The 112230-nt window shown below is 69.3% G+C and carries 109 protein-coding genes, 1 tRNA gene and 1 pseudogene (1 of these 111 only partly in view); 59 read left to right on the top strand and 52 right to left on the bottom strand.

Features of this window, described 5'->3' with window-relative positions; translation table 11 throughout:
• The 4 genes from GH681_RS14385 to nikR all read right to left on the bottom strand — a co-directional run.
• Positions 1 to 172 carry the start of a TonB-dependent receptor gene (locus GH681_RS14385; protein WP_228111916.1) on the bottom strand. The gene continues 1871 nt to the left of window position 1, outside the view, so 172 of the gene's 2043 nt are visible here — the first part of the coding sequence; its start codon is at positions 170 to 172; its stop codon lies beyond the left edge, outside the window.
• Positions 173 to 240: 68 nt separating this feature from the next.
• Positions 241 to 1059 carry a nickel transporter gene (locus GH681_RS14380; RefSeq protein ID WP_153162148.1) on the bottom strand — a complete coding sequence of 273 codons (819 nt, stop codon included), beginning with the start codon at positions 1057 to 1059 and terminating at the stop codon, positions 241 to 243.
• A 130-nt stretch (positions 1060 to 1189) separates the two neighbouring features.
• Positions 1190 to 2548 (bottom strand): sensor histidine kinase, encoded by a 1359-nt coding sequence (locus GH681_RS14375; RefSeq protein ID WP_153162147.1) that lies wholly within the window; start codon positions 2546 to 2548, stop codon positions 1190 to 1192.
• Positions 2549 to 2551: 3 nt separating this feature from the next.
• Positions 2552 to 3067: a nickel-responsive transcriptional regulator NikR gene (nikR, locus tag GH681_RS14370; protein WP_228111915.1), complete on the bottom strand. Its 516-nt coding sequence runs from the start codon at positions 3065 to 3067 to the stop codon at positions 2552 to 2554.
• 81 nt (positions 3068 to 3148) lie between these two features.
• On the opposite strand from nikR, the gene GH681_RS14365 reads away from it, so the two are divergent.
• Positions 3149 to 3580: a thioesterase family protein gene (locus GH681_RS14365; protein WP_153162146.1), complete on the top strand. Its 432-nt coding sequence runs from the start codon at positions 3149 to 3151 to the stop codon at positions 3578 to 3580.
• 10 nt (positions 3581 to 3590) lie between these two features.
• On the opposite strand, the gene GH681_RS14360 is transcribed toward GH681_RS14365, so the two are convergent.
• Positions 3591 to 4613 carry a hypothetical protein gene (locus GH681_RS14360; protein WP_153162145.1) on the bottom strand — a complete coding sequence of 341 codons (1023 nt, stop codon included), beginning with the start codon at positions 4611 to 4613 and terminating at the stop codon, positions 3591 to 3593.
• Positions 4614 to 4836: 223 nt separating this feature from the next.
• Here GH681_RS14360 and GH681_RS14355 point away from each other — a divergent pair, with 223 nt between their 5' ends.
• Complete coding sequence (locus GH681_RS14355; RefSeq protein WP_153162144.1) at positions 4837 to 5769, top strand: SH3 domain-containing protein; 933 nt, start codon at positions 4837 to 4839, stop codon at positions 5767 to 5769.
• A gap of 341 nt (positions 5770 to 6110) precedes the next feature.
• On the opposite strand, the gene GH681_RS14350 is transcribed toward GH681_RS14355, so the two are convergent.
• The 21 genes and pseudogenes from GH681_RS14350 to GH681_RS14255 all read right to left on the bottom strand — a co-directional run bounded on the left by GH681_RS14350 (position 6111) and on the right by GH681_RS14255 (position 24706).
• Positions 6111 to 7550 carry a nickel-dependent hydrogenase large subunit gene (locus tag GH681_RS14350; RefSeq protein ID WP_153162143.1) on the bottom strand — a complete coding sequence of 480 codons (1440 nt, stop codon included), beginning with the start codon at positions 7548 to 7550 and terminating at the stop codon, positions 6111 to 6113.
• Complete coding sequence (locus tag GH681_RS14345; protein ID WP_153162142.1) at positions 7547 to 8542, bottom strand: HupU protein; 996 nt, start codon at positions 8540 to 8542, stop codon at positions 7547 to 7549. Before GH681_RS14345 ends, GH681_RS14350 begins: the two co-directional genes overlap by 4 nt.
• The gene (locus GH681_RS14340) at positions 8539 to 10029 is read right to left on the bottom strand and encodes a sigma-54 dependent transcriptional regulator (protein WP_153162141.1); all 1491 of its coding nucleotides are present in this window, start codon (positions 10027 to 10029) and stop codon (positions 8539 to 8541) included. Before GH681_RS14340 ends, GH681_RS14345 begins: the two co-directional genes overlap by 4 nt.
• Entirely contained in the window at positions 10026 to 11756 is a 1731-nt protein-coding gene (locus GH681_RS14335; protein WP_153162140.1) for a hydrogenase maturation protein, read from the bottom strand. The genes GH681_RS14340 and GH681_RS14335 overlap by 4 nt, the downstream gene beginning before the upstream one ends.
• Positions 11757 to 11775: 19 nt before the next feature.
• Positions 11776 to 12078, bottom strand: coding sequence for an antibiotic biosynthesis monooxygenase (locus GH681_RS14330; RefSeq protein WP_153162139.1), 303 nt, complete (start codon positions 12076 to 12078; stop codon positions 11776 to 11778).
• Positions 12079 to 12109: 31 nt separating this feature from the next.
• Entirely contained in the window at positions 12110 to 13156 is a 1047-nt protein-coding gene (hypE, locus tag GH681_RS14325) for a hydrogenase expression/formation protein HypE (RefSeq protein WP_153162138.1), read from the bottom strand.
• 147 nt (positions 13157 to 13303) lie between these two features.
• On the bottom strand, positions 13304 to 14203 hold the full coding sequence (locus GH681_RS23965) for a methyl-accepting chemotaxis protein (protein ID WP_255425189.1): 900 nt from the start codon (positions 14201 to 14203) through the stop codon (positions 13304 to 13306).
• A pseudogene (locus GH681_RS23960) lies at positions 14186 to 15262 on the bottom strand (FIST signal transduction protein); the annotation flags it as partial. The pseudogene GH681_RS23960 and the gene GH681_RS23965, both read right to left, overlap by 18 nt.
• A 230-nt stretch (positions 15263 to 15492) precedes the next feature.
• Positions 15493 to 16632 (bottom strand): hydrogenase formation protein HypD, encoded by a 1140-nt coding sequence (gene hypD, locus GH681_RS14315; RefSeq protein ID WP_153162136.1) that lies wholly within the window; start codon positions 16630 to 16632, stop codon positions 15493 to 15495.
• Positions 16629 to 16865: a HypC/HybG/HupF family hydrogenase formation chaperone gene (locus GH681_RS14310; RefSeq protein ID WP_153162135.1), complete on the bottom strand. Its 237-nt coding sequence runs from the start codon at positions 16863 to 16865 to the stop codon at positions 16629 to 16631. Before GH681_RS14310 ends, hypD begins: the two co-directional genes overlap by 4 nt.
• A gap of 18 nt (positions 16866 to 16883) precedes the next feature.
• On the bottom strand, positions 16884 to 17177 hold the full coding sequence (locus GH681_RS14305) for a helix-hairpin-helix domain-containing protein (protein WP_153162134.1): 294 nt from the start codon (positions 17175 to 17177) through the stop codon (positions 16884 to 16886).
• A complete protein-coding gene (gene hypF / locus GH681_RS14300; RefSeq protein WP_153162133.1) occupies positions 17174 to 19555 on the bottom strand; it encodes a carbamoyltransferase HypF in 2382 nt (793 codons plus the stop codon). Before hypF ends, GH681_RS14305 begins: the two co-directional genes overlap by 4 nt.
• Before the next feature lie 7 nt (positions 19556 to 19562).
• Entirely contained in the window at positions 19563 to 20627 is a 1065-nt protein-coding gene (gene hypB, locus GH681_RS14295; RefSeq protein ID WP_153162132.1) for a hydrogenase nickel incorporation protein HypB, read from the bottom strand.
• 12 nt (positions 20628 to 20639) lie between these two features.
• Positions 20640 to 20981, bottom strand: coding sequence for a hydrogenase maturation nickel metallochaperone HypA (gene hypA, locus GH681_RS14290; protein ID WP_153162131.1), 342 nt, complete (start codon positions 20979 to 20981; stop codon positions 20640 to 20642).
• Positions 20974 to 21744, bottom strand: coding sequence for a hypothetical protein (locus tag GH681_RS14285; RefSeq protein WP_153162130.1), 771 nt, complete (start codon positions 21742 to 21744; stop codon positions 20974 to 20976). The genes hypA and GH681_RS14285 overlap by 8 nt, the downstream gene beginning before the upstream one ends.
• Positions 21745 to 21781: 37 nt before the next feature.
• Entirely contained in the window at positions 21782 to 22264 is a 483-nt protein-coding gene (gene hybE, locus GH681_RS14280; RefSeq protein WP_153162129.1) for a [NiFe]-hydrogenase assembly chaperone HybE, read from the bottom strand.
• A 3-nt stretch (positions 22265 to 22267) separates the two neighbouring features.
• Positions 22268 to 22477 (bottom strand): rubredoxin, encoded by a 210-nt coding sequence (locus GH681_RS14275; RefSeq protein ID WP_153162128.1) that lies wholly within the window; start codon positions 22475 to 22477, stop codon positions 22268 to 22270.
• Between the two features lie 2 nt (positions 22478 to 22479).
• Entirely contained in the window at positions 22480 to 23331 is an 852-nt protein-coding gene (locus tag GH681_RS14270) for a hydrogenase expression/formation protein (protein ID WP_153162127.1), read from the bottom strand.
• Complete coding sequence (locus GH681_RS14265; protein ID WP_153162126.1) at positions 23328 to 23789, bottom strand: hydrogenase; 462 nt, start codon at positions 23787 to 23789, stop codon at positions 23328 to 23330. The genes GH681_RS14270 and GH681_RS14265 overlap by 4 nt, the downstream gene beginning before the upstream one ends.
• The gene (locus GH681_RS14260) at positions 23786 to 24091 is read right to left on the bottom strand and encodes a HypC/HybG/HupF family hydrogenase formation chaperone (RefSeq protein ID WP_153162125.1); all 306 of its coding nucleotides are present in this window, start codon (positions 24089 to 24091) and stop codon (positions 23786 to 23788) included. Before GH681_RS14260 ends, GH681_RS14265 begins: the two co-directional genes overlap by 4 nt.
• Before the next feature lie 3 nt (positions 24092 to 24094).
• Complete coding sequence (locus GH681_RS14255; protein ID WP_153162124.1) at positions 24095 to 24706, bottom strand: HyaD/HybD family hydrogenase maturation endopeptidase; 612 nt, start codon at positions 24704 to 24706, stop codon at positions 24095 to 24097.
• A gap of 370 nt (positions 24707 to 25076) precedes the next feature.
• On the opposite strand from GH681_RS14255, the gene GH681_RS14250 reads away from it, so the two are divergent.
• On the top strand, positions 25077 to 26207 hold the full coding sequence (locus tag GH681_RS14250; protein WP_153162123.1) for a hypothetical protein: 1131 nt from the start codon (positions 25077 to 25079) through the stop codon (positions 26205 to 26207).
• A 77-nt stretch (positions 26208 to 26284) separates the two neighbouring features.
• Here the strand turns inward: GH681_RS14250 and cybH are convergent, their stop codons facing one another.
• The 3 genes from cybH to GH681_RS14235 form a co-directional block, all read right to left on the bottom strand.
• Complete coding sequence (gene cybH, locus GH681_RS14245) at positions 26285 to 26989, bottom strand: Ni/Fe-hydrogenase, b-type cytochrome subunit (RefSeq protein ID WP_153162122.1); 705 nt, start codon at positions 26987 to 26989, stop codon at positions 26285 to 26287.
• A 159-nt stretch (positions 26990 to 27148) separates the two neighbouring features.
• Positions 27149 to 28939 (bottom strand): nickel-dependent hydrogenase large subunit, encoded by a 1791-nt coding sequence (locus GH681_RS14240; RefSeq protein ID WP_153162121.1) that lies wholly within the window; start codon positions 28937 to 28939, stop codon positions 27149 to 27151.
• On the bottom strand, positions 28939 to 30024 hold the full coding sequence (locus GH681_RS14235) for a hydrogenase small subunit (RefSeq protein WP_153162120.1): 1086 nt from the start codon (positions 30022 to 30024) through the stop codon (positions 28939 to 28941). The genes GH681_RS14240 and GH681_RS14235 overlap by 1 nt, the downstream gene beginning before the upstream one ends.
• Positions 30025 to 30133: 109 nt before the next feature.
• On the opposite strand from GH681_RS14235, the gene GH681_RS23955 reads away from it, so the two are divergent.
• Together GH681_RS23955 and GH681_RS14230 are read left to right on the top strand one after the other, a co-directional pair.
• Positions 30134 to 30259: a hypothetical protein gene (locus tag GH681_RS23955; protein ID WP_255425188.1), complete on the top strand. Its 126-nt coding sequence runs from the start codon at positions 30134 to 30136 to the stop codon at positions 30257 to 30259.
• A gap of 18 nt (positions 30260 to 30277) precedes the next feature.
• Complete coding sequence (locus tag GH681_RS14230) at positions 30278 to 30781, top strand: N-acetyltransferase (RefSeq protein ID WP_153162119.1); 504 nt, start codon at positions 30278 to 30280, stop codon at positions 30779 to 30781.
• Positions 30782 to 30802: 21 nt separating this feature from the next.
• Here GH681_RS14230 and GH681_RS14225 read toward each other — a convergent pair whose 3' ends face one another.
• The 11 genes from GH681_RS14225 to GH681_RS14175 all read right to left on the bottom strand — a co-directional run bounded on the left by GH681_RS14225 (position 30803) and on the right by GH681_RS14175 (position 42579).
• Positions 30803 to 31738 carry a GNAT family N-acetyltransferase gene (locus GH681_RS14225; protein ID WP_194271245.1) on the bottom strand — a complete coding sequence of 312 codons (936 nt, stop codon included), beginning with the start codon at positions 31736 to 31738 and terminating at the stop codon, positions 30803 to 30805.
• 231 nt (positions 31739 to 31969) lie between these two features.
• Positions 31970 to 33811, bottom strand: coding sequence for a dihydroxy-acid dehydratase (ilvD, locus tag GH681_RS14220; protein ID WP_153162117.1), 1842 nt, complete (start codon positions 33809 to 33811; stop codon positions 31970 to 31972).
• 85 nt (positions 33812 to 33896) lie between these two features.
• On the bottom strand, positions 33897 to 35024 hold the full coding sequence (locus GH681_RS14215) for a hypothetical protein (protein WP_153162116.1): 1128 nt from the start codon (positions 35022 to 35024) through the stop codon (positions 33897 to 33899).
• 214 nt (positions 35025 to 35238) lie between these two features.
• Positions 35239 to 36861 (bottom strand): methyl-accepting chemotaxis protein, encoded by a 1623-nt coding sequence (locus GH681_RS14210; RefSeq protein WP_153162115.1) that lies wholly within the window; start codon positions 36859 to 36861, stop codon positions 35239 to 35241.
• A gap of 110 nt (positions 36862 to 36971) precedes the next feature.
• Positions 36972 to 37577 (bottom strand): aminoacyl-tRNA hydrolase, encoded by a 606-nt coding sequence (gene pth, locus GH681_RS14205; protein ID WP_153162114.1) that lies wholly within the window; start codon positions 37575 to 37577, stop codon positions 36972 to 36974.
• Between the two features lie 32 nt (positions 37578 to 37609).
• The gene (locus GH681_RS14200; protein WP_153162113.1) at positions 37610 to 38206 is read right to left on the bottom strand and encodes a 50S ribosomal protein L25/general stress protein Ctc; all 597 of its coding nucleotides are present in this window, start codon (positions 38204 to 38206) and stop codon (positions 37610 to 37612) included.
• A 94-nt stretch (positions 38207 to 38300) separates the two neighbouring features.
• Complete coding sequence (locus tag GH681_RS14195; RefSeq protein WP_153162112.1) at positions 38301 to 39251, bottom strand: ribose-phosphate pyrophosphokinase; 951 nt, start codon at positions 39249 to 39251, stop codon at positions 38301 to 38303.
• A 72-nt stretch (positions 39252 to 39323) separates the two neighbouring features.
• Positions 39324 to 39400, bottom strand: a tRNA-Gln gene (locus GH681_RS14190).
• Positions 39401 to 39411: 11 nt separating this feature from the next.
• Positions 39412 to 40281: a 4-(cytidine 5'-diphospho)-2-C-methyl-D-erythritol kinase gene (gene ispE, locus GH681_RS14185; RefSeq protein WP_153162111.1), complete on the bottom strand. Its 870-nt coding sequence runs from the start codon at positions 40279 to 40281 to the stop codon at positions 39412 to 39414.
• 1 nt (position 40282) lies between these two features.
• Positions 40283 to 40843: a lipoprotein insertase outer membrane protein LolB gene (lolB, locus tag GH681_RS14180; RefSeq protein ID WP_153162110.1), complete on the bottom strand. Its 561-nt coding sequence runs from the start codon at positions 40841 to 40843 to the stop codon at positions 40283 to 40285.
• A complete protein-coding gene (locus tag GH681_RS14175) occupies positions 40840 to 42579 on the bottom strand; it encodes a tetratricopeptide repeat protein (RefSeq protein WP_153162109.1) in 1740 nt (579 codons plus the stop codon). The genes lolB and GH681_RS14175 overlap by 4 nt, the downstream gene beginning before the upstream one ends.
• A 172-nt stretch (positions 42580 to 42751) precedes the next feature.
• Here GH681_RS14175 and mutM point away from each other — a divergent pair, with 172 nt between their 5' ends.
• Together mutM and GH681_RS14165 are read left to right on the top strand one after the other, a co-directional pair.
• Entirely contained in the window at positions 42752 to 43561 is an 810-nt protein-coding gene (gene mutM / locus GH681_RS14170; RefSeq protein ID WP_153162108.1) for a bifunctional DNA-formamidopyrimidine glycosylase/DNA-(apurinic or apyrimidinic site) lyase, read from the top strand.
• A gap of 102 nt (positions 43562 to 43663) precedes the next feature.
• The gene (locus GH681_RS14165; RefSeq protein WP_153162188.1) at positions 43664 to 45616 is read left to right on the top strand and encodes a dynamin family protein; all 1953 of its coding nucleotides are present in this window, start codon (positions 43664 to 43666) and stop codon (positions 45614 to 45616) included.
• Between the two features lie 79 nt (positions 45617 to 45695).
• On the opposite strand, the gene GH681_RS14160 is transcribed toward GH681_RS14165, so the two are convergent.
• Genes GH681_RS14160 through GH681_RS14140 form a run of 5 tightly spaced genes read right to left on the bottom strand, consistent with a single transcriptional unit; the run spans position 45696 to position 49782 of the window.
• Complete coding sequence (locus GH681_RS14160; protein WP_153162107.1) at positions 45696 to 45947, bottom strand: YfhL family 4Fe-4S dicluster ferredoxin; 252 nt, start codon at positions 45945 to 45947, stop codon at positions 45696 to 45698.
• 21 nt (positions 45948 to 45968) lie between these two features.
• A complete protein-coding gene (gene coaD / locus GH681_RS14155) occupies positions 45969 to 46457 on the bottom strand; it encodes a pantetheine-phosphate adenylyltransferase (protein ID WP_153162106.1) in 489 nt (162 codons plus the stop codon).
• A gap of 35 nt (positions 46458 to 46492) precedes the next feature.
• Complete coding sequence (gene rsmD, locus GH681_RS14150; protein WP_153162105.1) at positions 46493 to 47029, bottom strand: 16S rRNA (guanine(966)-N(2))-methyltransferase RsmD; 537 nt, start codon at positions 47027 to 47029, stop codon at positions 46493 to 46495.
• The gene (locus tag GH681_RS14145) at positions 47026 to 48375 is read right to left on the bottom strand and encodes a pitrilysin family protein (RefSeq protein ID WP_153162104.1); all 1350 of its coding nucleotides are present in this window, start codon (positions 48373 to 48375) and stop codon (positions 47026 to 47028) included. Before GH681_RS14145 ends, rsmD begins: the two co-directional genes overlap by 4 nt.
• Before the next feature lie 27 nt (positions 48376 to 48402).
• Positions 48403 to 49782, bottom strand: coding sequence for a pitrilysin family protein (locus tag GH681_RS14140; protein WP_228111914.1), 1380 nt, complete (start codon positions 49780 to 49782; stop codon positions 48403 to 48405).
• 191 nt (positions 49783 to 49973) lie between these two features.
• Here GH681_RS14140 and ftsY point away from each other — a divergent pair, with 191 nt between their 5' ends.
• The 25 genes from ftsY (at position 49974) to GH681_RS14015 (ending at position 78892) form a co-directional block, all read left to right on the top strand.
• The gene (gene ftsY / locus GH681_RS14135) at positions 49974 to 51062 is read left to right on the top strand and encodes a signal recognition particle-docking protein FtsY (RefSeq protein ID WP_153162102.1); all 1089 of its coding nucleotides are present in this window, start codon (positions 49974 to 49976) and stop codon (positions 51060 to 51062) included.
• Between the two features lie 162 nt (positions 51063 to 51224).
• Positions 51225 to 53495, top strand: coding sequence for an MFS transporter (locus GH681_RS14130; RefSeq protein WP_153162101.1), 2271 nt, complete (start codon positions 51225 to 51227; stop codon positions 53493 to 53495).
• Positions 53492 to 54514, top strand: a complete 1023-nt coding sequence (locus GH681_RS14125) for an ABC transporter substrate-binding protein (RefSeq protein ID WP_153162100.1) — start codon at positions 53492 to 53494, stop codon at positions 54512 to 54514. Before GH681_RS14130 ends, GH681_RS14125 begins: the two co-directional genes overlap by 4 nt.
• The gene (locus tag GH681_RS14120; protein ID WP_153162099.1) at positions 54514 to 55362 is read left to right on the top strand and encodes a formyltransferase family protein; all 849 of its coding nucleotides are present in this window, start codon (positions 54514 to 54516) and stop codon (positions 55360 to 55362) included. Before GH681_RS14125 ends, GH681_RS14120 begins: the two co-directional genes overlap by 1 nt.
• A complete protein-coding gene (locus GH681_RS14115; protein ID WP_153162098.1) occupies positions 55359 to 56846 on the top strand; it encodes a TIR domain-containing protein in 1488 nt (495 codons plus the stop codon). The genes GH681_RS14120 and GH681_RS14115 overlap by 4 nt, the downstream gene beginning before the upstream one ends.
• Positions 56843 to 60442 (top strand): WD40 repeat domain-containing protein, encoded by a 3600-nt coding sequence (locus GH681_RS14110; protein WP_153162097.1) that lies wholly within the window; start codon positions 56843 to 56845, stop codon positions 60440 to 60442. Before GH681_RS14115 ends, GH681_RS14110 begins: the two co-directional genes overlap by 4 nt.
• Positions 60443 to 60575: 133 nt before the next feature.
• Positions 60576 to 62006, top strand: a complete 1431-nt coding sequence (locus GH681_RS14105; RefSeq protein WP_153162096.1) for a phage tail sheath subtilisin-like domain-containing protein — start codon at positions 60576 to 60578, stop codon at positions 62004 to 62006.
• A 49-nt stretch (positions 62007 to 62055) separates the two neighbouring features.
• Complete coding sequence (locus GH681_RS14100) at positions 62056 to 62448, top strand: hypothetical protein (RefSeq protein ID WP_153162095.1); 393 nt, start codon at positions 62056 to 62058, stop codon at positions 62446 to 62448.
• A gap of 4 nt (positions 62449 to 62452) precedes the next feature.
• Positions 62453 to 63271, top strand: coding sequence for a hypothetical protein (locus GH681_RS14095; protein ID WP_153162094.1), 819 nt, complete (start codon positions 62453 to 62455; stop codon positions 63269 to 63271).
• On the top strand, positions 63268 to 64446 hold the full coding sequence (locus GH681_RS14090; protein WP_153162093.1) for a hypothetical protein: 1179 nt from the start codon (positions 63268 to 63270) through the stop codon (positions 64444 to 64446). Before GH681_RS14095 ends, GH681_RS14090 begins: the two co-directional genes overlap by 4 nt.
• Complete coding sequence (locus GH681_RS14085) at positions 64443 to 65480, top strand: hypothetical protein (RefSeq protein ID WP_153162092.1); 1038 nt, start codon at positions 64443 to 64445, stop codon at positions 65478 to 65480. The genes GH681_RS14090 and GH681_RS14085 overlap by 4 nt, the downstream gene beginning before the upstream one ends.
• 96 nt (positions 65481 to 65576) lie before the next feature.
• The gene (locus tag GH681_RS14080) at positions 65577 to 66458 is read left to right on the top strand and encodes a DNA circularization N-terminal domain-containing protein (protein WP_153162091.1); all 882 of its coding nucleotides are present in this window, start codon (positions 65577 to 65579) and stop codon (positions 66456 to 66458) included.
• A complete protein-coding gene (locus tag GH681_RS14075) occupies positions 66455 to 67012 on the top strand; it encodes a hypothetical protein (RefSeq protein WP_153162090.1) in 558 nt (185 codons plus the stop codon). The genes GH681_RS14080 and GH681_RS14075 overlap by 4 nt, the downstream gene beginning before the upstream one ends.
• A gap of 5 nt (positions 67013 to 67017) precedes the next feature.
• Positions 67018 to 68070, top strand: coding sequence for a peptidoglycan-binding domain-containing protein (locus tag GH681_RS14070; protein ID WP_153162089.1), 1053 nt, complete (start codon positions 67018 to 67020; stop codon positions 68068 to 68070).
• 29 nt (positions 68071 to 68099) lie between these two features.
• On the top strand, positions 68100 to 68738 hold the full coding sequence (locus GH681_RS14065) for a phage baseplate assembly protein V (RefSeq protein WP_153162088.1): 639 nt from the start codon (positions 68100 to 68102) through the stop codon (positions 68736 to 68738).
• 7 nt (positions 68739 to 68745) lie between these two features.
• The gene (locus GH681_RS14060; protein WP_153162087.1) at positions 68746 to 69393 is read left to right on the top strand and encodes a hypothetical protein; all 648 of its coding nucleotides are present in this window, start codon (positions 68746 to 68748) and stop codon (positions 69391 to 69393) included.
• A gap of 10 nt (positions 69394 to 69403) precedes the next feature.
• Positions 69404 to 69817 carry a DUF2634 domain-containing protein gene (locus GH681_RS14055; RefSeq protein ID WP_228111913.1) on the top strand — a complete coding sequence of 138 codons (414 nt, stop codon included), beginning with the start codon at positions 69404 to 69406 and terminating at the stop codon, positions 69815 to 69817.
• A complete protein-coding gene (locus tag GH681_RS14050; protein WP_153162085.1) occupies positions 69807 to 71327 on the top strand; it encodes a baseplate J/gp47 family protein in 1521 nt (506 codons plus the stop codon). The genes GH681_RS14055 and GH681_RS14050 overlap by 11 nt, the downstream gene beginning before the upstream one ends.
• A complete protein-coding gene (locus GH681_RS14045; RefSeq protein ID WP_153162084.1) occupies positions 71320 to 73203 on the top strand; it encodes a hypothetical protein in 1884 nt (627 codons plus the stop codon). The genes GH681_RS14050 and GH681_RS14045 overlap by 8 nt, the downstream gene beginning before the upstream one ends.
• Positions 73204 to 73251: 48 nt before the next feature.
• Positions 73252 to 73728: a hypothetical protein gene (locus GH681_RS14040; RefSeq protein WP_153162083.1), complete on the top strand. Its 477-nt coding sequence runs from the start codon at positions 73252 to 73254 to the stop codon at positions 73726 to 73728.
• Positions 73728 to 75104, top strand: coding sequence for a tail fiber domain-containing protein (locus tag GH681_RS14035; RefSeq protein ID WP_153162082.1), 1377 nt, complete (start codon positions 73728 to 73730; stop codon positions 75102 to 75104). The genes GH681_RS14040 and GH681_RS14035 overlap by 1 nt, the downstream gene beginning before the upstream one ends.
• Positions 75105 to 75116: 12 nt before the next feature.
• On the top strand, positions 75117 to 76583 hold the full coding sequence (locus GH681_RS14030) for a hypothetical protein (RefSeq protein ID WP_153162081.1): 1467 nt from the start codon (positions 75117 to 75119) through the stop codon (positions 76581 to 76583).
• A gap of 19 nt (positions 76584 to 76602) precedes the next feature.
• Positions 76603 to 76818 (top strand): hypothetical protein, encoded by a 216-nt coding sequence (locus tag GH681_RS14025; protein ID WP_153162080.1) that lies wholly within the window; start codon positions 76603 to 76605, stop codon positions 76816 to 76818.
• Between the two features lie 13 nt (positions 76819 to 76831).
• The gene (locus GH681_RS14020; protein WP_153162079.1) at positions 76832 to 78133 is read left to right on the top strand and encodes a hypothetical protein; all 1302 of its coding nucleotides are present in this window, start codon (positions 76832 to 76834) and stop codon (positions 78131 to 78133) included.
• 3 nt (positions 78134 to 78136) lie between these two features.
• A complete protein-coding gene (locus tag GH681_RS14015; RefSeq protein WP_153162078.1) occupies positions 78137 to 78892 on the top strand; it encodes a hypothetical protein in 756 nt (251 codons plus the stop codon).
• A gap of 190 nt (positions 78893 to 79082) precedes the next feature.
• Here the strand turns inward: GH681_RS14015 and wecB are convergent, their stop codons facing one another.
• The 6 genes from wecB to rfbB form a co-directional block, all read right to left on the bottom strand.
• Positions 79083 to 80189 carry a non-hydrolyzing UDP-N-acetylglucosamine 2-epimerase gene (wecB, locus tag GH681_RS14010; RefSeq protein ID WP_153162077.1) on the bottom strand — a complete coding sequence of 369 codons (1107 nt, stop codon included), beginning with the start codon at positions 80187 to 80189 and terminating at the stop codon, positions 79083 to 79085.
• A 111-nt stretch (positions 80190 to 80300) separates the two neighbouring features.
• On the bottom strand, positions 80301 to 80855 hold the full coding sequence (gene rfbC, locus GH681_RS14005) for a dTDP-4-dehydrorhamnose 3,5-epimerase (RefSeq protein ID WP_153162076.1): 555 nt from the start codon (positions 80853 to 80855) through the stop codon (positions 80301 to 80303).
• Positions 80856 to 80868: 13 nt separating this feature from the next.
• The gene (gene rfbA, locus GH681_RS14000) at positions 80869 to 81783 is read right to left on the bottom strand and encodes a glucose-1-phosphate thymidylyltransferase RfbA (RefSeq protein WP_153162075.1); all 915 of its coding nucleotides are present in this window, start codon (positions 81781 to 81783) and stop codon (positions 80869 to 80871) included.
• The gene (locus tag GH681_RS13995; protein WP_153162074.1) at positions 81780 to 82166 is read right to left on the bottom strand and encodes a four helix bundle protein; all 387 of its coding nucleotides are present in this window, start codon (positions 82164 to 82166) and stop codon (positions 81780 to 81782) included. The genes rfbA and GH681_RS13995 overlap by 4 nt, the downstream gene beginning before the upstream one ends.
• 4 nt (positions 82167 to 82170) lie before the next feature.
• Complete coding sequence (gene rfbD, locus GH681_RS13990) at positions 82171 to 83064, bottom strand: dTDP-4-dehydrorhamnose reductase (RefSeq protein WP_153162073.1); 894 nt, start codon at positions 83062 to 83064, stop codon at positions 82171 to 82173.
• A 3-nt stretch (positions 83065 to 83067) separates the two neighbouring features.
• Complete coding sequence (gene rfbB, locus GH681_RS13985; RefSeq protein ID WP_153162072.1) at positions 83068 to 84129, bottom strand: dTDP-glucose 4,6-dehydratase; 1062 nt, start codon at positions 84127 to 84129, stop codon at positions 83068 to 83070.
• 245 nt (positions 84130 to 84374) lie between these two features.
• Between rfbB and GH681_RS13980 the strand changes: the two genes are divergently transcribed.
• The 6 genes from GH681_RS13980 to GH681_RS13955 all read left to right on the top strand — a co-directional run bounded on the left by GH681_RS13980 (position 84375) and on the right by GH681_RS13955 (position 91916).
• Positions 84375 to 86321, top strand: a complete 1947-nt coding sequence (locus GH681_RS13980; RefSeq protein WP_153162071.1) for a CHASE domain-containing protein — start codon at positions 84375 to 84377, stop codon at positions 86319 to 86321.
• A gap of 43 nt (positions 86322 to 86364) precedes the next feature.
• Positions 86365 to 87810 carry a pyruvate kinase gene (gene pyk, locus GH681_RS13975; RefSeq protein ID WP_153162070.1) on the top strand — a complete coding sequence of 482 codons (1446 nt, stop codon included), beginning with the start codon at positions 86365 to 86367 and terminating at the stop codon, positions 87808 to 87810.
• A 120-nt stretch (positions 87811 to 87930) separates the two neighbouring features.
• Positions 87931 to 88995, top strand: a complete 1065-nt coding sequence (fba, locus tag GH681_RS13970; RefSeq protein ID WP_153162069.1) for a class II fructose-bisphosphate aldolase — start codon at positions 87931 to 87933, stop codon at positions 88993 to 88995.
• Between the two features lie 88 nt (positions 88996 to 89083).
• Positions 89084 to 89464, top strand: coding sequence for a hypothetical protein (locus GH681_RS13965; protein WP_153162068.1), 381 nt, complete (start codon positions 89084 to 89086; stop codon positions 89462 to 89464).
• 134 nt (positions 89465 to 89598) lie between these two features.
• Positions 89599 to 90900 (top strand): DUF3422 family protein, encoded by a 1302-nt coding sequence (locus tag GH681_RS13960; RefSeq protein WP_153162067.1) that lies wholly within the window; start codon positions 89599 to 89601, stop codon positions 90898 to 90900.
• 83 nt (positions 90901 to 90983) lie between these two features.
• On the top strand, positions 90984 to 91916 hold the full coding sequence (locus GH681_RS13955; RefSeq protein WP_153162066.1) for a phosphoribosylaminoimidazolesuccinocarboxamide synthase: 933 nt from the start codon (positions 90984 to 90986) through the stop codon (positions 91914 to 91916).
• Between the two features lie 77 nt (positions 91917 to 91993).
• Here the strand turns inward: GH681_RS13955 and GH681_RS13950 are convergent, their stop codons facing one another.
• Positions 91994 to 92860, bottom strand: coding sequence for an HDOD domain-containing protein (locus GH681_RS13950; protein ID WP_153162065.1), 867 nt, complete (start codon positions 92858 to 92860; stop codon positions 91994 to 91996).
• 127 nt (positions 92861 to 92987) lie between these two features.
• Between GH681_RS13950 and GH681_RS13945 the strand changes: the two genes are divergently transcribed.
• From GH681_RS13945 to GH681_RS13845, 21 genes are all read left to right on the top strand, one after another.
• Positions 92988 to 95057 carry a M3 family metallopeptidase gene (locus GH681_RS13945; RefSeq protein WP_153162064.1) on the top strand — a complete coding sequence of 690 codons (2070 nt, stop codon included), beginning with the start codon at positions 92988 to 92990 and terminating at the stop codon, positions 95055 to 95057.
• Positions 95054 to 95524, top strand: a complete 471-nt coding sequence (locus tag GH681_RS13940) for a DUF4124 domain-containing protein (RefSeq protein WP_153162063.1) — start codon at positions 95054 to 95056, stop codon at positions 95522 to 95524. Before GH681_RS13945 ends, GH681_RS13940 begins: the two co-directional genes overlap by 4 nt.
• A 188-nt stretch (positions 95525 to 95712) precedes the next feature.
• On the top strand, positions 95713 to 97773 hold the full coding sequence (locus GH681_RS13935) for a hypothetical protein (protein ID WP_153162062.1): 2061 nt from the start codon (positions 95713 to 95715) through the stop codon (positions 97771 to 97773).
• 74 nt (positions 97774 to 97847) lie between these two features.
• A complete protein-coding gene (locus GH681_RS13930; protein WP_153162061.1) occupies positions 97848 to 98999 on the top strand; it encodes a DUF5723 family protein in 1152 nt (383 codons plus the stop codon).
• 183 nt (positions 99000 to 99182) lie between these two features.
• Positions 99183 to 100529, top strand: coding sequence for a Fic family protein (locus GH681_RS13925; protein ID WP_153162060.1), 1347 nt, complete (start codon positions 99183 to 99185; stop codon positions 100527 to 100529).
• A 447-nt stretch (positions 100530 to 100976) separates the two neighbouring features.
• The gene (locus GH681_RS13920) at positions 100977 to 102251 is read left to right on the top strand and encodes a site-specific integrase (RefSeq protein WP_194271244.1); all 1275 of its coding nucleotides are present in this window, start codon (positions 100977 to 100979) and stop codon (positions 102249 to 102251) included.
• Positions 102252 to 102298: 47 nt separating this feature from the next.
• Positions 102299 to 103129 carry a hypothetical protein gene (locus GH681_RS13915; RefSeq protein WP_153162058.1) on the top strand — a complete coding sequence of 277 codons (831 nt, stop codon included), beginning with the start codon at positions 102299 to 102301 and terminating at the stop codon, positions 103127 to 103129.
• A gap of 148 nt (positions 103130 to 103277) precedes the next feature.
• Entirely contained in the window at positions 103278 to 103508 is a 231-nt protein-coding gene (locus tag GH681_RS13910; RefSeq protein WP_194271243.1) for a DNA-binding protein, read from the top strand.
• The gene (locus GH681_RS13905; protein ID WP_153162057.1) at positions 103505 to 103774 is read left to right on the top strand and encodes an AlpA family transcriptional regulator; all 270 of its coding nucleotides are present in this window, start codon (positions 103505 to 103507) and stop codon (positions 103772 to 103774) included. Before GH681_RS13910 ends, GH681_RS13905 begins: the two co-directional genes overlap by 4 nt.
• Positions 103771 to 104079, top strand: a complete 309-nt coding sequence (locus GH681_RS13900) for a hypothetical protein (protein ID WP_153162056.1) — start codon at positions 103771 to 103773, stop codon at positions 104077 to 104079. Before GH681_RS13905 ends, GH681_RS13900 begins: the two co-directional genes overlap by 4 nt.
• A complete protein-coding gene (locus GH681_RS13895) occupies positions 104076 to 107024 on the top strand; it encodes a DUF927 domain-containing protein (RefSeq protein ID WP_153162055.1) in 2949 nt (982 codons plus the stop codon). Before GH681_RS13900 ends, GH681_RS13895 begins: the two co-directional genes overlap by 4 nt.
• A 5-nt stretch (positions 107025 to 107029) precedes the next feature.
• Positions 107030 to 107524, top strand: coding sequence for a hypothetical protein (locus tag GH681_RS23725; RefSeq protein WP_153162054.1), 495 nt, complete (start codon positions 107030 to 107032; stop codon positions 107522 to 107524).
• 1767 nt (positions 107525 to 109291) lie between these two features.
• Positions 109292 to 109435, top strand: a complete 144-nt coding sequence (locus GH681_RS13885; RefSeq protein WP_153162053.1) for a hypothetical protein — start codon at positions 109292 to 109294, stop codon at positions 109433 to 109435.
• Positions 109432 to 109668 carry a hypothetical protein gene (locus GH681_RS13880; RefSeq protein WP_153162052.1) on the top strand — a complete coding sequence of 79 codons (237 nt, stop codon included), beginning with the start codon at positions 109432 to 109434 and terminating at the stop codon, positions 109666 to 109668. Before GH681_RS13885 ends, GH681_RS13880 begins: the two co-directional genes overlap by 4 nt.
• Positions 109665 to 109985: a hypothetical protein gene (locus GH681_RS13875; protein ID WP_153162051.1), complete on the top strand. Its 321-nt coding sequence runs from the start codon at positions 109665 to 109667 to the stop codon at positions 109983 to 109985. The genes GH681_RS13880 and GH681_RS13875 overlap by 4 nt, the downstream gene beginning before the upstream one ends.
• On the top strand, positions 109982 to 110380 hold the full coding sequence (locus GH681_RS13870; RefSeq protein WP_153162050.1) for a hypothetical protein: 399 nt from the start codon (positions 109982 to 109984) through the stop codon (positions 110378 to 110380). The genes GH681_RS13875 and GH681_RS13870 overlap by 4 nt, the downstream gene beginning before the upstream one ends.
• Positions 110377 to 110667: a hypothetical protein gene (locus GH681_RS13865; RefSeq protein ID WP_153162049.1), complete on the top strand. Its 291-nt coding sequence runs from the start codon at positions 110377 to 110379 to the stop codon at positions 110665 to 110667. The genes GH681_RS13870 and GH681_RS13865 overlap by 4 nt, the downstream gene beginning before the upstream one ends.
• Positions 110664 to 110843 (top strand): hypothetical protein, encoded by a 180-nt coding sequence (locus tag GH681_RS13860; protein ID WP_153162048.1) that lies wholly within the window; start codon positions 110664 to 110666, stop codon positions 110841 to 110843. The genes GH681_RS13865 and GH681_RS13860 overlap by 4 nt, the downstream gene beginning before the upstream one ends.
• Positions 110840 to 111166, top strand: a complete 327-nt coding sequence (locus GH681_RS13855; protein WP_153162047.1) for a hypothetical protein — start codon at positions 110840 to 110842, stop codon at positions 111164 to 111166. Before GH681_RS13860 ends, GH681_RS13855 begins: the two co-directional genes overlap by 4 nt.
• Complete coding sequence (locus tag GH681_RS13850; RefSeq protein WP_153162046.1) at positions 111163 to 111570, top strand: hypothetical protein; 408 nt, start codon at positions 111163 to 111165, stop codon at positions 111568 to 111570. Before GH681_RS13855 ends, GH681_RS13850 begins: the two co-directional genes overlap by 4 nt.
• On the top strand, positions 111567 to 112230 hold a 664-nt coding region (locus GH681_RS13845), incomplete at its 3' end, for a DUF3987 domain-containing protein (RefSeq protein ID WP_153162045.1). The genes GH681_RS13850 and GH681_RS13845, both read left to right, overlap by 4 nt.

Here is a 112230-nt window from a genome sequence, read left to right as displayed (position 1 = left end):
TCTCCAGCACCTCGGCGGGGCGCAGCAGCGGGCGGGTGGCGAGCTGCCTGCCGCTCACCGTGCCCTCGGTGGCGCTGGCGGCGACGCCAATCAGGTCGGTGCTGCCCGCCTGAACCTCGACGGTCTCGAGCGTGGGCACGCCGCCAGCGATGGCTCCCCCGGCGAGCAACAAGGGCGCAACCTGCGCAATTAAGCAAAAAAGTAATTTCATCCTAACGCGACACGTAAAAAACGGCGGGCTCAGCCCACCGCCTCCGGCGCCGGATCGCGGGCCAGATGGATGCCCAGGATGAAGCTCACAAAGATCACCCCGACCACGCCAAACCCCAGCGCAAGCTCCTTGCCCTCGCCCCACGCCTCGACACCGGGCCAGGCCATCCGCGCCGCGCCCCAGGCCGCCACCAGCAGGCTCATGCCGCCCACGGCGAGCGCCATCACCCGGGAGGCGATCCGCGCGGTGCCGTCGGCCCGGGCGATCAGCCGGGCGATCCAGAAGCCGTTGGCGCCATCCGCCAGCAGCATGCCGAGCATGAAGGTGAGCCCCAGCCCCACCGCGTGGGCCGCGCCGCCGGCCTGCACGCCGGCCACCGCAAACAGCGCCGCCTGGCTCACCGTGTCGAAGGACAGCGCGAACAGCGCCCCCACCAACGCCACGCCCGCCGGATGGGCGATGCGGCCGAGGCGACCCAGCCAGCGCCCCTTGAGGCCGACCGGCAGCACCATTTCGTGCGCTTCGGCGGCCAGCACCGCACGCAAATTGAGCACGCCCAGCAGAGTGAGGAAGCCGATGGAGATCCACGCGCCCGAAACCTCGAGCCACTCCGGCGTCGTCCAGTGGCGCGAGAGCAGGCTCACCGCCAGCGCGATGGCGATCACCACCGCCCCGTGGCCGAGGGAGAACAAAGTGCCGCAGAAGCGCGCCCAGCGCGGGTTGGCGCGGGCGTTGAAGCGCGTCAGGCCGTCGATGGTGGCGAGGTGGTCGGCATCGAAGCCATGCTTCACACCGAAGACGAAGACCAGCAGAACGAGGGCGAGTCCGTCGGCAGGCAGGGCGGTCATGGCGGATTTCCGGATGCGCGTATGAACAAATGATTTTAGTGCATACAACATCCGTGCCAAGCCCTGGGGCCCGCAGATCCGTCCCGCACCGGCCGCTCACCGATCAGATGATGACCAGCGCGCCAACCAATCAGGCAGCCGGGTTTCCAGCCAGGGGCAGCCGCAGCACGAACTCGGCGCCGCCATCGGGATGGTTGCCCGCCTGCAGCGCGCCCCCGTGGCGCTCGACGATGCCGTAGCTGATCGACAGCCCCAGCCCGGTGCCCCGGCCCACCGGCTTGGTGGTGAAGAAGGGGTCGAAGATGTGGGGCAGATGACGTGGCTCGATGCCCGGGCCGTTGTCGTGGAAGCGCAGCACGGCCACGTCGCCCTCGATGCTGCCGGTGATGCGCAGGCGGGCTGTGGGCTGGCCGGCGGTGGCGTCGGCGGCGTTCTGGACGAGGTTCATCACCACCTGCTGCATCGGGCCGGAGGCGCCCACCACCGGCAGGCTGTCGGGGATGTCCACCGTCACCTCGAAGCGCTCCGGCGCCGCCTTGCACACCCACGTCACCGAGCGCTCCACCACCGCACCCAACTCGAAGCGGCTGCTCTCGTCCCGGTCCAGCGCCGAGAAACGCTTGAGGCCGTCGACGATGTCGCGGGTGCGCTCGGCGCCTTCGATGGTGCCTTCGATCAGCGGATCGAGATCGCCCAGGATGCGGTCGATGCGCAGGCGCTCGCGCAGGGCCTGGATGTCTTCGGGCACGCCGCCGGCGTGGACGGCGCCCAGGTATTCCCCCAGCCGCGAGGCGTAGCGACGCAGGGCGTGGGTGTTGCCGAGGATGAAGCTGATGGGGTTGTTGAGCTCGTGGGCGACGCCCGCCACCAGCCGCCCCAGGGACGCCATCTTCTCGGAGTGGAGCAGCTGCTGCTGGGTGCGCTTGAGATCGTCGTGGGCCTGGCGCAGGGCCGAGTACGCCTTGCGCAGCTCGCCCACCGGGCGGCCGGTGACCACCACCCCCAACGACTTGCCCACCGACGAATAGCGCGGCGTGCAGTTGAGGGACACCGGCACCGCCGAACCGTCGGCCGCGCGCAGGGCCAGCTCGCAGTCGTGCACCGGCGCGTCGCTGCGCAGGGCGAACAGGCCTTTGGCCACATCCACCGCCGCCGGATCGGCCAGCAGATCGAAGAACAGGGTGCCGCGCAGGCTCTCCACCGATCGCCCGGTGAAGACTTCCAGCGAGCGGTTCACGTCGTCGATCCGCCCGCTGCGGTCGCACACCACCAGGATGTCCGAGATCGAGGTGAGCACCGACAGGATGAAACCCTGGCTCTCCTCCAGCTTGGCGTTCTTCTCTTCGAGGGCGACTTCGTACTGGAGGAGGTCGGAATACACCTCGTCCATCTTCTGGATCACGTCGATCCAGGCGCCCTCGCCCACCCCTTCCGGCGCGGCGGCCAGCAGGGCGGAGGAATCGGGCAGCGGACGTTCGGGCTTGGCCATCGCTTACGAGCGCGGCCGGTAATGGCCGTGGGGATGGGGGTGAGCGTGGCTGTGCTCGCCGTCGCCGTGGCTGTGGGGCTGGTTACGGAAGTCAGCGGTGACCAGGTTGAGCGCCCCGTGACGCACGCCGGGCTTGGCGATCAGCGCCTCGGCGAAGGCCCGCACCTGGGCGGTGGGCCCGCGCAGGATCACGCTCTCCATGCAGTTATCGTGGTCCAGGTGGGCGTGCAGCGTGGCCACGCAGAGGTCGTGGTGCTCGTGCTGGTCGTGGGTGACGCGCTCGGCGAGCTCCCGCTCGTGGTGGTTGTACACATACGAGAGGTTAGCGATGCAGTGGGGCGCCTCTTCCCGGGCCAGGCGGTTCTGTTCGAGCTGGGCGCGCAGGATGTCGCGCACCGCCTCCGAGCGGTTGGAGTAGCCCCGCGCGGCGATCAGCGCGTCGAAGGCGCGGGCCAGGTCTTCGTCTAGCGAGATGGTGAAGCGTTCCACGATGGGCTCCGGGCAGGACAGGCGGGTCATTCTGCCCGCCCCCACCGCCGGCGGCAATCGCCGGCCGCGGTGCCATAATCGGCGCTTTCCGACTTCCGCCGAGATCGCCCCATGGCCCGCATCAAGATCGAACTGCCCGACCGCTTTGCGTTTTCCACCGAAGTGCCGATCCACATCGGCCTCATCAACTACGGCCACCACCTGGACAACGCCGCGCTGCTGTCGCTGGTGTCCGAGGCGCGGGTGCGCTTCTTCAAGTCGCTGGGCTACACCGAGCTGGACGTGGACGGCGTCGGCATCGTGGTGGCGGACGCCGCGGTGCAGTACAAATCCGAAGGCTTCCACGGCGAGGTGCTGGTGTTCGAGATGGCGCCGGACGACTTCAACAAATACGGCTGCGATCTGGTGTGGCGCGCCACCGACAAGGCCAGCGGCCGCGAAGTGGCCCGGGGCAAGACCGGGATCATCTTCTTCGACTACCAGCAGCGCAAGGCGGCGCCGGTGCCCGCGGGTTTCGTCGCCAAGACCGCGCCCGCAGCCTGACGCGCCTGAGCTACACGTTCACATCCACCTGCTGGACGGTGCCCACGGTGCCGTCCTCGCTCACCCAGATGCCCGAGCTGCGCACCGCGCCCAGATCGGCCCCGCCCTCCTTGAGGGTGAAGGGCGTGGCGCTGCGGCCGAGGTAAACCGCCCCGACGCCGCGCTCGCCCAAGCTGGCCACATCACCGCCGCCTTTCGCGTCTGGCGTCCATACGCCCAGCCGGCCGAACACCGGGTCGGCCTCGTCGATCCAGCCGTTGCTGTCGCTGTCGTACGCGGCCAGATCGGCAAAGCCGTCGCCGCTCGCCGGCCCGAACAGCTGGCGGCCGGATTGCACCTCGCCCGACTCAACCGCGTCCAGCACCAGAAAGCCGCTGCCGCTGGCAAGGCGCGGCATGTCCACCTCCTTGCCGTCGCCCATCAGGTCGAAGCGGAAGCGCTGGCTGGTGAGGCTCGCCGCGTTGCCGCCGAAGTTGATCACCAGCGGGTCCTTGCTCACCGCCGCGTTGCCGGCGCGCAGGCTCACGCTGCTGGTTTCGGTCTCGCTGCGGCTCATCGACAAGCCGACGCTGAAATTGATGTCCTTGCCGTCGGCGGTGCGGATCGTGCCGCTCGCCTCGAAGGTGCTCGCTTCAAAGGTCTCGCGGGTCTCGGTGCGGTCGTACTCGATGCCGAAATCGGGCGGTGGCGGGGCCGGCTGGCTGGCCGCCTCACCAGTCGCCATATCGGTCGTCGACATCACCTCGATGCGCCGGCCGGTCATCATCTCGACGATGGACTTGATGAGCGCCAGCCGCGGGTCGATGTCGGCATCCTCGCCGTCGATCTTTCCAGCGGCATCGGTGGCAGCGCTCTTGTCGAGATCCAGTGCCTGGCGGGCCGCGTTCGAAACCACCACACTGCGAGGTGTCGGGCGGTCGGCATCCTCCGTCGGCCGGGCGCCAACCCAGGCCCGCAGGCGCTCCGACACCTCCACCCGGCTGGTGCTCAGGTGGGCGGCGGAAAGGCTCAGATCGGCGGAAGCGATTTTCATGGCGGGCTCCTCGAAGGGCAGTGACTTGCCCGATTCAACGGCGCCGCCCCAGCCGACTTGACCACCAGACAGGGGGACGACAGCCCATCCGCACGCCGGCCTCAACCGCGAAACCTGTGCTTACACACGGATCGCGACGGCGCGCTGCCAGCCCACTAAGATTCGATTGAAACCCCTCGCGCGCCGCCCCTGCGGCGTGCCGACCACCCTACCGGGAACCGCCATGCCCAGCCTGTCCTCCCTGCGCCGCCCCCTCGCCGTTCTGGCGGGCAGCGCCGCCCTGCTCCTGCCCCTCAGCGCCGCCGCGCAGAACGCCATCGTCACCCAGCCCGCCCAGCTCTTCGCCGGCCCGGCGCCGGACTACCCGGTGATCGCCGCGGTCTATCCCGGACTCGAGGTGAGCGTCATCGGCTGTCTGGCCGATTACATGTGGTGCGACGTGGTGCTGCAGGACGGCCTGCGCGGCTGGGCCTACGGGCCGAGCCTGGCCTACGGCTGGATGGGCAACGCGCTGCCGGTGCCGGATTACGGGCCGTCCCTGGGGATTCCCCTCGTCACCTTCTTCATCGGCGACTACTGGGGCCGCCACTACCGCCACCAGCCGTGGTTCGACGAATACCGCTGGCGCCAGCCCCCGCCGCCTCCGCCGCGCTTCATCCCGCCGCCACACCACCACGATGGCAGGCAGGCGCCCTACCCGCCCCGCTGGGTGCAGCCGGGCATGCCGCCCCGTGACGACCGGCGAGACGACCGGTGGAACGATCGGCGCGACGACCGCTGGCGCGGCAACGACCAGCCCCCGCGCCGGGATTTCAACCGCGGCGACGTGCCCCAGGCCGCACCGGCACCGATGCCCCAACAGCCCCCCCAGCAACCGCCCCAGTTCCGCCAGGAACCCGGCCGCAACTTCAATCCCCGCGCGGACGACAACCGCGAGCGGCGCAACGACGGCGCCCAGCAGCAGCCCTTCCCGCCCCGCTTCACGCCAGCACCTGCGCCAGCCCCCGTCGCCCCGCAGATCGCGCCACCGCAACCACCCCGCCAGGAAAACCGCTTCACCCCGCCGCCCCAGCCTCAGCAACCTCAGGCCCAGCCCCAGCCCCGCGGCGGCGACGGCCCGCGCAACCGCTTCGGCGGGCGGATGGACGAACGCTGATATCTCGGGCTCGCGGCCTCGACCTTTCCTGCACCGATGACGGCAGGCGGAAATGTCTGCCGGAGGTGGGCCGCAGGCTCGGCCGGGGAATCTCCCACTGGGCACGGGTGACAGCCCAGCGAAGCCGACGTCGCCTCAAAATGAGTCGGCATGAGGGTGGCGGCGACCCCCTCGGGGGGTGCGGACAGGGTCGATGGGGGTCAGCGGGAGCCGATGTCGATGAGCCATCACCCGACGTCGGCGCCCGCGAGGTCGGGCACGATTCAACGGAAGGCAACGCCCCTGAAGGCAGACTCGCCTGCGCAGACCACTCGCCCGACGCGGATGGAGGCGTACTGAAGCTAGTGGACGGTGCACACCATGCAAGGATCGAAACTCCGCACCACGTGCTGCACCAGCAGCGGCTCGGCTTCCGGCAGACCGACCAGGGCCTGCTCCAGCGCGCCAGGCGTGCCAGCGGCGTCGCGGGGCGAGAAGTTCCAGGTGGTGGGCGCGATGATCTGGTAGCGCACGATGTGGCCGCCGCGCACGGTGAGCCAGTGCCCCAGCGCGCCCCGGGCGGCCTCCACCAGCCCACAGCCGCGGCCATCGGTGGGGAGCATCGTCTGCGCGCAGAACGGCCCGTCGTCGAGGGCCTTCAGCCACTGTTCCATCGCCGGCACCACCAGCGCCAACTCCAGCAGCCGGGCGATGACCCGGCTCGCCACGTTGCCGCCGTGCTCCATCACCAGCTCGCGGATCAGCGGGTGGCCGGCCACCACCTGGCGGGCCAGCGCGCCGCATTCGGCCACCTGACCCTGCCAGCGCGGCGCCTTGCACCAGGTGTAGGCGCCATCCTTGTGTTCCACCGGCCGGGTGTCGCCCTCGGAGGGATGGCGCGGCACGTCGGCCTCCAGCCAGGCGTGGGAGACGTCCTCGACCACATCCGCCGGCTCGAAGGGCTGCAGGGCGCCGGCCGGCAGGTCGAGCACGCCGCGGGGGAAGAGCCAGCCGGCGTCCTTGGGATAGGCGCCGTGGCTGAGGAAGCGGTCCGTCGCACGGCCGATGCGGGCGAGCTGCAGGTCATCGGCGATCGCCAGGAACAGCCGGAAGTCGCTGGCCGTGGCCGGCCGGGCGTCCATCCAGCGGCGCAGCGCGGCAACCGAATCGATGCCGGCGATGGCCTCCAGCCGGTCGCCGAAGAGGTGTCGCTCCAGCCACGCTCGGAACTCCCGCAGCGCCGCGAAGACCCGAAGCCGCTCGGCGGTCTGGGGCGCCCGGGCCACGCCGCCGGGCTGCAGCGTCATGCTGTGGGGCCACTTGCCGGCCAGGCTGCCCATGATCTGCAGGAAGGCCGCCCGGGCCGGCAGGGCGTCGGCAGTGGCGCTGCCGGTGGTGGCCTTGAAGCGCGCCGCGGCGGCGTCGAACCACGGCCGGCCGCGGTAGGCGTCCCGCGCGAAGTCCGGCATGAAGAAGAGGTAGAAGTGGGTGAAGTGGTCGGCCAGGTTCTCGGCCGCCAGGATCAGGTTGCTCACCCGCTGGCCGTTGGGTGTGGGCCGCACACCGGCCAGATCGGCCAGCGCCGCCGCCGCCGCGGCCGACTGGGACACCGAGCAGATGCCGCAGATGCGCGGCACGATGGCCAGCGCGTCCATCGGCTCGCGGCCGATCAGGATCTGCTCGAATCCGCGGAAGAGCGGCGAATTGACGTACGCCGCCGCCACCCGGCCACCCTCGAAATCGAGGCTCACCTCCAGGTCGCCCTCGACGCGGTTGAAGGGCCCCACCACCACTCTGCTCATTTCAGCCCCGTCTTGCGAATGGCCGGCGCGAGCACCGGCGTCTCGACCACGGCGTTCTGGCGCACGCGCGCCGGGGTGGCCGACTTGGACAGCGCCGCCAGCGCCACGAACCACGCCTTGGGCATGTCGGAGGGCAGGCCGATGGGGATGCCGGCCACCTTGGGCGTGCGGTCGAAGGCGTGGCCCGGCGACTCGAAGCCCGGCTCGGTGCAGCTGATGCACGGGTAGCCGCCGTTGGTGCACGAGCCGGCGCCGTTCCACGGCCGGGTGTTGCAGTCGGCGTGGGCCTGGGTGCCCTTGCAGCCCAGGTGCTCCATCATGCAGCCCAGGTCGCCGGGCTTCTCGGCGCTGGCCTTGAACTCGTAGAACTCGTTGCGGTTGCAGCCGTGGTGCACCAGCTGGTCGGCGTAGAAGCGCGGCCGGCCGAGGGCGTCGAGATCGGCCTCGCCGAACTGCCCGAGGGCGAGGGCCAGCAGGGTGTCGGTGACCCAGTCCGGGTGGGTCGGGCAGCCGGCCACGTTGATCACCGGCAGGCCGGCGGCCGAGCGGTAGTCGGCCCCGAGCAGCCCGCCCCGGTGGTCGCCGTCGTACTGCAGGCCGGTGGCGCCCGACGGGTTGTTGCCCGCCGCGGTGATGCCGCCGTAGGCCGCGCAGGTGCCCACGCCCAGGGTGAAGCGGGCGCGGGCGGCGAGGCGCTTCACCCAGTCGATCATCGGCCGGCCGGTGCCCGCCAGCATGTGGAAGCGCCCGCTGCCGTTGGGGCCGGTGAGGAGCGAGCCTTCGACGCACAGCAGGTCCAGCGGTTTGGCGCCGGATTCGAAATCGGCCAGCAGCCCACGCACCTCGTCGCCCGAGGCTTCGGAGAGCGATGGATGCCAAGCGAGGGTGATGCCAGCCGACGACAGCAGCCCCAGCACGTCCCGCGCGCCGGAGCACAGCAGCGACATGGTGCAGCCGCCACAGCCGCCGGACTGGAGCCACAGGAGGTTCATTCGTCGTCGCCCCCCTTGCCGCCGTCGAGCCCAAAACGGGCCAGCTTGGCGCGCAGGCCCACGCGGGACAGACCCAGCTCGTTGGCGGCGCGGGTCTTGTTCCAGCGCAGGCGGATCAAAGTCTCCTTGAGCACGCGGGCTTCCAGCGCATCGACGCGCTCCTGCAGGGTGCCGGAGAAGCCCACCGCTGCGAGCTCGTCCACCGGACCGTCGGGGCGACCGTCGGCGCCGGCCTGGAGCACCCGCGGCGCCAGCAGGTGGGCGCCCAGGCGCGGCTCGGTGGCCAGCGCCAGCATGCGCAGGATGGCGTTCTGCAGCTCGCGCACGTTGCCCGGCCAGCGGTAGGCCGACAGGCAGGCCAGGGCTTCGGCGGTAAAGCCTTCGGTGTCCTTGCCCAGCGCGCGGCGGCTGGCCTCGAGCAGGCGCTCGGCGAGCAGCGGGATGTCCATCGGGCGCTCGCGCAGGGGCGGCACGTGGATGGGCACGATGGCGAGGCGGTAGTACAGATCCTCCCGGAAGCGGCCTTCGCGCACCTCGGTTTCCAGATCGCGGTTGGTGGCGGCGATGACGCGCACGTCCACCGTCATCGGGCGCGGGCTGCCCAGAGGGCGGAACTCGCCCTCCTGCAGCACGCGCAGCAGCTTGACCTGGAAGGCCGGCGAGGTTTCGCCGATCTCGTCGAGGAACAGCGTGCCACCGTCGGCCTGCTGGAACAGGCCGGTGCGGTCTTCATAGGCGCCGGTGAAGGCGCCGCGCTTGTAGCCGAACAGCTCGGCCTCCAGCAGCTCGTCGGGCAGCGCGCCGCAGTTTTCCACCACGAAGGCCTTGTCGGCGCGGCGGCTGCGATAGTGGATGGCGCGGGCAATCATCTCCTTGCCGGTGCCGGATTCGCCGGAGATGAGCACGGAGAGGTCGAAGGGCGCCACCTGGGCGATCAGGTCGCACACCGGGTTAAGTGGGCTGTCCGGCGCGCGGGTGAGGCCGTCGAGCCCGAATTCGCGCTTCACGCGCTCGTACTTCATCTCGACGCGCTTCTTGAGCACCGGGCCGGTGGTGCGCAGCTCCAGGCTCAGGCGCTGGTTCTCGGCCTGCAGGCGGTGCAGCTCGGCGGCGTTGCGCATGGCCATCAGCAGGCTGTCGGGCTGCCAGGGCTTGAGCAGGTACTGATAGATGCCCGCGTCGTTGATGCCGGCGATGATGTCTTCCGAGTCGGTGTAGCCCGAGATGATGATGCGCACCACGTCGGGCCATTGCTCGCGCACCCGCTTGAGGAAGGACACGCCGGATTCTCCGGGCATGCGCTGGTCGCACAGCAGCACCTGCACCGTCTCGCGCTCGAGTATCTTCCAGGCATCTTCGGCGGAGGACGCGGTGAAGACTTCGAACTCTTCGTCGAGGGTGCGGCGCAGGGCTTCCTGGGAGCGGACTTCGTCGTCCACCACCAGCACGGACGGCAATCGGGCGGCAGGTTTGATCGGGTTGTTCATCGCTTGGCTGGGCTGGCCCCGGCGCGGTCGCGGTGCCGGGCGAGGTGGCGCGGCGTCCAGGACTGGGGGCTCTTCATCACGAAATGGTAGCGCGCCCCGTGGTAGCTGGGGTCGAAGCCATAGAAGTTGCGGTGCATCCGGGCGAGCTCTTCGTCCCGGTAGGCGGAGAGGGGTTTGACGGCTTCGTCAGCCGCGCGGCGGGCCTGCCTGGCGGCGAGCTGCGCGGGGTAGTCCGGCGCTTCGGCGAGCGCCTGGGCGCGGGCGAGCACCTCGGCCTCGAAGGCCGGGCGGTCGGCGCCAAAGGCGGCGTCGATCAGGCCCGTCCGGGCTGCTCGGGTGGCGCCCAGGGGCAGGCGTTCGGCCATGATCGCCCGGGCCGCGGCGTCGCCCACCCGGCCGGGCAGCAGGTAGGTCCAGTACTCCGATCCGTACAGGTTGCCCATGTTCTTGTAGTGGGGGTTGAGGATCACGCCCTCGCGCGCCCACACGTGGTCGGCCGCCAGCGCCAGAAAGCACCCGCCGGCGCCGGCGTTACCGCGCAGCGCAGCCACGGTGAGACGATCGGTGAGCTGCAGGATGGCGAGGCACACGTCGTCGATGGCGTTGATGTTGGCCCAGGATTCGTCCGCCGCCGAGCCGCCGGCCTGCTGCTGGGCCTCGATGCGGTTGAGGTGGATGCCGTTGGACCAGAAGTCCGCCCCCCCCTCCAGCACCAGCACGCGGGTGGGCCGGGCGCGGGCGAAGGCGATGGCGTCGATGAGGCGCCGACACTGGTCGGTAGCCATCGCGCCGTTGTAGAAATCGAAGGAGAGCATGCCGACGGCGCCCTCCTCCCGGTAGCGCAGCTCGCCCCAGTCGGCGGCATCGCGCATCAGCGGCGCGGGGCGCTCGGGCAGCTTGGCGGCCTCGGCGGCGAAGGCCACGGAGGCGGGGAGCTTGATGCCGCCCGGCCGCTTCACGTGGCCGATCCACAGGGCGCCGTCGCGGGTCGCCCGCAGCACGGCACCGTCGCGGCGGGCGATGAGCTGGCCGGGCACGGCGCCGGGTTCAAACGCCGCCGGGTGGGCGTCGAAGAGGTGGCAGAGCTCGCCGAACAGCGCGTCGGCGACGCCGGGAAAGCCGTCGGCGGCGCGGATGCGGGCGAGGATGGTCGCGGTGTCGTCACGGGCCCAGTCGATGGCGCGATCCGCCTGGCGCATCAGCGGCTGGAGCGTGCCGCGCACGGCGGGGTCATCGGTCGCCGGGCGCAGCGGCTGCCAGTTTCCGGCACGCCAGTCGTCGAAGCGCGCCAAGGCCTCGCGCACGGCGGCCAGCGCGGCCTCGGTCACTTCGTTGCGATAGACGCTGGCCTTGGGCGCGGCGCGCATCGGGAAGACGCGGCTCGCCCACACCGGGCCGGCGTCCATTTCGGCTTCGGCCTGCAGCACGGTGACGCCCCACTCGGCCTCGCCCCGCTGGATCGCCCAGTCGAGGGCCGACGGGCCGCGGTCACCGACGATGCCCGGATGCACGATCAGGCACGGCAGGCGCGGCCACACGGATTCGGGGATCGCCCGCTTGAGGAAAGGCGCCAGCAGCAGATCGGGCTGGAACAGCGCGACGGCCTCTTCGGTGACCGAATCGGCGATGTCGAACTCCACCGAGAGGTCGTGACCGTCCGCCACCAGCGCGTCGAAGAGGCGCTGGGTGAGGCTGTTGAAGCTGTGGGTGAGGACGAGGATGCGCATTCGGGCGGCCGGGCGGCGCTTACAGCACCGCCTCGAAACCCTCGAACTGGGGCGGACCGAGATAGATGTCGCGGCTGCTGCCGGCGCCGGCGTGGGCCTTGCGAAAGGCTTCGGAGCGCGTCCAGGCCTCGAAGGCAGCGGCGGATTCCCACACCGAGTGGCTGGCGAAGAGCGTGAACTCCGGCGTGGTCGGCCCCTGCAGCAGGTTGAAGGACTGGAAGCCGGGCACCTCGTCCAGGTGCGATTCGCGCTTCTTCCAGATGTCGATGAATTCGGCCTCGCGGCCCGGGGCAATGCGGAAGCGGTTCATGGCGATGAACATGGCGGGCTCTCCGGAAAAGGGAAAAACGGAATCAGCAGATGCGCGGCAGCTGCTCGCCAGCGAGCCAGTCCACCATGCGGCGGCCGCCGAAGGCGGTCTTCATCTGCACGAAGCGGTGCTCGTCGGCGATGACCTCGCCCACCCGGGCGGCACGGGCGCCGAGGGGATGGGCGCGCAGCGCGGCGACCAGCGCGTCGGCTTCATCGGCCGGGCACACGGCGATCAGCTTGCCTTCGTTGGCGATGTTGAGGGGGTCGAGGCCGAGGAACTCGCAGGCGGCGGCCACCTGCGGGTCGACCGGGATCGCCGCCTCGTCGAGCACGATGCCGACGCCGGATTGCTGGGCGATCTCGTTGAGCGTCGCCGCCAGCCCGCCGCGGGTCGGGTCGCGCAAGAGGCGCAGGCCCGGCGCGGCCGCCATCGCCACGGCGGCGAGGCCGTGGAGCGCGGCGGTGTCGGAACGGATCTCGGAGTCGAAGGCGAGGTTCTCACGCTGGGCCATGATGGCCATGCCGTGGTCGCCGAGGGTGCCGGAGACGATCACCGCATCGCCCGCCCGGGCGTTGGCGCCGGAGAGATTGCTGCCCGCAGGCAGCGCGCCGATGCCGGTGGTGGTGATGAACACCCCGTCGCCCTTGCCCTTCTCGACGACCTTGGTGTCGCCGGTGACCACCGGCACGCCGGCCTCCCTGGCCGCGGCCGCCATGCTGGCGACGATGCGGGCGAGATCGGCGAGGGGGAAGCCCTCTTCGAGGACGAAGCTGGCGGCGAGATACAGCGGCCGGGCGCCCATCACCGCCACGTCATTGACGGTGCCATGCACCGCCAGGCAGCCGATGTCGCCGCCGGGAAAGAACAGCGGCGAGACCACGTGGGCGTCGGTGGCGACCACCAGCCGCTCGCCGGGCCCGGGGGCCGGCAGCACGGCGCCGTCGTCGCCCTGGCGCAGCCATTCGTTGTCGAAGGCCTTGCCGAAGACGTCGGAGATGAGCTGGACCATCGCGCGGCCACCGCCGCCGTGGGAGAGATCGACGCTGCCGTGACGCAGGTCGAGGGGTCGGACGTAGTTTTTCTTCATCGCCGGGCCGCCCCAAGATGAAAAAGCGCCCCCTCGGGGGGCAGCGATCCCGCGCAGCGGGTGAGAGTGGGGGTATTTTTCATCGCACGCGTGTCGTTTCGGTCGGAGGCCCGGCCGCTCCGGCACGCGCGCACGTGCCGGAGCGGATCAGGCCTGGGTCAGCTGGTTCTCGGTGAGGTGTTTGAGGGTGTCGGCCACCGTCCGGGTGTGGTCGGCGTTGCCGGCGGTCTGGCTGCTGATGGTCTCGATGTCGGTGAGGAGCGACGACAGGCGCGACACGTCGCCCGACTGGCGTTCGATCTCCTGGGCCACGCGACCGATCTCGCTGGCCAGCGACGAGATGTCGGCGCCGATCTCGCCGGCGCTGGTGCGGGATTTCTCGGCCAGCTTGCGCACCTCGTCGGCCACCACCGCAAAACCGCGTCCGGCCTCGCCGGCCCGGGCTGCCTCGATGGCGGCGTTGAGGGCCAGCAGGTTGGTCTGGTCGGCGATCTGCTGGATCACCTCGACGACGCCCTGGATACGGCCACTGGCCAGCGCGAGCTGGCGGGCGCTGTCGGCGGCACCGGCGGCCTGGTTGGTGAGGTTGGTGACCATCGTGCCGGCGTCGTGGACGACCCGCCCCTGCTCGTCGATGTGGCCGCCGAGGGCCCCCACCGAGGCGTAGAGGTCGCCGGCGCAGGCTTCGAGCTGGCGGGCGGTGTCGTTGCGCAGGACGTAGGACGACTGGAGCGTCTGCCCCAGGCTGTTGAGGCCACGCACCACCAGCGAGATGTTGTCGTCGAAGCCGGACGGATCGAGCTGGCTGTCGAAGCTTTCGGACTGGTAGTCGGCGATCTGGCGCACGATCACCCGCGACAGGCCGGCAAACTTGTTGCTCTGGCGGCGCAGGAAGAAGGCCTTGAACTCACCGTAGTGGGCGACGAAGTTATCCACGAACTCGTCGCGGAAGGGCGCGCCCTCAGGCACCCGGAAGAAGAACACCGCGGTGAGGGTCTGGTTGAGGTTGAGGCCGAGGATCTCGCCAAAGGTGGAGAAGCCGGCCATCTGGCCGCCGGGCAGCACGTCGCCGAGGCGCGCGAGCTCCTTGTCGTTGTAGAGCCGGCGCAGGATGCAGTCGTTGAGGATGCCGGCCACGGGCAGGCCGGGCTTGCCGTTCATGAAGGCCTTGAAATCCCGCTCGGTGGCCTGGGCGAGGCCGGTACGGCGGACCAGCCGCAGGTCTTCGCCCGGCGAGATGTCGCAGTAGAAATTGACCCGCCCGGCGTCGAGATTGACGTTCACCACCGATCGGACGAACAGCTCGTCGCCGACCTTGATCGCGAAGGAGTAATCGGCCAGCTTGCTCTCGAGCGCCTGGGGCTGGCAGCGGAAGTGCCGGCACAGGGCGTCGATGAAGGACACGATGCTGCCGTCCTCGGCGATCACCTGGCTCACGTAGCGCTGCTCCAGCGACGCGCCGATCACCGGGAAGCGGGCGCCGTCGGGCTCGAAGTTGTGGCTCTTGAGGACCCCGAAGCGCGTGCCCTTCGCCACCTTGAGGAAGGCGATCAGGGCGTGGTTTTCGAGCTTGCGGGTGCCGTCGTGGATCCAGGTGTTCTTGAAATCGAACTTGCCGCCGGCCGAGCCGCCCACGAACAGGCACGGGAAACGCCCGGATTCGTAGAGCGCCTCCATGAAGAAGGATTCGGAGGCCGACAGGCCGTCGAACAGGATGTGGGCGAAGGTGTCGCGGTGGTCGATGTCGATGTCCACCCGTACGTCGCGGATGCGCTTGGCGAGGGCTGCGACCCGGTCGCGCACCGGCAGGTCGCGCTGGCCGCGACGCAGGTCTTCGCTGCCCAGGGGCACGGCGACCACCTGGGCGCGGGCGATCAGGGACGCGTCGAAACACTGGATGACCACCCGGTCCCAGCTGTTGCCAGTGGCACAGTAGAGCGGGCCGCTGCCGCTGCACAGTTCGCCGGCGGTGGAGCACAGCATCACCGGCACACCGGGGAAGCGCCCGCTGACGGCCCGGGCGACGGGCTCGATATCCACGTGGGGCGACACGTAGGCGCTGATGAAGGTGGGCTGGATGGCGACCGCGGCGAGGGTCGATGCCACATCGACGGCGCGGCACTGCAGGGTGTGCACGCCCGGCTGCGGCGCGGCGCGCAGCTTGCTGAACAGGTTCACTTCAAGTCTCCTTGCGGGCCTCGGAACGGGCCGTGTCCGCGGTGTATCGGCGAAGACTGATGAAGGTTTAGCACCGTGAAGGCGAACGCGCCGCCGCGGCAACTGCCGACGTCATGGCCAGACGCGAAGTGAATACCGATATCGACAAGCATCGGCCGCTAGCCCGCCACCACCGGAATGTCGCGGAAGCGCCCGTAGGTGTAGTGGGCGGCGCAGGCGCCTTCGGATGACACCATGCACGAGCCCATCGGCGTTTCGGGGGTGCACACCGTGCCGAAGAGCTTGCAGTCGAGGGGCGTCTTGACTCCGCGCAGGATCGCCCCGCATTCGCAGGATTTGTGATCCGGCACCGGCTGGTAGACGAGGCCGAAGCGGGCCTCGGCGTCGAAGGCCGCGAAGCGCTCGCGGATGCGCAGGGCCGAGTACGGCACCATCCCCAGCCCGCGCCATTCGAAGGCCTGGCGCAGCTCGAAGACCTCCGACACCAGGGCCTGGGCCTTGAGGTTGCCGTCTTCGGTGACGGCGCGGGTGAATTCGTTCTCCACCTCGGCGCGACCTTCGTTCACCTGGCGCACGAGCATCCGGATGGCCTGCATCACATCCAGCGGCTCGAAGCCGGCGATCACCACCGGCTTGCGGTATTCCTCGGCGAAGTGTTCGTAGGGCCGGCTGCCGATGATGGTGCTCACATGCGCCGGGCCGATGAAACCATCCAGCGGCACCGTGCCCAGGTCGCGCACCTCGGGGGATTCGAGGATCGCGGTGATCGCCGACGGGGTGAGCACGTGGCAGCTGAGCACCGTGAAGTTCGTGAGCCCGAGCTGGGCCGCCTGGCGGATCACCAGCGCGGTGGGCGGCGTGGTGGTCTCGAAGCCGATGGCGAAGAACACCACCTGGCGCTGCGGCTCCCGCTGGGCCAGCGCCAGCGCGTCGGCGGCGGAGTAGATCATCCGGATGTCGGCGCCGCGGGCCCGGGCGCGGAGCATCGAGAGCCCTTCGGACGCCGGCACGCGCAGGGTGTCGCCGTAGGTGCACACCGTGACGCCTTGATTCAGGGCCAGCTGGATCGCCTGGTCGATGCGGCCGATGGGCAGCACGCACACCGGGCAGCCGGGGCCGTGGATCATGCGCACCTCAGGCGGCAGCAGGTCGGCCACGCCGTAGCGGGAGATGGCGTGGGTGTGGCCGCCGCAGAACTCCATGAAGGCGTAGCGCCAGCCGGGCTCGACCTCGCGGGCGATGGCGGCGGCGAGGCCGCGGGCCACGTCGCCGTCGCGGAACTCATCTACGTACTTCATGCGGCTTCGGCCCCCACGTCGATGCCGGCCTGGGCCATCAGCGCGAGGGTCTGCTCGGCTTCTTCCGGGTCGAGCCGGGTGAGCGCGTAGCCCACGTGGACGATCACGTAGTCGCCCACGACCACGCCGTCGACGAGCTCCAGCGAGATCGTCTTGCGCACGCCGCCGAGATCGACGACGGCCTGGCTGTCGGGAAGGAGTTCGACCACGCGGGTCGGGATGGCGAGACACATGGTTTCAGTCCTCGGGTTTCAGTCGCCGCCGCCAAGGCGCGCCTTGCGCTCGGCGGTGTAGGCCCACCACGGCCGGGCCGGCTCACCGCCCATGAAACGGGTGGCGGCGATGAAGGTATCGAGCAGGCAGGGGTCGTTGCAGATGCCGCTGACGGCGTTGAATTCGGCGTAGAGCTCGAACGGGTCGCGCCCGGTGAGCTGGGCCGGGGCGTGGATGCCGATCCGGCCCAGGATGTCGGCGACGGCCTTGCCCACGTTGGGGACGTCCTCCAGCCGGCGCACACTGGCCGGAGTGGCGCTCAGCTTGCTCACAGCAGCCCCCGGCGGAGTTCTTCCCGCGCCACCCAGGCCTGGCCGAGGGCGATGCCGCCGTCGCCCGGGGGCACGTGCTGGGCTTCGAACACCGCGAGGCCGCGGGTGGCGAGCTTGTGGCGCAGGCCGATGGCGAGCTCGCGGTTGAGCAGGCAGCCGCCGGAGAGGGCCACCCGGCGCAGGCCGGTGGCGTGGGCGGCGTCGCCGATCCACTGGGCGAAGGCGTCGATCAGGGTGGCGTGGAAGTGGCTGGCGCCGCGGGCGGCGTCGGTCTCGCCCACCAGATGATGGAGCAGCGGGTAGAGGTTGAGCACCGAGGGGCCATCGGGCCGGGTGTCGATGTGGTAGCCGCCCGCCAGCGGCAGGGTGTGGCCGCGGAGCCGGGCGAGGGTTTCAAGACGCATCGCAGCCTGGCCCTCGAAGCTGGTGGCGTCGCACAGCCCGAGCAGGCCGGCGGCGGCGTCGAACCAGCGGCCGAGGCTGGTGGTGGGCGGGCAGCGCACGCCGCGCTCGAGCATCGCCAGCACCTGTTCCACCGCCGGTTGGTGGGCGAAGCGGCGGGCGGCCTCATCGCGCTGGCCGAGGGCGTGGAGCACGGCGGTGGCGACGCGCCAGGGCTCGCGGGCGGCCCGGTCGCCGCCGGGCAGGGCCAGCGGGCTCAGGTGGCCCAGGCGACGGAACTCGGCGCCATCCACGTAGAGCAGCTCGCCACCCCAGGGCAGGCCGTCAGTGCCGAGGCCCACGCCGTCGGCGGCAAAGCCGAGCACCGGGCCGTCGAGACGATGCTCGGCGCACACCGCGGCGATGTGGGCGTGGTGGTGCTGGACGGCGATGGACGGCACGTCCAGCGCATCGGCCAGGGCCAGCGCGGCTTGGGTGGAGTAGTAATCGGGATGGGCGTCGTGGGCGACGGCGGCCGGGCGCACCGACAGGATGGCCTGCAGGTGCTCGGCGGCTTCGTCGAGGGCGACGCAGGCGGCCGGGTTGTCGAGCCCGCCGATGTGCTGGGACAAGAACGCCTCGGCCCCGCGGGCGAGGCACAAGGTGGCCTTGAAGTGGGCGCCGACGGCCAGCACCGCCGGGCCGCTGGCATCGAGCGGCATCGCCAGCGGGGTGAAGCCCCGGGCGCGGCGCAGGAACTGCACGCCGGCGCTCTTGCCGTCGCCCTCGCCCGGCGTGGCGGGTAGATCGGTGCGCAAGCGCAGCACCGAGTCGTCGCAGCGCACCACGATGTCCCGGTCGTGCATCAGCAGCACGTCGGCGATGTCGGCGAGGCGTTCGAAGGCTTCGTCGTTGCGCTGGACGAGGGGCTCGCCGTGGGGGTTGGCGCTGGTCATCACCAGGGCCAGGGGCTGCGGCTGGTCGAGCCAGGCGGTGCCGGCGGGGCGGCCGGCGGCCTCGTGGAACAGCAGGTAATGGAGCGGCGTGCCGGGCAGCATCACGCCCAGCTCGTCGAGATCGGGGGCGATGCCGGGGAAGGCCTCGTCGCAGCCGGGTTGCTTGGCGAGCAGCACGATGGGCCGCTCGGGGCTTTCGAGCACCGCGGCCTCGGCGGCGCTGATGCGCACCCGGCCGGCCAGGCTGGCGACGCTCGCGACCATCAGCGCGAGGGGCTGGTGGGGGCGCGCCTTCCGTTCGCGGAGGCGGGCGACGGCGTCGGCGTTGGACGCGTCGCAGGCCAGGTGGAAGCCGCCCAGACCCTTGATGGCGACGATCTCGCCCAGTTGCAGGCGGCGCACCGCCTCGGCCAGCGGATCGCGGGCCAGCGCGGTGAGGCCGTGGGGCTCATGCAGACTGAGGCGCGGGCCGCAGGTGGGGCAGGCGTTGGGCTCGGCATGGAAGCGCCGGTTGCCCGGGTGGCGGTATTCGGCGGCGCAGACTTCGCACAGCTCGAAGGCCGCCATGCTGGTGCGCGCCCGGTCGTAGGGCAGACTGCGGGTGATGGTGTAGCGCGGGCCGCAGTGGGTGCAGTTGATGAAGGGATAGCGCCAGCGCCGGTCGTCGGGGTTGAAGAGTTCGGTGAGGCAGGCGTGGCACACGCCCACGTCGGGGCCGATGGCGGTGGCCACCTCGCCTTCGGCGCTGGGCAGAATCACGAAATCCCTGCGGGAATGATCGGGCGGGATCACCTCCGGCTCGATGGCGTCCACCCGCGCCAGGGGCGGCGCCTCGCTGGCAAGGCACTGGGTGAAGGCGTCGAGCACGGGCTCGCTGCCCTGGATCTCGATCTCCACCCCGCCGCCGTCGTTGCGCACCCAGCCGACGAGGCCGAGGGAGTTGGCGAAGCGGTACACGAAGGGCCGGAAGCCCACGCCCTGCACCACGCCGCGCACGCGCAGGCGGCGGGCGACGCGGGTCGGGTCGACGACGATCAGCATCGGCGGGTCAGCCCTTGGCGGCGAGTTGGGCTTCGAGGGCGGCGATGCGCGCACGAAGCTGGTCAACGGTGGCCACCCGGGCGGCACGGGCCGCCGCGAGGCGCGCATCGATCCAGCCCAGCCATTCGTCAAAGCCGGCGCCGGTGGTGGCCGACACCTGGATCACCTGCAGCTGGGGATTGACCCGGCGGGCGAAATCGATGGCGCGGGCGACGTCGAATGTGAGGTAGGGCAATAGGTCAACCTTATTGACCAACATCAGACTGGCGGCGGCGAACATGTCCGGGTACTTGAGGGGCTTGTCCTCGCCCTCGGTAACGGACAGCACCACCACCTTGGCGGCCTCGCCCAGGTCGAAGGCGGCCGGGCACACGAGGTTGCCGACGTTCTCGATGAGCAGCACGCTGTCGTCGGGCGGGGCCAGTTTTTCGAGCGCGTGGCCGACCATCAGCGCATCGAGATGACAGCCCTTGCCGGTGTTGATCTGCAGCGCGGGGGCGCCGGTGGCGCGGATGCGCTCGGCGTCGAAACTGGTCTGCTGGTCGCCTTCCACCACCGCCACCGGCACCGCGCCAGGGCGGGCCTTGAGGGCGTCGATGGTGCGCACCAGCAGGGTCGTCTTGCCCGAACCGGGGCTGGACACGAGGTTGAGGGCGAGGATGCCCCGGTCGGCCAGCCAGCCGCGGTTGCGTTCGGCGTAGCCGTCGTTCTTGGCGAGGATGTTCTGCTCGATCTTGACCATCTGGGCCTGGCTCATGCCCGGGGCGTGGGCGCCGGCCGGGCCGTGGCCGTAGTGCAGGCTGCCGTCGCCGGCATCCGTGTGGGGGTGAGCGTGGTCGGCGGTGTGCACGTGATCGTGGGTGTGCCAGGTGCCGTCGGCGTGCTGGTGCCGGTGGCCGTGGGCGCCGGCGGGCACCCATTGGTGACTGTGGGCATGCTCGCCCTCGTGGCCGTGGGCGTGGCGATGGACGGTGCCATCGGCGTGCACGTGCTCGTGTTCGTGGCCGTCCCGGTCAAGCGCCTCGCCTTCGATGCGGGTTTCTCCGGCCCCGCAGCCGCACACATTGCACATGTCAGTTTGCTTTCATTCGATTTCGAGTTCCTTCACCCGCATCTCGGTGCCGCCGGTGGCCTGCACCTGGTAGCTGCCGCAATGGGGGCACGGATCATACAGGGCACTTATCGGCACGGTGACGGCGCACTGCATGCACCAGCCCTGGCCGGGCACGGGGTCGATCTGGAGGGCGGCGCCGTCGGCGATGCTGTCCTTCATCACCACGTCGAAGCAGAAGGCGAGCGCCTCGGGTTCGACCGACGAGAGCTGGCCGATTTCCAGCACCACCGTCTTCACCTTGCGAAAGCCCTGGGCGCGCCCGGCGTCCTCGACGATCTGGCGGATGCCTTCCGCCAGCGACATTTCATGCATCCACGATCTCCACGGTGTAAGGCACGCAGGGGTCGAGCTGCAGGACGGCCGTCTCCACTGCGCGGCGGGCGGCCGCCAGGGAAGGCAGGCGGGCCGGCAGGCGCTCCACGATACCCTTTTCGTCGGCGAAATTGCGATCCGTCGGCGCGTCGATCCGCCATGCGGCGACCCGGCCATCGTCCACGCACAGCGCGTGACGCAGGCGGCCGCGGGCGGTGTGCACCCACGCCTCGCCCGCACCGGCCCCCGGATTGCCGGCATTGCCCCACGGATAGGGGCGATCCTCCTCCAGCGCCCGGGCGGCGGCGGCGAAGGCGGCGAGCTGATCGGCGGCCTCGGCGATGGCCGGCAGTTCGGCGATGATCTGCCTGGTGGCGTCGATGACGGCGGCCTGCCCCAGGCCCCGGGCGGCACGCCAGGCGGCGAAGGCCGGGGCGCGGGGCGACTCCCCCGCCAGCCGCGGCCAGTCGAGGAGCAGCCGCCACAGGTGTTCGTGGAGACATTCGGCCCACAGCTGCCACGACGGCACCGGCGTGTCGGCCACGCAGCCGGCGGCGGCCAGGGCCAGCCGGCCGGCTTCGCGCTGGGCCTTCGCGCACAGGGAAAAATATAGCGGGACGCGGGCCAGCGCGTCGGCTGGGGCAAGCCCGACCAAAGCGCGGGCCACCGGCGGGCGGACGAGCTGCACGCTCCAGCCGGTCAACGCACCGGCGTCCCAGCGCGCGGCAACCCGCAGGCTGCCGGCAAGCACCGACTGCGTCACAGGGGGCGCCTCGCCACGGGCCGGCGGACGGCGACGGTCATGCCGCGTGGCGCCCGAAGAGCCAGCGGCGCCGGCTGGAAACTTCGGCCTCCGGCCGGGCCTCGACGGGTTCGACCGGCGCCTGCAGCAGCGCGATGAGCGCCGCCGAGGCCGTGTCGCAGGCGGTTTCCATCGCGTCGAACTCCGGCGCCGGCGAGAACAGCGAGCACACCTGATAGGGCCCGAAGCCCACGTCGGTGCCGTAGACGAACTCGTAGTCGCCACTGGGAAAGTGCCAGCGGGTCTTGGCGAGGGATTCGGCCGCCTGCCAGGGCGCGCTGCCGGGCAGGATCAGCAGGTTGATCGCCCAGGGCATCACCAACGCAGCCACGCGCACGCCATCCCATTCCACCAGCTGTGCGACGCGCACCGACAGGCGCGGGTTGCACAGGGGCACGTCGGCCATCGGGCCGGCGGCCACGGCACGGTAATGGGCTTCGATGCGGGCCGCGAGCTGGGCGGGCGTGGGCAGGGCGGGCACGGATCAGTCCTTCAGCACCATGAACTTGTGGCGCGGGGCGTCGCAGTTGGGGCAGCGCCAGTGCTCGGGCAGCTGCGAAAACGGCGTGCCGGCGGGGATGCCCCAGTGGGCGTCGCCCGCGGCGGGGTCGTATACCTGCCAGCAGATGCCGCATTCGAGCCGGTCGTCGTCGGCGAGCTTTTCGCCATCGCCCAGGAAGGAACCTTCGAACATCGTCAGCTTTCCCGCAGCATGGCGATGTATTCGCCGAGGCGCTCGATGGTGTCGGTGTAGTCCTCGTCAGCAGCCAGGACGACCTCGGGCATGTCCACCACCTCGATGGTGTTGAGGATCAGGGTGTCCATGCTGTTGAAGTACTGCACCCACCACACGTTGGCGAGTCGGGTGCTGGTGACACGGCAGTTGCCGTATCCGCGGGAGAGCATCGACACCTCCCGGTGGCCGAGGGCGCCGTAGAGGTAGTCCAGGTCGGCCTCGCTGACCGGCAGGAGGGTGAGGTTGATGACGTGGGCGGCCTGGCCGGCCACGTGGCGCGCGGACTGCTGCTGGACTTCAGCGAGCAGCGCCTCGCCGTTCATCATCCCGGCGGTGAGCGGCGGCGGCGTGAGGGCCGGCAGGGTGGTGGCGCGCATGGCGGCGTAGAGCTCGGCCGGCACCGGGCTGGCCTCGAGGCGATCGGCAACGATGCGGCCGTCGGCGCCCTCCTCCAGCACCCGCCACAGGGCGGCGAAGGCGGTCTCCTGCACGCGGATGCGGGTGGGCGCCAGGGTGAAGGCGGAGACTTCGCCGAAGCCCAGGGATTCGGTGAGCAGGTCGCGCACGCCGCGGGGCTCGCCGGCCAGATCGACTGACGCCGGCTGGGCAGCGCCCAGGGGCCGGGCGCGCATGTCGGCGAGCAGGTGATCGAGGATGTCGGCGGCGCGGGCGAGATCCTCGTCGCTCATCGTCTCGGGCAGGCGCGGGGCGCGGAAGGTGTTCATCCCGCTGGGCATGGCCAAGTATTCGGGGGATTCGTCGGTCTGGGAGCCGGGGCCGACGGGCACCACGGGGATCGGGAAGGGTTTCATGCGCAGCTCCGGGTAGCCTGGGTGGCGATGGAAATGGGCGGGCGGCTGGGCGCCAGGGCGCTGATCCGCGCGAGCTCGGTAACAAAGGGGCTCCAGTCGAGAATGCCGGAGATCACGCCCAGATAGGCGCCGCCCCGCAGCACGACCACCGCCGGGTAGCGATTGACGCCGAAACGGCGGGCCAGCGCGGGGCTCAGATCGGCTCCGGCAGCGAGGCCGCTGGCCGTCACGCCGAGGGCGCGCAGGGCTTCCGGCAGCACCACCACCACGTCGAGGGATTCGGGGCTGCGCTGGGGGTCGTCGGTGAGGAGCAGCACGGCGAGGCCGTCGGCGTCGAGGGCCGCATCCAGCGCGGCTTCGTCGGCGAGGCGCACAAAGCCGTTGCGCTCGGCGAGGCGCTTGAGGGCGGCGTCGAGCTTGTCGAGGGACGACGGGGGCGGGGCGAACTGGGCGCTCATTGGGGCTCCGTGAGGTGGGCGGGGAGGGTCGGCGTACGCTCGACCAGATCGGCGAACAGGGCGTCGATGCCGGCCTGGTCGCCACGCATGGCGGCGCCGAGGGCGGCCAGCGCGTTGTTGATGGCGTGGGCGCGCTCCGCGTCGATGACTTCGCGGGCGGCGCCAAGAAAGGTGAGGAGCCAGGTGCCCGGTGGCTGTTCGCCGACAAGCACCAGGTCGATCGTCTGCTCGCCGTCCGGCCCCTGGCAGCGGGCCGTCCAGCCGGACGCTTCGATGACCTGCACGGGAATGCCGAGGCACATGGCTCAGTCCTCCCGGATGAAGCGGGCGTCGCCGAGGCGCCAGGCATCGCGCTCGCTGGGCCGGCCGGCTTCGTAGGCGTCCATGGTCAGGCTGTCGGCGTTGAGGCGCGGGCCGGCATCCGTGCGCGGCACTGGCGCGGCGCCCCAGCGGGTGAGCCATTCGCAGGCCACGTCGAGAGCCGGGCCGATCTGGGCCTTCACCGCGTCGCGCAGACTGCCGCCAAAGTCTTCTAGCTCGACCGGCTGGCAGCCGATCAGCACCAGCTCGTCGGGCAGGCGGCCGAGGAGTTCAGCCGAGGCCAGCACTTCCTGGAAGCCGGTCTGGTGCAGGCTCATCTTCTTGGCGCCCATGAAGCGCGGCACCTCGTCGCCCACCACGATGCGCAGGGTGCCCGGCGCATCGCCGTAGTCCACCGCATCGAACACCAGCAGGCGGCGCGCGTCCTCCACGTAGGGCAGCAGGTAGAGGCCCTGGGTGCCACCGTCCATCACGGTAACCTGCGGCGGCAGCGCGAAGCGTTCGGCCAGGGCTTCGGCGCAGCGCACGCCAAAGCCTTCGTCGGCCCACAGGAGGTTGCCGATACCCAGAACGAGAATGGAAGGATGGCCGGTCATGGCGTTTCCGAAAACAGGAAGGTGGTCACTTCAATCAAGTTCCGTGCCGGGCCGCCCTGCGACGCCCCGAAAGGCGAAGCGGCTTACAGGACAAGGCCTTAGCGCACACAGCCATACCACCAGGCAGTCAAAAGGAAAAGCAGACTTCCAGCGCCACCAGAAAGCGGAAGAATCGTTTCCACTCCAGATGCAATCAGCCGCCCACGCCATTGCCATTTATGCGACATTTGCCCCGCCACCCATCGTCTGCGATCACCACTTGTGATCCGGATGTGGATTTTCTGCAGGGGCGCGATAAATATGACTTTTGTCGCATCGCCGCATCGGTTCACAATCCGCTTTCGCTTGCGCTGATTTATCGTCCCTCCCCATGAAAAACCTTCTTCCGGCCATCGCGGCCCTCGCCCTGCTCGCCTCGCCGCTTCCGGCCGTGTCCGTCTCGGTGGGCGAACCCATTCCTCCCAAGGCAGAGGCGGCGCCCTCCATCCCGCTGGCCACCACCGCACCGGCGAGCGGCACGAGCCTGCCGGCGCCGCCGAAGGTGACCCGATGGGAAGACACCGGCATGAAGCCGGTCGAGGCACGGGAGTGGCAGAACTACGGCTTCAACCCCCAGGAAGGCATGAACTGGCACTCCGCCGGCTTCGAGCCGGTCGTCGCCCGCACCTGGTCGGACAAGGGCTTCGACGCCGATGAAGCCCGCCAGTGGCGCGATTCGGCCCGCCAGAGCCGCTCGATGATGTCGGAAATGGACCACTCCGATCCGGCCGCCTGGAAGCGCGAGGGCTTCTCGCCGGCCGACCGGCTGGCCTGGTGGGAGGCCGGCTTCGTCTTTGACGACGCGGTGCTGCTGGCCCGTGCCGGCATGAGCCCGGTCCAGGCCGCCTGGCATGGCCACGAGAAGCTGAAGGAGATCCGCAGCGGCGCGGCCGGGCAATCCCCGTCGGGCAGCGCCGCCATGACCGCCCCCGCCGGCGCAGCGCCCGGTGCAGCTCCGGGCGCCGCACCTGCCGCGCCCCAGCCCCTCGACCCCGCCGCCATCTGGCACGTCGTCGGCCCCTTCCTGAAGGTGGGCCTGGTGGGCCTGGTGGCCTTCATCTCGGGCGGCTTCGCGTTCTTCCTGTATCGCCGCGCCCAGGCCAACAGCAAGCTCGCCACGATCAAGTCCGACGCGCCGGACAGCGAGATGCCGCCCGAATCCCTGCCGCCCGCCAAGCTGGGCAAGAAGGTGCTCGAGAAGCGCAAGCCGGCCCGGGCGGTCAAGCTGTTCAAGTCGGCGGCACCCCACTGCATCCACTGCAAGAGCACCAACGTGCGCCGCTCCAAGATGCATCCGCACAAATTTGCCGGCATCAACTTCACCGAGTACTTCCGCTGCAAGAACTGCGGGCGGCACTTCGCGATCGTCAGCTACACCTCGATCCTCGCCACCGGCGGCGCCATCGTCGCAGCGCTGATCCTGGTCACCGCGTCCTTCATCTACGTGTTCTCGATCGCCTGACGCGGCGCAGTCGTTCAATAAAAATGGCCCGGTCGAAACCGGGCCATTTTTGTTTGCAGCACCTGCAGGCGGCTGGATCAGTCCTTGAACATCCGCCAGCCAGAGATCATCGTGGAGATGAGACTCTGGCGGCTCATGATGTCTTCACGGATCGCCGCATACACGTGGACCAGCGCAAAGCTCATCATGATCCACATGCCGAGCCGGTGCAGGCTGTGGGTCTGCATCGAGCCACCCAGCAGCGGCAGCACCCAGCCGAACAGGCGATCGGCCCACGAGCCCAGCCCAAGGCCTTCGCTGTACAGCGCGAAGCCGGTGAAGAGCATCCCGAAGGCCAGCACGGTGAAGAAGAAGAACATCATCAGCTGGGCCATCGGGTTGTGGCCGACGTACTTCTTCGGGTGCTTCTCAAGGAAGAGATACCAGCGCAGCTCGAAGAACACCTCGCTCCACCACTGCCCGTTGGTGATCGGCAGCTTGAAGATCTGCCGGGCGTGGTGGTTGCCGACGAAGGCCCAATACACCCGCCCCACCAGCCCCACCGCGAAGATGTAAGCCGCGGCGAAGTGGGCAAAGCGGATGTAGCCCATCAGGAAGTTGTCCGACGCCTCACCGGGCATCGTCGGCAGCGGCTTGCCGATGAAGTAGCCGCTCACCGCCAGCACGACGATGGCCAGGGCGTTGATCCAGTGCCACAGGCGCACCGGCGCCTCGTACACGTAGATCGAACGTACCTGCCGGCCGTGCCGTTCGGCCTCCAGCATGTCTTGTTGTGAAAGCATGATCAAGCCTCCCGACGGGCCGCCCCGAGGGAGGCGGCGCCCCCTTGGGGGGGTGAGACAGGGAATGCGCGGCACCCTGTGCCGCGCCTGCCGAACGGGTCAGCTGTGCAAAGCTGACCCTCCGCGAACAACGTGAGCGTGGGGGTCATCATCATCTCCTCAGCGGACCTTGATCGACGCCATTTCCTGCCCGTCCGGCGACAGCACATGGGTGGAGCAGGCCATGCACGGGTCGAAGGAATGCAGGGTGCGCAGGATTTCCAGCGGCTCGTCGGCCTTGGCCACCGGGGTGTCCATCAGCGAGGCCTCGAAGGCGCCGATCTGGCCCTTCGCGTCCCGCGGGCCGCCGTTCCAGGTGGTGGGCACCACCGCCTGGTAGTTGTCGATGCGGGTGTCCTTGATGCGGATCCAGTGGCCCAGCGCGCCACGCGGCGCCTCGGTGAAGCCGACGCCCTTGGCGTCCTTCGGCCAGGTGGAAGGGTCCCACTTTTCGATGTTGGCGGTGGAGAGATCGCCAGCCTTGAGGTTGGCCATCAGCTTGTCGAAGAAGTAGCGCGACTTGTGCGCCGCCCACGAAGCCTCCAGGCCCCGCGCCGCGGTGCGGCCGAGGGTCGAGAAGATCGCCTTGAGGGGCAGGCCGAGATCCTTCAGCAGCTTGTCCACGGGCTCCTTGAACTCGGGGTTGTTCTGGGCGTAGCCGATGACGTAGCGCGACAGGGGGCCGACCTCCATCGCGTGGCCACGCCAGCGGGGCGCCTTGATCCACGAATACTTGCCGGCTTCGTCCAGGTTCTCGATCTTGGTCTTGGTGCCCTTGGTGGCCTTGCCCAGCTCGAAGTTGGGTTCGGTGACACCGTCCCACGGGTGCAGACCCTTGGTCTCGTCGGCGTACTTGTACCAGCTGTGGGCCACGTGTTCCTGCACCTGCTCGGGGTCGCGCAGGTCCACTTCGTGCACCTTGGTGAGGTCGCCGTTGATGATGGCGCCGCGGGGCAGCAGCAGGTTCTTGGCCGAGTAGTCGTTGGCCACGTCCGGGATGTCGCCGTACGACAGCACGCACTGGCTCGACAGGCCGCCGCCGTAGGTCCAGTCCTTGTAGAAGCTGGCGATGGCGACGAGATCCGGCACATACACCATGTCGATGAACTCGATGCAGCGGTCGATGATCGAGGAGATCAGGTTGAGCCGCTCCATGTTGATCGCGCCGACCGCGCCCGCACCTTCCATGTTGATCGCGCAGGGCACGCCGCCCACCAGCCAGTTCGGGTGCGGGTTCTTGCCACCGAAGATGGTGTGGATCTTGACGATCTCCTTCTGGAAATCGAGCGCTTCCAGATAATGGGTGACCGCCATCAGGTTGGCTTCCGGCGGCAGCCGGTAGGCCGGGTTGCCCCAGTAGCCGTTCATGAAGGGGCCGAGCTGGCCGGATTCGACAAACTTCTTCAGGCGATTCTGCACGTCACGGAAGTAACCCGGCGACGACAGCGGCCAGCTGGAGATGCTCTGGGCGAGTTCGGAGGTCTTCTTGGGATCGGCCTTCAGGGCCGACACCACGTCCACCCAGTCCAGCGCGTGCAGGTGGTAGAAGTGCACCAGGTGATCGTGAATCTGGAGCGCCAGCTGCATCAGGTTGCGGATGATGTTGGCGTTCTCGGGGATCTTGATGTTGAGGGCGTCTTCCACCGCGCGCACCGAGGTGAGCGCGTGGGTGCCGGTGCACACGCCGCAGATTCGCTCGGTGAAAGCCCACGCATCGCGCGGGTCGCGGCCCTTCAGGATCACCTCCAGCCCGCGCCACATGGTGCCGGTCGAGACAGCGTTGCGGATCACATTATGTTCGTCGATGTTCACCTCGACGCGCAGGTGACCCTCGATCCGGCACACCGGATCGACCACCACGCGCTTGCCCGAGTTGTCGAGCTTGAAGCCCTGGGTTTCCAGCACCGTCATCATTTGTCTCCCGAATTCTTGTCGTCATGCTGCGAGCGGGCCCGCGCCAGCGCCGTCACCGCCGCGTGGGCAGCCACTGCCGCGCCCACCGCGCCAGCAGCCGTCGCGCCAATCTTGTCGGCATTGGCCTCGACGCCGAACTGATGGATGTCGGTCACCCGGTCGTAGAAGCTGCCCTTGTCCCAGAAGCCGTCTTCCGAGCAGCCGATACAGCCGTGGCCGGATTGCACCGGCCAGCTCACGCCGCCGTTCCAGCGCATCGACGAGCAGGCGTTGTAAGTGGTCGGGCCCTTGCAGCCCATCTTGTAGAGGCAGTAGCCCTTGCGCGCGGCTTCGTCGTCCCAGTTCTCGACGAACTGGCCGGCGTCGAAGTGCGGGCGGCGGTAGCACTTGTCGTGGATGCGCTGGCCGTAGAACATCTTCGGCCGGCCCTGGCGGTCGAGCTCGGGGATGCGGTCGAAGGTCAGCATGTAGGTGACGACACCGGTCATCACCTCGGCGATCGGCGGGCAGCCGGGCACGCGGACGATCGGCTTGTTGGTGATGACCTGATGCACCGGGGTCGCCCGGGTCGGGTTCGGCTTGGCGGCCTGCACGCAGCCGTAGGACGCGCAGGCGCCCCAGCTGATGATCGCCTTGGCGTCGGCGCAGGTTTCCTTCAGCACTTCCACGAACGGCCGGCCGCCGTGGATGCAGAACATGCCGTCCTCATTGAGGGGCGGATTGCCCTCGACGGCCACGATGTAGTTGCCCTTGTACTTCTTCTTCACCTCTTCGATGATCGCCTCGGCCTGGTGGCCGGCGGCGGCCATCAGGGTGTCGTCGTAGTCGAGGGACAGCATCGACAGCACCACGTCCTTGGTGAGCGGGTGCGCCGAGCGGATGAAGGATTCGGAACAGCAGGTGCATTCCAGCCCGTGCAGCCAGATCACCGGCGTGCGCGGCTTGGTCTCCAGCGCGTGGGCGATCTTCGGCACAAAGGCGCTACCCAGCCCCAGCGACGTGGCCGTCAGGCTGCAGAACTTCATGAAGCTGCGTCGGGTAATCCCCTGCCGGCGCAGCACCTCGTAAAATGTTTCGGTCATGGACGTCAGCCCTCCCCTCCTGGAACATCACGCCCGGATATCTTCTGATCTGCCGCGACGAAACCGGGCCGACAAGGTCGCGCAGCCTTGGGAGGAATTAACAAGAACCATGCCCAAACTGGCCGCGCGCCAAAAAACCAGCCTGAGCAATGCCTTAGCGAATCCTGCCGGCGGTGACAAAAGCCCTTCCAGCAATACCGACAAGCCGCTGACCAGCCAATCGGAAACCCACTAACCAGCCCTTCCGCTCCAGATGACCACCCTCACCCTCCAGCCGGTCAACTTCGATGACCCACGGCAGACCGCCGATTTCCTGTTCCTCCTCGACCACTACATGCGCGGCCCCACGGGCAACGGCAAACCCATGGACGACGACCTGCGCGCCCGCCTGCCGGACGCCCTGCGCCGCCGGCCGACGGTGCTGTGCCACATTGCCTACGTGAGTGATGAATCAGGAAGAACGCAGCCCGCCGGCCTGATCAACTGCGTCGAGGGTTTTTCCACCTTCGCCGGCAAGCCGCTGCTCAACATCCACGACATCGTGGTGCACGAGGATTTCCGCCGACGCGGGATCGCCCGCGCCCTCCTCGCCCACGCCGAGACGGTGGCGCGGGACCGGGGCTGCTGCAAGCTGACGCTGGAGGTGCTGGAAGGCAACCGCGGGGCGCACCGGGCCTATCTGGAGTTCGGCTTTCAGGCCTACCAGCTCGACCCGGCGATGGGAGCCGCGATGTTCATGGAAAAGAAACTGGGCTGAGCCCGGTGGGCGGAAACGCCCTCAGAAGGCGACCCACTCTTCGAGCAGGCGGTATTCGCTGCCCCGCAGCCCCTGCTTGAAGCGGCCGTAGCCGTCGGACGACGAGTAGCCGCCCAGATCGAAGCGTTCGCAGCCGCGGGCCTGCATGGAAAGCAGCGCGTTCCACATCAGGAAGTTGCCGGCCTTCTTCTGGCGCGCTTCCGGCCCGAACCAGCCGACGAAATACTCGGCGCTCCGGGCAAAGCGGAACACGATCATCCCGGCCAGAGGCTGGCCGTCGTGCAGCGCCCGGCACACGAAGACATCCTCCGGCGCCCGCTCCCGCAGCGCCCGCAGGAGGTCCGGCGACGTGCCGGCAAAGCCCTTGTCGCGCATGTTTTCCTGGTGACGGGCGAGCATCCAGTCGAAGGCACAGGGCTTGTCGGAGATTTCAAACTCCAGCCCGCCCCGTTCGGCGCCATTGAGCTGGGTGCGCCATGTGGAGGCCAGCCGCTTGCGCAGGGTGGCGGCGTCCTGGGTCAGATCCAGCACCGCCGAACACCAGCCCGCCGTACCGCGGGCAATGAAACCAGCCTCCCGCAGCCACTGGGGATGCTCGTCCGATTCGGTGAGCCCCGGCGCCAGCACCAGCACGCCGCGCCGACCGAAGCGCCAGCGCTTGCGCAGCGCCGCGTACACGGCGCGTACCTCCGCCTCCTGGGGCCGGAGCGCGAGGAACTGCGGCCCACGGTTGATCCGCGCCGCCACCGGCAGCCCCAGCAGACGCTTCACCAGCACCTGGCAGATCGCCACCGGCTGGCCGGCCTGCTCGAAGACTAGCCGCTCCACCCGCCAGCCGCCAGCCGCCTTGGCTTCGCCGTAGCCCCAGGCCTGGACGATCGCCGGCGCGGGCAGGCGCGCAAACAGCCCCACCCACTCGTCGCGCCCCGTGACCGCACGGATCCGGCAGTCGTTCACGGACGCAAGCGGCAGCGACGCCAAGGAAAAAACGCAAGAAACATGCTTCATGGAGGGAGGGGTTCGAGAAGTGGGCCGAGTCTACCCGCACATTTCCCTGGCGCCCACGAAGCGTTTCACAAATGGACACAATCCCGCAGAAAACCGGCATGCAGCCGGCAGGAATCCACACCGCAGAAACAGAAAGCCCGGCACGAGGCCGGGCTTTCACGTTTGCAGCGACCGCGGGGGTCAGCGCTGGATCTGCGTGATGTCGCGGACCGCACCGGTGTCGGCGCTGGTGGTCAGCGCGGCATACGCCTGCAGCGCGGCAGACACCACGCGTTCGCGGCTCACCGGCTTCCAGCCGCGGGCATCCTGGGCAGCCCGGCGGGCGGCGAGCACGTCGTCGGCCACGGCCAGATTGATGCGGCGGTTCGGGATGTCGATCTCGATCGTGTCGCCCTCTTCCACCAGGCCGATGGCGCCGCCACAGGCGGCTTCCGGCGACGCGTGGCCGATGGACAGGCCGGAGGTGCCGCCGGAGAAGCGGCCGTCGGTGAGCAGCGCACAGGATTTGCCGAGGCCCTTGGACTTCAGGTAGCTGGTCGGGTAGAGCATTTCCTGCATGCCCGGGCCGCCCTTCGGGCCTTCGTAGCGGATCACCACCACGTCGCCGGCGACGATCTGGTCGGCGAGGATGCCGGCCACGGCGTCTTCCTGGCTCTCGAACACGCGCGCGCGGCCGGTGAAGGTCCAGATGGATTCATCCACGCCGGCGGTCTTCACGATGCAGCCCTTCTCGGCGATGTTGCCGTACAGCACGGCAAGGCCGCCATCCTGGCTGAAGGCGTGGGCCTTGTCGCGGATCACGCCGTGGCTGCGGTCGAGGTCGAGCTCGTTCCAGCGGCGATCCTGGCTGAAGGCCACCTGGGTGGGCACGCCGCCCGGCGCAGCCTTGAAGAAGTTGAACACGCCGGCGTCGTGGGCCTTCATCACGTCCCAGGTGGCCAGCGCTTCGGCCATGCTCTTGCTGTGGACGGTGGGCAGGTCAGTGTGGAGCAGGCCGGCACGAGCGAGCTCGCCCAGGATGCCCATGATGCCGCCGGCACGATGCACGTCCTCGATGTGCACGTCGGCCACCGCGGGCGCCACCTTGCACAGGCAGGGCACCTTGCGGGAGATGCGGTCGATGTCCTTCATCGTGAAATCGACACCAGCTTCCTTGGCCGCGGCCAGTAGGTGCAGCACGGTGTTGGTGGAGCCGCCCATGGCCACGTCGAGGCTGATGGCGTTCTCGAAGGCCTTGAAGGAGGCGATGGAACGCGGCAGCACCGAGGCGTCGTCCTGCTCGTAGTAGCGGCGGGCGAGGTCGACGATGCGGCGGCCGGCTTCCTTGAACAGGCGCTCACGGTCGGCGTGGGTGGCGACCACCGTGCCGTTGCCGGGCAGCGACAGGCCCAGGGCTTCGGTCAGGCAGTTCATGGAGTTGGCGGTGAACATGCCGGAGCAGGAACCACAGGTCGGGCAGGCGGAGCGCTCGACGGCGTCCACTTCCTCGTCGGAGCAGCTGCTGTCGGCGGCCTTGACCATCGCATCGACCAGATCGAGCGAGATCACCTTGGCCTCCCACTTCACCTTGCCGGCTTCCATCGGGCCACCGGAGACGAAGATGGCGGGGATGTTGAGGCGCAGCGCGGCCATCAGCATGCCCGGGGTGATCTTGTCGCAGTTGGAGATGCACACCAGCGCGTCGGCGGTGTGGGCGTTGGCCATGTACTCGACGCTGTCGGCGATCAGATCGCGGGACGGCAGCGAGTACAGCATGCCGCCGTGACCCATGGCGATGCCGTCATCGATGGCGATGGTGTTGAATTCCTTGGCGACGCCGCCGGCGGCTTCGATCTCGCGCGCGACCAGCTGGCCCAGATCCTTCAGGTGCACATGACCCGGCACGAACTGGGTGAAGCTGTTGACCACGGCGATGATCGGCTTTTCGAAATCGCCGTCCTTCATGCCGGTGGCGCGCCACAGGGCGCGGGCGCCGGCCATGTTGCGACCGGCGGTGGAGGTGCGGGAACGATACTGGGGCATCTCGGGAAACTCCGTCTTCAACTAATGGGGTGCTGCCAATCTTCCATTCTAGCGCGTTGAGCCGGTTCCGCTGCCCTGCTTTGTATCAATAACGTGCAGCCTCTCCGCCCGCCGCCGGCAGGCCGCCGCTGCGGGACATCATCAGGATCACCCACAGCAGGATCAGCGACGCCGGATAGGCGAAATAGCGTTCGGTATAGATCGGCAATAGCAGCAGGTGCGCCACCACGAAGGCCGCCGGCACCAGCAGGAGCAGGTACAGCGCGGCCAGGTCGGCGTCGCGTCCGCCAGCACGCTTCAGCGATCCGAACAGCGCCTTGCGGTGGATGATCGCCAGGCAGGCCGCCACGAAATAGACCACCACGTGGGGGCTGCGGGCGACCGTCTTGAGCATCCTCCCGTAGGCCGCAAGGTAGTCGGCGGGGTTGGTGGAGACGACCAGCTTGGCCGGATAGGGATCGAGGCCGATCAGCGTGAAGTGAAACACCGTGAGGTAGCTGTAGCCGGCATTCAACTTGTTGTTGAGCACGTAGGCCGCCACCGCGGCGGCCAGCCCGGCCACCGCGAAGAGGCGACGCCCCTGCAGGAACATCACCCCCATCAGCAGCGCCGAGAACAGCACGAAGTCTGTGCGCACCAGCGGCAGCGCCACTGCAAACAGGCAGGCCCACGGGCTGCGTCGCAGCGCCAGCAGGGTCGCCGCCAGGGTAAAGGCGCAGGCCATCGCATCGGGCGTCGACAGCTGGGCGAGCTCGCCATAGTTGGCGAGGAATACCACGCCGGGAATCACCCACAGCGACACCCCGACCGACGCGGCGATCAGCCCCAGCAGCAGCACCGACACGGCCTGGAAGAAGGCCGCGATGAGATAGGACGAGCGGGCGTAATCCACGCCGGCCTTGTGGGCGAGCTCCATCAGCCAGACGTAGCCCTGACGGATCGTATAGAAAGGCAGCTGCTGCTCCAGCGAAACCGGATCGCTGCGCACCGTGCCGCCATAGGGGCCGTTGAGCAGCGCCGACAGGCGGGCGGGGCCAATCTCGGCGCTCACCTCGGCATAGGTGCGCTGCGCCAGCGCCTCGCCCCGCAGCCCCTGCTTGTAGTGGGCGGTCGCCACGTAGCCGACGATGTCGAAGTTATGGGCCGGCCGCAGGGCTCCGACGAGAAAGATGGCAATCGCCGTCGCCAGCACGACCAGGTAGCGCAGGAGCATGGGTTCCCTTGAATCAGGTTCTGACGACCATCGCCGGTTAAAGCCGGAGGCAGTGCATCCAAGCTTTCAATTGTGGCGAATTGTCACGTCCGCGCAAGCATGTCGGCCGCCCGGGGCGTGATGTTTTCCCGCTCACCCGGCATTTGTCATTCGCCCATGACAAAAAGGCCGGATTGCTCCGGCCTTTTTGCAGGGCTGAGGCGGCGCCGACGGATCAGACCCGGAAGCGGGACACCGTCTGCTGGAGCTGGCTGGCCAGGGTTTCCATGTCGCGGGCGGCGCGGGCCGTGGATTCGACGGCGGAGTCATTTTCGCGGGCCGTGGCGGTGATGGCGTCGATGCTCTCGACGACGGCCTCGCTGGCCCGGCGCTGGTTCTCGGTGGCAACCGCAATCTCGTCGAGCCCACGCCCGACGGCAACCACGGATTCGTTGGCAGACTCGATGGCGGCGGAGACGGTGCCGACCGCCTCCCGGCTTGAGGCCAGGTGATCGAGCCCGGCGTGGATGGCATCGCGTACCGCCACCGACTGACGGGAGATCTGCGACGTGACGGCGTCGATCTCACCCGCCGAGCGAGCAGACTTTTCGGCCAGCTTGCGTACCTCGTCGGCCACCACGGCAAACCCGCGGCCCTGTTCGCCGGCCCGGGCGGCCTCGATGGCGGCATTGAGCGCGAGCAGATTGGTCTGGTCGGCGATCTCCCGCACCTCGCGGGTCATGGTGGTGATCACCGTGGTGGACTGGACGAACTGCTCCACTGAATCCGCCATCTGGCGAACAGCGTCTTCGGCGTGATTCACCTCGGCGACGAGGGACTCCAGTGTCTTGCTGCCCTCCCCGGCCCGACGCAGGCTCTCCTGGGAGCGCTGATGAACCTGTTCGGCGCTGGTGGTGACATCCAGGATATTGCCTGTCATCCGCGACACGGCCTCACTCGCCTGATCCGACTGGTCATGCTGCCGGCGCGACCCGTCGATCACGCGGGCCGCGCCAGCGGCCAGCTCGTGGGACGATCCGATCACCCGCCCTGCCGCCTCACTGACCTGTCGGACCAGCTGGGCGATGGTCCCCAGCATCTCGTTGAAGGTGGAAGCCGTCTGGCCGATTTCGTCGCTCCCGGACACCTTGAGACGGCGGGTCAGGTCACCCTCGCCCTTGGCGATCTCAGCGAGACTGCGGTTCATCTCGTTGAGGGGCGTGACCACGAAACGATGCACGAAGAAGCCCACAAAGGCGATCAGCGGCAGGGAGATCAAAGCCGCCGCGACGATGCGCTGCCACATGAAACGCTCGACCGCCGCATTCACCTTGTCGAGGGACACCTTCATGCTGACAAGGCCGAGCACCGTCCCCGCCGGCACCTGATGGCAGGCGATGCAGTTCTTGCCGAGGTAGTTCTCGGACGCGAGGGCCGGTTTGACCACCCGCAGGTATTCGCCCGACTGAGCGTCGCGCTCGACCTGGACGAACGGCTGGCGGGTCGCCATGGCGGCCTGTTCGTCGGAGTCCAGCGCCGGCTGGCTGCGGGAGCCCGCACCGAACTGGCGGGAAACCGCTTCGCCGCGGATCACCTGCAATTCGCGGATCACGCTCAGCTGCTTGATCTGGTCGAGAAAGACCTCCCGCTGGCCGACCGTGCCGGTGATCATCATCCCGGTGAGCCCGGCCATCGTCATCTCGTGGATCGAGTTTGCGAAATCCTGAGCCTGATCGATGGCGGTTTCGCGATTGCCCCGGGTCTCCCAGGCGATCATGCCACCCCAGGCGATGACCAGCATGAGCCAGATGGCTCCGGTCAGTCGCAACCAGATTGGCGTATCCGACAGCTTGCGCATTTGCAGATCCCTTCCCTCGAACGGACACAGCGGGTGTCCATCCCCTTGATGGGCGGGTCTACGGCGGCCGGGTGACAAGCTTTAAGCCGATACGCGATTTTTCGCGCTGGCTACGCCTGACGTGTCGGTTTGGGTGCGGCGGGACGGGTGTTGAGACGCTGGGTCGCGGCGTTCCAGTCGGCCTTGGCCATCAGCGGCCAGGCGGCGAGTGCGCGATCGAGGGATTCGTCGATGAGTTCGGACTCCTCGCGCCGGGGCGGCTTGAGGACGAAGTTGACCACTTCGTTGCGGTCGCCCGGATGGCCGATGCCAACCCGCAGGCGCCAGAAATCCTGGGTGCCCATGTGGGCGGTGATGTCCTTGAGGCCGTTGTGGCCGCCGAGGCCGCCGCCAAACTTGAGGCGCAACTGACCCGGAGGAATGTCGAGCTCGTCGTGGACGACGAGGATCTCGGCCGGATTGATCCGGTAAAAGCGGGCAAGCGCCGCGACCGACTGACCGGAACGGTTCATGAAGGTCTGGGGCATCAGCAGCCACACGCCGTCGTTGCGGGCGTTGGCGGCGAGGCCGTGGAAGCGCGCTTCCTTGCTGAATGAGACGCCCAGCTCGCGGGCCAGGCGCTCACAAAACCAAAACCCGGCGTTATGCCGGGTTTCAGCGTACTCCGCGCCGGGGTTGCCAAGGCCGACGATGAGCTTCGGTGCAAGCTGGCTCATGGCGTCAGTGGCCCTGCAACCCCGAGGGTCGATCAGGCAGCCGGGGTTTCCTCGGCGGCATCGTCGCCACCGCGGATCGCCAGGATGGTGGCCACGACCGGGTCTTCACCGTGGGTCAGGGCCTTCACGCCTTCCGGCAGCGTCAGACCGGACACGTGGATGGAGGCGCCGCTCTTCAGGTCCTTCAGGTCCACTTCGATGAATTCCGGCAGAGCGCCCGGCAGGCACTCGACGGTCAGTTCGGTGTACGGGTGGGAGACCATGCCGCCTTCAAGCTTGACGCCCGGAGCGATGTCAGCGTTGATGAAGTGCAGCGGCACCTTCACGTGGATCTTGTGGGTGGCGTCGACACGCTGGAAGTCCAGGTGCAGCACTTGCTGCTTGTACGGGTGCCACTGGGTGTCCTTCAGGATCACGGACTGCACGGCGCCGTCCAAGTTCATGGACAGGACGGACGAGTGGAAAGCCTCGTTGCGCAGGGCGTGGTAGATCTCGTTGTGGTCAACGGAGATCTGGATCGGCTCACCGGAACCGAAGACGATGGCGGGGACGCTGCCGGCACGACGCAGGCGGCGGCTCGCACTCGAACCCTGCACTTCGCGCTTCTTGGCGTTGAATTGAATGGTCATTACAACTACTCCAGGTTGTATCGCCCGACCGCGACCAGACGGGCGTCGGAAAAAAGCCGGCGGGCTTGCACCCACCGGCTCGAGAAAAACAGGCTTACTCGTTGAACAGCGAGCTGACCGACTCTTCGTTGCTGATCCGCAGGATGGTGTCGGCCAGCAGTTCGGCGATCGACACGCTGCGGATGCGCTTGCAGGCGCGGGCCTCGTCGGACAGCGGGATGGTGTCGGTGACGACCAGCTCGTCCAGGTCGGATTCGTTGATGCGGCTGATCGCCGGGCCGGACAGCACGGCGTGGGTGGCGTAGGCCATCACGCGCTTGGCGCCGTTTTCCTTGAGGGCCTGCGCGGCCTTGCACAGGGTGCCGGCGGTATCGACGATGTCGTCCATGATCACGCAGGTGCGGCCTTCGACTTCACCGATGATGTTCATCACCTCGGAGACATTGGCCTTGGGGCGGCGCTTGTCGATGATCGCCAGATCGCACTCGAGGCGCTTGGCGAAGGCACGCGCGCGGACCACACCACCGACGTCCGGCGACACGACCAGCAGGTCTTCGATCCGCTGCTTTTCGAGATCGTCGAGCAGGACCGGCGCGGCGTAGATGTTGTCGACCGGGATATCGAAGAAACCCTGGATCTGGTCGGCGTGAAGATCGACGGTCAGCACGCGCTGCACACCGGCGGCCTGCAGCATGTTGGCCACGACCTTGGCGGTGATGGGCACACGGGCCGAACGGGGACGGCGGTCCTGACGGGCGTAGCCGAAGTAGGGAATCGCTGCGGTGATGCGGCCGGCCGAAGCCCGCTTGAGCGCATCCACCATGATCAGCAATTCCATGATGTTGTCGTTGGTGGGAACGCAGGTCGGCTGAAGGACGAAGACGTCCTTGCCACGCACGTTTTCCAGCAGTTCTACATTGACCTCGCCGTCCGAGAAACGCCCGACAGTGGCGGAACCCAGAGACTTGCCCAGGCGCCGCACGACATCTGCGGCGAGCTTGGGGTTGGCGTTGCCGGTGAAAACCATCAGGCTGCCCGAAGCCATGATCACCTCACGTTGCTGCTAAAAAAGATGCAAAAAACAAAGCGGGCAGGCTTTCGGCCTGCCCGCTGAATTTGGCTGGGGAAGAAGGATTCGAACCTTCGAATGCCGGAATCAAAATCCGGTGCCTTGACCAACTTGGCGACTCCCCAAGAAATCGTTTTCACACTTGCGCGACCCAACCCTTCAGCGGGTGACTGTCAAGCCCTTTGGCAATCCAGACATCCCAACCTTCCGGGGCCTTGGCCCTGACCTGCTCTGCCACATCCTTCGAATAGAAGGGAGCGAAGATGCAGGCCCCCGAACCGCTCATGATTGCTGCCCCATACTGCGACAACCACCCTAGCGCTTCAGCCACTTCGGGAAACAGCTTGCAGACCGTTGTCTGCATGTCGTTTCGCGTTTCGTGTGTTGCGAAGCCCCGCATTATTAGGGGTTTGCTATCCCGTGTCAACCCTGGCGCAGAAAAAATTTGAGCAGTGGGCACCGACACCTTCGGCGCGACCATCACGTACCACGCCGGCGGCACGTCGAGCGCCTGCAGCGCCTCGCCCACGCCCTCGGCAAAGGCCGTCTCGCCGAACACGAAGAAGGGCACGTCGGCGCCCAGGGTGAGGCCGATTTCCTGCAGCCGCTGGCGCGACAGCCCGCAGCCCCAGATCCGGTTGAGGGCGATCAGCACGCTGGCCGCATCGGAGCTGCCGCCGCCGAGCCCGCCGCCCATGGGAATGCGTTTCTCCACGCCGATGTCGGCACCCCAGGGCGAGCCGCTGGCGGCCTTCAGGGCCAGCGCGGCGCGCACCACGAGATCGGATTCGGCCGGCACGCCGGGCACGTCGGTGGTGCGGCGGATCTGCCCGTCGTCGCGCCGCTGCAGGGTGATCTCGTCGCCCCAGTCGATCATCCGGAAAGCTGTCTGGAGCAAATGGTAGCCATCAGGGCGACGCCCGATGATGTGCAGGAACAGGTTGATCTTGGCCGGCGCGGGCACGGTCACGGGTGCGGCGGGGTCGAAGATTTCAGCGGTCGTCATCTCAGGGATTCCAGGCATCGACGATCAGGCGCAGGCGGGTGTCGCCGCGGTGGACGTCGAGCTTGCGCGGCAGGGCGTCGGGCGCCTCGCCGGTGTAGTCGGTGTAATCGATGGTCCAGCCCTGATCCACGACGCTGCGCGGGCGGCCCTGGGTGTCAACGGTGCGCACCTGGGCGCCGGCGCCGGGCCGGGCGGTGACCCAGCGCGGCAGGTTTGCGAAGGGCGCTTCCACGCCCAGGAGCGAACCGGCCAGCTCGGCGGCCGAGGCGGCCTCGAAGCGGCGCCCGTCGGAGAGCGTCATGCGGGCGCCGCTGGCGTCGGATTCGATCCGCGCCAGGCCCTGCCCCAGCGGGCCGGTGAACAGCCATTCATCCCGCGGGCCGTCGTGCTGCCAGTCGAAACCCACGGCGGCGCTGCGCTCGGCGTCGCGCACCTGAAGGCGACCTTCGACGGCGAAGCGGGTGATCTCGGCGGCAGGCGTCATTTCGACCGGCGGTGTGCGCAGGGCGGGCGCCGCGCAGCCGACGAGGCCGAGCGCAAGCATCAGGACAGCGGGCTTCAAGGCTTGAACTTCTTGATGACGTCGGCCAGCACGGTGTTGTCCGGATGGGCCTTGGCGGCGTCGCGCCAAGTCTTCGCGGCCTCTTCCTTGCGGCCGAGCATCCACAGCACCTCGCCCAGGTGGGCGGCGATCTCGGGATCGGCCCGCAGGGCGAAGGCCTTCTGCAGGGTTTCGAGGGCGTCAGCCAGCTTGCCTCGGCGGTATTGGGCCCAGCCCAGGCTGTCGATGACGAAGGGGTCGTTGGGCGCGAGGGCCAGCCCCTTGCGGATCAGCGTCTCGGCTTCGTCGAGGCGCAGGTTGCGATCCACCAGCGAGTAGCCGAGGGCGTTGTAGGCGTGGGCGTGGTCGGGCTTGAGGGCGATGAGCTTGCGCAGCCGACCTTCCATCACCTCGACCCGGCCGATCCGCTCGGCCATCAGGGCGGATTCGTAGAGGAGATCGGGATTGTCGGGGGATTGCCGGAGCGCATCGTCGAGCACCATGAAGGCGTCGTCGTTGCGGTTGGCGTCGCGGAGCAACTGGGATTCGAGGAGCACGTACTGCACCTGATCGGCCGGCGCGGCCTCGCGGGCGAGCGCCTGCAGGTGGGCGCGGGCATCGCCGAGCTTGCCCCGGTTGGCCAGCACCTGGGCGATGCGCCCCTGGGCCGCCACGTACTGGGCGCCTGGCTCGACGGCCTTGTACCAGGCGATCGCGTCGTCGGGACGCTTGGCTTCCTCGGCAAGCTGGCCGAGATAGACGCGCACGGTGTCGGGCTCGGGGAAGCCCAGCTCGAGCAGCCGCTTGAAATGTCGCTCGGCAGCCGGCCGGTCGCCCTGTTGCATGGCGAGCAACGCCGAGGCGTGCACCACGTCCCGGTCGTCGGGCGAGCGCTTGAGGAGTTCGTCGAACTGCTCCCGCGCCGGGCCGAACTGCTTGGCGGCCACCAGCAGGCGAGCCAGGGTGATGCGCGGCTCGCGGGCGTCGGGATGGGCGGCGACGTAAGTCCGGAGCGACTCGATGCCCTTGCCGGGTGAAGTCTCCTGGAGAAGCTGGGCCTCCAGCACCACCGCCTGCTCCCAGTCGGGACGCAGGCGCAGGGCGCCTTCGAGGGCCTGGGCGGCGCCTGCGGCATCGCCGGCGGTGTAGGCCGCGTTGGCGCGGGCGAAGTGCGCCTCGGGCTGGTCGAGGTAGGGCTGGGTGAGGTCATTCACCAGCCGGCGGATCAGCGCCTTGTCAGGGATGCGGGCGAGGCCGCGGTTGAGCCCAAGCAGCGCAGGGCCGACCTTGTCGCCCAGCCGGGCCAGCGCCGACGCGAGATGGGTTTCGAGCTCTTCGATGCGGGCGCTGCTGGCGGCGGCGCCGGAGGCCAGTTGCTGGGCCTGCAGCGACGTGGGATCGAGCTCCAGCCACAGGCGGGAGGCGTCGCTGGCGAGATCGGTCTGACGGGCAAACACGGCCATCTCGGCGGCACGCCGGGCGATGCGGGCGTCACGGGTCCGGCGGGCGAGATCAAGATACGACTGGGCCGCCATCACGCCCTGGCCGCGGGCGCCGGCGACCTCGGCGAGCATCAGCTGGTAGAGGATCTGCGGCGTGAGCTCCTGCCCCGGATAGACCGCCTTGCCCTCGGTCGCCTCGACGCCCCCGGCATCGAGCGGCTGCTGGGCGTGGGCCGCGCCGGCCAGCAGGCCACCTGCAAGAAACAGGGCGGCAAGCAGACGGGCCGGGCGCGCAAGGCGGAAAGATGGCTTCATGGAAAATGACTCGGACTGGACTGTCGGTTCAAGGCCCGACGCATCGGGCAACGGCTGCGTGAGCTTGGATCGCGCCGCTACAATAGGGTTCGCCCGATGTTAGGCGCTTTCCCGAAGGCCAGCAAGCAAGCGGCCTTCGCTCCTTTCGCCCTGCCCCGCAAAGCCCGTTGCCATGCCCGAACTCCCCGAAGTCGAGACAACCCGCCGCGGCATCGCCCCGGAACTCACCGGCCTCGTCGCCACCGGCGCGGTGATCCGCAACGGCCGGCTGCGCCACCCGGTGCCCGCCGATCTGGCCGACCTCCTCGCCGGCCATCCCCTCGTCGCCGTCGAGCGGCGCGCCAAGTATCTGCTGCTGCGCTTTCCCACCGGGAGCCTGGTGGTGCACCTGGGAATGTCCGGCAGCCTGCGCATCGTGCCGGCCGATCTGCCGCCCGAGAAGCACGACCACCTGGACATCGTCTTCACCCCACGCGCCCTGCGCCTGCGTGACCCGCGGCGCTTCGGCCTGGTGGTGTGGCAGCCGGGCGAGGCGCCCCACCCGCTCCTCGCCAGCCTCGGCATCGAGCCGCTGGACGACGCCTTCGACGGCCCGTGGCTGCACAAGGCCAGCCGCGGCCGGCGCACGCCGGTGAAGCTCTTCATCATGGACGGCAGCGTGGTGGTGGGGATCGGCAACATCTACGCGTCGGAGAGCCTGTTCCGCGCCGGCATCGACCCGACCACGCCGGTGGGCGAGCTGGGCCCGAAGCGGTGCGCGCGGCTCGTGGCGTGCATCCGCGAGACCCTCGCCGACGCCCTGGCGGCGGGCGGCAGCACGCTGCGGGATTTCGTCGGCAGCAACGGCGCGCCGGGCTACTTCCAGCAACAGTATTTCGTCTATGGCCGCGACGGCGAGGCCTGCCGACACTGCGCCACGCCGATCCGCAAGCGGATCATGGGCCAGCGCGCCACCTTCTATTGCCCCCGCTGCCAGCGCTGAAACCATTCCGGCGCGGGGCGATCCCGTTTATGCTGTCAACTCGCAAAAATTTGCCGGTAATGCGGCGCGTGGCCAGGAATCAAGCTCGTGAAAGACGCCCAAATGCTTGCTGAACATTTCTCCGCCTACACCCAGTGGCGCGGAGACGTCGCCTCGGGGATCGGGGAGCTCCGCAAGTGGCTGCAGGAGAACGAGATCGGCGATGCCCAGTCCGATCTGCGCCTGCAGTATCTGCTCGACCGCCTGCGCGAGGACAAGCTGATCGTCGCCTTCGTGGCCGAGTTCTCCCGTGGCAAGTCCGAGCTCATCAACGCCGTGTTCTTCGCCGGCTATGGCAACCGCATCCTGCCCTCCAGCGCCGGGCGCACCACCATGTGCCCCACCGAGCTGCAATGGAAGGAAGGCGACCAGCCCGAGATCCGCCTGCTGCCCATCGAGAGCCGCAAGACCAACGCCAGCATCACCGAACTCAAGCGCTACCCCGAGGAATGGCAGATCCGCCCCCTCGACACCAGCTCGGCCGAGAGCCTCCAGCAGGCGCTGGCCCAGGTGGGCGAGACGCGCATGGCCACCGTCGCCGAAGCCGAGGCGCTGGGTTTCCCCATCGACGGCAGCGGCGACAAGGGCATCCGCCCCGACGCCCAGGGCAAGGTCGAGATTCCCCTGTGGCGCCACGCCATCATCCAGTTTCCGCACCCGCTGCTCGAACAGGGCCTGGTGATCCTCGACACGCCGGGCCTCAACGCCATCGGCGCCGAACCCGAGCTCACCCTCAACCTGCTGCCCAACGCCCACGCGGTGCTGTTCATCCTGGCAGCCGACACCGGCGTCACCCAGAGCGATCTCGCCGTGTGGCGCGAGCACGTCAATGCCGGGCGCCGCCAGCGCGGCCGCATCGTCGCCCTCAACAAGATCGACGGCCTGTGGGACGGCCTGCGCACCGACGCAGAGATCGAGCGCGAGATCGCCGGCCAGGTGGCCAGCGTCGCCAGCACCCTCGAGATCGACCCGTCGCAGGTCTTCCCGGTGTCGGCCCAGAAGGGCCTGGTCGCCAAGGTGAGTGACGACGCCGAGCTGCTCGAACGCAGCCGGCTGGTGGATCTCGAGCGGGCCCTGTCCACCGAGCTGCTGCCCACCAAGCGCGACATCGTCCGCGACAACACCCACGGCGACGTGGCCGACATCGTCAGCCGCAGCCGCGAGCTCCTCAACGCGCGCCTGACCGGCCTGCGCGAGCAGCTCCAGGAACTCACCGACCTGCGCGGCAAGAACCAGAACGTCATCGAATACATGATGCGCAAGGTGCGCTCCGAGAAGGACGAGTTCGAGGAAGGGCTGCAGAAGTACTACGCCGTGCGCAGCGTGTTCTCCAACCTCTCCAACAACCTCTTCGGTCACCTGGGCCTCGACGCCCTGCGCGACGAGACCCGCCGCACCCGCGAGGCGATGCTCGACGCCGCCTTCTCCCGCGGCCTGCGCGAGGCCATGAAGGGCTTCTTCCAGCACCTGCGCGGCAACCTCAAGAAATCCACCGACGAGATCGGCGAGATCTCCAAGATGCTCGACGCCATGTACAAGCGCTTCACCGTCGAGCACGGCCTGAAGCTCGCTGCGCCCACCGCCTTCTCGACGCTGCGCTACGAGAAGGAGATCGAGCGCCTCGAGGAAGCCTTCAACAGCCAGTTCAACACGGTGCTGACCATCGTCACCACCGAGAAGCACACCCTCACCCAGAAGTTCTTCGAGACCGTCGCGGTGCAGGCCCGGCGCACCTTCGAAGTGGCCAACCGGGACGCCGAGCAGTGGCTGCGGGCGGTGATGGCGCCCCTCGAAACCCAGGTGCGCGAATACCAGCTGCAGCTCAAGCGCCGCCTCGAGAGCGTCAAGCGCATCCACCAGGCCACCGACACCCTCGAAGACCGGGTCCGCGAACTCCAGCAGGCCGAGGAGACCCTGGTCATCCAGCTGCGCGAAATCGGCAAGCTGGCCGACCAGATCGAACAGGCCCTCGACATGCCTGTGGCGCCCGGAGCGCCTTCCGCCCTGGCGGCCTGACCCTCCCCGGCCGTAAAAACACAAAAGCCGGCGCACCCGAAGGTGCCGCCGGCTTTTTTCCGTTCTGGCGCGCGACTGCTTACTTGTCGGCGGTCAGGCGGAGGAACTTCTCCATCAGGTCGTCCTTGCTTTCCGGGTGCTCCGGATTGAAGGGGATGCAATCCACCGGGCAGACCTGCTGGCACTGGGGCTCGTCGAAGTGGCCGACGCACTCGGTGCACTTGTTCGGGTCGATCACGTAGATTTCATCACCCTGGGAGATGGCGCCATTCGGGCACTCCGGCTCGCAGACGTCGCAGTTGATGCACTCGTCGGTAATCATCAAGGCCATTTTGCTTGTTTCCTTCGTTACTTACTGTTTGTTGATCTTGGTGAGCAGCCGCGCGTTGACGCTCGGCTGCACGAATTTGCTGACATCACCACCGAGCCGCGCGATCTCGCGCACCATGGTGGCGGAGATGAACATGTACTCGTCGGCCGGCGTCAGGAATACCGTCTCGACGTCCGGGTAGAGCTTGCGGTTCATGCCGGCCATCTGAAATTCGTACTCGAAATCCGACACCGCCCTGAGCCCGCGCAGGATGACCCGCGCGTTGTTCCGGTGCAGGAAATCCATCAGCAGGCACGAAAACCCCTGCACCTCGACGTTCGGGTAGGGCGCCAGGACTTCCCTGGCGATCTCCACGCGCTCCTCGAGGGAGAAGATCGGCCCTTTGCCGCCGCTCGCCGCCACCCCGATGATGAGCTTCTCGAACAGGCGGGAGGCCCGGCGAACCAGATCCTCGTGTCCGCGGGTGAATGGATCGAAGGTGCCCGGATAAACCGCGATACCGTCCCTCATGCAATGCCCCTCCCGGCCGGCGAGATCGACGTCGATCAGTCGGCGCGGGCGAAGAGGTGGTAATACACCTGTCCGGCCGAACCGTGCTTGATTCGTGTCAATCGGTCGATGTTGTCGATTTTGTATTCCGCTTCCACATAGACCAGCCCCTCGTCGCTGAGGAGCTTCGGCAGGAGCGGCGCGATGCGATCGATCCAGCCGGCCCGGTAGGGCGGGTCGACGAACACGACGTCAAAGGGCTGGGCCGTGGAACGGGCGAAGTTTAGCGCATCGCCCCGCACAACCTGTACACACGTCGCCTGTAGGGTTTTCGCGTTGGCCTGCAGCGCGGCCAGCGCGACCGGGTCCTGCTCGATCATCGTGACGCTCGCCGCACCCCGCGAGGCCGCCTCGAAACCCAGCGCGCCGCTGCCGGCGAAGAGGTCGAGGCAGCGCAGGCCGTCCATCTCCTGGCCGAGCCAGTTGAAGAGCGTCTCGCGCACCCGGTCGGGCGTCGGGCGCAGGCCCTTCACGGTGCGCACGTCGATCAGGCGCGAACGCCACTCGCCGCCGATGATGCGGATGCGACTCAACGGGCGGCTCCGTTTTTCGGCGCCGCGGTCTTGTCGCCGTCACCGCCAACCACCACCGTCACCAGATTGTCCTGGGACACGTGGCGACGGAAGGCGTCGCGGATCTGGGCCACGGTGACCGCGCGCACCTTGTCGCGCCAGGTGTCGAGGTAATCCAGCGGCAGGCCGAAGCTGCCGATGGCCGCCACCTGTTCGAGCATCTTGCGGTTGGAATCCAGGCGCAGCGCAAAGCCGTTGATCAGGTTGTCCTTGGCGGCCTTGAGCTCGGTTTCGGTCGGCCCCTTGGCGAGGAACTCGTCGAGGGTCGCGCCAACCACCTTGAGGGCGTCATCGGTCTGGCTGCCCTTGGTCTGCAGGCCTATCTGGAACGGGCCGACGTCGCGCTGGGGCGCGAAGTAGCTGTACACGCTGTATGCGTAGCCGCGCTTCTCGCGCACCTCGCCAGTGAGCCGCGACACGAAGCCGCCGCCGCCCAGGATGTAGTTGCCCACGAACAGCGGGAAGAAATCCGGATCGCCCCGGCGGATGCCCGGCTGGCCGACGGCGATGTGGGCCTGGGCCGAGGGGTGCGGCACACGGATCACCTGGCGCGCCGGCACGGTGGTGTTGACGGTCGCGGCCGGCGCCTCACCCACGGGCAGGTCGGCCACCAGTCGGTTGGCGATGGCCTCGGCCTCGGCGCGGGACACATCGCCGACGATGCTCACCGTGGCTCGGGCAGACGTGTAGTTGCGGCGATGGAAATCCGCCAGATCGTCGCGGCTGATGGTCGTCACGGTGTCGACGGTGGGCGTGCGGCCGTAGGGGTGATCCGGGAAGATCGCCGCGGCGAAACGCCGGGAGAGGATCGAATCCGGCTGGGTTTCGGCTTCCTTCAGGCCGGCGATGAGGCGGGACTTCTCGCGCTCGACCGCAGCGGCCGGGAAGGTCGGCTTGCCGATCAGGGTGGCGAGCAGCTCCACCGCGCCGTCGCGCTCGGTGGCGGAACTGAGGGTGCGCAGCGACAGCGATGCGCGATCCATGTCGGCGCCGCCGCCGATCTGGGCGCCGAGATCGGCGACGCGGTTGGCGATGGCGTCTTCGTCGAGGTTGCCGGCGCCGGCATCCAGCAGGCCGCGGGTCAGCCCGGCGAGCCCGGCCTTGCCGGCGGGGACTTCAGTGCCAGCGGCGCGGAAATCCACCTGCACGTCGACGATGGGCAGGGCCCGGCTCTCGACGAAGAACACGCGGGTGCCGCCGGGGGTGGTCCAGTTCTGGATGGCCAGCCCGGCGCGGGCGGGGGACGAAATCAGGGTGGCGACGGTCAGGGCGAGGGCCAGACCGAAGCGTTGGCGAGGAGAGATCATCAGTCGATTCACCAGGAAAGCAGGGCGTCAGTGGTGATGGCCGCCGGCTGCCTGCGCCTTGGCGCGGGCCTGCGGGTCCACCGGCAGGGGATCAAGCTGGGCGACGGTGAGGTGGTCGTCGCTGAAATACTTGCGGGCCACGGCCTGAACCTCGGCCGGGGTCACCGCTCGGATGCGCGCCAGCATCTCGGCGTCGTTCTTCCACGACAGGCCGACCATCTCGACCATGCCGATTTCCATGGCCTGGCCCATCAGGGAATCGCGCTTGTAGACCTGGCCGGACACCGCCTGGGCCTTCACCCGGCGCAGCTCGTCGTCCGAGACACCGTCGGTCTGAATGCGGGCGAGCTCGGCGCGCAGGGCGGCCTCCACGTCGGCGACGGTCTTGCCGGCGGCGGGGGCGCCATCCATCACGAAGAGGGATTCACCGCGGGCAGTGCCGTCGTAACCGGCGCCGGCGGTCACCGCCACACGGCTGCCACGCACGATGTTCTTGGCCAGGCGGGCGCCGTCGTAGCCGTCGAGCACCGCGGCAAGCACCTGCAGGGCGTAGTAGTCGCCATCCTTGTGGATGTCACGCAGGGTGGGCACACGCCAGGCGAGGGCCACGTAGGGCAGCTCTGCCGGGGCCTTCACCACGGTGCGGCGGGCGCCGGCCTGCTCGGGCTCGGACAGCGGCTTGCGCACCGGCAGGGCGCGGGCCTTTGCGTGGCCGTAGGTGCGCTCGGCTTCCTTGAAGACCGCGGCGTGATCCACGTCGCCCACCACCACCAGGGTGGCGTTGTTGGGCACGTACCAGCGCTGGTGCCAGTCGCGGGCATCCTGGGCGGTCATGTTGTCGAGATCGGACATCCAGCCGATGATGGGCCGGCGATACGGATGGGCCTGGAAGGCGGTGGCCATCAGCTGCTCGACCACCAGCGAGCGGGGCTTGTCGTCGGTGCGCAGGCGGCGCTCTTCCTTGACCACCTCGATCTCCTTGCGGAAACCCTCCTCGGTGATCTGGAGGTTGCTCATCCGGTCGGCCTCGAGCGTCATCATCTTGCCGAGGGCTTCCTTTGGCACCTGCTGGAAGTAGGCGGTGTAGTCGTAGCTGGTGAAGGCGTTGTCGCGCCCACCGGCGGCCGCCACCTGCTTGTTGAACTCCCCGGGGCCGACCTTCTTCGTGCCCTTGAACATCATGTGCTCGAGCAGATGGGCCACGCCCGAGGTGCCATCCACCTCGTCCATCGCGCCCACCTTGTACCAGACCATGTGCACCACCGACGGCGCCCGCCGGTCTTCCTTGACGATCAGCTTCATTCCGTTGGGAAGGGTGTGCTCGAAGGGATTGGCCCAGGCCGGCATGGCAAAGGCCACCGCCAGGGCGCCGGCAACGATGCCGGAGCGCAAACTGCGATTCATCATAGGCTTTTGAAGCATCTGGTAAAATTTGAAGATGCAGGCTGTCGGAAGCTTTTCTGCCAACTCATTGCCCGCTGCGCCCCACGTGTTCGCGCGGCATCATAGCGGCATCCGACACCCCGGCCAACCGGCTTTGGCACGCGGCTTCGCGCGCTGACCGCCAAGATTCGACCCACACTCAGACCCGGCTCCTCATGTTTGGTTTCCTGAAGAAAACCCTCAAGGGCGGCGATACGCCTCCCGAAACGCCAACGCCGGAAACGGCCGCGGCCCCTGCCCAGGCACCGGCTTCCACACCCGCCGCCGCGCCGGCGCCTGCCCCCGAACCCGAGAAGAAGCGTTCGTGGATGGACCGTCTGCGCTCCGGCCTGTCCCGCACCCGCGAGCAGATCGGCGGTGGCCTCGGCGGCATCACCAGCCTGTTCTCCCGACGCAAGATCGACGAGGAATTCCTCGAAGAACTGGAGACCACCCTTCTGATGGCCGACTGCGGCGTCGAGGCCACCCAGCACCTCCTAAAAGAACTGCGCCTGCGCTGGAAGCGCGACAAGCTCGAAACCGCCGACCAGCTCCAGGGCGCACTGCAGGAAGGTCTGCTGTCCATCCTCCAGCCGCTCGAGCAACCCCTCGAGATCAGCAGCCACAAGCCCTACATCATCATGATCGCGGGCGTTAACGGCTCGGGCAAGACGACCTCCATCGGCAAGCTCGCAAAGCACTTCCAGAACCAGGGCAAGAGCGTGCTGCTGGCCGCCGGCGACACCTTCCGCGCCGCAGCCCGCGAGCAGCTGATGACCTGGGGTGAACGCAACGGCGTGGCCGTCATCGCCCAGGAATCCGGCGATCCGGCCGCCGTGGTGTTCGATGCGATCAGCGCCGCCCGCGCCCGCAACATCGACATCGTGCTGGCCGACACCGCCGGACGCCTGCCCACCCAGCTGCACCTGATGGAAGAGATCGCCAAGGTGCGCCGGGTGATCCAGAAGGCCGAGCCCTCCGGCCCCCACGAAGTCCTGCTGGTGCTCGACGCCAACATCGGCCAGAACGCCCTGCAGCAGGTCAAGGCCTTCGACGCCGCCATCGGCGTCACCGGCCTCGTGCTCACCAAGCTCGACGGCACCGCCAAGGGCGGCGTGGTGGCCGCCATCGCCCGCCAGAGCCCCAAGCCCCTGCGCTTCATCGGCGTGGGCGAGCAGATCGACGACCTCCAGGCCTTCCGCGCCAAGGAGTTCGTCGACGCCCTGTTCACCCCGGTCGGCGGCAGCGCCGACAGCCAGGGCTGATCCACCCGCCATCATCCGTGGGGCGCCCGCCCCGCGGATGATGCACCCAGCCTTTCGCTGCACGTCATTCCGGCGTGCGCCGCCGCGCCCCTTGGCCTATGCTGGTCAAATGAAGGGGCGGCAATCTTCCCGGCATCCCGCCCCCGCGCAGGAGTGCCGCGGATGTCCCCCTCAGCCAGCCAGCCCCCGCTTCCGGCGGCAGCCCCCAGACTCACCCTCGCCCGCTGGCTGCGCATCGGGCTCCTTCTGTTCGTCGCCCAGGCCCTCGCCCTCGGCCTGCAGGCCCTGCTGCTGATCCACAAGGAAGGCGAGCTCCTCACCGGCCTCACCGCGTCCCGCATCGGCATTGCCGCCGACGAGATCCGCGCCACCTTCACCCGCAGCGCTGCCAACGGCCTGACCCTCGCCGAAGCCCGTGGCATCGCGCGGCTCCTGCCCCGGCTCGTCGCCGACGACGCCGACATCACCGCCATCCACGTCTTCGACAGCCACCGGCAGCTGCGCTTCGCCCTCGGCCCGGGCGAGCCGCCCGCCGGCGCCGCCGACGCCGTCCTCCACCGCACCAGCCTGTGGTCCCACTGCGCGCCGGGCGAGCCGCTGCTGGTCGGCCAGTCGCTGCGCGATGCAGAAGACCAGCTGGCCGGCGGCGTGCTCTTCACGGTACGCAGCGATGCGCTGGAAGCGCGACTGAAGGCGGGCCGCGACGCCACCTTCCTGCGCCTCGGCCTGACCCTCGCCGGCGTCGCCCTCGCCCTGCCCCTGCTGCTCGCGGCCGCGGCCCACCTTGGCCGGCGCATCGCCCTGCGCGTGCGGCTGCTCGCCGCTGCCCTCCTCCTCGCCTGCGCAAGCAGCCTCACCCTCAGCCTGCAGGCGCTGCCGGGGTTTTCGGAGCAGCTCGCCCCGGCCCTCGACGCCAAGGCCGCGGCGCTGGGCCGGCTGCTGGCCGGACGCATCGACAACGCCGTCGATCTGGGCATCCCCTTCGAGCATCTTGCCGGCGTCGGCGACTACTTCGACGACACCCTCGCCCGCCACCCGGAGATCCTCGCCTTCCATCTGGAAGGCCCGGGCCGGAGCGACACCGCCCGACGCCCCGGCGAGGCCGGCAGCGAGGTCGTCACGCCCCTCGGCGCCCAGCCCGGCGCGCAGGTGCGCGTCGTCACCGACGGCGACGTGGTAGCCCGGGAGCTGCGCAGCCTGACCCTCGACCTCGCCATCGTCTTCGTGGTGGCCGTGGTGCTGTTCAACGAAGCCCTCGGGGCGATCCTCGCCGGCGACGAGCTCGCCCCCGCCGCCAGCCGCGCCCGCCTGGGCCTGGCCCGGCTGTCGGTGTTCCTGCTGATCCTGTCGGAAGAGCTCACCCGCGCCTTCCTGCCGCTCCACATCGCCAGCCTCGCCCCCGCCGACGGCGCCGCCATCGGGCTGCCGATCTCCGCCTACATGCTCAGTTTTGCGCTGTTCACCCCGTTTGCCGGGCGCTGGGCCGAGCGCTACGGCGTGGCCCGCACCTTCGCCGCCGGCGCCCTGCTGTCGGCGGCCGGCTTCGGCTGGGCGATGGCCGGCGGCGGCTACTGGGCCTTCGTGGCCGCCCGCTGCCTGTGCGCCGCCGGCTACGCGGTGGGCACGATGGCGATGCAGCAGCACTTCCTGAACGCCGCCGCGGCCGGCGAACGCACCCGCGCCCTGGCGCTCTACGTGGGCGCGCTGCAGACCGCGGCGATCTGCGGCTCGGCCATCGGCGGGCTGATCGCCGAACGCTTCGGCGCGGCCGTGGTGTTTGCCGGCGCCGCAGTGCTGGGCGTGTTGGCGCTGGCCGTCCAGCGGGCCGACGCGAGCCCGGGCCCGGCGGCAACGCCCCGCCCGTCGGCCCCGCTGCTGCCGGTGCTGGCCCGCCCGCGGGTGTGGCTGCCGCTGCTCACCGCGGCCCTGCCCGCCAAGCTGGCCCTGGCCGGCTTCCTGTTCTATCTGGTGCCGCTAGCCCTGCGCCAGGAGGGCTACGGCAGCGGCGCCACCGGGCGGGCGCTGATGCTGTATTTCCTGCTCGCCGCGCTCGCCAACCCCCTCGGCTCGTGGCTGTCGGATCGCTACGGCTGGAACCGCCGGCTGGTGGTGGTCGGCGGGCTCATCATCGGCGCCGGCGGGCTGGCCGGGCTGATGCCGGGGCCCGGCGCGCTGGTGGTGGGGATCGCCACCCTCGGCATCGGCACCGGGCTGGGCGCCGCCGCGCTGCAGTCGATGATCGGCCGCGACGGCCCGCCGGCCCTGGTGCTGCTGCGCACCGGCGAACGCCTTGGCGCGGTGGCCGGCCCCCTCTTTGCCGGCAGCCTGTTCGGGCTTTTGGCATATGGCGGTACGATGGCGGCAATCGGTGCCGTGGTCCTCACGGCGATCCTGGTTTTCGCCCTGTCGAACGGGAAGGAACCCGCTCCATGAAACGCCTGACCGATCGCCTGCTTCCGCTGCTGCTGGCCGCCACCAGCCTGCTGCCGACGCCCGCCGCCGCCGAAGCCGCGCCCTACCGGGTGGCGATGCTGCTCTTCCGGGGCTGCGAGGAAGCCTGCCGGGGCTTTCAGGGCTACTTCCGCCAGCACGGCATTCCGGCCGAGTTCATCCTCCGCGACGCCGCCCAGGACAAGCGGCGCATCCCGACGATGGTGGACGAGATCCGCCGCCTGAAGCCCGATCTGGTGGTCACCTGGGGCTCGACGGTGACGCTGGAAACCGTCGGCCCGTGGAAGGGCGCCGATCCGCGCCGCCACATCACCGAGCTGCCAGTGGTCTTCATGATCGTCTCCGACCCCGTGGCGCTGGGCGTCATCGAGGCGCCGGACAAGCCCCGCGGCAACGTCACCGGCACGCTCTACCTGCTGCCCATGGAAACCCAGATCAAGGCCGCCCGCAGCTATCTGGATTTCAAGCGGGTCGGCTACATCGTGAACGAAACCGAGAACAACTCGATCACCGCCCGGGACGACCTGCGGGCCCTGGCCAAAACCCACGGCTTCACGCTGGTGGAGCGCAGCCTGCCGGTGTCGCCCGCCGGCGCGCCGGACGCCCGGGCGATCCCCGCCATCCTCGACGCCTTCCGGCAGGAGAAGGTGGATCTCATCTACCAGGGCCCCGACACCTTCCTCAACAGCCGCCGCGAGCAGCTCACCGACGGCGCGCTGGCCCTCGGCATCCCCGTCTTCGCCGCCGCCGAGAACCCGGTGCAGAACGCCCGCGCCCTGCTGGGCGTGGTGAACAAATACGAGGACGTCGGCCGCTTCACCGCCACCCAGGCCCTGCGCATCCTGCGCGACCACACCCCGCCGGCGCGCATCCCGGTGGAACTGCCGCGCAACTTCTCCTACCTCATCAACCTGCCGGTGGCCCTGCAGCTGGGCCGCTACCCGCCCCTCAAGCTGCTCGACGTGGCCGAGATCGTCGGCATCCAGGCGGAGGACCGCTGATGCGCATCCTGGTGTGCACCAAGCTCGATCTGCACGGCGCCCACTTCGCCAACCGCCTGCTGCCGGCCCTCGCCGGGCACGAGATCGTCAGCCTGTGGCTGGCCGACAAGAACCGCCCGGCCGAAGACCACGTGCCCGAGCTCGCCCAGCTGCGCTTTCTTGAACGCCTGCTTCCCATCGACCTGCTCTTCCCGCTGATCGACGCCCTGCCCTTTGACCAGGCCGACCGCGCCCCGGACGCCACCTTCGCCACCCTCGGCCGGCGCCACGCCACACCGGTGGAAGTCATCACTGCCCTCGACGCCGCCACTCGCGCCCGCTTCGCCACCCTTGCGCCCGATCTCGTCATCGTCGCCCGCTTCAGCCACCTCTTCGACGCCGCCAGCATCGCCATCCCGCGCCACGGCATCCTCAACGTCCATCCCGGCCGCCTGCCCGGCTACGCAGGGCTGCACGCGCCGCTCCGGGCCGTCACCGACGGCGCCGGGGCCTTCGGCTGCAGCGTGCACTGGATCACCCCGGGCATCGACGACGGCCCGCTGCTCAACGTCATCGACCAGCCCATCGACCTGGCCGGCAACCTGCTCGACCAGACTGCCGCCCTCTACCCGCTGGCCATCCCCACCCTGCTCGCCGCCATCGAGGCCTGCGCCGCCGGCCACCGCCCCGCCGGCACGCCCCAGGATCTGCGCCTGCGCCGCTACCACTCGATGCCCGACGCGGCGCCATTCGCCGCCCTCGCCCGCCTCGGCATGAAGCTGTGGCACCCGGACGCCCTCGCCGCCTGGCTCGGCCGCTACCTGCCCCCCGGCGTCGCCCTGCCGCCCCTGCCCGGAGCCTTACGATGAAGTTCGCCCGGCAGATCTTCATCAGCTACGCCCACCTGGACAACCAGCCCCTCAGCGCGGATCAGTCCGGCTGGGTGAGCCTGTTCCATTCAACCCTGCAGACGCTCCTCAGTCAGCGCCTCGGCGCCCCCGCCGACATCTGGCGCGACGACAAGCTCCACGGCAACGACGACTTCTCCGACGAGATCCTCGACCAGCTCGCCGGCACCGCGGTGTTCGTCTCCATCCTCACCCCGCGCTACCTCAAGTCCGACTGGTGCAAGAAGGAAATCCGCAGCTTCTGCCAGCGCGCCGAGGCCGACAACAGCCTGGTGCTGGACAACAAGGCCCGGGTCATCAAGGTGCTCAAGCTGCCGGTCGATGCCGGCGACCAGCTCCCGCCGGTGCTCGGGCGCCTCCTGGGCTACGACTTCTATGAGATCGACGAGGAGCACGTCCCCCACGAGCTCGACCCCGCCTACGGCGACAAGCCGCGCCAGGCCTTCCTGCGCAAGGCCAACAAGCTCGCCTGGGATCTCGCCGCCCAGCTCACCGAACTCCAGCGCCGCCCGCAGGTCACCGAAGACGCCGCCAACGACCCCGGCCCGAAACCCGCGGTGTACCTCGCCGAATGCAGCCGCGACCGGCGCGAGGCCCGCGACTGCATCGCCAGCGAGCTCGCCTGCTGCGGCTTCACCGTGCTGCCCGACGAACGCCTGCCCGACGACGAGGACGAATACCTCGCCGCGGTGGATGCACTCCTCGAACGCTGCGTGCTGTCGGTGCATCTGGTGGGCACGGGCTACGGCCGCGTCCCGGACGGCGACCGCCAGCAATCGGTAGTGATGCTGCAGAACGAGCTCGCCGCCGCCCGCAGCCGCAGCCACGGCCTGCGCCGGGTGATCTGGCTGCCCGCTGGCGTCACCTCGCCCCAGCCCGCCCAGCAGGCCTTCATCGACGCCCTGCAGACCGACGCCGCGCTGCAGTTCGGCGCCGATCTGGTGAGCGGCGACCTGGAGACCACCAAGTCCGCCGTCCACGCCGCCCTCAAGCCCCCCGAACCGCCGCCCGCCCCGCCGGTGGCCGGCAGCGCCCGGGTCCATCTGGTGTGCGACGCCGCCGACCGCAAGGCCGTCGTGCCTCTCATCAAGCTGCTGCGCGCCCGCGGACTGGAGGTGAGCCTGCCGGCCTTCGTGGGCGACGCCGCCCAGGTGCGCGAGACCAACCGCCAGTTCGCCCTCGACTGCGACGCCATCGTGCTCTACTACGGCGCCGGCGACGAAGCGTGGAAGTTCCACCAGCAGAACGACCTGCGCAAGCTCCTGGGCAGCGCCCGCGAGCGCCCCCTCAAGGCCAGCCTGACGCTCCTCGCCGAGCCCCCCAGCGACGACAAGGAAGTCCTCCAGGCCCTCGCCGAACCCGGCGTGCTCGACGGCCTCGGCGGCATCGACGAAGCCACCCTCGCCCCGCTCTTCGCCGCGCTTGGCGCAGGAGCGACGCCATGAGCACGCCAGCCGCACCCTACCCCGGCATCCGCCCCTTCCGCGAGGACGAGGAATACCTCTTCTTCGGCCGCGAATCCCAGGTGGACGCGATGGTCGACACCCTCGCCCGGGGGCGCTTCCTGGCGGTGATCGGCAGCTCGGGCTGCGGCAAGTCGTCGCTGGTCAACTGCGGCCTGCGCCCGGCCCTGCACCGGGGCCTCCTCACCCGCGCCGGCAGCGCCTGGCGGATGGCCAGCTGCCGCCCCGGCGGCCACCCGCTGCGGGCGCTGGCCCAGGCCCTCGCCGCCCCCGGCGCGCTGCACCGGGAGATGGACGCCGGCCCCTTCAGCCTCGCCGAATTCATCGAGACCACCCTCGCCATGAGCCGCCGGGGGCTGGTCGAAGCCTGGCAGCAGGCCCGCCTGCCCGAAGGCACCAACCTGCTGGTGATCGTCGACCAGTTCGAAGAACTTTTCCGCTACCGCCAGCTGGGCGACACCGGCCCCGCCGACGAAGACCCGGCCACGGCCTTCGTCAATCTGCTGCTCCAGGCCCGCACCGAGGACGTGCCGATCCACATCGTGCTCACCATGCGCTCGGATTTCCTCGGCGACTGCGCCCGCTTCGCCGGCCTGCCCGAGGCCATCAACGGCGGGCAGTACCTGGTGCCGCGGATGAGCCGCGACGACCGCCGTGCCGCCATCCTCGGCCCGGCCCGGGTGTGCGGCGCCGACATCGAGCCCACCCTCCTCACCCGCCTCGTCAACGACGTGGGCGACGACCCGGATCAGCTCTCGCTGCTCCAGCACGCCCTGGCCCGCAGCTGGGCCCACTGGCAGGCCAGCGGCGAGCCCAGCCCCGTCGAGGCCCGCCACTACGACGCGGTGGGCACCCTCGCCCACGCCCTCAACCAGCACGCCGAGGAGATCTTCGCCACCCTGCCGGCGGCTCATCAGCTGCGCTGCGCCGCCGCCTTCCGGGCCCTCACCGACACCAGCACCGACACCCGCGGAATCCGCCGGCCGACCCGCTTCGCGGTGCTCGAAGCCATCACCGCCGGCAACGCCGAAGCCGCCTCCGCGCCGCTGGCCCAGGTGCTCGACCCCTTCCGCGCCCCGGGCGCCGCCTTCCTGATGCCGCCGGCCGGCGAGCCACTCGAGGCCGACACGGTGATCGACCTCGCCCACGAGAGCCTGATGCGCATCTGGGACCGCCTGCGCGAATGGGGCGAGCGCGAGGCCGACGCCGCCCGCATGCTGCGCCGGCTGGCCGACGCCACCGACCTCCACGCCGCCGGCGAAGCCAGCCTGTGGCGCGACCCGGAGCTCCAGTTCGCCCTCGACTGGCGCACCCGCAACCACCCCACCGAAGCCTGGGCCCGCCAGTACGGCCGCCCCCTCGCCCCGGCGCTGGCCTTCCTCGACGCCAGCCGCGAGGCCCGCGACGCGGCCGTCGCCGCCGAGGCCGCCCGGCTCGAAGCCGAGCGCAAGGCCGAGGCCGAACGCCGCCGCAACCGCCGGGTATGGCGCGCCACCCTCGGCGCCATCATCGCCGCCACGCTGGTGGCCGGCGTCACCGGCGTGCTGTGGCAGCGGGCCGAGCGAGCGTCGGAAGTCGCCATCTCCCGCCAGCTCGCCGCCCAGTCGGCCGCCGAGCTCACCGGCGGCAACCTCGCCCGGGCGCTCTCGCTGGCCGCCGCCGGCTACGCCCACGAACCCAGCTTCGAAGCCCGCGACAGCCTCCTCGCCGCGCTGGCCGACGCGCCCCTCGACTGGCGCCACGCCGGCCAGCGGGGCGTGCAGGCCCTCGCCCGCAGCCCCGACGGCACCCTCGCCAGCGGCGGGCGCGACGGCAGCATCCGCTTCTTTCCGGATCGCGGCCCGCCCCTCGCCGCCCACCAGGAGCAGGTGCTCGCCCTCGCCTTCAGCCCGGATGGCACGCTGCTCGCCTCCGCCGGCATCGACCACCGGGTCATCCTGTGGCGGATGGCCGATCGCAAACCCGTCGCCACGCTTGAGGACCACGACGGCCCGGTGCTGGCGCTCGCCTGGAGCCCCGACGGCCGGGTGCTGGCCAGCGCCGGCGCCGACCGCCGCATCGTGCTGCGTGACGGCACCACCGGCGCGCCCGTCGGCCCGGCCATCACCGACCACGCCGACACCGTCACCGGCCTCGCCTTCAGCCCCGATGGCAAGACGCTCGCCTCCACCGGCTACGACGGCAACCTCATCGTCCACCCCCTCGGCGACAACCCGGCACCCCGACGCAGCGCCAGCCACCCGGCCGTGCTCCACGGCCTCGCCTGGTCGCCGGACGGCCGACAGATCGCCACCGCCAGCGCCGACGGCCATGCCGTGCTGTGGCAGGCCGACCGCCTCGTACCCATCGGCGAGCCCCTCCCCGGCCGCGACGCCGCGCTGCGCAAGGTGGGTTTCAGCGACGACGGTCGGCGGCTGGTGGCCGTGGGCGAAGACGGCCAGGTGCGCATCCACGACCTCGCCCGCCCCGGCAACCGGCCGGTCGAACATGCGGTGCACCGGGGCAACGTGCTGGCGCTGGTCTTCCAGCCCGACGGCAGCTTCGTCACCGCCGGCAGCGACGATCTGCTGGTCACCCACGGCCGCAGCGGCCACGGTCCCCTCACCACGCCCCTGCCCGGCGCCGACGACACCGCATGGGCCCTGGCCTGGCGGCCGGACGGCCGGGTGATCGCCAGCGCCGCCGGCGCCCGCATCGAGCTGCGCGATGGCGTCACCGGCAAGCCCGTCGCCCCGCCGCTGGCCGGCCACGACGCCATCGTCGCCAGCCTCGCCTGGAGCCCGGACGGGCGTCTGCTGGCCGGTGCCGGGCAGGACGGCCGGCTGCTGGTGTGGAACACCGCGGCCCCGGCCAACCCGCCCCTGCGCCTTGTCGATGGCGGCCCGCCCCTGCGCCGGGTCGCCATCCGCGGCGACGGCCAGCAGCTTGCGGCGGCGGGGCTCGACGGACGCATCCGCCTGTGGCGCCTGCCCGACGGCGCGCCGCTCGCCACCAGCGCCGACCACGGCGGCCCGGTGTCGGATCTCGCCTGGCGACGCGACGGCAGCCTGCTCGCCAGCAGCGGGCTCGACGGCCACCTGCGCCTATGGCGCGGCAGCGATCTGCAGCCCGCCGGCGACTTCGCCCCGCCCGACGCCGGCGCCCTCTACCGCCTCGCCTGGACGGGCGACGGCTACGCGCTGGCCCTCGCCACCCAGCGCCAGGGCCTGATCCTGTGGCCCGCGAGCGGCGGCCCGGCCCGCCCGCTGGGGCGCGAGGCCGCGCCGCTCCTCGACCTGGCCCTCTCCCCCGACGGGCAGACCCTCGCCAGCACCGACCGGGATGGCCGCGTCTTCCTGTGGGACATGAGCAGCGGCCAGCCCCTCCACGCGCCGCTCCTGCGCCACGCCGGGCCCGGGCTGGCCCTGGCGTGGGCCCCGGACAGCGCCCGGCTCGCCACCACCGGCTGGGGCCAGGGCGTGCTCATCTCCCGCACCGCCGCCGACGCCTGGGCGGAGCACGCCTGCAGCCTCGTCCGCCTCAATCCACCAGAGGGCGCCGACACACCCTCGTGCGGGCAAGCGCCAACCCGGCCTTGACATCGGCACGCCGCGATCTAGTCTGATTAGGCAGACCGCGTTTCCATGACGAAACGCGAACCCTGCGTCATAAACCCTTCGCATCCGCGAAGCGGCCCATCGCCATCGTTCAAAGCGTGATCGGGAGGCCCCCATGACCCTCATCATCCCCGGCGTCGAAGTCACCGTCGTCAAGGAAGTCCTGGCACCCCAGCTGGCCCCGTCGGGCGTGCTGGGCCTGGTGGGCATCGTCGAGAACGCTGCCGAAGGCGTGGGGCGTGCCGCCAGCTGGCGCAGTTTCCTCACCGCCTACGGCGGCGCCAGCACCTTCAGCCTGCCCGAAGCGGCCCAGGCGCTGGCCAACGGCGTGTTCGAGCTGGTGGTGTGCCCGGTGGCCTGCGAAAGCCGGGCGAGCATCAAGATTCCGCCGGCCACCGGCAGTGGCGCGGCCTTCACGCTCTCCGCGAAGGCGCCGGGGCCGTGGGGCAACGCCATCACCGCCAGCATCACCGGCCGCCAGGTGCCCACCGGCAGGAAGACCGCCGAAGGCGCCGACGAGACCCGCGCGGTGTTCGACCTCACCCTGCGCTACAAGGGCACCGCCTACACCGAGGTGCACCGCAACCTGTCGGTAGATACCGGCGACCAGATCCGCAACGCCCGCGACGTGCTGGCCGCGCAATCCCAACTGGTGCGCATCGACGAAGCCCGCGACAAACTCAAGCAGCCCAAGGACAGCCCCGACACCGCGGCCGGCGGCGGCGCAGCCTATGCGCTCGCCGGCGCCGTGGATGCCGAGCCGGACGCCTACCGCGCCGCCGTGGCCCTGCTCGAAAACGAATCCGACGTGGACATGGTGCTCGTCTCGGTGCAGGACACCGCCGACACCACCCGCGTCGGGCGCATCTACGCCGACGTGATCAGCCACTGCGACCGCATGAGCGCCCTCAGCCAGGGCCGCATCGGCTTTGGCGAAGTGCCCGGCGCCAGCGCCAGGGAGATCGCCACCGCCGCCGACAAGCTCACCGGCACGCTGGTGTCCGATCGCTTCGTGCTCGTCGCCCCGGCCGGCGTGGTGGGCGCGGTGGCCGGCATGACCGGCAGCCTCGACTACTTCCAGTCGCCCACCTTCAAGCGCCTGTCGGGCCTCGGCGAGCCCTCGCCGGCGCTGGGCGTCGAATCCCAGCAGGAACTGTTGCGCAAGAACGTCGTGCCCATCGTCGCCCAGCGCGGCCGCGGGGTGATCGTGGTGCGCGGGCTCACCACCGACAACGACCAGATCAGCGTGCGCCGGGTGGCCGACCACGCGGTGCGCGGCGTCAAGACCATCGGCGAGCTCTTCATCGGCCGGCTCAACAACGAGGAAGGCCGCGGCGCCCTCAAGCAGAAGCTGGTGGAGTTCCTCGTCCAGATGCAGAAGGAAGGCGCCATCGTGCCCTCCACCGACGGCACCGACCCGGCCTTCAAGGTGAGCGTGTATTCCAGCCAGCAGGATTTCGCCCAGGGCATCGTGCGGGTCGATCTGGCGGTGCGCCCGGTGCGCGCCATCGACTACATCTACGCCACGGTGCTGGTCCAGGTGTAAGCCCCGGCCGACCGCCTCCTCCAACCCCTGACTCACCGGAGAACCCGCCATGCCGACCGTCTTTTCCGCCAACCGCTCCAGCGTGCTGGTCGATGGCGAAGCCATCGAAGGGCTGCAATCGCTGGCCTTCCGGGTCGTCACCGAGCGCGAGGACATCCGCGCCGTGGGCAGCGACGAACGGGTCGCCGTGAGCTTCGGCCTGCGCACCGTGCAGGGCGAACTCACCGTGCGCTCGGCCAACTTCAAGCTCGACGGCCACCTGGACAAGCAGGCCAAGTTCCAGCTCGTCGCCAACCTCAAGAAGGACGACGCCGCCGACTCGCCCAAGCGCACCCTGTCCTTCGACGACTGCTACATCGAGGACAAGTCGTTCAGCCTCGGCGCCGGTGGCACGGTGGTGACCGCCTACAGTTTCAGCGCCACCCGCGTGCGCGAGGAGTAAGGCCATGAGCAGGCTGGCGCTGGACCTCTCCGGCACGCCCTGCCTGCTCGATTTCGAGGGCTTCCACCGCCCGCTGGGCGTCACCGCCGGCACCACCGCCTTCACCCTGGCGCCCTGGACCTACCGCCGCCACATGGACACCCTGCGCGCCAGCACCCGCGCCGCCGGCCCCGGCCTGCGCCTCGACACCCGACGCCTCACCGCCGCCGTGCTGGCTGGCCTCAACCTGCCCGACGCGCTCGCCCGCGCCCTCGAACCCCTCGCACTGTGGTGGGCCGCCGGCGGCGACGACGCCCTGCCCACCCCGCCGCCAGATGGCGACTGGCTCGACCTGGGCCCCGCCGGCCGCGCCCGCCTGCGCCCGTGGAGCGAGCGCCAGCGCTTCACCGCCCTCTCGGCCGCCCTCGACGGCGAAGGCGACGACACCTGGTTCGACCCGGTGAGCTACCTCGACGCCATGGTCCGCGCCAGCCTGCTGGTGCTCGACGGCCCCGCCCCGCTGGATGATGTCGACGCCCGCGCCACCGCCGTGCTGCTCCACGCCACCGTCGCCCTCAACCTTGCCAGCGACGAGGAAGAAACCCTGCTCGAAGGTGGCCCCGCCGCCCGCGAATGGGCCGCCCGCACACTCCGCCTGTGCCAGGCCCTCGGCTGGACACCCGCCCGCGTATGGGCCACCCCCGCCGCCGAGATCGACCGCCTGCTGCGCCTGCTCGACATGGTCCGCCCGCAAGCCCGGCCCGCCCGCGCCCCGCGCCTCGCCGACCACCCGGACGCCACTGTGATCCGCATCGAGGACGATCCCCCGAGGGCCGCGCGATGATCTCCGCCCACACCACCCCGGCCGATCTCGTCGCCCGCATCCTCCAGCCCCTCGCCCGCAGCCTGGAGGAAGCCCGGCAACACCTCGCGCTGGAAGACGTGGACGACACCCCGGCCGACGAGGAGAGCCCCCCGGCGCCCGACGCCGCCCCGGTGCTCCGGCTCACGCCCCACGGTTCCGCTTCTCACCTCCAGCCGCCCCCCTCCAGCGGACGCCACACCACGCCCGCGGCCGGGATCGACCGCTCCGGGCCGCAAGCGACACCATCGCTCCGCCCGCGGGCGCCGGTAACACCGGCCAGCGCGGCAGCCGTCACACCCGGCGCTGCGCCGAGCGTCCAACCCGCGTTTTCAACAGCCGGCAATACGTCGTCAGCTTCCGTCGCCCCGCCGGCAGCGGGTACCGCCCGCCAAGTACCGGCCTCCGCCCCGGAACCTGCGAGCCCACCGGCCACGGCCCCGACGCCCGGCCAGTTTCGCACCGGCACCGCTCCGCACTCGCCCGAAGCCGTGCTCGACGCAGCCCCGCAACCTGCAAGTCCGCCCGCCGCCCCGGGCGAGCGTGCAAGCACTGCGCCGTCGCCGGCCGCGATCCGCCTCGTCCGCACCGACGCCCTCGCCGACCAGCCACCCGCACCGTCCGTCGCCGCAAACGCCGCCGCGTCGACCACGCCCGCCACCCTCAAAACAACCCGCCCGGCAGGCACACCCCCGCTGGCCGCGGTCCATCCCGGCCCCCCCGCGCCAGCCCAGCCCACCAGCACACCGTTGGCACATCCGCCCCGCCACTGGCGCCTGCGCCCCGCCGCACCCATCGAAACCACGCCCTCCGTCGCCGACGACACCCGGGGCGCCGATACCACCGAGGCTCCCGCACCAGCCCGAGCCACCGCCGCGCCGAGCCTGCTCCCGCGCAACCCGGCACTGACCCGCGTCATGCAGGCGATGGACCCGGTGCTCGACAAGGCCTGGCAGCTCACCGACGCGGCCCTGCCCGCCGGCCGGGACGCGCCCTCCGACATGGCCGCCGAAGCTCCGCGGGTCACCAACCAGTTCAACGTGACCGTCGCCCTCGGCGCGGCCACCGACACCGCCGGCCGCGACCCGCGCCAGCTGGAGGACGCCCTCGTGGCGCTGCTCCGCGACGCAGCCCGGCGTCAGGGGCTGGACGTATGAAATCCGCCACCCCGCGCACCGCGTTCCGCATCCAGGTGGGCGGCGCCACCGCCAGCAGCACGGCCAGCGAATCCACCCGCCAGCTGCTGCAGCTGCGCGTCGAGCTGGACATGGACGGCCCGGCCGCCCACTGCTTCATCGAGCTCGCCGATGGCCTGCCGCCGGCATCGGGCGATCCGGTGGAGGTCAAGCTCGACGTGGGCAGCGGCATGGTGGCGGTGTTCACCGGCACCGTGGCCGCGGTGGAGGCCGGCACCACCGGCCAGCGCATCGTCGCCCACGGCGCCTTCACCCGCCTGGGCCAGACCGAGGTGGAAGGCAGCTACGAGAGCGTCTCGGCCGACTTCATCATCAAGGACCTCATCAGCAAGGCCGGCGCCACGGCCGGCACCATCGCCAAGGGGCCGGAGCTTTCCGCCTGGGCGCTGCACCGAGGCCCCACCGCCCTGAGCCACCTGCGCGGGCTAGCCACGCTGTGCGGTGCCGGGCTGTTTGCCGACGGCGGCGGCAAGATCCACTGCGCCACGCCCAAGTCGGGCAGCGCCGATCATCAGTTCACCTTCGGCGAGACGGTCACCCAGCTAGCCCTCCAGCAGGTGCCGGCGGCCTTCGACAGCGTGGAGGTGTGGGGCGAAGGCGCGGCCAGCGCCAAGGGCGCCGACAAGGCCCACTGGCTCAGCACCGATCTGTCCGGCGTCAGCGCCAAGGCCTGCATCACGCCCGACGGGCAGGTGCAGGCCGGCAAGCTGGGCGAACGCCCCCTGCGCCTGCGCGAAGGCGCGCTGCGCTCGGGCGAGGCGGTCGAAGCCGTCGCCAAAGCCTGGGCCGCCGGGCTGGCCGCGCGCCTGCTGCGGGGCAGCGTCGAAGTTTTCGCTGCGCCAACGGTGCTGCCGGGCGATCTGGTGGAGATCGCCGGCCTGCCCGACGGCCACCCCGCCGCCGGGCTCCTCGGCCAGGGCCGGCTGCTCCACGTGCGCGCGGTGCGCCATGTGCTCGACCGCCAGCGGGGCGCTTTGACCCGCTTGGGATTCTGACGGGAGGCCGGCCATGAGCGACACCGCCCGGCCGCCCGAAGGGGGCGCTCATCCTCCCGCGGGGAGGTGGTCACGCAGTGACCGGAGGGTCGTCCAATGACGGTACGCATCGGCAAGATCGAACTCACCTGCGTGCAGGATCTGCACACCGAAGAGGCGCGCACCCTCGTCGAGCAGCGGGTGCCCGAGCAGCAGGGCAGCGTGTTCCAGGATCTGGGCCGCGAGCCGGTGACGATCCTGATCGACGGCCTGCTGTTCGGCGACGAATCCCTGTCGGCCCTCGAGACCCTGCGCCAGGCCCACGCCAAGGCCGAGCCCCAGTCCTTCGCCGCCGATCTGGTGGTGGGCACCGACCTCACCGAAGTCATCATCGAGGACTTCCGGGTGCGTCAGGTGGCCGGCTACAAGGACCGCTACCGCTTCAGCCTGCGCCTGCGCGAACACATCGAGCCGCCCCAGGCCAGTGACGCCGCCGTAGCCGACGTGAACGCCGGCGTGGCTGCCGACGGCGCCGCGTGGGGCGACACCAGCCTCGCCGCCGCCGGCGTGCTGCAGGATCCGGCCTCGCTGCCCGCGGCGCTGGCCGCCAACCCGGCCCTGCTCGAAAACCTCGACATGGACGCCCTGGGCGACGCCGTCGCCAACAACCTGGACAACCTCGACACCGGCCAGCTCAACGGCGTGCTCGACACCCTCGCCGCGGCCGACCCCACCAAGGCCGGCGGCTTCTTCGAGGCCCTGGGCAAGGCCGGCGCGCTGGGCGGCATGCTCGCCAAGTACGCCCAGGAGGGCGCCGCCTTCCTCAAGCAGCTCGACCCGTCCAAGCTCAGCTCGCTGATGAAGGCCTTCTCCGGCGGGCTGGATTTCCTCAAGCAGCTCAAGGAGGTGGCCGACAGCGCCACCCGCCTCGCCGGCTCCATCAAGGATCTCAAGCTGCCGCCCGAGCTCGACCGCATCATCAAGGGAGGGCTGAAGTGAGCACGCCCGCCGACGTGGTCCGCGATCTGGCCGGGCTGGTGAAAAGCCTGGCCGCACTGCTGGAAACCCAGACCGCCAAGGAAATCCCCAACATCGCCCGCGACCTGGGCGCCCAGCCCCAGCTGGCCCAGGGCGTGGACGCCCTCGGCCGGGTGCTCTCCGAGATCCGCGGCGGCGCCGTGCCCCTGCGCCGGGCCGCCCTCGACGCCGACGCCCTGGTGGCGCTGCTCGGCTGCGTGCCGGGCTTCGTGGCCGGGGTGGGCGACGCGGCCGATGCCGGCGGCGGCTGGCTGGCCGAGATGGGCATCGGCCTCGCCGACGCGGCCCAGTCGGCCCACACGGTGTCCGACCCGCTGCGCCAGGTCTCCGGCGTGCTCGACATGGGCGTCGATGTGGCCGAGGGCGCCGTGTCCCTGCTTGCTCCCGCCGAGTGGCGCAACCTCATCGCCGCCCTCGACCGTCTGTCCGCCGCACTGCTGGCCCTCAAGACGCCAGCCCCCCCGACCACCCCGACGACGCCTTCCACCCCTGGCGCCGCCCTTTCTGGAGGATAAGCATCATGGCCGACAACCTTCCCGCCACCACCGACGACGGTCGTGCCGACAACCCCTTCCGCACCGTCGCCATCCTGCTCGACGGCGTGCGCGTGGCCCTCGAGAGCAGCAAGCGCCAGGACCAGGCCCCCCGCTGGGTGCGCGTGGTGCGGGTGCGCGAGTTCCGCGACGACGCCATCGCCAAGGGCGTGATGAAGGCGATGGACGTGCTCACCCTGGCCGTCGCCTACCTGCAGCGCTTCACCCTCGACGCCAACGACCTGCTGATCCAGGGCGACGCCGCCAAGGCGCTGGTCGAGGTATCGGCCGAGTTCGTGAAGACGGCCACCAGCAAGCAGTTCATCAACGCACTGGAAGTGGCCGTGGGCCAGGACCCGAGCCCCGATTCGCCGATCCCCGACGTGGGCAACATCATGGACAAGATCGTCCAGATCGCCGACAAGGTGCCCGAGCCCGACGACCTGAAGGTGATCGGCGCGGCGCTCTACAAGCTACTGGGCATCGAGCAGGCGCCGCTGGACGAAGCCAAGCTGGGCGCCGCCACCGAGAGCCACATCGTGGTGGAGCGCACCGGCAAGCTGCGTCTGGTGCAGTTCGCCTTCGACCAGAACTTCCGACTGCAGAACTTCGGCAAAGGCGCCAGCCAGTCGTCGCTGGACGTAAACCGCCTGGGCGCGCGCCGCCTGTGGGAAGCCACCGACGACAAGCTGCCCGCCAAGTCGGTGGGCAAGTTTGGCGAGGCGCCGGACGTGGAGACCATCTGGGAGCTGGATTTCTCCACCGACAAGAAGGGCATCGACGCGCAGGAGCTCAACAGCGTCCTCGAAGCCCTGGGCTACACCGAACCCGCCGTGGACGACCGCAAGAAGTTCAGCCCCGCGCTCACCGGGCGGCTGCGCACCTTCCAGCAGCTCAACGAGCTTCCGCTCACCGGCGCGCTCGACAACGCCACCCTCAACCGCCTGTTCCACCTGGATTTCGACGCCAAGAACCTCAAGCGCGCCAAGCGCTACAAGGCGGACGCGCTGCCCAAGGGCTTCGACCCGATGAAGAAGTGAGCCCACCCCCCGGCCGGTAGCGACACGCCATGAGCGACCCGATCGACATCATCCGCGCGGTGGTCCGCGACGAGCTACGCAGCCTGCGCCTGGGCGAGCTCGCGGTGGTGACCAGCGTCTTCCCCCACACCGGGGCGGACGACGGCAACAACCTCGAGTGCACCGTGCAGCTGCGCGAAGGCGGGCTGGAACTGCGCAAGGTGCCCATCGCCACGCCCCACGTGGGCATGGCGAGCGCGCCCCAGGTGGGCGATCTGGTGCTGCTCAACTACGTGGGCGGCGACCCCAACCGGGCGGTGGTCATCGGCCGGCTGTACTCCGAGAAGATCAACCCGCCCCTCCACAAGGAGAAGGAGTGGCACGTGTTCGCCACCGCCGACGGGGTGAGCAGCTTCGCCATCGACGCGGACGAATCCTGCATCGTCACCGCCGGCAAGACGGTGGTCACGGTGAAAAAGGACGGCAACGTGGAGGTGCTGGGCGAGGCGGACCTGACCATCGAGGCCAAGGGCAAGGTGACGATCAAATGCACCGACTTCACGCTGGATGCCTCGGGCAACGTGGATCTGGGCAAGGACGGCGCTGGCGTGATCACCGAGAAATCCCACAAGTGCTACTTCACCGGCAAGGCGCTGGTGCCCTCCGGCACCGTCAAGGCGAAAGGCTAGGCTAACGATGCCCGCTCCGAGTCCATCCCAGATCGAATCACCGACCAAAGGTTTTCTCAACGCCGCCGGCCTGCAGGGCGAAGACGTGCCGGGCCTCGCCGCGGCCATTGCCAACACCACCGGGCAGGCGCTCACGATGTTCCTGTCCCAGGCCATGACGATGCCCGGCATCCCCGTGGCGGCCGACCCGATCAGTGGCAGCGGCGCCAGCGCCGGCCCCGGCAAGCTGATGCCGCCGCCGGCGGGCGGCCCCGGCGCGTCGCAGCTCGAAGGCCTCGCCAGCGGCCAGTGCCAGGCCCAGGGCCTGCGCGGCGAAGACGCCGACGGGCTCGCCAAGGCCATCGCCGGCACCGTCGCCCAGGGCATCGCGCTGTTCTGCGCCCAGAGCATGGTGATGCCCGGCATCCCGGTGGCCGGCTTCGTGAGCAGCGGGCCGGGCATGCTCCAGCCGGTGCCGCTGGCGTCGACGCTGGAGGGCATCGCCAATGGCCTGCTCAGCCAGAACGGCATCCGCGGTGAGGCGGCGCCCGATCTGGCCAAGGCCCTCGCCCAGGGCGTCGATCTGGGCCTGACGATGTTCGCCGGGCAGGTGATGGTGTCGCCGGGCATCCCCTGCCCGCCGGGCGCCAGCGCCGGCCCCGGCCGGCTGATGTGAGGACGCGCTGATGGCCATCGATCCCTTCGGCACCGATCTGCGCCTCGTCTTTGCCCGCGGCAGCGAGGGGGCCGATCTTGCCGTCGGCCTGCAGGATCTCGAAACCGTGAGCGGCGTGGAGAACCTCGTCCAGGCCCTCACCCTGCGCCTGCTGGTGGACCGGGGCGAGCTCGACGGCCTCGGCCACCCGCGCTACGGCAGCCGCATCCGCGACCTGATCGGCGAGCCCCTCGACCGGGCCAACCTTGAACTGCTGCGCCGCTACGTGCGCCAGGAGCTCCTCCGCGACCCGCGGGTGGAGGAAGTCCTGCAGGTGCGCGTCACCCCCCACGAACCCACCCGCGACGGGGTGGACGTGGAAGCCCGGGTGCGCGCGGTGAGCGGCCTGGAAACCAGCCTGGAGGTGCGAATCGATGGCACTTGAGCGGGTTTATCTCAAGAAGGGCTTCTCGGAGGTGGTGGACGCCCTGCTCGCCGACATCGCCTCGGGGCTGGGCGGCCGGCTGGCGCTCACCGACGCCAACGAGGGCAGCGTGGTGCGCACCCTCGCCGAAGCCTTCGCCCGGGAGCTGGCGGTGTGCTACGAGCAGCTCGACAGCGTGTATCGCAACGCCTATCTCGATTCGGCCAGCGGCCCGGCCCTCGACAACGTGGTGGCGCTGCTGGGTCTCGAACGCCAGCGGGGCGGCCATCTGGAAGGCACCGCCGTGTTCAGCCGCGGCCAGCCGGCGCCGGAGGACATCCACATTCCGCTGGGCACACTGGTGGCCGGGCGCGACGTGCCGCTCTTCGCCACCACCGCCAACGCGGTGCTCGACAAGGGCGAACGGCTGGTGGTGGTGGGCGTGCGGGCGGTGGAACCGGGCGGGACGACGGTCAAGGCCGGCGCGCTGGCCAGCCTGCCGCGCCCCATCGCCGGCATTGACCAGGTGAGCAACCCGGGCGATCTGGTGCTGCGCCAGCGGGAGGAAACCGACGACGAGCTGCGCGCCCGCGCCCGCCGGCTGGTGCTGTCGTCCAACACCGGCACCGTCGCCGCACTCGAAGAGGCCGCCCGCAGCCTGGGCATCCGCGAAGTGCAGGTGATCGAGAACCCCGGCGGCCGCCCCGGCGAAGTCGAGGTGGTGCTGGGCGACCGGGACATCGGCAGCGAACTGCTCGAAGAGGTGAGGAACCGCCTCGAGAACGTCCGCCCCGCCGGCATCGTGCTGCGCTGCGGGCCGGCCACCCCGGTGTTCGTGCAGATCACCGCCACCCTCACCCTCAACGCGGTCTTCTCCGAGCGCGAGCAGGCCGACATCCTGAAACGCCTCCGCGCCGTGCTCACCGACTACTTCGGCGCCCTCAAGGTGGGCGAGGCGGTGCGCGACGCCAAGATCCGCGCCCTGCTGCTGGGTCACGAAGCGGTGGTGGGCTGCGAGCGCACGGGCCAGCGCCCGCTGCTGGAGCCCTTCGTGTGGAAGGACGGCAGCGGGCTCGAATCCGTCGCCTACCGGGCGCTGATGGGCAACGGCGACGTGCTGGCCGGCCCCGGCGAGCGCATCGGCCTCTACCCAGAAGCCCTGCCCCTGCGCCTGAGCCTGGAGCCGCCCAAGCTCGACCTGTGGGTGGACACCACCCTCACGGTGGCCGCCGGCACGCCCACCGCCGGGGTGCAGGCGCGCATCACCGGCGCCATCAAGGACGTCTTCGACAAGGCCGCCGGCCGGGCCACCCCGGACGCCCCGGCAAGCATCGCCTACGCCGCGGTGCGCGAGGCCGTCACCAACATCATCCCGCCCGAGGCCATCGTGCGCCTGCGGGTCACCGTCACCCACCAGCGCGACGGGCTGGCCGAAGAGCTCGACGACGACACCGACCAGGCCAGCATCGGCCCCCGCGAACAGCCTATGCCGCGCAAGCTCACCCTGCGCGCGGAGGGCAGCGATGGCTGACCTGCGGGTGCGCCGCGAGCGCCTCCTCGCCCTCCTGCCGCGGATCTTCACCGCCCAGCCCTCGTCGAGCGCCGTGGGCGCGCTGATCGACAGCATGGCGGCCAGCCTCGGGCGGGTGGACGACACCCTCACCCGCATCCAGTACGACCGCTGGGTCGGCCTCGCCAGCGCGCAGCTGCCCGCGCCGGACGAAGCCAGCGCCCTCGAAGGCCTGGGCCGCCTGCTGCAGGTGTCGCGCCTGCCACCGCGGGTCCACCACGCCGGCTACAGCCGCAACCCCGGCGAGATCAGCGTGCGCTTCGACCACGTCGCGCCGCTTGCCGACGCCCTCGACGAGCTGGTGGGCAGCGGCTGGCGGCGCAGCCAGGGCGGCCAGCCGCCCGACGACCCGGCGGTGCTCCTCGCCGCCCGCTTCGACGGCCTGCGTTTTGTGCTCGGTGGCGACGGCCAGGGCCTCACCGCCGAGCCCGATCCCGCCGCCCCGCCCGAAACCGCCCCCGCCGCCCTCGCCCGCTTCCAGGCGGTGCTCGACCCCGAACCCGGCGAGACCTTCCGCCAGCGCCTGCTGATCACCGCCCGGGTGCGCACCGGCGGCCTCACCACGCCCCGCGCCCTGCTGTCCCTCGCCATCGCCGACCTGGGCGCCGAGCCCTGCCCGCGCCTCGAACGCCGCCAGGACGCCACCCTCGCCTTCGGCATGCCGCCGGGCACTCGCAAGCGCTGCGCCGGCTGTACCGGCAGCGACCGCACCCAGCCCTGTCCCAGCCGCGCCCAGGCGGTGGTGGAAGCGTGGATCACCGAGAACCCGACCCTCGCCGCCCGCCACGTCGAGCCCGCGCCGCGCCTGCGCCGGGTGTTCACCGTAACCAGCGCCAGCCTGCACCCGGATCGCCCGGTGGTCACCCTTGGCGTGCGCGACCAGCCCGCCCCCTACCCGGCCCTGCGCAGCCTGGGCAGCGGCGAGATCACCCTCTACGCCGGCACCCTTCAGCCCGGCGACACCCTCGTCCTGTACCCGGCCGTCAGCCCAGCCGAGACGGCCCCCTTCGACGGCTTCGACGCCCCCGGCCACCACGCCTGGGCCGCCAACCACCCGGCCGGGCGGGCCGTGCTCATCAACCGCGAGGGCCACGAGCGCGACGTGAGCAACTCGATCTTCTACCTGTGGGGCAACCGCCTCGACGACCGCGGCGCCGCCTTCGGCAGCATGCGCTGCGGGGTGCTGGAGCAGCGCGTGCTCACCCCCCGCCTCGCCCCCGGCGCCAACGGCTGGATGCTGCTCACCTTCGCCCAGCCCGACGCCGCCTTCGCCGGCCCCGGCGATACCGTGCACGCCTCCCGCTTCGCCGGCCACGACGACCTGGACGGCACGCGCTTCGCGCTGCTGGACGGCACCATCGGCGAAGGCGACGCCCGCTACGCCTCGGTGCTCCTCGAATCCTTCAACAAGACCGACACCGGCGGCACCACCGAGACCGACACCGCCCACACGCCGCGCCTCAGCCTGCGCCTCGACTGGATGACCCGCCCGCCGGCCAGCATCCGGCTGCGCATCCCGCGCAACGAATGGGTTGCCGCCGCCGCCGCCCGGGGCGCGCTGCCGCTCCTGCGGGACGACATCGCCCGGGCCACCGCCGCCGGCGTGCGCGCCAGCATCGACTTCCCCGAACCCACCCACCGCGACGCCCTAAACAGCGCCGAGCGCCTGGGCCTCGCCACCGGCCAGCGCTGGACCGAGGACGCCGCCCCCGCCGACGGCCCGCTGCGCTTCACCCTCGCCACCACCCTGCGGGACGCCCACGACAGCGCCGACGGTCCGTTCTCCGTCGGCGGCGTGTTCGACACCACCCGCCTCGACTGGAGCCACAGCCGATGAGCCCTCGCCGCCCGCCCTCCAGCCCCGCCCCATCGAAGGAGTGACCCCATGCCGATGCACGAATCCCACGGTCTCGCCGGACGCCTTTCCATCGAACTGCGCGACGCCAGCGGCCGGCTGGTGGACGCCCGCCGGGTGAACAACCTCATCACCAGCGCCGGCCGCGCGCTGCTCGCCCGGCTGTTCACCGGCAGCGCCCAGAGCCCGGATCTGCAGATCGCGGTGGGCCGCTCGGCCGCCCCGGCGCAGGTCACCGACACCGCCCTGGGCGATTTCGTCGTGGCCGCGCCCGCCACCATCCCCAGCGTTGCGAGCGGCGACTACGAAGGCCAGCCGCGCGTCATCGCCCGGGTGGTGGCCACCCTGCCGCCCACCGGCAGCGCCGACCCGCAGCCGCTCCAGGAGGCCGGGATCCTGATCAGCGTCACCGGCGCCGAACCCGTGCTCTACAACCGCGTCACGTTTCCGGTGGTCAATCGCGCCGGCAACCTGGAGATGACGCTCAGCTGGGAGGTGATCTTCTGATGGCCGAAACCCCCACCCCCTACATCCGGAAGGAGCCTGGCGACATCATGCTCGCCGCCGACTGGAACGAGATCCAGGTGCGCGCCCGCACCGAGCTGCGCACCCACGACCACACCGGCGACGCCACCCGCATCCCCCGCGACGGTATCGCCGACAAGGCCATCGACGGCAGCAAGGTCGACCCGGAAAGCCGGCTCACCCTCAAGGGCCTCGCGGTGGGCGGCCCCCTCAAGGTCAGCGGCACCGCCCAGCTCGCCGACATCCAGGCCACCCTCGCCAGTCTCAGCGGCGATCTCGCGGTGGGCACCGACGCCCCCGAGAACGGCGAAGGCTGGAGCCGCGTGGTGGACATCCTGGGCGGCGCCCACGCCAAGCTGTCGATCCGCGCCGGCGGCGTGGACGGCCGGGTGATGGCCCACGGCGCCGGCATCTACGGCGCCGACGCGGGCCTGATCGTCGGCACCCGCAGCGCCCACCCGCTCAGCCTGATCGTCGGCGGCGAGATGCGCCTGCGCCTGGGCATCAAGCAGGACCCGGGCCTTCCGATCCTCGACCTGTTTCCCAGCCAGAGCCTCCTGCGCATCTCCGCGTCGGGACGCACGGGCACGACGACCGCCCCCGCCCTGGGCCCCGGCGAAGCCGAGATCCGCAACGACACCGACAAGTACCAGACCCTGATGCTCATGGGCAACCGCAGCGCCGGCCTGGGGCGGCGTGTTTCCGTCTGGGACCGCCTGGAGGTCAATGGCGCGCTCGTGCTCGACTACACCGTCGACGCCCCCCCGGCAGGCACGCCCAAGTTCGCCATCTGGAACAAGCGCGACGAACCCAGCGCCCCCGAGAAAGGCTATCTGAGCGTCACCCACAGCCTCAACATCGTCAACGCGCGCACCGGCGACACGCGCTTCCAGCTCAACGTGAACGACGGCGTGCTCCAGACCGACGTGCTGCGCCTGGGCAAGAAATGGCGCATGTCGGCCGTCGGCGACGCCCACGGCAACGACGGCTGGCTGCGCCTGTTCAACGTGGACAACACCGGCTACTACGGCGGCTTCGCGGCCGGCGAAATGTGGTGCACCAAAGGCGGCTTCACGGGCTCCGACCTGCGCCTGAAGGACAACGTCCGCGTCCTCGAAAACGCCACCGCCGCCCTCTGCAAGCTGCGCGGCGTGCGCTTCGACTGGCGCAGCGGCGGCCGCTCCGTCGGTCTGATCGCCCAGGAACTCGAGGCCGTACTCCCCGACGCCGTCGCCGAAGGCCCCGACGGCTGGAAAGGCATCAACCCGGCGGCGGTCATCGGCCTGCTCGTCCAGGCCGTGAAAGAGCAACAGGCCATGATCGACGAACTGCGCGCCGCGCTGCCGGCCCACCCCTGAGGAAGACCCACCATGGCCGACCGCCCCACCCCCTACGTCAAACGCACCGCCGGCGACATCATCCGCGCCGACGAATGGAACGAAGTCCAGATCCGCGCCCAGGAAGACATCGCCGCCCATAACCACACCGGCGGCTTCGGCGCCCCGCTGCCCCGGGACGCCATCCAGAACAAGGCCATCGACGCCAGCAAGCTCGACCCGGACAGCAGGTACGCCATGAAGGAGCTGACCGTCGGCGGCCCCCTCAAGGTCACCGGCACCGCCCAGCTCGCCGAAATCCGCGCCGCGCTGGCCAGCTTCTCCGGCGCGAAGCTCACCACCAGCGGCGACGTGGGCGTCGGCACCGCCACCCCCACCGCCCGGCTCGAGGTAAGCACCCAGAACGACCGCGGCTGGGACGGCAACAAATCGAGCCTGCGCATCGTCTCGCCCGACACCCGCTACTTCCTCGACGTGAAATCCTTCGTCGTCGCCAGCGGCAACGTGGGCTACCAGTTCTCGCCCACCGGCGAAACCGGCACCGCTACCGGGCTCAGCCTCGACACCAACGGCAATCTGGGCATCGGCATCGCCCGCCCGGGCGCCCGGCTCGACGTGGAAGGCGGCGCCCTGCTGGGCTACGCCAGCTCCCTCAACGCCGGCGGCCTGCCGGGAGATTTCGGCATGCCGCTCAAGTCCGGCTTCTACCAGAACGGCGGTGCCGAGCTCACCGGCGACGTGCCCGACGGCACCCACCCGTGGACCCACCTGATCGTCTGCCGCCACAGCAACACTACCAACAACTATCAGCTGCAGATTGGCGCTAGCTACGCCGAGAACGACCGGCTGTTCTTCCGCAAGATGGCCTCGGGCAGCCTGACCACCGCGCAGAACTCCGCCTGGAACGAACTCGCCACCCGCGGCGCCAACACCTTCGCGGGTAGCCAGGCGATCACCGGCAACGTGACCATCACTGGCAACCTCGGCACCAACGGCTTCCCGCCAACGCCCAAGACCCGCGGCTGGGGCGGCGGCATCCACACCTGGGACGTCGAAGCCGAAGGCTCGATGTGGTCGAAGAACGGCGTGCAGACCGGCGCCCGCGATCTGGCCGAAAACTTCGCCACCCTCGAAGCCATCGAGCCGGGCGACGTGGTGAGCCTCACCGCCGACGGCAGCGGCGTCGAACGCTGCCGCCAGCCCCACGACCCGCTGGTACTGGGCGTCGTGTCCACCGAGCCCGGCATGCTGCTGGGCGCCGACGCCCTCCAGCACGAGCGGATCGCCGGCGAGCAGCCCATCGCCCTGGCCGGCCGCGTGCCGTGCAAGGTGTGCGCCGAGAACGGCCCGATCCGCAAGGGCAACCTGCTGGTGCCGGCATCGCTCCCCGGCCACGCCATGCGCGCCGGCGACAACACCACCGGCTGCACCATCGGCAAGGCCCTGGCCGATTTCGACGGCGACACCGGCCTCATCGACGTGTTCGTCTTCCTCCGCTGACCTCAACCGGAAAACCGCCATGAAAGAACAGATCGAAAGCCGCCTTGCCGAACTGCGCAGCGAATACGACGCCGGCCTCGGCGTGATAGCCGACCTCCAGAAGAAGGAGGAAGACCTGCGCACCACCCTCATGCGCATCAGCGGCGCCATCCAGGTGCTCGAGGAAATCCTCGCCGCCGAGACTCCGCCAGCCGAAACCGGCGAAGCCGCCGGCCCACGCCTCGTCGCCCGCTAGACCGCCCACCGCCGTGGCCGACACCGCCACCCTCCTCGCCCCGGACGGCAAGCCCGCCACCGGGCGGGATTTCAACGCCGCCGCCGGGCTGGCCTGCCGCATCGTGCTGCCGGCCGGGCGCCGGCTAGCCAGTGCGCAGCTGGTGATCGCTGCCGCCGACGGCGGCGAGCTGGCCTTGGAGTATCCGGCCCTCACCGCCGACTCCGGCCCCATGGCCGGCAAGGCCGACGCCCCGTGGCTGTGGGCCAGCGCCGACTGGGGCGAGACCCGCGCCCTGGTGGGCATCCACCTCGACGCCTCGCCCCCGGCAGCCGGCGCGCTCACCCCGCCGCGCAAGACCGGCGCCCGCCTGCGGGTGTTCAGCCGCGGCACCTGGCTGCCGCTCCAGCCGCTTGACACCCTGCCCGCCGGGCCGGAGCAGCGCTTCCCCGCCCAGTGCGCATCGCGCCTGATGGCCGAGATGCTGATCGAGGGCGACGCCGCCGAGAAACGCACCGGCGTGCTGATCCCTGGCAGCCTCACCGGCCGGCGCATCGGCGTGCGCTTCACCAAGCAGCCCTGCCTCGTCAGCGTGGCGGTGGGCGACGATCCGCCCTTCTTCAGCCCGGATGGCCCGGTGCCCGGCGCCGGGCTCACTGTGGATGGCCTCGTCCGCGCCATCAACCGCTATCTGGCCGATCACCCGTCGGCCACCGCCGTGCCGCTCACCATCGCCACCGCCAACGCCCAGCCCCTGCGCGTCAGCTTCGCCGCCGAACTCGAAGCCCCGCCCAAGCCCACCACGCCGCCAGCGCCCCAGCCCGAACCGCCCGACAAGCCCCGCCCCGGCGAGCGCGACCTGCTGGCGCCCGCCGCCGGCACCACCCGCGTCGCCCGCCTGTGCGATGCGGACCACACCGCCGGGCAGCGTTTCGCGGCGCTGCCCAAGGGCGTGCAGCTTTCCAGCGTGAGCCTGCACCTGCGCACCCCCGGCGACGCCGCCAGCGGCGAGCTGAGCCTGCACGCCGACAGCCACGGCAGCCCGGCGGAGGCACCCATCGTCCGCTGGCCTTTTGCCGTCGCGGCCGACGACGAAGCCGAACCCCGCTGGGCCACCAGCCGCCTGCCGGCGCCCCAGCTGCTGACCGGCCAAGCCTGGTGGCTGGTGTGCCGCATCGACCACGGCAGCCTGCTGTGGTACGCCGACGACCACCGCCCCGCCGGTGTCGACGGCGCCTTCCATCGCCGCGCAAACGGCCCCTGGCTACCTCTCGACGCCCCCGCACCCTGCCCGTGGCTGCAAGTCCAGGCCGGCGTGCTCGACCCGGAGCCCTGACCCATGCTCGGCCCCCTCGAACAGCTGCTCAACCCCGCCCTCACCGCCGCCCTGCCGCCGGGGCAGGACATTCAGACCGGCCCCGCCAGCGCGCCCAATGGCGCCGCCAGCCGTGTGGCCCTCCACGCCCTGCGCCTCGAATTCGACCCGCCCGCCGCCCCGGACGACACGCCGATCCGCGACCCGGCCTTCCTCGGCTGGCAGGGCACGCTCACCGCCACGCCCGACCACCCGCTGGATTTCACCCTGCCCGACGACGCGTCGGGCGAGCTGGCCGAGGTGCATTGCCCGCCGGGCCGCATCGTGACGGGCGGCGACGCGTATCTGCTGGACGGCCGCACCCTGCGCTTCTTCCGCGAGCCACCCGGCCCGGTGGAGGCGCGCACCCGCGGCGCCCCCAGCGCAGGCTACCGGGAGCGCCGCAGCGGCTGGATTGACCTGGAGCTGCGTGCCTGGGCGAAGGACATCACCACCGCCGATGCGCTCCTCGCCAGCAGCCTCGCGGCGGTGCTGGCAGCCTTCGCGGAGACCAACGTGATCGAACTTGAAGGCGCCGCGCCACGCCTCGCCCTGCGCCTCGCCAAGCCGCAGGTGAGCCTCGCCGGCATCACCCGCAGCCTCGATCCTGCGGCCCCCGGCTGGCAACTGGGCGTGGCCCGCTGCGTGGTGCGGGGCGAACTGGAGCTGGGCCTCACCCTCGGTGCGCCGGAACCCGAAGGGCGCATCGGCGAGGTGGACGTGCGGCTGCACAAGGCGTGAGGAGCGCCGGCGGCCCTGTAGGTCGGACTTCAGTCCGACAAAACGGTGCCTGACGGGACGCGTGCTGTCGGACTGAAGTCCGACCTACAGGATCGCGCTCGTTTGAATAGCCTGAACGTAAAAACGGCGGATGTTGCTTTCGCAACATCCGCCGTTTCAAATACAACACCCCTGAACGGGGCTGGCAACCTCAGGGCAGCAGGCGATCCAGATCGGCGACGATCCGCTCGGCGGCCTTGCCGTCCCAAAGCAGCGGGCGACAGCCGTGCTTGCCCTGGCCGGCCAGCACCTTGGCGGCTTCTTCGAGGATGCGCGCCGGATCGGTGCCCACCAGCACGTTGCTGCCTTCGTCGATGGTCACCGGGCGCTCGGTGTTCTCGCGCAGGGTGAGGCAGGGAATGCCGAGGGCGGTGGTTTCTTCCTGCAGGCCGCCGCTGTCGGTCATGATCAGCGCGGCGTCCTTCCATAGGTTGAGGAACTCCATGTACGACTGGGGCTTGGTGAGCACCACGTTGGGGCCGAGATCGAGCCCGAACTTCTCGAGGTTGCCCCGGGTGCGCGGGTGCACCGGGAAGATCAGCGGCAGGTCGGCGGCGATCTGCTTGAGCGCACCGGCAATGCCGCGCAGGTTGGCTTCGTCGTCCACGTTGGACGGGCGGTGCAGCGTGACCACGCCGTACTTGGGATACTTGGCCTTGATGGCCTCGGTATCCATGCCGGACTTGTCGGAGGCGTCGAGCTTGTCGCGCTGGAAGAGCAGGTTGTCGACCATCACGTGGCCCACGTGGAAGACCACGTCCTGGGCCTTGCCTTCCTTCAGCAGGTTGTCGACGCCGGCGGGTTCGGTGCAGAAGAACCAGTCGGAGATGCTGTCGGTGACGAGGCGGTTGATTTCCTCGGGCATGCGCATGTCGCCACTGCGCAGGCCCGCTTCCACGTGGGCCACCGGAATGTCGAGCTTCTTGGCGTCGATGGAGCAGGCCAGCGTGGAGTTCACATCGCCCACCACCAGCACGCAGTCGGGGCGGGCCTTCTGGCAGATCTCCTCGAAGGCCACCATGATCTTGGCCGTTTGCGTGGCGTGGCTGCCGCCGCCGGCTTCCAGGTGGTAATCCGGCTTGGGAATGCCCAGCTCGTCGAAGAAGACGTCGCTCATCTCCCGGTCGTAGTGCTGGCCGGTGTGGATGATCTTGAACTCGAAGCGATCGGCGCGGGCCTGCAGGGCACGCACGATCGGGGCGATCTTCATGAAATTGGGACGCGCGCCGGCAACGAGGTAGATCAGCGAACGGGACATGCGGGGCTCCACGGGCAGAATGACAGGCGCGCATTATCGCGCGCCCGGCGTGGGCAAGACGAAGAAATAATTGTCAGATTGGCGCAGGCGGCCCCGAAAGCCCGGGCCGGATCAGGCGAAGGTCTCGCACTCGGCGAGCGGCTTGCCGGCCACGTCCTTGGCCGACAGTAGCGGCGCGCCGTCCAGCAGGTGCAGCGGCCACTCGACGCCCACGGTCGGGTCGTTCCAGGCCAGGCTGCGCTCGAACTGCGGGGCGTAGTAGTCGGTGGTCTTGTAGAGGAAATCCGCCGAGTCGCTGGTGACCAGAAAGCCGTGGGCAAAGCCCGGCGGAATCCAGAACTGGCGGTTGTTCTCTTCCGAGAGCTCGACGCCAACCCACTGGCCGAAACTGGCCGACGACTTGCGCAGATCCACCGCCACGTCGAACACACTGCCGCGGGTGACGCGCACGAGTTTTCCCTGGGCCTGCTCGATCTGGTAGTGCAGGCCGCGCAGCACGCCCTTGGCGGAGCGGGAGTGGTTGTCCTGCACGAAGTGCACGTCGAGCCCGGTGGCCGCCTGGAAGGCCTTGGCGTTGAAGCTTTCCATGAAGAAGCCGCGGGCGTCGCCAAAGACCTTGGGTTCGAGGATCAGCAGGTCGGAGATTGCCGTTTGAATGACGTTCATCGGAACACCTTGGTCAGAAGACTTTTTCGTCGAGGATGCGCAGCAGGTACTGGCCGTAGCCGTTCTTGGCGAGCGGCGCGGCGAGCTTCTGGAGCTGCTCGGCGCCAATCCAGCCGGCGCGCCAGGCGATCTCTTCTGGACACGCGATCTTGAGGCCCTGGCGCTTCTCGATGGTCTGGATGAAGAGGCTGGCCTCCAGCAGGCTCTCGTGGGTGCCGGTGTCGAGCCAGGCGTGGCCGCGGCCCATCACCTGCACGTCGAGGGAGCCCCAGTCGAGGTACTGGCGGTTCACGTCGGTGATCTCCAGCTCGCCCCGGTCGCTGGGCTTGATGTTGCGGGCCACGTCGACGACGCGGTTGTCGTAGAAGTACAGCCCGGTGACGGCGTAGCGGCTCTTGGGGACCTTGGGCTTCTCTTCGAGACTGATGGCCTGGCCCTTGGCGTCGAACTCGACCACGCCGTAGCGCTCGGGGTCGTGCACCGGGTAGGCGAAGACGGTGGCGCCGTCGGCCCGGGCGCTCGCGGCACGCAGGCCGCTGGCGAAGTCGTGGCCATAGAAGAGGTTGTCGCCGAGCACCAGGGCGCTGGGGTTGTTGCCCACGAAGTCGGCGCCGATGATGAATGCCTGGGCGAGGCCGTCCGGGCTGGGCTGGACGGCGTAGCTGAGGTTAAGGCCCCACTGGGCACCATCGCCCAGGAGCTGCTCGAAGCGCGGCGTGTCTTGCGGCGTGGAGATGATGAGGATGTCGCGGATCCCCGCCAGCATCAGGGTGCTGAGGGGGTAGTAGATCATCGGCTTGTCGTAGACCGGGATCAGCTGCTTGGAGACGGCCAGCGTGGCCGGGTGCAGCCGGGTGCCGGAGCCACCGGCGAGGATGATGCCCTTTCGGGTAAGGGACGAATGGGAAGTGGGAAGTGGGGGGCTCATTGGGCGCTCCATTTTCGGTAGAGACCCGTCAGCAAGCGGCCAACGTGGTCGGTAAGGTTCAGGATTTCGGTGGTGTCGTCCAGATAGCCAAGCATCCTGGCGATCTGGATCTGCGTGGTCAGTTCGGCAAGCGAGCCACGGGCAACGGAGATGAAGTGGGCGTATTCCTTTGCGCCACTGCGCGCAGCGCCTTCGGCGATGTTGCTGGGGATGGAAACGGCGGCGCGGCGCATCTGCTGGGTCAGCCCGAAACGTTCATCACCGGGGAAGCAGGCCGACAGCCCATAAACCGCCTTCACGAGCAGCATGCCCTGCCGCCACGCATCCAGCCGTTCGTGCGGTCTCCCGCCCACTTCCCACTCCCCCCATTTCCCATTGCCCATTGCCTCAGATGATCTCGGTGAGCATCCGCTCGACGCCGCTTTGCCACGCCGGCAGCACAAGGCCGAAGGCCTGCTGGAGCTTGCGGGTGTCGAGGCGGGAGTTGGCCGGGCGCTTGGCGGGGGTCGGGAAAGCGCTGGTGGGCACAGGGCGGATGGCGTCGCGGGCGACCTTGATCGCCACACCGCGGGTGCGGGCGAACTCGATCACGTGGTGGGCGTAGCCGTGCCAGGTGGTCTCGCCACCGGCGGCGAGGTGGTAGGTGCCGGCGAGCTCGGGGCTCACGAGGGTCATCCGGGCCGCTTGGGCGGTGACGTCGGCGAGCAGCTCGGCGCCGGTGGGGGCGCCGTGCTGGTCGTCGATGATGGTGAGGGCGTCGCGATCCGCGGCGAGCTTGAGCATCGTTTTGGCGAAGTTGCCGCCGCGAGCGGCGTACACCCAGCTGGTGCGGAAGATCAGGTGGCGGCAGCCGCTGTCGCGGATCAGCTGTTCGCCCTCCAGCTTGGTGGCGCCGTAAACCGACAGCGGGCCAGTGGGGGCGTCCTCCGTCCAGGGGGCATCGCCGCTGCCGTCGAAGACGTAGTCGGTGGAGTAATGCACCAGCAGCGCGCCGAGCGCGGCGGCTTCGCGGGCGAGCACGCCGGGGGCCAGCGCGTTGATGGCGCGGGCGAGCTCGGGTTCGCTCTCGGCCTTGTCCACTGCCGTGTGGGCGGCGGCGTTGACGATGAGATCCGGGGCCACGTCGCGCACGGTGGCAGCGAGGCTTTCGGGCTGGGCGAAGTCGCCCGAGAGGCCGGGAGCGCCGTCGTGGTCGAGGGCGATGACTTCACCGAGGGGGGCGAGGCTGCGCTGGAGCTCCCAGCCGACCTGGCCGTTCTTGCCGAGGAGGAGGATCTTCATGGCTCAGCTGCGGCTCTCGTAGTTCTTCTCGACCCACTCGCGGTAGGCGCCGCTCTGGACGTGGGCGACCCATTCCTGGTTGGCGAGGTACCACTCGACGGTCTTGCGGATGCCGGTTTCAAAGGTTTCGGCGGGGCGCCAGCCGAGCTCGCGCTCGATCTTGCGGGCGTCGATGGCGTAGCGACGGTCGTGGCCGGGGCGGTCGGTGACGTAGGTGATGAGGCGGCTGTAGCTGCCGGCGGCGTCGGGCTTGAGCTCGTCGAGGAGCGCGCAGAGCGTGTGGACGATCTCGATGTTCGGCTTCTCGTTCCAGCCGCCCACGTTGTACACCTCGCCCGGCTTGCCGGTTTCGAGGATGGCGCGGATGGCGCTGCAGTGGTCGGTGACGTACAGCCAGTCGCGGATCTGCTGGCCGTCGCCATACACCGGCAGCGGCTTGCCGGCCAGCGCGTTGGCGATCATCAGCGGGATGAGCTTTTCCGGGAAGTGGTACGGGCCGTAGTTGTTGGAGCAGTTGCTGGTGGTGACGGGCAGACCGTAGGTGTGGTGCCAGGCGCGCACGAGGTGATCCGACGCGGCCTTGCTGGCGGAGTACGGGCTGTTGGGCTCGTAGGTCTTGGTCTCGGTGAAGGCCGGATCGTTGGGGCCGAGGGAACCATAGACCTCGTCCGTGCTCACGTGGTGGAAGCGGAAGGCGGCCTTCGCCTCGGCGTCGAGGCCCATCCAGTAGCCGCGGGCGGCCTCCAACAGCGTGAAGGTGCCATTGACGTTGGTGCGGATGAAATCGCCCGGGCCGTGAATGGAGCGATCCACGTGGCTCTCGGCGGCAAAGTGGACGATGGCGCGGGGCTGGTGCTGGGCGAGCAGGCGGTCGATGAGCTCGCGGTCGCAGATGTCGCCCTGCACGAAGATGTGCCGCGCGTCGCCCTTGAGGGAGGCGAGGTTTTCCAGGTTGCCCGCGTAGGTGAGGGCGTCGAGGTTCACCACCGGCTCGTCGCTCACGCGCAGCCAGTCGAGGACAAAGTTTGCACCGATAAAGCCGGCGCCGCCGGTTACGAGAATCATCGAAAATCCTTGGGAAAGCTGATCATGGCGCGAGCGGCCTGGCCATCAGAGGCCGCCAGCCGCGCCGGAAGGTGGGGGATTATGACACTTCAAGCCACGCCGGGTCAGGCTGGACGCGCCTTGAAGGACATCGGCAGGCAGTTTGGGCGCGGGGATCAAACTCCTGCCATCTCGTGCCGTTATAGGCGTCGGAGCGGGTTTTCAAGCGCAATCCGCTGTTTTGGCGCGAGAGAGGCTGGCAGAGCATGATGAAATTCATCGGGGCGGATCCGCAAGGCCTGCTGCGGGAGGTCTTCGTGCCGGCCGTCGTGTCATTGCTGCTGTCGATCACGGTGGGCTGGCTGGCCATCCAGCGGATCGACGAAGCCAACCGGGCCGGGCGGGAAAACGCCTTCGTCCTCGAGACCAACGAGATCACGCTGAAGGTCGAGGAGCGCTTCAAGGCCTATCGGCAGGTGCTGCGCGGCGCGCGGGCGCTGTTTGCGGCGTCCCAGGAGGTGACCCGCACCGAATGGCGGGATTACGTCACCGGGCTGCGCCTTCAGGCCGACTTCGGCGGCATCCAGGGCGTCGGCTTCGCGGTGCAGGTGCCGGCGGCACAACTGGCGAGCCACGAGCAGCGGGTGCGCGCCGAAGGCTTCCCCGATTACCGGATCAGCCCGCCGGGCCGGCGCGACATCTACAGCGCGATCGTCTATCTCGAACCCTTCGACTGGCGCAACCAGCGCGCCTTCGGCTACGACATGTACTCGGAGCCGGTGCGCCGCGAGGCGATGGAGCGCGCCCGGCTTCTCGGCGTGCCTGCGCTGTCGGGCAAGGTGCGGCTGGTTCAGGAAACCACCACCGACGTCCAGGCCGGCGTGCTGCTGTATCTGCCGGTGTTCCGCACAGGCGCGCCCCTCGAAACCCCGGCCCAGCGCGCCCAGGCCTTCGTTGGCTGGGTCTATGCCCCATTCCGGCTCGGCGACCTGATCGTCGGCACCCTCGGCGAGTCGACCAGCCGCATCCGCATCTACGACGGCCACGGGGAAGAACCGGCCGCACTGCTCTTCGACAGCGACCCGAAACGCACCGCCGACGGCAAGGGCCTGACGCGCAAGGCGGAGCTCGAACTGGACAACCGGGTATGGACGCTGATCTTCGACGAAGCGCCCCAGCTGGCCCGGGGGCGCGGCAGCGCAACGGCCGAGAAGACCGCCGTGGTGCTGATCGGTGCGCTGTTCGTGCTGCTGGCGGTGTCCTTCACCGCGGCCCGCCAGCACGCCATCGCCCTTGACCGGACCAGCGCCTCCCTGCGCGCCAGCGAAGCCCGCTACAGCGCCCTGGTCAACCTCTCCCACGACGGCATCGCCTCCCTTGACCGGGATCTGCGCTTCACCTTCCTCAACCCGCGCCTCAACACCCTGCTGGGCTACCCGGACGGCTACCTCATCGACCGGCGCCTCGACAGCCTGTGGCCTGCCGCCGATCCGCCCCGTGTGCTGGCGCTGGTCACCCGGCTGCGCCAGGGCAAGGCCGCCACCTACGAGCAGGAGCTACGCCGGGCCGACGGCGGCCTGCTCACCGCCATCGTCACCGATGCGCCGCACCTGGACGCCGCCGGCAACCTGCAGGGCGCCATCCTGACCATCACCGACATCTCGGAGCGCAAGGCCTCCGAGCAGCGCATCCACTACCTGGCCACCCACGACGCCCTCACCGGGCTGGCCAACCGAGCCCAGTTCCTCGACCAGATGAACACCAGCCTGCTGCTGGCGATGCGCCACCGCACGCGCTTCGCGCTGCTGTTGCTCGATCTCGACCGCTTCAAGGAGGTGAACGACACCCTCGGCCACGCCGCCGGCGACGCCCTGCTGATCGAAGCCGCCCGCCGCATGCAGCAGGGCCTGCGGGCCAGCGACCTGCTCGCCCGCCAGGGCGGCGACGAATTCATGGTGCTGCTGCACGACGTCCACAGCCCCGACGAAGCCGAAGCCGTCGCCGGGAAGATCCGCCAGGCCATCCGCCAGCCCTTCACCCTCGAAGGCACCGAGCAGCACATCTCGGTGAGCATCGGCATCGCCCTCTACCCCGAGGATGGCACCGACATCGAAACCCTCACCCGCCACGCCGACGCCGCCATGTACCGCGCCAAGGCGACGGGACGCAGCAAGACCGACCTTCCTGCCCGCATCACCCCCGGGAACGCATAGAATCCCGTCATTCACCCACGCGTCCAGTCCAACCGGAGACCCCATGTCCCGCCACACCAAGATCGTCGCCACCCTCGGCCCCGCCTCCTCCGATCTCGCCACCCTCGAGCGCCTGGTTCAATCGGGCGTGGATGTGGTGCGCCTCAACTTCTCCCACGGCACCGCGGAAGACCACATCCGCCGCGCCAGCCAGATCCGCGAAGCCTCGCTCCTCGCCGGCCGCCCGGTGGGCATCCTGGCCGACATGCAGGGCCCCAAGATCCGCGTCGGCAAGTTCGAGGAGGGCAAGATCACCCTCGTCAAGGACGCCCCCTTCATCCTCGACGCAGCCCTCAGCACCCCCGGCGACGCCCACCGGGTCGGCCTCGATTACAAGGACCTGCCCCGCGACGTGAAGCCCGGCGACGTGCTGCTGCTCGACGACGGCCGGCTCAAGCTGGGCGTCGAGCGCGTACTCGGCCACGAGATCCACACCCGCGTGAAGGTCGGCGGCGAGCTCTCCAACAACAAGGGCATCAACCGTCAGGGCGGCGGCCTCACCGCGCCGGCCCTCACCGCCAAGGACATGGATGACATCAAGACCGCCGCCCAGATCGGCGTCGATTTCGTCGCCATCTCTTTCCCCAAGAGCTCGGCCGACATGTACATGGCCCGCCAGCTGCTGCGCGCCGCCGGCAGCAGCGCGGTGCTGATCGCCAAGATCGAACGCACCGAAGCCGTCGCCAACCTTGAAGAAATCCTCGACGCCTCCGACGGCATCATGGTGGCCCGAGGCGACCTGGCCGTCGAAGTGGGCGACGCCGCGGTGCCGGCCCTGCAGAAGCGCATGATCCGGCTCGCCCGCGAGCGCAACAAGCTCACCATCACCGCCACCCAGATGATGGAATCCATGATCCTGAGCCCGGTACCCACCCGCGCCGAGGTCTCCGACGTGGCCAACGCGGTGCTCGACGGCACCGACGCGGTGATGCTCTCCGCCGAAACCGCCTCCGGCAAGTTCCCCATCGAGGTGGTCGAATCCATGGCGCGCATCTGCCTGGAGGCCGAGAAGTCCGCCGAGGTCACGATGGACCGCGACTTCCTCGACCGCATCTTCACGCGCATCGACCAGTCCATCGCCATGGCCGCCATGTGGACCGCCTACCACCTCAAGGTGAAGGCCATCGCGTCCCTCACGCAAACCGGCTCCACCGCCCTGTGGATGAGCCGCCTCAACAGCGGCGTGCCCATCTACGCCCTCACCCCGGAAACCTCCGCCCGCAACCAGATGACGCTCTACCGCGAGGTCTATCCGCTGCTGATGTCTCAGGTACACGCCGACCGCGACGTGCTCCTGTGGGAAGCCGAGCAGATCCTGCTGGAGCAGGGCGTGGTCACCTACGGCGACCTCATCGTGCTCACCATCGGCGAGCCGATCGGCGCCGCAGGCGGCACCAACACCATGAAGATCGTCCGCGTCGGCGACACGCCCAAGCCGGGTATCGTGTAACCGGTAACGCCAACAAGCAAATCTTGCTCCGGCCGGGTTCGCAGTCGGCATGCCGGCACGCTAGAATTCGGTTTTTTACGCCTACACCCGGCCGGGCTCACCGGCCACCGGAGAAAACACATGTCCCTCGTTTCCATGCGTCAGCTTCTCGACCACGCCGCCGAAAACGGCTACGGACTGCCCGCGTTCAACGTCAACAACCTCGAACAAGTCCAGGCCATCATGGAAGCGGCTGCGGAAACCGACAGCCCGGTGATCATGCAGGCCAGCGCCGGCGCCCGCAAATACGCCGGCGAAGCCTTCCTGCGCCACCTGATCGACGCCGCCGTCGAAGCCTACCCGCACATCCCGGTCGTGATGCACCAGGACCACGGCCAGTCCCCCGCCATCTGCATGGGCGCCATCCGCTCCGGCTTCTCGTCGGTGATGATGGACGGCTCCCTGATGGAAGACGGCAAGACCCCGTCCTCCTATGAGTACAACGTGGACGTCACCCGCCGCGTCGTCGAGATGTCCCACGCCATCGGCGTCAGCGTCGAAGGCGAACTGGGCTGCCTCGGCTCCCTCGAAACCGGCCAGGCCGGCGAAGAAGACGGCATCGGCGCCGAAGGCACCCTGGATCACTCCCAGATGCTGACCGACCCCGACCAGGCCGCCGACTTCGTCCGCCAGACCAACGTGGACGCCCTCGCCATCGCCATCGGCACCAGCCACGGCGCCTACAAGTTCACCCGCAAGCCCACCGGCGACATCCTCGCCATCGAGCGCATCAAGGAAATCAACGCCCGCATCCCCAACACCCACCTGGTGATGCACGGCTCCTCCTCGGTGCCGCAGGATCTGCTGGAGATCATCCGCGAGTACGGCGGCGACATGAAGGAAACCTACGGCGTGCCGGTCGAAGAGATCGTCCGCGGCATCAAGTACGGCGTGCGCAAGATCAACATCGACACCGACATCCGTCTCGCCATGACCGGTGCGATCCGCAAGTTCTTCGTCGAGAACCCCTCCAAGTTCGACCCGCGCGAGTTCCTCAAGCCCGCCCGTGAAGCCGCCAAGCAGGTCTGCAAGGCCCGCTTCGAAGCCTTCGGCACCGCCGGCAACGCCAGCAAGATCAAGCCGATCAGCCTCGACAAGATCGCCGCAGCCTACAAGAGCGGCGCCCTGAACCAGGTCATCCGCTAAGCCAAGCCGGGCACTTCGCCCGCCGCTGCGTGTCACACTCAGGGCCGGAGATTTCCGGCCCTGTTTCATTTTCTGGAGACATTCCCCGATGCCCGTGCCCTGGTCCGCCCTGTTCAGCGCCATCCCCTGGACCGACGTCATCGCCAAGGCGCCCGAGCTCGCCCAGGGCGCCCGCAAGCTGTGGCAGAAGGTCGGCAAGCGCGAAGCCACACCGCCCGCCCCGCCCGAAACCCCGGCCAGCAGCGCGCCCTCGGTCGGCGAACGCATCGACGCCCTCGACGCCCGCCTTGCCGACGTGGGCGCCCGCCAGCAGGAAAGCGCCGAACTCCTCGCCGCCCTCGCCACCCAGAACGCCGAACTCATCCGCGCCACCGAAGAACTCCGCGGCCGCGTGCGCCAGCTCGGCATCGGCTTCGTGGTTCTCGCCGCCGGCCTCCTCGGCACCCTCGGGCTGATCCTGATCCGCTGATTTTGTTGCACCGCAACAACAAGGTGTGACACCCGCCACGGGCGCGGGTTTCCCCGACCTTGCCAGCCCATCTGCCGTAACGGCAAGATGGCTGCCCGATCACGCCTCGCGGCCAGCGCCGTTCACCTGACACCATGACCCTGCCCGACTACTTCGCCGAGCACGACCTGCGCCAGGCCCTCAACGACGAATTCCACGCCCGCCCGCCGGTGCCGCTGGAAAGCCCCACGCTGATCAGCTACCTCGCCATGCACCACAACAGCGAGCCCGCCGGCGCCGCGCTCGAGCACCTGATCGACCTGGGCACCCGCCTCGGCCAGCCCATCGACGCCGAAGGCAGCCACCGCCTGATCGACTTCGGCAGCTTCCAGCTCAAGTGGGAGCTCCACAACGAGTTCTCCAGCTACACCTTCTTCCGCCCGGTGGCCCGCGGCGAAGGCGTGGGTGGCAGCACCTCGGCCCTCGCCGTGGTGCCCCAGGACTGGCTGCGCCAGATGCCCGGCAAGCTCATCGTCGCCACCCACGTCGAGCTGCGCTCCGCCGCCGAGGTGACGCCCGAGAGGGTGATGGCCAAGCTGTCGCCCACCGGCACCCAGATGGTCGGCGCCAAGGTGGCCGACGGCGCCGCCTGGGTGTTCACCGACTTCCTGTTCGAAGACGGCTTCTCGCGCTTCCTGGTGATCGACGTGTCCCTCACCCGCCGCCAGTCGGGCCGCACCGTGCAGCGCCTCGTCGAGATCGAGACCTACCGCCTGATGGCCCTGCTGGCCTTCCCGGTGGCCAAGGACGTGGGCCGCATGATCGGCACCGCCGAGCAGCGCCTCGCCGACCTGATGGACCGCACCGGCAGCGCCCGCACGCCCGAGGACGAGCGCAGCGTGCTGGCCGACCTCACCACCATGGCCGCCGAGGTCGAGCACTCCGTGGCCCGCACCACCTTCCGCTTCGGCGCCGCCCGGGCCTACCACAGCCTGGTGATGCAGCGCATCGCCGAGCTCCGCGAGCAGCGCATCTCCGGCCTGCCGACCTTCCACGAATTCATGGAACGCCGCCTGCTGCCGGCCATGAACACCTGCGTGACCATGGCCCGCCGGCAGGAGGATCTCTCCAGCCGCGTGGCCCGCAACAGCCAGCTCCTGCGCACCCGGGTCGAGGTCGAGCTGGAACGCCAGAACCAGGAGCTCCTGGCCCAGATGAACCGCCGCGCCAAGCTCCAGCTGCACCTGCAGGAAACCGTCGAGGGCCTGTCGGTGGTGGCGATCACCTACTACGCCTCGCAGCTGGTCCAGTACCTCGCCAAGGGCGTGAAGCACCAGATCGAGCCGCTCACCCCCGAAGGCCTCACCGCCGCGGCGATCCCGGTCATCGCCCTGATCGTCGCCCTCGGCACGCGCCGCATGCGCAAGCACCTGGCCGAAGCCGAGGCCGGGCACTAGCCCATCCCCGCGGAGGGTGTGCGCGTCTCGTCACACCCTCCCCTCACCGCTATAATCTCGTTTTGTCCAACGGACTTTCGACCGTGACCACTCCGCTCTTCGAATCCTCCATCCGCAGCCTGGCCCTCCTGGGCCGCGGCAAGGTGCGCGACATCTACGCCGTCGACGCCGACAAGCTGCTCATCGTCACCTCCGACCGCCTGTCGGCCTTCGACGTGATCCTGCCGGATCCGATTCCGCAGAAGGGCCAAGTGCTCACCGCCATGGCCGGTTTCTGGTTTGCCCGCCTCGGCCACATCGTCCCCAACCAGCTCACCGGCATCGACCCGGAAACCGTGGTCGCCGCCGACGAGCGCGAGCAGGTCCGCGGCCGCGCGCTGGTGGTCAAGCGCCTCACCCCGCTGCCCATCGAAGCGGTCGTGCGCGGCTACGTCATCGGCTCCGGCTGGAAGGACTACAAGGAAACCGGCGCCATCTGCGGCATCCAGCTTCCCGCCGGCCTGCAGCAGGCCCAGAAGCTCCCCGCCCCGATCTTCACCCCGGCCAGCAAGGCCGACGTGGGCGATCACGACGAGAACATCAGCTTCGAGCAAGCCCAGGCCCGCACCGACGCCCTCCTCGCCGACGCCCTCAAGGGCACCGGCAAGACCGGCGCCCAGCTCGTCGCCGAAGCCCGTGACGCCGCCATCGCGCTGTACACCCAGGCCGCCGACTACGCCGCCACCCGCGGCATCATCATCGCCGACACCAAGTTCGAGTTCGGCATCGACGCCGCCGGCACCCTGCACCTCATCGACGAAGCCCTGACGCCGGACTCCTCCCGCTTCTGGCCCGCCGACAGCTACGCCGTGGGGATCAGCCCCCCGAGCTACGACAAGCAGTACGTGCGCGACTACCTCGAGACCCTCGACTGGGGCAAGGTTGCCCCCGGCCCCAAGCTGCCCGCCGAAGTCATCGAGCGCACCGCCGCCAAGTACGTGGAAGCCTACGAAAAGCTCACCGGCCAGACCCTCTGACCAGCCGCGCTCTTCCGGCACCACAAAGCAACAACCCGCCTTCCGGCGGGTTGTTTCGTTTGACGGGCAGCGCGCGCTCAGACCACGTTGAACAGGTCGGTCAGCGCCTTCCGCTCCTCCTCCGATTCGGCCAGCACCTCGGCCAGCCGCACTTCGTCCAGCCCCAGGGTGGCCGCCTTGGCGAGGCCGTGGCGCAGATCCTCGGGCTCCGGCGAGAAGGGGTTGGGCGTCTCGGCGATCAGGTTGGCCACGAAGATCAGATCTGGAATGCAGTCCGGCGGCCACACGCCCCCGTAAAGCTCAGGGTCGTCCACCGCATCCACCAGCTCCTGGGGCATGTTCATCGCCGCCAGCACCGCCCGGCCGATGGGCGCGTGCCACACCCGCACCAGATCCGACAGCGGGCTGTCGTCCTTCAGCATCTCGGGGTATTCCCAAACGCGGGCCAGCAGAAAGAACTGCCCGATGTCGTGCACCATGCCGGCGAAGAAAGCCGCGTCCCGGTCGAGCTTGGTGCACTTGCGCGCCAGCACCGAGGCCGTCGCCGCCACGTCCACGCAGTGGGCCCACAGCTTGCGGATCATCGGCTGGAAAGGCCCCAGCACATCCCGGTGGATCAGCTGCTCGGCCGCCACCGCCATCGCCAGCGCCCGTAGCTTGCCGAAGCCGATGCGCACCAGCGCCTTCGGCACGTCGGTTACCAGCCGGCCGCCCGGGTTGTACCAGGCCGAGTTGGCCAGCGCCACGGTACGCGCCGCCAGCAGCGGCTCGGCCGCCACCATCGCCGACATCCGGCCCAGATCCATGTCCGGGTCATCGAGCGCCTCGAGCACCCGCATCGTCACTTCCATCGACGTCGGAAAGCGCAGCTCGCCTTCCTCGAGTTCCTGGGAAATCGTGTGCAGGAAGGCCTGCTCCGTGAGATTCAACGCCTTGTCGGTCACACCGTGCCCCTTTCAAACCAATTCATACAACCCCATGTCAGACATACGCGCCTATCCGCAGCATAGGCGACACCCCGCCCGGAATTCGGCACAATAAAACCATTCAATCGAACACGCCCCGACAACCATGACCACAACGCCAGCCACCTCGCCCCTTCTCGATCTTTCCGGCCTGCCGCGCTTCGACGCGATCGAGCCGGCCCATGTGGAGCCCGCCGTGCGCAGCCTGCTGGACGCCCTGGGCGCCACCATCGCGCGCCTGCAGGACGACCCCACGCCGCCCACCTGGGACAACTTCGTCGAACCCATCGAAAACGATGGCGAGCGTCTCGGCCGCGCCTGGGGCATCGCCGCGCACATGCACAGCGTGATGGACACGCCGGAATGGCGCGAGGCTTACAACGTCATGCTGCCCGAGGTCACCCGTTTTTACGCCGAATTAGGGCAAAACCTTAAGCTTTTTGAAAAATATAAATCGATCCGTAATAGCGAGGCCTTCGCCACCCTCAGCCCGGCCCGCCAGCGCATCATCGACAACGAGCTGCGCGGCTTTCGCCTCTCCGGCGCCGAGCTGCCCGACGACCAGAAGCCCCGCTTCCAGGCCATCCAGGAAGAGATGGCCGGCCTCGGCGCCAAGTTCTCCGAGAACATCCTCGACGCCACCAACGCCTACAGCCACGTGGTCACCGATGAATCCGAGCTCGCCGGCCTGCCCGCCGACGTGATCGCCGCCGCCCGCGAAGCCGCCGAGAAGGCCGGCGTGGAGGGCTGGAAGTTCGGCCTCAAGATGCCGTCCTACCTTCCGGTGATGCAGTACGCCGACAGCCGCAGCCTGCGCGAGACGCTCTACCGCGCCTACGCCACCCGCGCCGCCGAGGTGGACAACGGCTACAGCAAGCCCGAGTGGGACAACGGCCCGCTCATCAAGCAGATCCTCGCCCTGCGCGCCGAAGAAGCGAAGATGCTCGGCTACCGCCACTACGCCGACGTCTCGCTGGTGCCCAAGATGGCCGAATCCACCGAGCAGGTGCTGGGCTTCCTGCGTGAGCTCGCCGTGAAGGCCAAGCCCTTCGCCGAGCGCGATCTGGCCGAACTCAAGGCCTTCGCCAAGGACGAGCTGGGCCTCGACCCGCTGGAGCCGTGGGATGCGTCCTATGTGTCCGAAAAGCTGCGCGTCGCCCAGTACGCCTTCTCCGAGCAGGAAGTGAAGGAATACCTGCCCGAGCCCAAGGTGCTCGACGGCCTGTTCAAGGTGGTGGAGCGCCTCTACCAGGTGGACATCAAGCCCGACACCGGCCCCGTGTGGCACCCGGACGTACGCTTCTTCCGCATCGAACGCGACGGCCAGCTCATCGGCCAGTTCTACCTCGACCTCTACGCCCGCGACACCAAGAAGGGCGGCGCGTGGATGGATTCGGCGATCACCCGCCGGCGCATCGGCAACGGCATCGAGACGCCTGTGGCCTATCTGGTGTGCAACTTCCCCGGCCCGGTGGGTGGCAAGCCCGCCACCTTCAGCCACGACGACGTGATCACCCTCTTCCACGAAGCCGGCCACGGCCTGCACCACCTGCTCACCCGGGTCGATGACCTGGCCGTCTCCGGCATCCACGGTGTGGAATGGGACGCCGTCGAGCTGCCCAGCCAGTTCATGGAAAACTTCTGCTGGGAATGGGACGTGGTGCGCGAGATGACTGCCCACATGGACACCGGCGCCCCGCTGCCGCGCGAACTCTTCGACAAGATGCTCGCCGCCAAGAACTTCCAGAGCGGCATGCAAACCGTGCGCCAGTTGGAGTTCTCGCTGTTCGACCTGCTCCTGCACATGGACTTCGACCCCGCCCACCAGCACGTGATGGACCTGCTCGCCGAAGTGCGCAAGGAAGTCGCCGTGCTCGTGCCGCCCGAATGGCACCGCTTCCCCAACAGCTTCAGCCACATCTTCGCCGGCGGCTACGCGGCGGGCTACTACAGCTACAAGTGGGCCGAGGTGCTCTCCGCCGACGCCTTCGCTGCCTTCGAGGAGAGCGGCCGGCCCAAGGGCAGCGTGCTCGACGCCGAAACCGGCGAACGCTTCTGGAACGAGATCCTGGCCGTCGGCGGCAGCCGCCCCGCCCTCGAGTCCTTCAAGGCCTTCCGCGGCCGCGAACCGCAGGTGGACGCCCTCCTGCGCCACAGTGGCATGGTGACCTCATGACAAGCCGACACCTCCTCGCCCTGATGCTCCTCGCCGCGGCCCTGCCGGCTGCGGCCCAGACCGCCTATCGCTGGGTGGACAAGGATGGTCGCGTGCAATACAGCGACCAGCCCCCGCCCCAGGAGGTCAAGAAGTTCGAGGAGCGCAAGGTCCAGCCCAACAAGGGCAACGCCCAGTTGCCCTTTGCGACCCGCAAGGCAGCCGAAACCTACCCGGTAGCCCTGTACACCGGCCGCGAATGCGGCAAGCCCTGCGACGACGGCCGCGCCCTGCTCACCCAGCGCGGCGTGCCGTTCTCCGAGACCAAACTCGAATCCGCCGAAGACGTGGCCGCCTTCAAGGCCCGCTTCGGCAAGGAGCCCTTCGTGCCGACCCTCACCGTCGGCCGCGAAAGCGAAATGGGCTTCGCCGCTTCCGCCTGGAACGGCCTCCTCGACAACGCCGGCTACCCCGCCGGCAAACGCTAGCCTCCCGCCAATCCGCCCCCGCCTGCCGCCTCGCGCCGCAGGCCGGGTGCGCTCGCCTGCTGTCTGGCGACATTCCGTCCAGCACAAGAAAAACGCACTGTCGATATTAACAGTAGGTGGATTGCATGATAATCTTGCAATTCGACTACCCGATATCAATAGACAGCAGTTTTCACCAGGAAGAACGGATGGCTCCCAGACTCACTCCCCTTGTCCTCGCCCTCGGCGGCGCCCTCACCCTTTCGGCCTGCGGCGGCGGTGGTGGCGGCGCCAGCACCCCGGCGGCCACGCCCGCCTCCGTGGACGTCACGGTCACCCCGTCCCTCGGCCAGTTTTCCCCCGGCTGCACCGTCGAGCTGCGCAAGGCCACCGGCGAAGTGCTGGGCACCGCCAGCGTCGGCATCAACGGCAGGGCCGTCATCCCGGTCAGCGGCTACACCGGCGCGGTGATCGCCGCCGTCAAGGGCTCGCCCACCTGCACCTATTTCGACGAAGCCAGCGGCACCGACAAGCCCTTCGACGCCAGCAGCCAGATCAGCGCGGTGATCGATAACCTGCGCCAGGAATTCGGCATCAACATCTTCACCAACCTCGCCGCCACCCGCGTGCTCGACACCTCCCGCGGTTCGCTCGCCAGCGGCGCCACCGCCGACACCATCAAGCAGGAAAACGCCGCCGTCCAGGTGATGTTCCAGGTGAGCGACATGTTCGCAACGCCCGTCCTGATCCACCGCGGCAGCGGCAAGGTGCTCGACAACACCGAATCCGGGCGCCTCGCCACCCGCCTCGCCGCGCTGGCCGAAGTTGCCAGCGGCCTGTCGATGGGCGTCGCCAGCCTCGCCAGCCACCTCGCCGACGACCTGACGGACGGCCGCCTCGACAGCATCGACTCCAGCCGCATGCAGGCCGGCCTCGACGCCGCCATCGGCAAGTACGCCAGCGATTCCGCCAAGGCCAGCCTCACCGACGCAGCCGCCAACATCAACCTCGTCACCGATGCTGCCACCGCCAGGGATCAGGCCCGCACGGCCCTCACCGCCGGCACCTCGCTGCAGCAGGCCCGGCAGATCTTCGCCGACCTGCGCACCAGCATCCTGTCCATCGCCAACGACGCCGGCACCGGCTCCCTCGACCAGCAGAACGCGCTCATGCAGGGCGACTTCCAGCATGGCGTGGATGCCGTGCTGGTCATCGACCACCTCTCGCTGATGGCCTGGGCTGCCGACACGCTCCCCAACCCCGAGAGCCCCTCCGTCGGCCACCGCGAGAGCGACTGCATGGTTCCGTATCCATTCACCGCCAACTACTTCGAGTGCACCTTCATCGCGGGCCGCACCAAGCGCGAATATCACGCCACCGTCCGCCCCGCCGCCAACGGCGTCACCTGGGAATTCACCCGCGTCCGGAGCCTTGAAACCGGCGCCAGCACGCCCCTCACGGGCCTCACCGGCACCCTCACCCGCGACGCCGCCGGCCGCTACACTGCATCCGGCAACTTCTACCCAATGACCGGCGACAGCACCCGCACCGTGGCGAGCTTCAGCTTCACCTACGACGGCAGCCGCGATGCCGCCCAGGTGTGGGCCGGCAGCGGCAGCCTCGACGCCCTCAAGGGCGACGGCAGCAGCGCCCTCAAGGTCATCGTCAGCGACGCCGCCGGCAACCAGGGCACCAAATCCTCGCGCTTCGTCGGCAGCCTCATCAGCCCCCACCACCGCTTCGACGGCAACCTCGAGATCGGCACGCCGACCGTCGCCCTCGACGGCACCACCGAGCCGAAGAACGGCCGCCTCGTCGGCAGCTTCACCGACATCTCCAACCCGGTAGCCCCCTTCAAGTTCCTCGAAGGCACCGTCAACTACAGCCAGGACCTGAGCGCCTTCAACGCCGACCTCGCCCCGAGCACCACCAACTACATCCGCCAGACCCTGGGCTTTACCGGCGCCGCCTACAAGTCGGCGGGCGTCACCGGCATCGGCCTGATCCTCTCCGCCACCAACGCCGACGGCCCCGCCAGCCAGCGCGGCGAGTTCACACTCACCGGGCTGAACGGCCTCACCCTTACCGGCAAGGCCACCCAGACCGCCACCGGCTGGGTCTGGGAAATCAAGAACAGCAACGGCATCACCGTCAGCTACTCGACCGCCGCCGGCACCGGCACCGTCCGCAACGCCGACGGCACCACCCTTGGCACCATCAGCAAACAGCGCGTCAGCTTCATCGACGGCAGCTACGAATCGCTGATCTGAGGTCCGCGCCCATCCACCCCACCGAGCGGGCGCCTGGCGCCCGCTTTTTCGTTCCACCCCGCACCGCCCGACCCATGCGCAACCTGCTCATCCTCGGCTTCGCCAGCCTGCCCGCGCTGGCCCTCGCCGACGCCGCGGACCTGATGGCCATCACCAACCCGGCCGTGGTCGATGCCCGTCCGACTCTCCGCGCCACCGCCACCGGCTTTGCCGCCGACGACTTCGTGCCCGCCCACCGAATCGCCGAAACCTGGCGCGACGCGCCCACGCCCCGCCCGGGCCGCAACCTCGCCGTCGGCTTCGGCCGCGCCGAAGTCAGCCAGTCGTACGGCGGCTGGACGTTCGGCACCTTCAAGCGGGTCGATGCGCTGGGGGAAGGCAGCCGCGACACCGTACGCATCTACGCCGCCTTCGACGCCCCGGACAGCCTCCTCGCCCATAGCGGGCACTACAAGCTCAACTACCGCTTCAAGGGCTACTCGGCCGACGGCCTGCGCTTCGCATGGGCCGGCGCCATGAGCGAACGGCTCACCGTCGGCGTCGCGGTCAACCTGCTCAAGGCCGGCACGCTGCGGGTCGAGTCGGTCAGCGGCAGCGCCGTCAGCGGCGGCGGCGTGGCCACCGTCAATGGTCGCCGCGAGCTCCTCTACACCGGCCTCGACTACACCTCGCCCGACCGAGCCGACCTCAACGACTTCGCCCCCGCCACCCGCGAGCAGACCGACAACGGCTGGGGCCAGGCCATCGACCTCGGCCTCCAGTGGCGCCCCCGCGACGACCTGCGGGTCAGCGCGGCCCTGACCGACCTCTTCGGCCAGCTGCGCTGGAACAACGTGCCCCAACTCACCCAGGACTTCAACAACGCCAGCTGGCCGCTGGAGTTCAACAGCCCCTCCGCGGTCGCCAAGATCACCGGCACCAACCGCTACCAGGATTACACCCTGCAGCTCAAGCCCAAGGCCGCGGCCGCCGTCGAATGGAGCCAGCCGGGCTGGAGCGTCGGCGCCGGCCTCGCCGCCACCCGCGGGCTGATCCTCCCCGAAGCCAACGCCAGCTGGGGCCGCGCGGACGGCCTGCTGCTGCGCGTCTCCTACGAAGCCCGCTTCAAGAGCGCCGGCGCCGCCGTGCATTACGGCCCCTTCTACGCCGGCCTGCGCACCGACCGCAGCAACCTCAACGACGCCCGCGCCGTAGGCGCAACGGCCGGTCTGGCGATCCGCTTCTAGCTTCTGGTGAGACTGGCCCGGGCAAGGCGCAATGGACGGTGAGATTCGAACTCACGAACGTTCGGCATCCCTCGCCTGCCGTCGTCGGTCCAGTTTCTTGCACTTCTTGCGAGCAACAGTCCAGAAAAACGGACAATCGGATTACACTAATTACTACTAATAAACACACAAATTAGTAGTTTTATGAAACTTCCCCTGCCACCGCCAGACCCCACCGGCCTGCTTTCAAAGCTGCAGCCCGAGACGCTCGCTCGGCTCATCGAGATCCCCCAGACCGCTGGCGCCGGCCGCTATCTGCATTGGGACGAGCTGCGCCACCGCGCACCACCGGAAGGCTTCACCCTTGAGGAGTGGTGGCTGTCGATCTGGCTGGGTCGGGCGCCTGCGTTCAAGCCGTTACCGCTGCTCGACAACCGGGGGCAGTCCTTCCGCTTTGCGATGCCCGAGCCGGTGCAGATCCACCTGCATCACATCGACCGGGACGCTGCGGGGCAAATCCGGGCGCCCGTGGGCGCGCCGATCCACGAGAACCGGGAACGCTACCTGCTGCATTCGCTGATTGAGGAGGCGATCACCTCAAGCCAGCTCGAAGGCGCCTCCACCACGCGGCGGGTTGCCGAAGCCATGCTGCGGGAGGGGCGCCGCCCGCGGGACCGCAGCGAGGCGATGATCTTCAACAACTACGCCACCATGGCGCACATCCGGAGCCTGCGGAACGAGCCCTTCACGCCCGAACGCATCCTGGAGCTTCACCGCATGCTCACTGCCGACACGCTGGACGACCCGGCAGACGCCGGCCGCCTGCGGCACAGCGACGATGTGCGGGTGGTCGACAACCGCACCGGCACCGTGCTGCATGAACCGCCCCACTGGGAGGAGCTGCCCGCCCGCCTTGAGCGCCTGTGCGCCTTCGCCAATGCCGACGAGCACGCCGAACCCTTCGTCCATCCGGTGGTGCGGGCGATCCTGCTGCACTTCATGATTGGCTACGACCACCCCTTTGTGGACGGCAACGGCCGCACCGCCCGCGCCCTCTTCTACTGGGCCATGGCGCGCAGCGGCTATTGGCTGATGGAGTTCCTGTCCATTTCCCAGTTCCTCCGCCAGGCGCCAGCCCAGTACGTGACCGCCTACCTCCACACCGAGACGGACAACGGCGACACGACGTACTTCGTGCTCCACCAACTGGACATCATCCGCAAGGCCATCGAGGCGCTCTACGCGTATCTGGCCCGCAAGACGCACGAGCAGAAGGACGCCGAACGCCTGCTGGCGAGCGCCCCGGCACTACGCAGCCGACTCAATCACCGGCAGGTGACGCTCCTCACCCACGCCCTGCGCAACCCCGGCGAGGCCTACCGGGTGAGCGCCCATCAGCAGTACCACAGCGTGGTGTATCAGACCGCCCGGACGGATCTCATCGATCTGGAGGCCCTGGGCTTTCTGGAGCGGTTCAAGCAGGGCGCGGCCTTCGTGTTCTACGCCCCGGCGGATCTGAAGGAGCGGATCGAGCGGGCGGCGCGGGGGTAGGTTACGCTGACGAACAACCAGAGGGGCGAGACGCGGAGGCAGCCACCCAGCGCCCGGCCATGTCCGCCCTACTCGCATGCGTGCGGGAAGGTGACGTGCCGATCGTCACGGCAATCGACCGCCTTGGCCGCAACGCGAGCGTAAAGCACGAACACGGTCAGACGTACGGCTGGCACAATCACTGAAACCCCTTCAGCGATTGTGTAGATAACCGCACAACAAAAACGCAAAACCCGCCCCACCACTGGATTTCAAGCCTTCATGAAGATCGCCACCTGCAAGTTAATTCCGAATTTTGTGTAGCTTCATGACGTATCACCAAGCGCCGAAACCCGCATAAAAACGGGATTTTTACGTATCAATTAACATTACGCCGTATCACCCAAGCGCCTATAATCTGTGTAGCTATTTGCGTAGCTAGACAATTAAGATTCCAAAATCGGCCCCTTGGGAAATCTGACTGACATCGCCCTCCGTGCATGGATCAAAGCCGGCCAGCCTGTAGCCAAGGCGGACGGCGGCGGCCTCACGTTCACCATGAGCGCCCACCAGTCCCGCCAGCGTGGCGGAACATGGGTGCTGCGCTATCGCTTCGGGGGCAAGCCCCGCGAACTGACCCTGGGCCGATACCCGGACATCTCCCTGGCCGTTGCCCGCCAGCTCGCCGCCGAGATGCGCGTCAAGATCACCCAAGGCGCCGACCCTGCCCGCGACAAGCAGCGGGGCAAGATCGAGCGCGCCGCGGCCCAAGACTTCCGCGTGCTGGCGTCCGACTACATGGATAAGGCGTTCCCCCGCCTGGCAGGCACCACGGTCAAGCAGCGCCGGCAGCACATCGAGGGCGTGATTCTGCCGAAGCTGGGCAGCCTGCCAGCCCGCGAAGTGACCGGCGCCGATGTGGTCGCCCTGATTGAGTCGGTAGGCGCCAAATCGGTGAATGTGGCGGAACTGGTCTTCACCGCACTATCGGAAATCTTCAAGCATGGGGTTGCCCGCCGGGTCGTGACGGCCAACCCGTGCGCGGGCATTTCGGTTTCTGCGATCTGCGGCAAGCCCGAGCCCCGGCGAAAGCGCCTCATGCTGACCGAAGCCGAACTACGGGCGATCTTCCCCGCCCTGCCGTCGATTGGCCGCGAGAACGCCCTGGCCGTCAAGGTGCTGCTTGTGACCTGCGCCCGCGTCGGCGAGCTGACCCGCGCCGAATGGCAGCACGTCGATTTTCAGGCGGGGGAATGGTTCATTCCAGACGAGAACAGCAAGACCGGCAAGGGCTTTACCGTGCCGCTGCCGCCCTGCGCGGTGGGCTGGTTTCGGGAGCTTGAAGAGCTAGCCTGTGGTTCGCGCTTCGTGATGCCGGCCCGCCAGCAAAGGCGCATCGCATCGCACGGGCAAGAAACGCACTTCGAGCAACGCGCCCTGAACGCCATCCTGCACAAGCTGTGCGACCGACTGGGGGATACGTGCCGCCGCTTCACCCCGCACGATCTGCGAAGCACCGCCCGCAGCCATCTGGCGGCCCTGGGGGTGCCCGTGCTCATTGCCGAACGCTGCCTGAATCACACCCTGGGCGGGCTGGTGGCTGTGTATGACCAACACGACTACATGACCGAACGCCGCGCCGCCCTCGATCTGTGGGCGTGCTTCCTGCTGGCCTGCGAGGCGGGGCGGGAGTGGGTGGCACCGGGTAACAACGTGGTCCCGCTACGGGGCCATGCAGCATGAACTGAGGATCAACCGAGCAGCACCCCGCCCCACGAAGGACGCAAAGCATGTTTAGTTTGTCTTGGAAACGGGCATTAAGCCTCAGCGGATTGACGCTTACCGCCGATGAAAAGGCGGCAGGCTGGCCCGATGCCTTAGATATTGAAAACCTGTCCACCCTTCAGTACCCACCGACAGGCACCGCCAAGGACAAGGCCGCCGCCCGGCGGAACCGGCAAACATTGATCGACGCGCTGGAGGACGCCCTTGACCAGGGAAACCTGGAGATGGTCGAACGCACCTATTCGGAAGAAGTCTTCCGGTGCATACCTGTCCGCCGCTGCCCTCACGAGGGCGTGGACATCGATGAGCCGTACATTGACCCCGACCAATGGAAAGCGGTTGGCGGCCGTTTCCGGGAAGTCTCTGCGGGGTTCGAGAGCACCGCATACGCTGCGGTGACGCGGGATTCGTTTCGGCGCTGGCTGGAAGAGCAAGGAGAGCCGCCCAGCGCGCATGTTCAAGCGTGGTTCGATGCAGGCGGCCGCAATACGGCCGCGCCCCCGACCCCAGCCGTACCGCCATCCGAATCCCCCGGCGATGTGCTGGAGCGGATTCTTGGCGAGTGCCAGCGACGAGCCAAGGCGCTTGGCCTGAGCTTCGACGTCAATAACATGCCTGGCCAGATCGCCCAGTTCCATGACCTGTGCAGCCGACTTGATCCGGTGTTCGGGCGGCAAACCAGTATCGACAGCTTCAAGCGATACACCAAGGCCGGTCGGTGTAGGTGGTCCCTTCAAGCAAGGGCTAACGACGATGCAACGCCCCTGTATCAGAAGCTGTTCCCGGAAGCATTCCCGACCGCCGGGGCACAACCGGGAAAACGTCGGAAGGCATAGCCTCATAAGCCCTTGATTCCACTACACCAACCCTAGGGCACCCTGGGGCACTTTTCGGGGTGCCCTAGGGTGCCCTAGGTGTTTAGCTGCAAAGTAGTGCTCAGTATTCGTGTCGTTTTCAACGCACTCACCATGAGGACGACACGCCATGAAACTCCGCGTTATCTCCCGGCCTGCCCGCCTGGGAACATCCGAATTTGCCGCAGCCCTTCGCGCTGCAGGCCACTCCGTACAGCCCCAGAGCATCCGCCGCTATCTGGTCGACAAGGGCCACTATCTCGGGGAACGCCCCGCGAAGTTGCCGAACGGCCGGCTTCTGTGGGATGCCGCTGCAATCGAGCGCCTCACCACCCCGAAAGAACGTGAGGCCCAGCAATGAGCCGCCGCCCCTCTTCCACGGCGGTTCAAAGCTGCGAAGCCGCCCCTTCTGGCGTTCCCGATGCCCTGCGTAACTTCGACGCCCTTCCGGACGCCGGCTATGTGCGCCTGCCGGTAGTGGTCGCCCTCTTCGCTTCGTCACCCGCGACCGTCTGGCGCCGGGTCAAACGGGGCACTCTGCCCGCCCCCCGCAAGCTCTCCGAAGCCGTCACCGCCTGGAACGTCGGCGAGCTGCGCAAAGCACTGAACGGGGAGGCCTGGCAATGAGCAAGCACATTATTCCCGGCCTGACGACCGACAGCCTCGAGGACGACTTTGCGCAGGCTCACGCCGATGTGGACGCGTGCTACGGGGTGGGCCATGCCGCCGCGAATCCCGGTCTGGTCGCTGCGTTCCTGCTGCGGCGATCACTTGAGCGGACGGCCAAGATCGTGCAGGCGTCTGCACGGGCCTATCACTGGATGACCAGCGACGCCGGCACCAAAGCCAAGGGGCGCGCCTTGGGCATCGAACCCCGTCCTGGGGAGTCGATGGACGATTACCGCGCACGCGTCCTGGAGCGATTCGGATGATCGATACTGCCTCGATCCTCGCCCAGTTCCGCACCGCTGCCGAAGCCCGCGGCCTGCGCCTGCCGGCCCGCATCGATGCGGACGGCAAGCTGCACCGCTGCGAGCTGCAAGACGGCCCCAAAGGCAAAAACGACGGGGCTTACCTCCTGCACCTCGACGGCGTACCGGCCGGCGGCTTCCAGAACTTCCGCGATGGCCTGGAGTGGGAGAACTGGCGGGCCGACATCGGCCGCCAGCTCACGCCCGAGGAAGAAGCCGCCGCCCGCGCCCGCATCGACGCCCAGCGGGCCGAACGCGAGGCCGAAGCCAAGGCCAAGCGAGAGAAGGCCCGCCGCAAGGCCAATGCGATCTGGAACCGCGCCAAGCCGGCGCCCGACGATCACGCCTATTTGGTCCGCAAGGGCGTTCCGTCCTTCGGCCTGCGGGTGGGTGCCTGGCCGAAGTGGCAGGAGGTGCGGCCCGGCGAGTGGCGGGAAGAACGCATTGCCGGTGCCTTGCTGGTGCCGATGCGCAGCCCGTCCGGCACGCTGCACAGCCTCCAAGCGATCTACGCCGACAAGGTGGACGGCCGCGACAAGGATTTTCTGCCCCACGGCGAGAAGGCCGGCAAGTTCCACCTGATCGGCGAGATTGCCGCGGCCGTGCCGCTGTGCGTGGCCGAGGGCTACGCGACGGCCGCCAGCATCCACCAGGCCACCGGCTGGCCGGTGGCGGTGGCCTTCGATGCCGGCAGCCTAGCGCCCGTGGCCGCTGCCTTGCACGGCGCCCACCCCGACGCCCGCTTCATCCTGTGCGCCGACGACGATCACCAGACCCCCGGCAACCCCGGCCGGACGAAGGCCGAAGCTGCAGCCCGTGCGGTGGGTGGCGTGGTGGCCGTGCCCGAGTTCGGCCTGGATCGCCCTGACCACGTGACCGACTTCAACGATCTGCACGCCCTCGCCGGCCTTGATGCGGTGCGCTCAATCCTCGAAGCGGCCCGCGCCACTCTCGACGCGATTTCCGGCCCCGTAGGCGACGAAACGCCCATCGACGCACCTACCCCCAACCCCGAGAATGAAACGCTCGCCAGCGCCCCGGAAACGGCCCCCGCTGCGCCTTCGGACGATGCCGCCAAGCCTACCAAGCGCCCCCGCTCGAAGGCCAAGGGCAAGGGCACCGCGCCTGCTGCTGCGCCCGTTGGCGATCTGTTCGAGCTGCGCGACGGCGACGAAGGGCGGGGCGTCTATCGCCTCAAGGTCGAGCGCCGCGGCGAGAGCCTGGAACAGATCGGGCAATTCGTCTGCGCCCCGCTCGAAATCACCCACCAGGTGCGCGACGCCCGCGGCGAGAACTGGCAACGCCTGGCGACCTTCAATGACCACGACGGCAGGCGCCGCCGGGTGCTGGTGCCTGACGAAATGCTGGAAGGTGACGGCGCCGCCTTGGCCCGGCTGCTGCGGCAGCAAGGTTTGTTCATTGGCGACAACAAGGGCGGCTTGCTGAAGATGTACGTGAACCGCTCCCGCCCCGATGCCCGCGCCCGCCTCACCACGCGCATCGGCTGGCATGATGACGTAAGCGAGCCCGGCCGCTGGTCCTTCATCCTGGGAGGCGATGCCGACCCGCTGGCCGCCACTGGGGCGGAACTCTGGCTGCACCAGGCGCAAGGCAGCGGGCACGCTCAGTTCAAGAGCGCCGGCACCCTGGCCGACTGGCGGGATAACGTCGCTGCCCTGGCGGTGGGCAACAGCCGGGCGGTGTTCGCCTTGTCGGCGGGCTTTGCGGGTGGCCTGTGCTGGTTGCATCCCAACATCTCGGGCGGCTTCCATTGGGCCGGCGGTAGCTCCCTGGGCAAATCGTCCTTGCTCTACGCTGCCGCCAGCCTGTGCGGCCCTGCCACCTACCGCCGCACCTGGCTGCTGACCGCCACCGCGATTGAGGGCGTGGCCGCCGGGCACTGTGACGCGCCCTTGCTGCTCGATGAACTCAAGCAGGCCGGCAACCCGCGGGACGTGGCCCAAGCGGCCTACATGCTGACCAGCGGTCAGGGCAAAGGCCGGGGGCAGGCCGCCGGGGGGCTGCGGGAAACCGCCTCCTTCTCCCTGCTCTTCCAGTCGAACGGGGAAATCGGCCTCACCCAGTTCCTGGAAGAGAACCAGGAACGCGCCTACGCCGGGCAGGAGGTGCGCTTCTGCGAGCTGCCCGCCGATGCCGGCGCCGGCTTCGGCTGCTGGGAGGATCTGCACGGCCTGCCCGATGGCGCCCGCTTCTCCGAAACCCTGCAGCGCAACGCCGGCAAGCACTACGGCACGGCCTACCCCGAGTTCATCCGGCGAGTGATTGCCGAACGGGAAGCGATGCCCGCCGAGTTCGAGAAGCTGCGCACCGCCTTCGAGCAACGCGCCTTGACCGACAAGGCCGGCGGGCAGGCGATCCGGGCGGCAACGCGGTTCGCTGCGGTGGCCTACGCGGGCGAGAAGGCCACCGAATGGGGCCTCACAGGGTGGCCGCAGGGCGAGGCGATAAAGGCGGCTTTCCGCATGTTTGCCGACTGGCTGCGCGCCTTTGGCGGCGAGGAAGACCGCGAGCCCCGCAAGATGGTGGAACAGGTGCAGGCGTGGATTCAGGCCAACGCCGGCACCCGCCTGGAAGACTGGCGACGCCCCAGCGTAACGGATACCCACGCCCCCCGAACGATGAACCGGGCCGGGTGGAAGCGCCCGACGAAGGAGACGGCAAGCCTCAACGAAGCCGATCACGTCTTTGAGTACCTGATCTATCCCGCGGCATTCAAAGGCGAGCTGTGCAGCGGGTTTGACCCGGCGCAGGTGGCAAAGGTGTTGCTCAAGAATGACGTACTGGAGAAGGGAGACGGCAAGAACATTCCCATCAAAGTGCGGGAGCCGGGCGGGGGCGGTTCAAGCCGCCTGTTTTGCATAAAGCCGAGCATTCTGGAGATCTGATAACCGTGATCGATTGGGCTGCACTTGTCGGGGATTCGGCTGAAAAATTGCCTAATAATGAGGCAAAAATGACCTGTTCCGAGTCGAGCGGTCGGAACATCGGCCTAGTGGTCGGAACAGAGATCAACCCGCAACCAACTGATAAATATGAATTTTTATCTTCTTGTTCCGACGTTCCGACTGTTCCGATCGATTTTGAAAGAAAAAGGGTTGAAGAGAGTGAAAATTCAAGCCAAAAGGCATTTTACGTGCCGGCCGGGGGTGGGGTTCAAGGGCAATCCGCGCCGCATAAAACACCTGTTGAACCAGCGTGCCAGACATGCACCCATCGGCGACGGCCGGGGCTCTCTGACGGCTACTGCGGCGAGCGTGCCGACCTGCCGCCGGCCTATACGTCTGGGCACCCTCTGAACCAGTTGCCTGCCGATGGTGGGGCGAGCTGCACGGCCTGGGTGCTTCACCCTGGCTTCGATACCTGCGCTTCAGCTGGGGTGAAATAGGTCGCGGGTCCTTCCTGAGGGGTTCCTCATGCGGGTAATTCGCACCGCGTTCTTTTTCTAGCTGGAAGCGCGCATAGGGTTAATTAGTTTTACTTCATGTGCATACACACTTTGCAGCAGTGAGGGTGATGTATCGAGTCAGACCACGCCCGCAAGCCCTGCCACGCCTGGCGCTGGCGGTGTTCGCAGGGGGCGCCCGCCCCCATGCCAGATAGGACGAACCGCCCCGCACACCCCCCCAAACGGCACGCCCCAACATCCGGCACAACTAAAACAGGTCGGAACGCTCGGAACAGTCGGAACAGAAACTGGAAGCCCAGACGGGGCGCGGGTTCCGAGGGATAGTAGTAGTTCCGACTCTCAGTTAACTAAGTCGGAACACTCGGAACATTCCCCGCCTTCGGCCCTCGCCCTGCGCAGTCTGGCGCCGAACCCTCGCCCCCCGGCTTTTGCCGATGAGTGCAGGCGTCTGCACAAGGCCGGGACCGCTGGCCGGCCGGTGCCGGCCCTCTGTGCCGTTACCCGGCCCGCCCCTGGGGCACCGCTGCCGGCCCCGGCCTGGCTGCGATCCTGCGGCTTCTGGTGGCCCTGCGGGGGCGGTCCTGCCGGAGCGGCCGGCGCCGGGGCGTCTGGCCGGCCGGTTCCGGCCCTCTGTGCCGTTACCCGGCCCGCCCCTGGGGCACCGCTGCCGGCCCCTGTCTGGCTGCGACCCTGCGGCTTCTGGCGGTCCTGCCGGAGCTGCCCCCGCCGCCAGCCCGAAGGCCTCGCCGGGGCGGCCCGGCCGGTGGGCCGTTCGCCTGGCTGGTGACCCTGCCCAAGCTGCCGGCGCCGGGGCGTCTGGCCGGCCGGTTCCGGCCCTCTGTGCCGTTACCCGGCCCGCCCCTGGGGCACCGCTGCCGGCCCCTGTCTGGCTGCGACCCTGCGGCTTCTGGCGGCCCTGCCGGGGCGGTCCTGCCGGAGCTGCCCCCGCCGCCAGCCCGAAGGCCTCGCCGGGGCGGCCCGGCCGGTGGGCCGTTCGCCTGGCTGGTGACCCTGCCCAAGCTGCCGGCGCCGGGGCGTCTGGCCGGCCGGTTCCGGCCCTCTGTGCCGTTACCCGGCCCGCCCCTGGGGCACCGCTGCCGGCCCCTGTCTGGCTGCGACCCTGCGGCTTCTGGTGGCCCTGCGGGGGCGGTCCTGCCGGAGCTGCCCCCGCCGCCAGCCCGAAGGCCTCGCCGGGGCGGCCCGGCCGGTGGGCCGTTCGCCTGGCTGGTGACCCTGCCCAAGCTGCCGGCGCCGGGGCGTCTGGCCGGCCGGTGCCGGCCCTCTGTGCCGTTACCTGGCCCGCCCCTGGGGCGCCGCAGCCAGCCCCTGCCTGGCTGCGATCCCGCGGCTTCTGGTAGCCCTGCGGGGCGGGGCGAATTTCTACGGATATGCACCGGGGCGGCACTGACAAAACTGACAAAAGCCCCTTCTGTCAGTTTTGTCAGTGACCCCGCGGGGGTGTATGGGAGATAAACGCTTGACGCCCGCCCCATGCCGGGCCGATACTCACGCCGTCACCTAAACAGTGGTGACCGGGTTTGACAGCCCGAACGACAAAGGCGGACTCAAGCCGCCCAGCGGCTTTTTTTGCGTCCGTATCGCCCAAGGTGCGCCCTCGATCAATGGTGGGCCGGGCGGGGAGGCTTCGGCCTGCCGGTTCCTTTGTCCCGGTCTGTCAACCCCGCTTTGGCCCGCCCCCCGTTTGACAGCGAGGGGTGGATTCAGTCCGACAAAGGAGTCCGCACCATGGCAACCCATGCCCTACCGTGCAAGCGTATGCACGCGTCCGTATCCCCCGTTTTCTCCCTCAAGCTTTACCGCGCCCTGCGCCTCTTCGTCGGCCCCGTGCTGGCGTGGCGCATCGCCTTTGCGTGGAGGGCCGGAGCATGAGCGCCGATCCCGATTTCAAGCCCGTCCACGTCGAAGACGTGTTCTCTGGCTTCGAGTGCTGCGCCAAGGCCTTTGCCCAGCTCGCTGCCCTCCTGGCGGTGATCCGCGACAAATCCCCTGAGCACTCCGACGCCGCCAAGCTTGCCGCCCTGGGCTGGACGGTGGCCTGTGATATGGACAACTACGCCGGCTTCACGGCCGAACAGGTGCAGAAAGGCGGGGTCCGCTCATGACCGCCCCCACCTTCACCCCCTGGCGTCGCATCGGTCACCGCACCATTGCCGCAGATCGCGGCGGGCGTTTGGTGACGATCTGCGAAGTGTTCTCCGGCCCCGGCCCGCTCGAAGAGGCCGACGCCAACGAAGCGCTGATTGCCGCCGCCCCCGAGCTGTACGAAGCCGCATCGGAAGTCTTCAGCCTTTTCGATTGCGGCCTGATTTCCATCGGCATCAAGCTGGGGGTTGATTCCCACAATACCGCCGCCGTGCTGGAGATGGTTCGGATTCTTGGGAGGGTGCTGACCACCATCGATGGGAGGGCGAGAGCATGAGCGCGAACGTCCTTTGCCCCGCGGTGGTCGTTCAGCGGTGGCGCACCCTGTCGGCGCTGCTTGCTGCCTTCAGCTTCCTCCGCAAAGACCCTGCAGCCCGCCTGGCTCTGCGCCGTGGCGAGCTGTTGCCGTTGCCGCCCATGTCGCCCGCCGCCCGCGCTGCGGGCGCCTTCGGGCTGATCCTGCCCACCCGCAAGGGCTTCATGTGGCTGCTGTCGTCCGCACCCTGGCTCGATGCTTCGGCGGATGGTGCTGCCGGCAAGGTAGCCACGCTCACCGCACCAGGTGGCGAGATGGACGGGCGGGAGATGGTGGTTATCCCGCTCTCCTCCGCCGACATGCTCACCATGGTCGGGCAGCTTGCCGGCATCGTCGCCGAACAGGGGGTCGCATGAATCCGCAAGCCCCGACCCCGGACAGGCCGTCCCGCCTTCGAAATCCGATCATCGGCGACACGCGGGCCGACACCCTCCACCAGGCCGCGTGCGTGGCCTCCTTCCTGGCCCGGTATCAGCTCGACCGGGCGGACGGCCTATTCCTGGGCGAGACGGCCGGCGGCTTCAACCCGGACCCACTGAACGCCAACGAAACCCGCGGGCTGTCCCTGCTCACCGAAACCCTGGCGGCGGCCCTGTGGTTCGAGGTGGAGGGGCGGCAAGGCCACCGGGGGGAACTGTCATGAGCATCCGCCCGCGCCCCATCCATACCCCGGCCACGCCCCGCAACACCGCCGGCCCGGTGCGCCTGTCTGCCTTCCTGACTGCCGCTGCGCCGGTAGCGCCCACCAGCGTGGCCCGCCCGTATCCCATCACTCAGCCGGTGCCGCTGCAGCACCAGAAGCAAAGGAGGCTGTCATGACCGCCCCAACCTTCACCCCGCCCCCCTGGCGCTGCATCGGACACCGCACCATTGCCGCAGATCGCGGCGGGCGTTTGGTGACGATCTGCGAAGTGTTCTCCGGCCCCGGCCCACTCGAAGAGGCCGACGCCAACGAAGCCCTGATTGCCGCCGCCCCGGCCCTTTACCTGGCCGCTGCCGAGGTGGCCGGGTGGATCGATTCGGGCTTTCTCACCGTGGGCGTGCTGGCCGACACCAGCCCGGCCCGCGTCGCCGCCTGCGGCCGGGCCGTCGATGCGTTGGCCGCGGCCCTGCGCCTGGCTGTGCCGGGGGTGGCGCCATGACCGCCCCGCACCCCGACCCGCGCATCTATTGGCGGTGCTCGCCGGGTCGGCGTCTGCCGGCCCATGCCCGCCCCCTGGCCGATGCCCGCGCCCGCGATCTGGTGCCGGCGGGGCGTCAGGTGGCGGTGTATCTCGACCGCTGGCCGGTGGCACCCGCTACGGCCCTTGGGCCGGCGATCTGCTGCCCGCCCGACATGCACCCTTGCCGCCTTGACTGGCGTTACCTGGCGGCCCTGTCGGTGCTGGTAGTGACCGAGCCGACGCCGGCCAAGGACAGGCTGCGCCACCTGCTGGCCGAGCTGGTCGCGGTGCAGCCCAAACGGCTGATCCTGCTACAGCCGGGCGGCACACCGGCCGCGGTGTTCATCGTCAGTGCTGCCCGCGGCCTGGAGGTGCAGCCATGACGGCCCCGCCCACCTTCACCCCCGCAACGCCGGCCGAACGCGCCGCCCTGGCCCCGGCCCTGGGCGACCCGCGCACCTGGCCGGCGGCATCGTGGCCCGATCCGCAGCCCATCCCCGAAGGGCTGGCGCCGGTTGCGCCTTTTGACGCGGCCCTGTTGCCGGATCGCCTGCGCCCCTGGGTGGCCGACGTGGCCGAGCGGATGCAATGCCCGCCGGATTTCGTGGCCGTGCCGATGGTGGCCGCCCTGGGCAACCTGATCGGCCGGCGCTGCGCGATCCGGCCGCAGGCGCTGAGCGATTGGCAGGAATTCCCCAACTTGTGGGGCTGCATCGTCGGCCGGCCGGGGATGATGAAATCCCCCGCCATGTCTGCGGCCCTCGCCCCGCTGGTGCGCCTGGAAGCCCGCGCCCTGGACGAATGGACCGCCGCCCAAGGGCAATGGAAGGCAGAAGCCGAGATTGCCAAGGCCCGCGCCGAAGCCCGCAAGGGCGAGGCCACCAGGGCGCTACGCAAAGACCCGAACGCCTTGGTGGACGTGGCGAGCTTCCTTCAAGCCGATGGCGACGACGCGCCCATCCTGCGCCGCTACACCGTGGCCTCCGCCACCGTCGAAGCCCTGGCCGAAAAGCTGATCGAGAACCCCCGCGGCCTGCTGGTGG

The organism is Zoogloea sp. 1C4 (assembly GCF_009469605.1).
Lineage (GTDB): Bacteria > Pseudomonadota > Gammaproteobacteria > Burkholderiales > Rhodocyclaceae > Zoogloea > Zoogloea oryzae.
Note: the sequence above shows the minus strand (reverse complement) of the source record. Positions and strands in the feature narration are given on the sequence as shown.

What these genes read in the sequence shown, in the direction of transcription:
- GH681_RS14175 (WP_153162109.1), bottom strand. Translation starts at nt 42,579, where the DNA reads ATGAAGCCATCTTTCCGCCTTGCGCGCCCGGCCCGTCTGCTTGCCGCC.
- GH681_RS14340 (WP_153162141.1), bottom strand. Translation starts at nt 10,029, where the DNA reads ATGAACAACCCGATCAAACCTGCCGCCCGATTGCCGTCCGTGCTGGTG.
- GH681_RS14215 (WP_153162116.1), bottom strand. Translation starts at nt 35,024, where the DNA reads ATGCTCCTGCGCTACCTGGTCGTGCTGGCGACGGCGATTGCCATCTTT.
- GH681_RS14270 (WP_153162127.1), bottom strand. Translation starts at nt 23,331, where the DNA reads ATGAAACCCTTCCCGATCCCCGTGGTGCCCGTCGGCCCCGGCTCCCAG.
- rfbB (WP_153162072.1), bottom strand. Translation starts at nt 84,129, where the DNA reads ATGATTCTCGTAACCGGCGGCGCCGGCTTTATCGGTGCAAACTTTGTC.
- GH681_RS14230 (WP_153162119.1), top strand. Translation starts at nt 30,278, where the DNA reads ATGACCACCCTCACCCTCCAGCCGGTCAACTTCGATGACCCACGGCAG.
- GH681_RS14105 (WP_153162096.1), top strand. Translation starts at nt 60,576, where the DNA reads ATGACCCTCATCATCCCCGGCGTCGAAGTCACCGTCGTCAAGGAAGTC.
- GH681_RS14050 (WP_153162085.1), top strand. Translation starts at nt 69,807, where the DNA reads ATGGCACTTGAGCGGGTTTATCTCAAGAAGGGCTTCTCGGAGGTGGTG.
- ilvD (WP_153162117.1), bottom strand. Translation starts at nt 33,811, where the DNA reads ATGCCCCAGTATCGTTCCCGCACCTCCACCGCCGGTCGCAACATGGCC.
- nikR (WP_228111915.1), bottom strand. Translation starts at nt 3,067, where the DNA reads ATGACCCGCCTGTCCTGCCCGGAGCCCATCGTGGAACGCTTCACCATC.
- GH681_RS14255 (WP_153162124.1), bottom strand. Translation starts at nt 24,706, where the DNA reads ATGACCGGCCATCCTTCCATTCTCGTTCTGGGTATCGGCAACCTCCTG.
- hypB (WP_153162132.1), bottom strand. Translation starts at nt 20,627, where the DNA reads ATGTGCAATGTGTGCGGCTGCGGGGCCGGAGAAACCCGCATCGAAGGC.
- GH681_RS13870 (WP_153162050.1), top strand. Translation starts at nt 109,982, where the DNA reads ATGAGCGCGAACGTCCTTTGCCCCGCGGTGGTCGTTCAGCGGTGGCGC.
- GH681_RS14015 (WP_153162078.1), top strand. Translation starts at nt 78,137, where the DNA reads ATGCTCGGCCCCCTCGAACAGCTGCTCAACCCCGCCCTCACCGCCGCC.
- GH681_RS13995 (WP_153162074.1), bottom strand. Translation starts at nt 82,166, where the DNA reads ATGGGCAATGGGAAATGGGGGGAGTGGGAAGTGGGCGGGAGACCGCAC.
- GH681_RS14055 (WP_228111913.1), top strand. Translation starts at nt 69,404, where the DNA reads ATGGCCATCGATCCCTTCGGCACCGATCTGCGCCTCGTCTTTGCCCGC.
- GH681_RS13925 (WP_153162060.1), top strand. Translation starts at nt 99,183, where the DNA reads ATGAAACTTCCCCTGCCACCGCCAGACCCCACCGGCCTGCTTTCAAAG.
- GH681_RS14345 (WP_153162142.1), bottom strand. Translation starts at nt 8,542, where the DNA reads ATGAACCTCCTGTGGCTCCAGTCCGGCGGCTGTGGCGGCTGCACCATG.
- cybH (WP_153162122.1), bottom strand. Translation starts at nt 26,989, where the DNA reads ATGCTTTCACAACAAGACATGCTGGAGGCCGAACGGCACGGCCGGCAG.
- GH681_RS13980 (WP_153162071.1), top strand. Translation starts at nt 84,375, where the DNA reads ATGATGAAATTCATCGGGGCGGATCCGCAAGGCCTGCTGCGGGAGGTC.
- GH681_RS14350 (WP_153162143.1), bottom strand. Translation starts at nt 7,550, where the DNA reads ATGAGCAGAGTGGTGGTGGGGCCCTTCAACCGCGTCGAGGGCGACCTG.
- GH681_RS14165 (WP_153162188.1), top strand. Translation starts at nt 43,664, where the DNA reads ATGCTTGCTGAACATTTCTCCGCCTACACCCAGTGGCGCGGAGACGTC.
- hypD (WP_153162136.1), bottom strand. Translation starts at nt 16,632, where the DNA reads ATGAAGTACGTAGATGAGTTCCGCGACGGCGACGTGGCCCGCGGCCTC.
- GH681_RS14110 (WP_153162097.1), top strand. Translation starts at nt 56,843, where the DNA reads ATGAGCACGCCAGCCGCACCCTACCCCGGCATCCGCCCCTTCCGCGAG.
- GH681_RS14085 (WP_153162092.1), top strand. Translation starts at nt 64,443, where the DNA reads ATGAAATCCGCCACCCCGCGCACCGCGTTCCGCATCCAGGTGGGCGGC.
- rfbC (WP_153162076.1), bottom strand. Translation starts at nt 80,855, where the DNA reads ATGAACGTCATTCAAACGGCAATCTCCGACCTGCTGATCCTCGAACCC.
- GH681_RS13885 (WP_153162053.1), top strand. Translation starts at nt 109,292, where the DNA reads ATGGCAACCCATGCCCTACCGTGCAAGCGTATGCACGCGTCCGTATCC.
- GH681_RS14365 (WP_153162146.1), top strand. Translation starts at nt 3,149, where the DNA reads ATGGCCCGCATCAAGATCGAACTGCCCGACCGCTTTGCGTTTTCCACC.
- hypE (WP_153162138.1), bottom strand. Translation starts at nt 13,156, where the DNA reads ATGAAGAAAAACTACGTCCGACCCCTCGACCTGCGTCACGGCAGCGTC.
- GH681_RS13895 (WP_153162055.1), top strand. Translation starts at nt 104,076, where the DNA reads ATGATCGATACTGCCTCGATCCTCGCCCAGTTCCGCACCGCTGCCGAA.
- rfbD (WP_153162073.1), bottom strand. Translation starts at nt 83,064, where the DNA reads ATGAAGATCCTCCTCCTCGGCAAGAACGGCCAGGTCGGCTGGGAGCTC.
- GH681_RS13905 (WP_153162057.1), top strand. Translation starts at nt 103,505, where the DNA reads ATGAGCCGCCGCCCCTCTTCCACGGCGGTTCAAAGCTGCGAAGCCGCC.
- GH681_RS14040 (WP_153162083.1), top strand. Translation starts at nt 73,252, where the DNA reads ATGCCGATGCACGAATCCCACGGTCTCGCCGGACGCCTTTCCATCGAA.
- GH681_RS14030 (WP_153162081.1), top strand. Translation starts at nt 75,117, where the DNA reads ATGGCCGACCGCCCCACCCCCTACGTCAAACGCACCGCCGGCGACATC.
- GH681_RS13865 (WP_153162049.1), top strand. Translation starts at nt 110,377, where the DNA reads ATGAATCCGCAAGCCCCGACCCCGGACAGGCCGTCCCGCCTTCGAAAT.
- GH681_RS14035 (WP_153162082.1), top strand. Translation starts at nt 73,728, where the DNA reads ATGGCCGAAACCCCCACCCCCTACATCCGGAAGGAGCCTGGCGACATC.
- ftsY (WP_153162102.1), top strand. Translation starts at nt 49,974, where the DNA reads ATGTTTGGTTTCCTGAAGAAAACCCTCAAGGGCGGCGATACGCCTCCC.
- GH681_RS23955 (WP_255425188.1), top strand. Translation starts at nt 30,134, where the DNA reads ATGCCCAAACTGGCCGCGCGCCAAAAAACCAGCCTGAGCAATGCCTTA.
- GH681_RS14265 (WP_153162126.1), bottom strand. Translation starts at nt 23,789, where the DNA reads ATGAGCGCCCAGTTCGCCCCGCCCCCGTCGTCCCTCGACAAGCTCGAC.
- GH681_RS14065 (WP_153162088.1), top strand. Translation starts at nt 68,100, where the DNA reads ATGAGCGACCCGATCGACATCATCCGCGCGGTGGTCCGCGACGAGCTA.
- GH681_RS13960 (WP_153162067.1), top strand. Translation starts at nt 89,599, where the DNA reads ATGACCCTGCCCGACTACTTCGCCGAGCACGACCTGCGCCAGGCCCTC.
- GH681_RS13860 (WP_153162048.1), top strand. Translation starts at nt 110,664, where the DNA reads ATGAGCATCCGCCCGCGCCCCATCCATACCCCGGCCACGCCCCGCAAC.
- fba (WP_153162069.1), top strand. Translation starts at nt 87,931, where the DNA reads ATGTCCCTCGTTTCCATGCGTCAGCTTCTCGACCACGCCGCCGAAAAC.
- hypF (WP_153162133.1), bottom strand. Translation starts at nt 19,555, where the DNA reads ATGCTGATCGTCGTCGACCCGACCCGCGTCGCCCGCCGCCTGCGCGTG.
- GH681_RS13945 (WP_153162064.1), top strand. Translation starts at nt 92,988, where the DNA reads ATGACCACAACGCCAGCCACCTCGCCCCTTCTCGATCTTTCCGGCCTG.
- GH681_RS14160 (WP_153162107.1), bottom strand. Translation starts at nt 45,947, where the DNA reads ATGGCCTTGATGATTACCGACGAGTGCATCAACTGCGACGTCTGCGAG.
- GH681_RS14100 (WP_153162095.1), top strand. Translation starts at nt 62,056, where the DNA reads ATGCCGACCGTCTTTTCCGCCAACCGCTCCAGCGTGCTGGTCGATGGC.
- GH681_RS13880 (WP_153162052.1), top strand. Translation starts at nt 109,432, where the DNA reads ATGAGCGCCGATCCCGATTTCAAGCCCGTCCACGTCGAAGACGTGTTC.
- GH681_RS13935 (WP_153162062.1), top strand. Translation starts at nt 95,713, where the DNA reads ATGGCTCCCAGACTCACTCCCCTTGTCCTCGCCCTCGGCGGCGCCCTC.
- ispE (WP_153162111.1), bottom strand. Translation starts at nt 40,281, where the DNA reads ATGACGACCGCTGAAATCTTCGACCCCGCCGCACCCGTGACCGTGCCC.
- GH681_RS14260 (WP_153162125.1), bottom strand. Translation starts at nt 24,091, where the DNA reads ATGTGCCTCGGCATTCCCGTGCAGGTCATCGAAGCGTCCGGCTGGACG.
- GH681_RS14045 (WP_153162084.1), top strand. Translation starts at nt 71,320, where the DNA reads ATGGCTGACCTGCGGGTGCGCCGCGAGCGCCTCCTCGCCCTCCTGCCG.
- GH681_RS14095 (WP_153162094.1), top strand. Translation starts at nt 62,453, where the DNA reads ATGAGCAGGCTGGCGCTGGACCTCTCCGGCACGCCCTGCCTGCTCGAT.
- coaD (WP_153162106.1), bottom strand. Translation starts at nt 46,457, where the DNA reads ATGAGGGACGGTATCGCGGTTTATCCGGGCACCTTCGATCCATTCACC.
- GH681_RS14195 (WP_153162112.1), bottom strand. Translation starts at nt 39,251, where the DNA reads ATGGCTTCGGGCAGCCTGATGGTTTTCACCGGCAACGCCAACCCCAAG.
- GH681_RS13915 (WP_153162058.1), top strand. Translation starts at nt 102,299, where the DNA reads ATGTTTAGTTTGTCTTGGAAACGGGCATTAAGCCTCAGCGGATTGACG.
- pyk (WP_153162070.1), top strand. Translation starts at nt 86,365, where the DNA reads ATGTCCCGCCACACCAAGATCGTCGCCACCCTCGGCCCCGCCTCCTCC.
- GH681_RS13965 (WP_153162068.1), top strand. Translation starts at nt 89,084, where the DNA reads ATGCCCGTGCCCTGGTCCGCCCTGTTCAGCGCCATCCCCTGGACCGAC.
- GH681_RS14375 (WP_153162147.1), bottom strand. Translation starts at nt 2,548, where the DNA reads ATGGCCAAGCCCGAACGTCCGCTGCCCGATTCCTCCGCCCTGCTGGCC.
- GH681_RS23965 (WP_255425189.1), bottom strand. Translation starts at nt 14,203, where the DNA reads ATGGCCGGCTTCTCCACCTTTGGCGAGATCCTCGGCCTCAACCTCAAC.
- GH681_RS14025 (WP_153162080.1), top strand. Translation starts at nt 76,603, where the DNA reads ATGAAAGAACAGATCGAAAGCCGCCTTGCCGAACTGCGCAGCGAATAC.
- hypA (WP_153162131.1), bottom strand. Translation starts at nt 20,981, where the DNA reads ATGCATGAAATGTCGCTGGCGGAAGGCATCCGCCAGATCGTCGAGGAC.
- GH681_RS14250 (WP_153162123.1), top strand. Translation starts at nt 25,077, where the DNA reads ATGAAAAACCTTCTTCCGGCCATCGCGGCCCTCGCCCTGCTCGCCTCG.
- GH681_RS14310 (WP_153162135.1), bottom strand. Translation starts at nt 16,865, where the DNA reads ATGTGTCTCGCCATCCCGACCCGCGTGGTCGAACTCCTTCCCGACAGC.
- GH681_RS14070 (WP_153162089.1), top strand. Translation starts at nt 67,018, where the DNA reads ATGGCCGACAACCTTCCCGCCACCACCGACGACGGTCGTGCCGACAAC.
- GH681_RS14240 (WP_153162121.1), bottom strand. Translation starts at nt 28,939, where the DNA reads ATGACGGTGCTGGAAACCCAGGGCTTCAAGCTCGACAACTCGGGCAAG.
- GH681_RS14360 (WP_153162145.1), bottom strand. Translation starts at nt 4,613, where the DNA reads ATGAAAATCGCTTCCGCCGATCTGAGCCTTTCCGCCGCCCACCTGAGC.
- GH681_RS14235 (WP_153162120.1), bottom strand. Translation starts at nt 30,024, where the DNA reads ATGACCGAAACATTTTACGAGGTGCTGCGCCGGCAGGGGATTACCCGA.
- GH681_RS14355 (WP_153162144.1), top strand. Translation starts at nt 4,837, where the DNA reads ATGCCCAGCCTGTCCTCCCTGCGCCGCCCCCTCGCCGTTCTGGCGGGC.
- GH681_RS14080 (WP_153162091.1), top strand. Translation starts at nt 65,577, where the DNA reads ATGACGGTACGCATCGGCAAGATCGAACTCACCTGCGTGCAGGATCTG.
- GH681_RS13930 (WP_153162061.1), top strand. Translation starts at nt 97,848, where the DNA reads ATGCGCAACCTGCTCATCCTCGGCTTCGCCAGCCTGCCCGCGCTGGCC.
- GH681_RS13855 (WP_153162047.1), top strand. Translation starts at nt 110,840, where the DNA reads ATGACCGCCCCAACCTTCACCCCGCCCCCCTGGCGCTGCATCGGACAC.
- GH681_RS14140 (WP_228111914.1), bottom strand. Translation starts at nt 49,782, where the DNA reads ATGATGAATCGCAGTTTGCGCTCCGGCATCGTTGCCGGCGCCCTGGCG.
- GH681_RS14130 (WP_153162101.1), top strand. Translation starts at nt 51,225, where the DNA reads ATGTCCCCCTCAGCCAGCCAGCCCCCGCTTCCGGCGGCAGCCCCCAGA.
- wecB (WP_153162077.1), bottom strand. Translation starts at nt 80,189, where the DNA reads ATGTCCCGTTCGCTGATCTACCTCGTTGCCGGCGCGCGTCCCAATTTC.
- GH681_RS14115 (WP_153162098.1), top strand. Translation starts at nt 55,359, where the DNA reads ATGAAGTTCGCCCGGCAGATCTTCATCAGCTACGCCCACCTGGACAAC.
- GH681_RS14200 (WP_153162113.1), bottom strand. Translation starts at nt 38,206, where the DNA reads ATGACCATTCAATTCAACGCCAAGAAGCGCGAAGTGCAGGGTTCGAGT.
- GH681_RS14335 (WP_153162140.1), bottom strand. Translation starts at nt 11,756, where the DNA reads ATGCGCATCCTCGTCCTCACCCACAGCTTCAACAGCCTCACCCAGCGC.
- GH681_RS13940 (WP_153162063.1), top strand. Translation starts at nt 95,054, where the DNA reads ATGACAAGCCGACACCTCCTCGCCCTGATGCTCCTCGCCGCGGCCCTG.
- GH681_RS13875 (WP_153162051.1), top strand. Translation starts at nt 109,665, where the DNA reads ATGACCGCCCCCACCTTCACCCCCTGGCGTCGCATCGGTCACCGCACC.
- GH681_RS14060 (WP_153162087.1), top strand. Translation starts at nt 68,746, where the DNA reads ATGCCCGCTCCGAGTCCATCCCAGATCGAATCACCGACCAAAGGTTTT.
- GH681_RS14145 (WP_153162104.1), bottom strand. Translation starts at nt 48,375, where the DNA reads ATGATCTCTCCTCGCCAACGCTTCGGTCTGGCCCTCGCCCTGACCGTC.
- GH681_RS13850 (WP_153162046.1), top strand. Translation starts at nt 111,163, where the DNA reads ATGACCGCCCCGCACCCCGACCCGCGCATCTATTGGCGGTGCTCGCCG.
- GH681_RS14380 (WP_153162148.1), bottom strand. Translation starts at nt 1,059, where the DNA reads ATGACCGCCCTGCCTGCCGACGGACTCGCCCTCGTTCTGCTGGTCTTC.
- GH681_RS14090 (WP_153162093.1), top strand. Translation starts at nt 63,268, where the DNA reads ATGATCTCCGCCCACACCACCCCGGCCGATCTCGTCGCCCGCATCCTC.
- GH681_RS14275 (WP_153162128.1), bottom strand. Translation starts at nt 22,477, where the DNA reads ATGTTCGAAGGTTCCTTCCTGGGCGATGGCGAAAAGCTCGCCGACGAC.
- GH681_RS14120 (WP_153162099.1), top strand. Translation starts at nt 54,514, where the DNA reads ATGCGCATCCTGGTGTGCACCAAGCTCGATCTGCACGGCGCCCACTTC.
- mutM (WP_153162108.1), top strand. Translation starts at nt 42,752, where the DNA reads ATGCCCGAACTCCCCGAAGTCGAGACAACCCGCCGCGGCATCGCCCCG.
- pth (WP_153162114.1), bottom strand. Translation starts at nt 37,577, where the DNA reads ATGAGCCAGCTTGCACCGAAGCTCATCGTCGGCCTTGGCAACCCCGGC.
- GH681_RS13910 (WP_194271243.1), top strand. Translation starts at nt 103,278, where the DNA reads ATGAAACTCCGCGTTATCTCCCGGCCTGCCCGCCTGGGAACATCCGAA.
- GH681_RS13900 (WP_153162056.1), top strand. Translation starts at nt 103,771, where the DNA reads ATGAGCAAGCACATTATTCCCGGCCTGACGACCGACAGCCTCGAGGAC.
- GH681_RS14210 (WP_153162115.1), bottom strand. Translation starts at nt 36,861, where the DNA reads ATGCGCAAGCTGTCGGATACGCCAATCTGGTTGCGACTGACCGGAGCC.
- GH681_RS14125 (WP_153162100.1), top strand. Translation starts at nt 53,492, where the DNA reads ATGAAACGCCTGACCGATCGCCTGCTTCCGCTGCTGCTGGCCGCCACC.
- GH681_RS14330 (WP_153162139.1), bottom strand. Translation starts at nt 12,078, where the DNA reads ATGTTCATCGCCATGAACCGCTTCCGCATTGCCCCGGGCCGCGAGGCC.
- rfbA (WP_153162075.1), bottom strand. Translation starts at nt 81,783, where the DNA reads ATGAGCCCCCCACTTCCCACTTCCCATTCGTCCCTTACCCGAAAGGGC.